This is a genomic window from Kribbella sp. NPDC002412 (assembly GCF_053592935.1).
Window position 1 is genome coordinate 1 of sequence record NZ_JBSFBL010000012.1, and the last position, 112,624, is coordinate 112,624.

A 112,624-nucleotide genomic window follows, 5' to 3' on the forward strand; every position below is an offset into this window, starting at 1 on the left:
CGAACTGGACCAGGAAGATCGCCAGCGGCCCGATCGTCGCCGGAAACGTGGCCATGAACGCGGCCGCCAGCAGGAACGAGCAGGCCCGGTCGCAGACGATGTCGAACACCGCGCCGGCCACGGACTCCTCGTTGCGGTAGCGCGCGACGGCGCCGTCGGCGATGTCGCCGACCCAGTAGGCGGCGTACCCGATCACCAGCCAGCTCAGCGCGCCGGTCCGGAACGCGATCGCGGCGATCACCATCGCGACGACGGTGCGGACCAGGGTGATGCGGTTCGGAACGCCCAGCAGCAACGCCGGCGCCGAAGGCCCGGCCGTCAGCACAGTCATCAGGCCGCCCTCAGATTCTCGGGATCGAGTGCGTCCCGGACTTGGTTGCGTAGCAGGTGGCCGGCCGCGACACCGCCAAGCAGGCCGATCAGCCAGCCGGTGATGGTCAGTCCTGCGGCGGTGAGCAACGCGCTGAGCTCGAACGGGCTGGTGAACCCGCCGACCAGCCGGCCCAGGCCGAGCAGCGTGCCCAGGAGCATGCCGCTCGCGAGCGCCGGTCCGGCAACCGCGGTCAGCTGCCTCCGGATCACTCGGCGAAGGAAGCGCGTGTCCACACCCAGTGCGGTGAGGCACGCGAGCTGGCGGCGCTGGTCCACCAGTTGGTCGGCCACACCGACGACCAGTGCGGCGATGCCGGTCAGCACGATCAGCAGTACGCCGACCGCACCGAGGACGTACCCGGTCACGTAGAAGCCAGTCCGCCCGACCGTCATCTCGCTGTCGATCAGTACGCCGATGGTGCCGTGGGCCAGCGTGCCGACCAGGAAGCCGCAGCAGGCGAGCACTGTCGCCATCCGGCTCGCGGACCGGGCGTCGGTGACCAGACGGACACCGGTCAGCAGGTTGGCCGGGTCGCCGGACCGCTGGAGCCGGCGGCCGATGGCCCGGATCCACAGTGGCGCCAGACTGAGGAAGAACAGCGCCAGCCCGACCACCAGCACGGTCGAGGCGACGTACCCCGCCCAGCGGACTGTGACCAGCCCGAGGACGATCATCACCGGTCCGGCGATGATCCCGGTGCGCACTTGCTCCGGTTGGTCGACGCTCGGCAGCAGCTGGTCGCGGTGCAGCAGGCTGCCGATCAGCGCGCCGGCCGCAGTCGTCATCACCACCACCGGAATCCACGCGAGCAGGTCCAGCAGCTCAGCACCCGGGAAGATCCGCGCCATCCGCGGCAGCGCACCCAGCAACAGGCTGAGCGCCAAGTACACCGGCCCCGCGAGCAGTCCGCCGGCCAACCCCGCCATGGCCGCGTCTGCCACGGACAGCTGACGCACCTGCTTCCGGGAGGCGCCCGCCAGTCGCAGCGCAGCGAGTCGCCGTTCGCGGGCCGCCGTACCGAGTCGCAAGGCCTGCACGGCCAGAGCGCCGGTGAGTACGGCGAGGATGACCAGGATCGCGATGAGTCCGGAGCGGAGTCCGCTCTCGGCGACGTAGTTGCTGTAGACGGTGTCCGGCAGCATGCCCTTGCCCAGCCGCACGATCCGCAGGGCGCCGAGCAGCAGCGCGCCACTGAGCCCCAGCGCTGCTGTAGCCAGCTGGATGCGGCTGCGGTCGGCGGGCGTGCGCGACCGAGCGAGCTGGACCAGTGTCTCGAGCGTCATCAGAGCGAGACCTCGTGCTGGATCACGCCGTCCCGCAGCCTGATCTCCCGGTCCGCCGAGGCCGCGATGAGGTTGTCGTGCGTCACCACCACCAGAGCGGCCCCGCGGTACCGCGACGCCCGCAGCAGCACCTCGAGCAGCTCCTGACCAGCCCGGCTGTCGAGGCTGCCGGTCGGCTCGTCGGCCAGTACGACGGACGGTCCGGTGACGAGAGCGCGGGCGACGGCCGCTCGTTGGGTCTGGCCGCCGGAGAGCTCAGCGGGCACCGCATCGGCCTCGTCGGCGATCCCCACCTGCTTGAGCCAGTCCAGCGCGGTCTCGTGGGCCTCCGCTCGCTCATGCCCGTCCAGCAGCAGCGGCAACGCGACGTTGTCGACCAGTGCGAGATCAGGCACGAGCTGCCCGAACTGCAGCACGACGCCGACCTTCGTACGACGAAGCCGGGCGCGCTCCTCCTCCGGCAGCTCAGCCAAGTCCTGCCCGGCCACCCGCACTGTGCCGGCATCCGGAGTGAGGATGCCGGCGGCGCAGTGCAGCAGTGTGGACTTGCCGCAGCCGCTGGCGCCGGTGATCGCGACCACCTCGCCGGGCTTGACCTGGAGCGTCACACCCCTGAGGGCCGGGTTGCGGCGGTACGAGTACTCGACGCCACTCAGCTCGAGTGCGCTCATGAACGCTGCTCCTTCTGCTCGGAGATGTGTTCCAGGGCGCTGTCCAGCCAGCGCAGATCGGCGTCGAGGTGGGCCACGATGTACTCGCGGACCAGCGGCGACGTCGGGTCGTCCTCGGCCGGGGTCTCCCGGAGCTCCCGGATCCGGCGCAGGTGGCTCGCGCGCTGCCGGGCCAGGAACGCGGCCGCGTCACCACCGGTCCGGATCGCCGCGACCAGCTTGCGCAGCACCTCGTCCGCGCTGCCCCAGGCGGGCGGCACCGGGTCGCTGAGCCACTCCGCGAGGTGATCCCGGCCCTTGGCGGTCAGCGCGTAGACCGTCCGGTCCGGACCGCCGCCGGACGTCTTGTCCACCACCTCGACGAGACCGTCCCGCTCCAGCCGCCCGAGCGTTGTGTAGACCTGCCCGAACGCCAGCGGGCGCCCGTCCGGGAACCAGGCGTCATGGCCCCGCTTCACGTCGTACCCATGGGCCGGGCCGCGTGACAGCAATCCCAGCACCAGCTCCGCAGTGGCCATGAGACGACTATACACCGCGTGTATGTACTGAGTGAATAGTCCGGAATTCCGGCCGATGCTGGGGAACTGGGGATCGGTCGGTAGGATTCAGGGCGTCACCCCGGAACGAGACCTGGAGTAAGTCAGTGGCTCGCGTTGTCGTCGACGTCATGCTCAAGCCCGAGATCCTCGACCCGCAGGGCAAGGCGGTGCACGGCGCGTTCGGCCGGCTCGGCTTCGACGGCGTGGCCGACGTCCGCCAGGGCAAGCGGTTCGAGATCACCCTGGACGGCGAGGCGACCGAGGAGCGGGTCGCCGAGATCCGCAAGGCCGCCGACACGCTGCTGGCCAACCCGGTGATCGAGGACTACACCCTGCACGTCGAGGTCGACGCCTGATGAAGATCGGGGTCGTCACCTTCCCGGGCTCGCTGGACGACGCCGACGCCCGGCGCGCGGCCGCGGTGGCCGGCGCCGAGCCGGTCGCGCTCTGGCACGCCGACGCCGACCTGCACGGGGTGGACGCGGTCGTCCTGCCGGGCGGGTTCTCGTACGGCGACTACCTCCGGGCCGGCGCCATCTCCCGGTTCGCCCCGGTGATGGAGACCATCGTCAAGAAGGCCGGCGAAGGCCTCCCGGTGCTCGGGATCTGCAACGGCTTCCAGGTGCTGTGCGAGTCGCACCTGCTGCCCGGCGCCCTGATCAAGAACCACCACCGCAAGTTCCTCTGCAAGGACCAGTCGCTGCGGATCGAGAACAACCGCACCGCGTGGACGTCGGACTACGACGCCAACCACGAGATCACCATCGTGCTCAAGAACCAGGACGGCTCGTTCGTCGCCGACGAGGCGACGCTGGACCGGCTGGAGGGCGAGGGCCGGGTCGTCGCCCGCTACCTGGGCGAGAACCCGAACGGCTCGTACCGCGACATCGCCGGGATCACCAACGAGCGCGGCAACGTGGTCGGCCTGATGCCGCACCCGGAGCACTGCGTCGAGACCCTGACCGGCCCGACCACCGACGGCCTGGGCTTCTTCACCTCGGTCCTGAAGGCCGTCGTCGCCAGCTGATGAGGTTGTTGCGGGCGGGGAGGTGGGCGCCCGGCCGGGCGCTACTCCGCGTCGCAGCGGTCGTCGCAGCGGCGACGGCCGCCACCGTCGGAGTCGTCGGAGCGACCGCGACACCGGCAGCGGCGAGCGCCGCGCCGACAGGTAGCCAGAGCCTGCTCGCGAAGGTGGTGGTGATCGGCGTTCCCGGTCTGAACTGGAACGACGTGAAGGCCTCGCCCGAGCTGACCGCGCTGGTGAACGAGTCGCACGTCGGCTCGATCACGGTGAAGACCGCCGGCCCGCACACCTGTCCGGTCGACGGCTGGCTGACGATCAGCGCCGGCACGCGTGCTTGGGGCAGTGTCGCCGACCAGCCGTGTGGCGACCTCCCTGCTGTCACCAACGGTCAGGTCGCGGGCTGGCAGACGTACGTCAACCGTCAGGCTGAGCACCACACCAGCGCACCCATCGGCCGCCTGGGTCAGACCGGCTACCCGATCTGCGGGTTCGGTCCGGGCGCTGCGGTCGCGCTGGCCCGCACCGACGGCTCGGTGACCAACTGGCAGCCCGAGTTCGATGCGGTCAGGCTGGCGAGCAACGAGTGCGGCGACGCCATCGTCGACGCCGGAGCCATGCCACCACGCGAAGGACGTGACGAGGCCCGCAAGAGGGTCGCCGAGCTGGTCGCGCAGGCGCGCGCCGCGGACGGCTGGGTCTTGCTGGTCGGGATCAGCCAGACGATGGCCAACGAGCACCAGGAGCCGCTCGTCGCCATGCAGCTGCCGCCGGACGACGGCCCGCGCTGGCTGACCAGCGACAGCACCCGCCGTCCCGGCTTGATCCAGCTGACCGACGTGACCGCGACCATCCTGAAGGAACGCGACGTCGCCGAGGTCGACCCGGCCGGGTCCGAGAAGGCCGGGCCGCTGGACGGCAACGAGATCCACTTCACCGGGGACCGGCACACCGATGCAGCTGCGGTGATCGACGAGCGGCTCGACACGAATCAGCGGTTCGAGCAGCCGCGGCCGATGCTCTTCGCGGTGTCCCTGACGATCCTGGGCGCGGAGCTGATCGCGCTGGCCTGGTTCGTGATCACGCGCAGCCCGCTGTCTCGCCGTACCTTCGTGTACACGTTGCTGACGCAGGGTGGGTTCTTCATCGCGGTCTTCCTGTCCACGGTGACGATGTGGTGGCGGTGGCCGGCTCCCGCGTTGTCCTTGTACTGCGTGGTGATCGGGATCAGCGCCTTGCTGGCCGCGGTGGCTCAGATCGCCTTCAAACGCTACGCATTCCTCGGGATCGCGGCGGCGGCGTACGGGATCTTGCTGGTGGACGGCGTACTCGGGACGCCGCTGCAGTTCGGCAGCATGTTCACCGACGGGCCGGTGATCGGCGGACGGTTCTACGGCTTCGGCAACTCCACCTTCGCCACGCTGGCGGTGGCTGCCCTGATCCTGGCGGGCTGGGCGGCGCAGAAGCTTCTCGACCAGAGCAGGAAGCAGGCTGCGCTCGCAGTGCTCGCCATCGGCGGCGCGGCCATCGTCGTGGACGGCCGACCGGGCTGGGGAACCGACTTCGGCGGCATCCTCGCGCTGACACCCGCCGTACTGCTCATGGCCTGGCTGACGTGGCGGGGGAGCATCTCCTGGCGCGCACTGCTCGGTGTCGGCGCGGCTGGTGTGCTGGCGGTGTCTGCGGTCGCGTTCCTCGACTATCTGCGGCCGGAGGACCAGCGGAGCCACTTCGGCACGTTTGTGGCCCGGCTGCTCGACGGCGACGTCAGCGACATCCTGATCCGCAAGCTGGACATGGCTGTGCAGTTCTTCGCCGGCCCGGCCGGTTGGGCGATGCTCGTCGGCGTGGTGCTGGCGATGCTGGCCACCGTGCTGCCGGACCGCGTGCCGTCGGAGCGGTACAGGACCTTCTACACGAGTCTGCCGATGATCCGGCCGACCCTGCTCGCGATGTCGACCTGCGGCCTGGTCGGCATGTTGCTGAACGACTCCGGCGTCGTACTCCCGGCAATCATGACCGGCTTCGCCCTTCCACTGCTGGTGGCCCACCTCGTGGCCGCCGAGCAGCCCGCTACCGTTTCACCTGAGTCCCACCTAGTGCAGGAGTCCTGAAGTGTCCACCGACACCGTTAGCAATGCCAGTAGCACCCCTGACGTCGAGCAGCCGTGGGCCGAGCTCGGCCTGAAGCCGGACGAGTACCAGCGGATCCGGGACATCCTGGACCGCCGCCCGACCAGCTGCGAGCTGGCGATGTACTCGGTGATGTGGAGCGAGCACTGCTCGTACAAGTCGTCCAAGGTGCACCTGCGCAAGTTCGGTGACATCCCGCAGGAGACGCCGGCCGGGAAGATGCTGGCCGGGATCGGCGAGAACGCCGGCGTGATCGACATCGGCGAGGGGTACGCGGTCACCTTCAAGGTGGAGTCGCACAACCACCCGTCGTACGTCGAGCCGTACCAGGGCGCGGCGACCGGGGTCGGCGGCATCGTCCGCGACATCCTGGCGATGGGCGCGCGCCCGGTCGCGGTGATGGACCCGTTGCGGTTCGGCCCGCTGGACGCGCCGGACACCAAGCGCGTGCTGCCCGGGATCGTGTCCGGGATCGGCGGCTACGGCAACAGCCTCGGCCTGCCCAACGTCGGCGGTGAGGTCGTCTTCGACTCGACGTACCTCGGCAACCCGCTGGTGAACGCGCTCTGCGTCGGCGTGATGCGGCACGAGGATCTGCACCTGGCGAACGCGACCGGCATCGGCAACCAGATCATCCTGTACGGCGCCAAGACCGGCGGCGACGGGATCGGCGGGGTCTCGGTGCTGGCGTCGGAGACCTTCGCCGAGGGCGGCCCGACCAAGCGGCCGGCGGTCCAGGTCGGCGACCCGTTCATGGAGAAGCTGCTGATCGAGTGCACGCTCGAGCTGTTCCAGGCGAACGTGGTCGAGGGCATCCAGGACCTCGGCGGCGCCGGCCTGTCCTGCGCCACCTCGGAGCTGGCCAGCGCGGGTGACGGCGGGATGTACGTGTCGCTCGACAAGGTGCCGCTGCGGGACGCCTCGCTCGCTCCGGAGGAGATCCTGATGAGCGAGTCCCAGGAGCGGATGATGGCGGTCGTCACGCCGGCCAACGTCGAGGCGTTCCTGAAGATCTGCGCGAAGTGGGACGTGCAGGCGGACGTGATCGGCGAGGTCACCGACACCGGCCGGCTGCAGATCGACTGGCACGGCGAGCGGGTGGTCGACGTGCCGCCGCGGACCGTCGCGCACGAGGGCCCGGTGTACGAGCGTCCCTACGCCCGGCCGGCGTGGCAGGACGAGCTGCAGGCCGACGGCGCGGAGAAGTTGCCGCGGGCAACCACGGGCGCCGAGCTGCGGGACACCCTGCTGAAGCTGGTCGCGTCGCCGAACCTGTGCGACAAGTCCTGGGTGACGGATCAGTACGACCGCTACGTGCTGGGCAACTCGGTGCTCGCGCAGCCCGAGGACAGCGGGATGATCCGGGTCGACGAGACCAGCGGCCTCGGGGTCGCGGTGTCGACGGACTGCAACGGCCGGTTCGCCAAGCTGGACCCGTACACCGGCGCCAAGCTGGCGCTGGCCGAGTCGTACCGGAACGTCGCGACCACGGGCGCCCGCCCGGCCGCGGTGACGGACTGCCTGAACTTCGGCTCGCCCGAGGACCCGGCGGTGATGTGGCAGTTCGCGGAGGCGATCCGCGGGCTGGTCGACGGGTGCATCGAGCTGGGCATCCCGGTCACCGGGGGCAACGTGTCGTTCTACAACCAGACCGGCGACACCCCGATCCTGCCGACGCCGGTGGTCGGCGTGCTGGGCGTGATCGACGACGTCACCCGCCGGACCCCGATCGGCTTCACCGCGGAGATGGAAGGCCACCAGCTCTACCTGCTCGGTGTGACCGACGAGGAGCTGTCCGGCTCGGAGTGGGCGCACGTGGTCCACGGTCACCTGGGTGGCCGCCCGCCGGCGGTCGACCTGGCCGCAGAGCAGCAGCTGGCCGACATCCTGATCAACGCGTCCCGCGACGGCCTGATCGACGCCGCGCACGACGTCAGCGACGGCGGTGTCGCGCAGACGCTGGTCGAGTCGGCGCTGCGAGGCGGAGTCGGCGCTCGCGTGTGGGCTCCGGACGGTCTCGACCCGTTCCTGTTCCTGTTCGCGGAGTCGGCCGGCCGTGCGGTGGTCGCCGTACCGCGCACCGAAGAGGTCCGGTTCACCGACATGTGTACGGCGCGGCGCTTCCCGCACGCCAAGATCGGTGTCATCACCGGGGATTCGCTGGACGTGCAAGACCAGTTCGAGGTGCCGTTGACCGAGCTGCGGACTGCCTGGACCGCAACCCTCCCGGCCGCGCTCAGCTGACCTTGGGCCTGCCGGTTCGTCTGGCACACTCGAAAGGGACGAGTGAGGTGAGGCGGATGGCGGACCGGCGGCCGGTCAAGCCGGGTGAGCTGATGGGGCTCGCGGCTGCGGCCGGGCAGGAAGCCCGGGTGGCGGCTGCGCGGCGCCGGATGGCCAACATCCGGCTGACCGAGGAGGAGCGCCGGATCTGCACCGACGAGCTGGCCGAGCAGTTCGCCGTCGGGCGGCTGGACGAGGACGAGTTGCACGCGCGGGTCGACCGGCTGAACGCTGCCGTCACGCACGCGGACCTGCAGCCGGTCTTCGTCGGGCTCCCGACACCGTCGCTCTACCAGCCTGGCCCGCGGCAGCCGAGTCAGTGGCGGTGGGCCGCGTTCGCCGGTGCGGTGTGGCTGGCCGCGCCGTTCTTCTTGACCGGGCTGGTGCTGCTGGTGTTCGGCCGGGAGGTCGCCGCGGCGATCTTCGGACTGCCGGCCCTGCTCTGGACGTTCGTGGTGTACCGCTGGGCCGCCGGCAAGAGCAAACGCTCCCGCCGGACCTGAGGCCGACGGGAGCGCTTCTCCTGCCTACTTCTCCGGCTTGGCATCGACGAACAGGACGACCTCGCCGGGGGCGTGCGACATGGCTCCGTGCACATACCAGTTGCCGGGCGCCGTGGTGTTGCTGTCGAGGTTCGGCGCCTTGCCGCTCAGGTAGGCGACCACCTTGACCCCGCGCGCCTCGATCTGCGGGAGGACCTGCGCGACGGTCTTGTTGTCGATCGCCAGGCCGGCCAGCATCTCGCCCTTGGCGGTGGCCGACGAGGACGTGTGCTGGTAGAGCTCTCCCGGCTTCGCGGCCCGGCCGAAGTCGATCACCGTCGTACCGTCGTAGTTCTTCGGCAGCTCGAGACCGGCCTGGCAGCCGGGGTCCGACGCGTTCAGCGTGCCCGGGCACTTCTCGCCCGGCTCCAGCCGGCGGAGCTGATCCATGTCGTGCTCGTTCCGGGCGCTGAAGCTGATGATGTCTCCGACGGACGGCGGGCTGACCGGGACCGCCCGCACGGTGATGTCCAGGCCCATCTTCTTGAACTCGGCGTTGTACCGCTTCGGGTCGGCGGTCGGGTCGACCACGCGGACGATCAGCTTGTCGCCCTGCTCGGTGAACGAGAGCGCCCGCGGCTGGTACTGGCCCGGCTGGTTCACCAGAGTGGCGGCGACCACGCCGGCGATCAGCAGGCTCGCCGCGGCGGCCAGCACCAGGCGCGGGCGGCGGGCCGGGCGGCGCCGGGGCTCGAGCCCGACGGCCGGAGCGTGCTCGCTGGTCACGTTCTCGGCCACCTGGTCCCAGGCCGCGTCGGTGACCCGGTCCTCGGTCCGGGCGGGGGCGAGGCCGCGGACGGCGGCGTCGATGTCATGCGTCTTCATGGGAGGCCTCTTCTCTGACAGCGACCAGGTTCCGGTTCGCGAGCGGGGCGGTGAGGAGCTTGGCGAACCGCTTCCGGGCGCGGTGCAGCCTGATCCGTACGGCGTTGTGCGAGATGTCGAGTACGGTCGCGATCTGGGCGGTGTCGAGCTCTTCCCAGGCGACCAGGGACAGCAGCTCCCGGTCCTGCTCCGGCAGCGCCCGGAACGCCCGGGCCGCCGGGGTGTCGTCGGGCAACGCAGTGTCCGTCGCGTCCAGTTCGACGAGCTCCTGGCGGAGCTTCGTGGCCAGTGCGTGCCGACGGCCCTCACCTCTGCGGTGGTTGGACAGCACTCGGCGCGCCACGCCGTACAGCCATGGTCTGGTCTGGCTGCCAGGTGGGACGTCGTCCAGCCGCCGCCAAGCCACCAAGAACGTGTCCGCGAGCAGGTCGGCGGCGTCGTGGCCGCTGTCTGTCCGGCGGCGCAGGTAGCCGAGCACGGCCTCCCGGTGCGCGCCGAACAGCTCTTCGAACTGCTCACGACGTCGGTCTGGTGGTGGGTCGTGCACGACTCCCTCACTCACCGGCCCCGGCCGGGCCTCGATCGGTGTCTGCGTCATACCCGGTACATGTCCGGCACCCGTACCGGTCATTTCACCCCACGCACGTTGCAGCTTCCGGCAGTTTTCCGTGTGGGTTGGATCTACTTGGCCTGGTCTTGGGCCTCCCGGGTGCGGCCAGGAGCCGTGAACTAGCCTGAGGCGCGTGGAGCCTGTACTGCGGCCGGCGGTGAAAGCGGACGGCCCGGCGATCGCGGAGTTGGCGCGGGCGTCGGTGCGGGAGCTGTTCCCGGCGTACTACGACGCCGCGCAGACTGCGAGCGCGGCCGAGCACATCACCACGCTGGACCAGGCGCTGATCGAGGACGGCACGTACTACGTGCACGAGGCCGGTGGCGAGGTGGTCTCCTGCGGTGGCTGGAGCCGCCGCAACAAGCTCTTCAACGCCAGTACGGCGGGAGCCGACGAGCGACTGCTGGACCCGGCGACCGAGCCGGCCCGGATCCGGGCGATGTTCGTGCGGAGCGACTGGACCCGGCGCGGACTCGGCCGAGCGATCCTCACCGCCTGCGCCGACGCCGCCAGGGCCGAGGGCTTCACCCGGCTCGCACTGATGGCGACACTGCCCGGTGTGCCGCTGTACCGGGCCTTCGGGTTCACCGAGGTCGAGACCGTCGAGCTGCCCATGCCGGACGGTGTGCTGCTCGGTGGTGTAGCTATGGAACGCCCTATCGATGAGGAGAAGGCTCTATGACCGCAGGCACCACTGTCGTCGCGCCGGACGGGACCGAGGTCGTCCTCGGCGAGATCGGGACCCGCGTGCTGCTGAAGAACTCACGCGTCCGTGTCTGGGAGGTCTCACTCGCGCCAGGTGAAGCCCAGGGCTGGCACCTGCACCACAACCCGTACGTCGTGCTCTGCCTGTCCACGTCCCCGTGCCACATGGACTGGCTCGACGGCAGCCCGGCGCGCCACCTCAACGAGACCGTCGGCGGCTCGGTCTACCGGCCGGTGTCGCCGGTGCACATGCTCACCAACGACGGTGAGTCGCTCTACCTGAACCGCCTGATCGAGGTGCTCGACCTGGGCGAGGAGGCGTCCGGCGACCCGTTCTTCGGCATCACCGGTGTGCCCGCGGACGCCGGGTTCGAGCAGGTCGGTGAGGTCCCGGCCAAGGTGGTCGTGGACGAGGACGACGTACGCGTCCAGCACGTCACGCCGGACGCGGGGGAGTCGTACACGTGGCACACCGGGGCGTACCCGGCGCTCGTGGTCGACCTGGACCTGGACAGCCCGGACGTCACCTACCTGGAGCCGGGGCAGAGCTACACGCTGCCTGCGAAGGCGACGCGGACGTCCGGCTTCAACCTGGTCGAGCTGCGCTACTACAGCAAGCCGCGCACCTGAGCGGCATCCCGCGCTCCGAGGATCTCCTCGGTCGGCAGCTGAGTCAGGTCTGTCTCGCGGAGGCGGGCCTTGACCAGCGGCACCTGCGGACCCACCGCGCTCAGCTCCTGCACGCCAAGAGCAGCCAGCAGTACGGCGGCCGCCGGGTCGCTGGCGAGGTCACCACAGACCGCGACCCGCACGCCGGAGTGCCGCACGACATGGTCGATCAGCTGCAGTACGGCCGGGTCCAGACCGTCAGCGAGTGGGGCGACGGCTGAGTTGGTGCGGTCGGCGGCGGTCGTGTACTGCGTGAGGTCGTTGGTGCCGATGCTCACGAAGTCGAGGCCTTTGGCAAGCGTCTCGATCCGGAGCGCGGCGGCCGGGACCTCGACCATGATGCCGACCTCGAGCCCGTCGGGACGTGGTCCGAGCTCGTCGAGCGCCCAGGCGACCTCGTCGGCCGTCGTCACCATCGGGAACATCACGTGCACCGGGGTCTCGGTTGCCACCTGGCGGATCGCCTCCAGCTGGTCGCGCAGCAGCTGCGGTCGCCTGCGGAAGACGCGGATGCCGCGTTCGCCCAGGAACGGGTTCGCCTCATGGTCCTGCGGCAGGAACGGCAACGGCTTGTCCCCGCCGACGTCCCAGGTGCGGATCGTGATCGGCTTGCCTTGCAGCGCAGCCGCGACCGCTCTGAATCGCTCCACCTGCTCGTCTACGGTCGGCGCCGTACGGCGGTCGCCGAACAGCACCTCGGTGCGCACCAGACCCGACCCGTCCGCACCGCGCGCGTCGACGGCGTCCTGCACGGAGCCGACGTTCACGAGTACGTCGACCGTCCGGCCGTCCACCGTGGTTGCGGGCTGATCGGCTTGTGCTGCGGCCTGGTCGCGCTCGGCCCGCCGCTCCGCGATCGTCGCCTGGACCGCCACCTCGTCCGGCGCGACCTGGAACGAGCCGTGCCGCGCGTCGAACGCCACGATCGCGCCCGCTTGGACGGCGACGTCGCCGATCCCGGTGATCAACGGAATCCCGCGCGACCGCGCCACGATCACGCCGTGCCCGGTCGTCCCGGCCGCGCGCACCGCAATCCCGGCGATCCGCTCGGCATCGACGGTCGCTGCTGTAGCGGCATCCAACTCAGGCACAACGAGGATCCCCTCCGCGGGCCCCTCCGCCACGTCACCGGTCAGCACGCGCAGGACACGATCCCGCACCGAGCGGACATCCTGCGCCCGCTCCCGCTGGTACGCGTCATCCAGCCCTTCAAAGGCCCTCGCCAACTTGTCGTACGTCTGCTTCCACGCGGCGGCCGCAGACTCGCCGGCGGAGATCGCGGCCCGAACGTCGTCGAGTGGCTTTCGATCCCGGACCATCGCCAACTGCGCGCCGAAGATGTCGCCGTGCGCTGCGCTGCTGTCCCGGAGCCGCTCGAGCTGACCACGAGCCGCATCCAAAGCTTCCTCAAGCCGACGCTGCTCGTCGCCGCCGGCCGTATAGCCGCTGAGATCAACCTCGGCGTCGACGACAACAGCCGGCCCGATCGCCACATCCAACCCAGTTCCGCTACCCAGTGGAGGAGTCTCGATCGGCGTGTCACCGAAGTTCTGCTCGGCCAGGTTGGCGATCGCGGCCAGCGCCTCGGTGGCTTGCGGGCCGGTGGCGCCCACCTGCAGGCGGTGGCCTTGTTGTGCGTTCAGGGTGGCGACCATGCTCAGGCTGCCTGCGTCGGCCGGGCCTCGGCCGGTGTCCAGGTCGGTGAGGATGACCCTCGCGTCGAAGGAGTTGACCAGTGCGACGAGTCGAGCGGCCGGACGTGCGTGTAGCCCGTGCTCGTTGCTCACCGCAACTTCAATGGTCTGCTCAGAGGAAGCCGGAGCCTCGGTCTGCACTGCACTCGAATCGCCCAGATGCTCTTGTTTCGCGAGCAGTCCGCGGTTCGCCTCGGCGACTACCGCGTCCAGCGAGGCGCCGGTCGAGGCGGTGACCACGGCGGCGACCAGCCCCTCGACCAACGGCGCGCTGGACAGCTGCACTCGCTCAGCAAGCGATGGATCCACGAACTCCAACGCCAGCTCAGCGCTCAGTACCGCGCTCCCCAGGTCGAGGAGCACGAGGACACCGTCCGGGCTGTCGGCTGCGGTGATCGCCTCGGAGACCGCCATCGCGTCGGTCCCGAAGGTCTTCTCGTCCAGCCCGGCCGCGACCGCGATCACCGGACGGTTGTCCTCGGCAACCATCTCGGCGGCCAGGCCGACCGCGGCGGTCGCCAGCGCGTGGCTGTGCGACACCACCACGATCCCGATCATGCGAGCGTGCGCGCGGCCGACTCCAGCAGCAGGGTGGTGCTCGTCGCGCCCGGATCCTGGTGACCGGCGCTGCGGTCGCCGAGGTAGCTCGCCCGGCCCTTCCGGGCGACCAGCGGCACCGTCGCGTCCCGGCCCTTGGCCGCCGCCTCCGCGGCCGCGTTCAGGGCGCCGGCGAGATCGGATCCGCTCGCGACGGCAGCGTCGTACGCGTCCAGTGCCGGCGCCCAGGCGTCGTACATGGTCTTGTCGCCGAGCTCGGCCTTGCCACGCGCGAGGATGCCGCCGACCCCGGCCTTGAACGCCTCGCCGATCGCCTCCGGGGTGATCGGCGAGACGCCGGCCAGCGCGGTCCCGAAGCGCAGGAAGAACGTGCCGTACAGCGGCCCGCTCGCCCCGCCGACCTTGCTGACCAGCGTCATCCCGGCCTTCTTCAGCAACTCGTCGGCCGACTCGAACGAGGACTCGTCCAGCAGCGCGACGACCGCCTGGAACCCACGGTCCATGTTGGCGCCGTGGTCGGCGTCCCCGATCGCCGAGTCGAGCTCGGTCAGGTACGCCGCGTTGTCGTGCAAGGTGCTCGCGGTGTCGCGCAGCCAGTTGACGAAGTTGTCGACTCCCATGCTCACGCGCCCCAGCGTAGGCCGGGGGTGTTCACCGGTGCGTCCCAGAGGCGTACCAGCTCGTCGTCCGCCTTGAGCAGGGTGACCGAGCAGCCGGCCATCTCCAGCGAGGTGATGTAGTTGCCGACCAGCGAGCGGGCGACGGTGATTCCGGCCCGGTCGAGCAGCTGGGCGACCTCGTTGTACATCAGGTACAGCTCGATCAACGGCGTGCCGCCCATGCCGTTCACGAACGCGATCACCGAGTCGCCCTGCTGGTAGGGCAGGTCGCCGACGATCGGGTCGACCAGCATCGCTGCGACGTCCCTGGCCGGTGCCAGCGGCAACCGTTGCCGGCCGGGCTCGCCGTGGATGCCGATGCCGACCTCCATCTCGTTCTCGGCCAGCTCGAAGGTCGGCTTGCCGGCCGCCGGCACGGTGCACGAGGTGAGCGCCATACCCATGCTGCGGCCGTTGTCGTTGACCTTCTTGGCCAGGTCGGCGACCTCCTGCAGCGGACGGCCTTCCTCGGCGGCGGCGCCGACGATCTTCTCCAGCAGCACCGTGACGCCGACCCCGCGGCGACCGGCGGTGTAGAGGCTGTCCTGGACGGCGACGTCGTCGTTCGTCACCACCGACAGCACCTCGGTGCCGGCGTCGGCCGCGGCGAGCTCGGCGGCCATCTCGAAGTTCATCACGTCGCCGGTGTAGTTCTTCACGATGTGCAGCACGCCGGCGCCGGCGTCGACCTCCTTGGTCGCCGCCATCATCTGGTCGGGAACCGGCGAGGTGAACACCTCGCCCGCGCACGCCGCGTCCAGCATCCCGAGGCCGACGAAGCCGCCGTGCATCGGCTCGTGCCCCGACCCGCCACCGGAGATCAGCCCCACCTTGCCGGGTCTCGGCGCGTCCTTGCGGTACACGATCCGGTTCTCGTGATCCACCCGCAGCCGGTCCGGATGCGCTGCCGCCATCCCCCGCAGCGCCTCACTCACAACATCACCAGGTTCGTTGATGAGCTTCTTCATGCCCACCATCTGAGCACACCACGCCCGCCCGCGGGAGGGTCCCGGCTCAGTCCTTCGGGCGCAGCAGCGGGCGGACGACCTCGCGGGCGTCGTGGATGCGGGACTTCACCGTGCCCAGCGGGGCGCCGACCTCGGCGGCGATCTCCTCGTAGGACAGCCCGTAGACGTCACGCAGCACCAGCGGGGTCACCATCTGCGGCCGGTCGCGCTCGAGCGTCTCCAGCGCCTCGAGCAGGTCCAGGCGGGTGCCGGCGATGACGCTGGTGGTCCGCGGGTCCGGCCGCTCCATCGTCTCCGGGTTGTGCGCCGCCTGCGCGCTGCGCTTCAGCTTCCGGTACGTCGAGCGCGCCGAGTTGGCCGCGACCGAGTGCACCCAGGTGGAGAAGCTGCTGCGGCCGGAGTACGTGTGGATCTTGGTGGCGATGTTCAGCAGCGCTTCCTGGGCCGCGTCCTCGGCGTCCGCGGAGTACGGCAGCACGCTGCGGCAGATCCGCAGGACGCGCGGGTGGACCAGCCGCAACAGGTCGTCCATCGCGTGCTTGTCCCCGGCCTTGGCACGCTCCGCCAGGGTTCCGAGGTCGTCGGTCGGGCCGCTGCTCTCGCTCATCTGCGCCTTTGCTCGTCAATCGTCCCCGGGCATGGGACTCCCAGTGATCCATAATGCCCTCTATGGGGGTCCCGAGCAGACTTGGTCGTTACGTCGTGCGACGACGCCTGGGCTCTGGTGGTTTCGCTACGGTATGGCTCGGTTACGACGAGCAACTGGACGCCGAGGTGGCGATCAAGGTTCTCGCGGACAACTGGGGGCACGACGACACGGTCCGCCGCCGGTTCCTCGAGGAGGGCCGGTTCCTGCGCCGGGTCGAGTCCGAGCACGTGGTCCAGGTGCACGACGTCGGCGAGCTCGAGGACGGCAGGCCGTTTCTGGTGCTCACGTACGCCGATCGCGGCACCCTGGCCGACCGGCTGAAGAAGGAACCCCTGCCGCTGCCCGAGGCCGTCGACGTCGTCGTCCAGGTCGGCCGCGGCCTGCAGGCCCTGCACCGGCGCGGTCTGCTGCACCGTGACGTGAAACCGGCGAACGTTCTGTTCCGCAGCACGGACGAGGGTGAACGCGCCGTGCTGTCGGACCTCGGCCTGGGCAAGTCGCTCGACGAGGTGTCGCGAATCACAATGCCCGGCGGCACTCCGTCGTACGTCGCCCCCGAGCAGGCGATGGGGGAGCGGCTGGACCAGCGCGCCGACCAGTACTCGCTCGGCGCGGTCGCGTACGCCGCTCTGACCGGGCGGTCACCGCATCAGGTCGACGGGCTGGGCGCGGCGTCCCGGGTCGAGGCGCCGCCGCCGCCGAGCACGCTGGGGTTCCTGCTGCCGGAGCAGGTCGACTTGGCCATCGTCCGCGCGCTCGAACCGGACCGGGAGAAGCGCTGGCCGGACGTCCAGTCCTTCACTCGGGAGCTGGTCGGCGCCCTGAACGAGACCACCCACGACTTCGTCCCGGCGAAGGTCGCGGGCCGGGAGACCGTCGCGGTCTCCATCTCCGACGACGGCGGCGAGGTCACGGCGCTCAGCGACGCCAACAAGCCGACGATCGTGAAGACGCCCGCGCCCTCCGAGACCGTCGCTGCGCCGACCGAGCCGCCCGCCGAGGCGCCGGCCGCCGCGGCAGGGCCTGGCGCCGAGCAGGTTGCCGAGCCTGGCGGGCCTGGCAGCGCGCCGGTGGGTGGACCTGTTGCTGGGCCGTCGAAGCGTCGCCGGGGTCGCTGGGTGGTGGCCGCCGTACTCGCGCTCATCGTGGGCGGGGGCGGTGGTTTCGTCGGCCAGCGGTACCTGGCGGAGCGGGAGATCATCACGGTCTCGCAGGGCGACTTCTCCGTGGACATCCCGCGGGGCTGGGCGAAGTCGGTCGCGCAGTCGGAGTGGCAGCCGCCGGGCAGCAGCGACCCCGCTCCGGCGATCCGGATCAGCCAGACCGCCGACTGGGCGGCGACCGGCACCCCGGGCATCTTCATCGGGGTGGCGAGCTCGAAGCTCGCCCTTCCGGACACGTCTCAGTTCGGTTGCAGTAACGACAACGACGTCGAGGGCGGGAGCGTGGACGGCCAGAAGGTCACCGCGCGCGTCTCAACCGACTGTGGCGATGCCGGTATGGTGCTCCTCCAGCGAGTCGTGGACCGGGGGGACGCGGGCTCGCTGCTCGTCCAGGTCATGGTCCCGGACGCTGACCGTCTGGTCCGCGCGACGGAGATGGCCGACTCGGTGACGTACTCCGGTTGAGGAAGTCTGCATGCCCTTTCCCAGCGAACGGCTCCGGCCGTCGCCTGCCTTCGTCCAGTCCACACGCCGCCGGTTCTACCGCCTGCGCTCAACCATCTTCCGCCTCATCTGGCCGGTGAACTGAGGCCTACCCCACGGTCAGCCAGGTGATCGCCAGCCCGGCGATCCACAAGGCGCTGCCGAGCCAGGCGCGGGTGTGGAGGCCGGTGACTGTTCCGGCCGGCCGGCCGAGCACTGCGCCGTACACAGCGATGCCGATGGCGAACGCGCAGTCGACCTCACGGACTCCGGCGGCGGGCCCTAGCTGGGCTTCTCTGAGTTGGAGCCCGACAGCGGGCTGTCTCGCCGTACGACGTTGGACGCAGCCTTGTCGAGCACGGCCATCAGCGCCTCCTTGTCCTGCGGGAGACCGGTGGAGCTCATCTCGACCGCACAGAGGCCGCTGTCGTCGGCGACCCAGCGGACGATCACGTAGCGGACGGTCGCCTTCGGAGCCAACGAAGCGGGTGGCACGTAGGTGTAGGAGAGCGTCGCGTACTTGCCCTCGGTCGTGCTGGAGACGATCTTCAGCATCTGGTCCGGGGGCAGCTTCCCGAGCTCGTCGATCCGCGCCTGCATCGAGGCGGCCGGCGGGCGCTGGATGGTGAAGCCCGACTCGATCCGGAGCCAGCGCTTGCCGGTCGGGTCGGTGAACCGCGCGGTCCGCGGCGGGTCGGGCTGGGTCATGCTCCAGTTGGACGGAACGCGGGCCGTGACTCTCGACTTGTAGACGTAGCTCACCTCGAACGTGCGGCTCTTGTAGCGCAGGTCCTCGGCCTCGAGCGCGGGCGAGTAGTCCGGCACGATCTTCCGCGGCTGCGCCGTCGGCGCCGGAGTCACCGACGGGCCCGGCGTCGACACGCGAGGGCTGCCCAGCGGAGCCGCCGCTCCGGTGGAGGCCGCAGCCGACCGCTCGACCGCGGTCAGCAGGCCGACCCCATACCCACCGGCGCCGCCGAGCGCGGTGATGACGACCAGTCCCGAACCCAGCAGAGCGCCTACAGTCCCCCGACGAGCCACGCCTGCCTCACCTCCCCACATTTCCCCTACTCCCCACAGACACCGTAGCCCGCGCCGGGGTTGCGGCAGCCGCGTAACAATTCCGTGAAACCACCCTTTCGGGCTCCGTCGAACAGTCCGCTCAGTTCGTCTCGCGCACTGTCCGGGTCGCCGCCAGCAGCACCTCGCCGAGGCCGTTCGCGTCCTGCGGGAGCCCGGTGATGCTCATCTCCACCGTGGTGAGGTCGTCGCCGGTCGCGACCCAGCGGACGATCACGTACCGGCGGGTCTCCTTCGGGATGAACGTGTAGATCAGCGTGGACACCGTCCGCGGCCGGCCGTCGTCGCCCTCGACCTGCTCGTCGGACTCGGTGAGGATGCGCAGGTCGTTCTCCGGCGCCTGGCTCTGCTTCAGAGCGACGACCAGCGCCGCGCGGGCATCCGCCGGCGTCTGCTTCGGCTCGACCGCCTCGACCCGGACACCGCGCTCGTTCAACCGGTCCAGGAACTTGACCTCCGCCGGAGCCTGCTTGTCCCGGGTCAGCCGCCAGTCGTCCGGTGTCTCGATCGAGACGCGCACCGACTGACCGTCCTCGCGGGTGACCGTGAAGCTGCGGGGCTTGTAGCTCAGCCCGGTCTCCAGCGCAGCCACATCGCTGGGCACGGGCGTCTTCACGGGCAAGGACGGCTCGGGCGGCGTCACCTCGCCGAGGGGGGCCGCTTGGCCGGTGGCGGTGGGGACGGGGACTTCGGTCCGGTCGCCGGTGAAGTAGCCGGCGGCCGCGCCGAGGAGCGTGATCAGCAGGATTCCGCTGACCAGAATCGGACGTTTCACCCGTGCACCGGTCCGGGCGTCAGGCGGCTCCGGCCGGTTCCGTCGTACGGCGTGACGGTGCGCAGCACGTCGTACGGCGTGCTGTCCGACGGAACGCGGGCGGGAACGGGCACGGCGACATCTTCTCAGGCGACCCGGGCAGCCAGCCAAACAGCCGCCGTCGACTGAATCCTTTCAACGAGGTCTTGACACCCCTCCGGGCCGTCCGTAGCGTCCCGCGTGAAGAAAGTAACACGACTTCGCGATTACTTCACATCACCAGGCGGTATTTCAGGGGCTCTCGCCCCGCGGCTCAGGAGGAACCCATGGCATTCGATCAGTCCGTCAGTCGGAGGCGGCTCCTGCAGCTGATGGGCGGCGCGGCCGCCGTCGGCACGCTCGCTGCCTGTGGCGGCGGGAACGGCGGCTCGTCGTCGTCCGGCGGCCAGCTGAAGGTGATCGGCGCCGGCAGCCAGGAGGCCGGTCTGCGCAAGGCACTGGACGACTACAAGAAGGCGCACTCCGACTTCGACTTCAACCTCTCGTTCTCACCCGCCGACCAGCTGCAGACCGCGCTCCGCGCCCAGCTCGCGGCCGGGAACGCGCCCGACCTGCACGCGGTCTACCCGGGCAACGGCAGCGCGATGTCGATGGTCCAGCTGAGCAAGGCGAACCTGCTCGCCGACCTCAGCGACCAGTCCTGGACGCAGAAGATCCCGACCGGCTTCAAGGGCGCGTTCCAGAACGACGGCAAGACGTTCATCTTCTCGCCCGGCACCAGCGTGCTCGGCGCGATCTACAACAAGAAGGCGTTCGCGACCGCCGGCGTCGAGCCGCCGAAGACCTGGTCGGAGCTGCTCGCGGTCTGCGACAAGCTGAAGAAGAAGGGCATCGTCCCGATCGCGCTCGGCGCCCAGACCCCGTGGGTGACCCAGCTGATCGACTACGCGCTGGTGCCCGGCACGGTCTACGCGAGGACGCCGGACTTCGACGACAAGATGACCGCCGGCCGCGCGTCGTTCGCCGACTCCGGCTGGGCCGACGCGATGGACAAGTACCTCGAGCTGCAGAAGAAGGGCTTCTTCAACGACAACCCGAACGGGACGACGTACGAGCAGGCCACCTCGATGGTCGGCACCGGCAAGGCCGCGATGGCCGTGCAGGTGTCCGCCGTACTGCAGGCCTTCCGCGAGGCCGCGCCGTCGCCGGACGACCTGGGCATGTTCCCGTTCCCGGCCACCGACGTCGAGGCGGACAACTGGATCCCCGGCGGGGTCGTGGTCGGCATCGCGATCAGCGCGAAGAGCAAGAAGGCCGACCAGGCGAAGAAGTTCATCGAGTACTGCGGCCAGCCGGACGTCGTGAACGCCTGGGCCGAGGCGGTCGCCTGCGTCCCGCTGTACTCCGACGGCGAGGCCAAGGTGGACCCGGTCCTGAAGCCGTTCCTGCCCTACCTGAAGGACAACAAGGCCGTCCCGTTCATGGACCAGCGCTGGCCGAACGCCGAGGTCCAGCCCACCCACTTCGCCGTCGTCCAGGAGCTCCTCGGCGGCAAGACCACGGTCGACGGCGCCCTGAAGAAGATGGACGAGGCCTACCGGAAGAGCGCATGACAGTTTCCTTGCAGGCGGTACGACGCGACGCCGTGAAGGCATCACGGCGTCGCGGCGGCGGGATCTCGCCGCCGTGGTTGTTCGCGGTGCCGGCGTTGCTGGTCTACGCGCTGGTGATGCTGTACCCGAGCATCGCCGGGGCGGGGTCGGCGTTCACGGACTGGTCCGGGGTGGGGGAGCAGCGGTCGTTCGTCGGGCTGGAGAACTTCAAACAGCTCGTGCACGACGACCAGGCGCTGGGCGCCTTACGCAACACGCTGCTGCTGACCGTCGCGATCGTCGTCGTGCAGAACGGGATCGGCCTGCTGCTCGCACTCGGCGTCCACACCGGGATCAAGAGCCGGATGGCGCTGCGGGTGATCTTCTTCGCGCCTGTCGTGGTCAGCCCGGTGATGGTGTCGTTCCTGTGGAAGTACGTCTACAACCCGGCGCCGGACGCGGGGCTGAACGCCGCGCTGAACGCGATCGGGCTCGGGGCGCTGCGCCAGGACTGGCTCGGTGATCCGTCGCTGGCGATCTGGTCGGTCGCGTTCACGGTGATCTGGCAGTGCGCCGGGTACTCGATGGTGATCTTCCTGGCCGGGCTGGAAGGCGTGCCGCAGGAGCTGCAGGAGTCCGCGATGGTGGACGGCGCCGGGCTGTTCGCTCGGTTCCGGCACATCACCTGGCCGCTGCTCGCACCGGCGACGACGATCAACGTGATGCTGTCGACGGTCGGCGGGCTGACGCTGTTCACCCAGATCATCGCGATGACGAACGGCGGTCCCGGCTACGCGACGGACACGCTGTCGACGGTGCTCTACAAGCAGGCGTTCGTGTTCGGGAAGTTCGGCTACAGCACCGCGGTCGCGCTGGTGCTGGCGATCTTCGTCGCGGCCGTCTCCTTCATCCAGCTCGGCTACCTGCGCTCGAGGGAGACGACGGCATGAGGACCGGCTACCGCCCGCGCACGCTGGTGCGTGAGCTCGTCATGATCGCGGTCGCGATCGCGTTCCTGTTCCCGGTCTACGCGCTGGTGACGCTGGCGTTCAAGGACCCGGAGCAGATCGCGAACGAACCGCTGTCGGTGCCCAACCCGCCGTCGGTCGGCAGCTTCAGCGAGGCGTGGCAGTCGGCCTCGCTCGGGTCCGCGTTGCTGAACAGCACGCTGATCACGGTGTCGAGCGTGGTCATCCTGATCGTGCTCGGGTCGCTGGCGGCGTACTTCCTGGCCCGGACGGCGTCCCGGCTGAGCTACAGCCTGTACATCCTGTTCCTGGTCGGCATCATCCTGCCGTTCCAGCTCGGGATGATCCCGCTGTACCAGCTGGTCAACGACCTGGGACTGCTCGGCACGTACCAGGGGATGATCCTGTTCTACACCGGCATCCAGCTGCCGTTCACGGTGTTCCTCTACACCGGGTTCATCCGGTCGCTGCCGGCCGACTACACCAACGCCGCGCTGATCGACGGCGCCTCGCACCTGCAGGCGTTCGGGTACGTGATCTTCCCGCTGTTGCGGCCGATCACCGGCACGGTGCTGATCCTCAACGCGGTGCACATCTGGAACGACTTCTTCACCCCGCTGCTGTACCTCGGCGGCTCCGGCCGGGAGACCGTCCCGGTCCGGGTGTTTGCCTTCGTCAACGAGTACACCTCCGACTACGGGCTCGTCGCCGCCGGCCTGGTGCTCGCCGCGCTGCCCATCCTGCTCGTCTTCCTGGTCCTCCAGCGGTACGTCATCCGCGGCTTCTCCAGCGGCCTGAAGGGATAACCGTGGCACTTCCCCCTCGCCTGGCGTCGGTCCTCGCCGATCCGCCCAGGTCCCACTCACCTGCGCCCATCTGGTGGTGGAGCGGCGAGCCGCTCGACCCGGCCCGGCTGCGCTGGCAGCTGGAGCGGTTCGTCGAAGGCGGGGTGTACCAGCTCGTCGTCCTGAACCTGGCGCCGGCCGGGTCGGACCACGGGTGCGACGCGGACGACCCGCCGTTCTTCTCGGAACGGTGGTGGTCGGTGTTCCTCGGGGTTTGTGACGATGCCGCGGAGCTGGGGGTGTCGCTGTGGTTCTACGACCAGCTCGGGTTCTCGGGTGCGGACATCCAGGCGCGATTGGTGGCTCGGCAGCCTGCGTACGCCGGCCGGCGGTTGCAGCGTTCGACGGTCAGCGGGACCGGCCGGCTCGACCTGCGGTGTCCGCCGGGTGGCCGGGTGATCTCGGCGTCGGTTTCGTCGGCTGTTGACGTGGTCGTCGATGGCGGCGGCGCCTCGTGTGAGGCGGATGTCGAGTCGGAGTTGTCGTTGTACTACGAGACGGACCACGGGTTCGACTACCTGAGTCCGTCGGCCTGTGCGGCGTTGCTCGACCAGGTGCACGGTGAGTTCGAGCGGCGGCTCGGGGATCGCCTCGGGAAGGTCGTGGTCGGGTCGTTCCAGGACGAGCTGCCATCGGTGCCGACCTGGTCCGCCGACTTCGCTGCGCGATTCGAAGCACGGTACGGGTACGACCTCCGGGACCGACTCGATGCGCTGTGGGACCTCGCCGTACCCGATGGGGCTCGGGTACGGCGGGACTACCACGCGCTCCGGGCTTCGCTGGCGGAGGAGGCATTCTTCAAGCCGTTGCACGAGTGGCACGAGAAGCACGGGCTGATCGTGGGCTGCGACCAGCAGGACCCGGCGCGGGCCGGGTTGCCGGTCGAAGGTGTCGAGCTGTACGCCGACTACGCGCGGACGCACCGGTGGTTCAGTGCACCGGGGTCCGACCATCACGGGGATGCGCGGATCCACTCGTCGTTGGCGCACCTGTACGAGCGGCCGAGGACTTGGATCGAGGCGTTCCACTCCACCGGGTGGGGTGGGACGTTGGAGGAGACGTTCGACTGGTTGCTGCCGTGGTTGCGGACCGGGGCGACGCTCTACAACCCGCATGCCGTCTACTACACGACCCGGGCCGGGTGGTGGGAGTGGGCGCCGCCATCGACCGACTGGCGGCAGCCGTACTGGCGCCATCACAAGGCGTTTGCGGATGCGATGACGCGGTTGTGCGCGGCGTTGTCGTTGGGGCGGCATGTTTGCGAGGTCGCCGTACTGTTCCCGAACGCGACGGCGCAGTCCGACTTGACGATGGACGGGCCCGGGCCGGATGCGTTGCGGGCTCAGGCGGTGTATCGGGAGTTGATCGGGGACGCGACGTGGTTCGCACCGGTGCTGGGTGTGCTGGACCAGGCTCGGATCGATGCGGACGTGATCGACGACGAGTCGCTGGCGGGGGCCGAGGTTGTCGGTGGGGCGCGGTTGACGGTTGCGTCCGAGTCGTACGCCACCGTCGTGTTGCCTGCGGCAACGGTGCTCGAGGATGCGGTCGCTGAGCGGTTGAACGAGTTCGTTGCCGCCGGTGGGTTGGTTGTTGCTGTTGGCGCCGTACCTGATGGGTTGTCCGGGGCTGTGGTGGTCGAGTCGGCGGCGGATGTTCCTGAGGTGCTGGCCCGGGTGCCGCGGCGGGTGGAGGCGGAGGTGCCGGTGCTGACCCGGGAGGTCGACGGGGCGCTGGTCGTGTTCGTCACGCCGACCGAGTGGAGTGCCACGGAGATCGACGGTCAACCCGTTGGGCGGGGGATCAGTCACGAGTGGGCTCGGGTCGGGTACTCCTTCGATCCGGCGCGGTACCGGGACGAGGTCCGGCTCCGAGTGCGCGACTTGCCGGGACCTCCGGTGCTTGTGTCGCCGTTCGACGGGTCGTCGAAACCCCTTGCCTACAAGCTGGATGAGAGTGGGATCGCCGAGGTCGCCGTGCCCTTCGCGGCTGGGCCTGCGGCCCTCGTGGTGTTTGCCGAAGGCAATGCGCCGGTTGACGACTTGCCGGCTTCCGGACCACAGCATGTGGAGACGTTGTCCGGTGACTGGGAGTCTGAGCTCGTTCCTACGCTCGACAACACCTGGGGTGACTTCGCTTGGCCGGCTTCGGCGCCTTCTGGTGATGTCGTGGTCGAGCGTTGGGCGCTCGAGCATCGGGTCGACGGCTCGGACGACTTGCAGCCGGCGCACGCCACCTTCGGGCCGCATGGGCTGATCGACGGTCAGCCGGTTGAGTATTCCGAGTCACGAGGCATTCGCAAGGACCATATCCACCACCACGCACTCGGCCCGAAGGGTCACGTCCCCGAAGACTTCCTGGACTTCGGGACTGTCGCTGCCGGCCGGACGGTGACGTTCACCGCGGCGTTCGACTTGGCTTCGGCCTTGGAGAGCACTGTGGTTGTCAGTGCGCCGGCGGCCAAGGAGTTGCTGATCGATGGCCGGCCGCTGCCGATCGTCGATGACGGTGGGTACGTCGGCTCGGTCCCAGTGACGCTCGACGCCGGCACGCATCAACTCGAACTGCGATTGACTCCCGACGAGGAGTTGCAGCTTCGGGCGAATGTGGCGTTCGTCCGGGACCTCGCGGCGTACCGCCGGCCTTCGTGGATCGCCGCGGCCTCTGCCGGGTCCGCGATCAGCTACAGCACGACCGTCGTACCGGGGGATTGCACTGAGCTCACGTTGACCGCGTGGGGCGCGGCGCGGGTGCTTGTCAACGACGTGGAGGTCGGCCGTCAGGGCGGCTTCATGCCGTACGAGCGCCCGACTCCCCGGGTACGCCGCTACGACGCCGCTCCCGCACTCCGGCCGGGCGTGGAGAACACCATCGTCGTCGAGGTCACCCGCCCAACCCCGATCCTGGTGGACGGCCTGGCAATCTCCGACCACGACTGGACCGCAACAGTCGACGGCACATCGGTCGACACCGTACGCCGCCGCCCCTGGCACCGCTCGCTCCCCGACCTCCACCTAACCCGCCGACCGCATCCGCTGCCGGGTGCCGCGTGGCTCGACGGCACGGCGACCGATGTGGTCGAGCCGATCACTTTCGCCGTACCTCGCCCGACGTCGGATCGGATCGAACACCTGCGCTTCGACCTCCCACCAGGCACCACCCGCCTGGAGGTCGACGTGGTCGGCGAAGCCGTCCTCTCGGTCGACGGTGTCCAACTCGCCACCGGGCCAAGCCCGTCCTCCGAACGTACCGGCCGCTCGCCATCCGGCACGCTGGTCGCCGACGTACCGTCCGGCGCTCGAACCGGTTGGCTCACCGTGATGACCACCCCCGGCCACGAATCCGGCGCCGCCCTAACCGGCCCGATCCGCGCCACCGTCGGCTCCGGCAGAATCCCCTTGGGTGACTGGCAATCCCACGGCCTCGCCGAGTACTCCGGCGGCGTCCGCTACACCCGGACGATCACCCTCCCCGACACCGCAACCCTCGATCTTGGTAGCGTCCGCGGCACCGCAGAAGTTCTCGTCGACGGCATCTCGATCGGCACCCGCTTCTGCTCGCCGTACACCTTCGACCTCACAAACGTGGCTCCCGGCAACCACACCCTCACCATCGAAGTCTTCAACACGGCAGCACCCCACCTGGACGCGATCAGCCCCACCCACTTCGTCTTCCCCAACCAAAACACCTCCGGCCTCCTCGGCCCCGTCACCCTCAGATGGTGAGGCTTCGGCGGGCCCGGATGAGCGCCCACGGGGCAAATAGTGGTGGGCTTCAGGGGTGGCGGGGTGGGATGGCTTGTTGTTCTTTGGTGAGGCGGGACAGCAGGGCGTCGGAGTACTGGTAGCCGTAGCGGGTGTTGCCCCATGAAGGGCCGTAGCGGTGTAGCCGTACTTTCCGCGTACTGCGCCCCGGTAGCCGCCGGAGTGGACGGGGAAGAACCCGCCGTGCTCCCGGATCGACGCGAAGCACTCGTCGATGAACAAACCCTCGACGTAGCTGTCCAGCCGAGTACCTCAGAGCCCGTTGACGGACCCCAGTTGTAACGTTCGGCTGGCCTGGCCGATAGCAGAGCGCGGCCATCTTTCCGCCGCTCCGACTTCTGGGGGGTTCCCTCTGCGCACGTTCCTGCGCTTCGCCGCGCCGATGGCGCTGTCGGCCGTCGTTCTGACCGCGGCTGTTCCGGCGACGGCGGTCACCGGCTTCTCCACCTCGACCCAGCAGGTGGAGTCGGTTCCATCGGTGCCGCTCGGGGTGCGGGTGAAGGGCACCTTCACCGGGATCGACCTCGCCTGGAACCTTCCCGCGGACGAAGGGACCACGGACGGGGTGACCGGCTTCGTCGTTCGCCGCACCGTGAACGGGACCGAGACCTCTTACACCGTGCCGCGCGCCGCGGGCACCACCTTCAACTGGCAGGACACCGAGCGGCTCCCCGGTGCGACGTACTCCGTCGCCGCGGTCAACGCCGATGGCGAGGGGCCGGCCAGCGTTCCCGGACCGGCCGACACGGTGCCGGGCGCCGCCGTCGTGGCGCAGACCGATGCCGTCACCGTCGCGCACACCGTGACGACCGACGGCGTCAGCCGCACGTTCCTCGGCCAGATCGCCGTCCAGGGAGCAACCCAGATCATTCCGCTCGCCACCTCGGGCCCGACCCAGGACGTCGACAAGGCGATCGCGGCGTCGGCCGACGGACGGCAGGTCGTCTTCTCGCAGGGGCAGACGAGCCTGTGGACGGTCTCGGCGGTCGTTCCGCACGCGCAGCCGGTGAGAATCCTGGCCGGGTCGAGCGGGATCACGGTGAAGTCGTGGTCACCGGACGGCACCCGGATCGCCTTCGAACGCGAGCAGAACGACACCTCCTGCGTCGAGGTCATCGGCGCGACCGGCGGCACACCGATCCGCGTCGGCTGCGGCCTGGCCGCGCCGTCCTGGCTGCCCGACAACCAGACGTTGGTCGTCAAGGAGCAGGCGCAGGGCAAACTGCAACGGATCCAGGCCAAACCGGGCGGCGCGGTACTGACCACGTACGCCGGCACCGAGCTGGCGCAGCACCCGGTCGCGTCACCGAACGGTCTGTGGATCGCCTACTTCAAGAACACCTCGGTGAACGTGATTCCGGTCGGTGGGGGCACGCCCGTCCCGAATTACCCGTTCGGCACGAGTGGGGAGTCGCTCAGATGGGCGAGCTCCAACCTCCTGCTCGCCACCCGCCGTACGGAGTCCGGAAGCACCCTCCAGCAGATCCCGGTCAACGACGGACGGCCGTACGTCAACGCGCAGCTCTTCGACCCGCCGGCCGGGGAACTGGTCGAGTCGGCCGTCTGGCAGGGCCCACGGATCACGATCAAGCCGACCACAGCTTTCGTCGGGCCGAACCTGACGATCCCCTTCGACACGACCGGGCTGGTCTCGCCCTACGTGAGTTGCGAGTTCGACGGGGTGAAGACGGAACCATGTCCGCCGTCGCCGTTCCAGAAGACAGGCGTCTCGCCCGGCCTGCACGTCCTGCGGGTCTGGGCCGTCGAGCCGGGCGGACGCGGCTCCACAGCCGTCCGCTGGCTCCAAGTCGACTCCGCGGCGCCGAGCGTCAAGATCACTGGACCGACGTTCGACGTGACGAAGGCCGCCACGGCCACCGTCACCTACGCCGGGGCCGACGACAACGGCATCGGTTCGTACGACGTTCGCTGGCGGATCGCATCCACCGCGGGCACTTTCGGCGCCTATGCGCCGGTCAAGTCCGGTACGACGGCCACCTCCGTCGCGATCGGTGTCGCGGCAGGCTACGAGTACTGCGTGTCGGTCCGGGCCCGCGACATCGCCGGCAACGTGTCCGGGTGGACAGCCGACAAGTGCTTCTCCCGGCCTTCGGACGACCGCCTGATGGGCGCCGCCAAGGGCTGGGTCCGGGCCACTCATCGCGCCTACTACTTGGGCACCGCGACCGTCACCACTGCGAAGGGCATCTCCGTCTCCCGCAGTGTGCAGGCGAAGCGGATGTTCCTGATCGCGACGAAGTGCGCGACCTGCGGCGGCCTGAACGTCTACTACAACGGCAAGTACGTGGGTGCTGTGAACCTGTACAAGGCGACGACCGAGTACCAGGCCGTTGTGCCGCTCCCCGTGCCGGCGACCTTCCTGACCGGTTCGGTACTCCTGACCACGAGGGTGGCGAGCAAGGTCTACCAGGTCGACGGACTCGCCGTCCGGCGTACCTGAGCTCGTCAGTAGACCTCGATGCGGTCCAGGCTGATGACTGTGCTGCTGGAGGCCGGGTTCTTGTCGCCGGTGACCCGGACGCGCACGGTGTGAGCGCCGGGTGCGAGCGTCGGGCTGACGTACATCAGCTGCTCGCCGACGCGGATCGAGCTGTAGTAGTCGATCCGCTGTTCCGGGCCGCCGTCGATGGAGATCGCGGCGATCCCGTTGCCCACGTCGGCGACGCTGAGCAGCGCGACCTTGGTGCCGTTGAAATGGATGGTCGCGGAGGCGTCCCGAACGCCGCTCCAGTGGTCGTTGCCCCAGAAGCACTGGTTCCCGCAGCCCGATCCCGAGCTCCAGTTGCCGCTGTACACGACCGTGCTGTCGGTGTCGTTGATCCAGTAGTTCGCCGAACCGGGATCACCGGACGGCAGGTTCTGCGTCGCGCCCGCGGCCAGCGGCCGGCCGAGGTTCGGGGTGCCGTCGGCGTTCCAGCTGATCTTCTGCGCCCGGCTGGTGCGGAAGGAGTACGTGTAGGTGCTGGTGTTCTTGCCGTGGTACGCGATCCAGTCCTCGGTCCCGTCCGGCGACTTGAAGAACGAGTGGTGACCCGGACCCCACACGCCGGTCGCGTCGTTGCGGGAGAAGATCGGGCCGGGGTGCTGCACCCAGTTCGCCGCGACCATCGGGTCGGCGCCGTTCGCGATGCTCTTCATCCACAGTTGGTAGTCCGGCTTCCCGGTGTCGCAGGACGAGTAGGTGAGGAACACGCGCCCGTTGCCGTAGATCGGTGTCGGTCCCTCGCGCACCTCGCTGCAGCCGCCGGCGGCGGGAATCGCGACCCGGCCGCCGGTCACCGTCCACGGGTTGCTCATCCGCGCGACGTAGAGCTGCGCCGGTCCGCCCTGACCACGGCCCGGCCCGGTCCAGACGAAGTACTGCTGCCCGTTCACCGTGATCGGCTCGCCGTCGATCGCGTACTCGCCGAAGTCCGCGATCTTCGCCTTGAAGTGGTACGGACCGAGCGGGTTGTCGCCCTCGGACTCGATCACGTACATCCGGTGGTTGGCGTCCACGCCGTCGGAGGCCGTGTAGTAGATGTACCAACGGCCGCCGACCTGCCGGAACGCCGGCGCCCACATCTGCGTGTTGCGGCTCGGGTCCGAGTCCCGCCAGACCACCTGCTCCGGCTGCACCAGCAGGGTCGCCAGGCTGGGCGACGACCAGATCCCGATCCGGTCGCCACGGGTGGTCGCGACGTAGTACCTGCCGTTGTGGAACATCAGCGACGGGTCGGCCGACGGGTTGACCGGGTTGCGGAAGGTCTGTGACTGCACAGCACTCTCCAATTGCCGCGCCGACGACGCCGGTACGGCGCCGGTCAGCAGCAGTACGACGGAAACAGCCAAGGCCACTGCGGGGCGGAAGAACGTCATGGCAGTACCTCTCGAGCCGGAGGGGCGGACCGGTCCCATCGTTTGTACTGCGTCTTTACCATCGTTGTAAACCCTTCACACGAGCATCGAAGGCCGGGAACCGCCGTACCCCGGCCGAGCCGCTGACACGCATCAGTGAGTCTCGAGTCGCCGCCTGAACTGCACGACCGGCATCATGGGGCGATGCTCGGGGAATCGGAGGGCACGAAAGGCGACGCCACGATCGAACAGATCGGCCGGCGCCGGACGTTCACCAGGACACTTCAACTCGCTGTCGTGCTCGCCGTGGTCCAGTGGCCGATGCGCGACGCGGTGCACGACGCGGCCGGCTCGGCGCTCGGCTGTGAGGTGCCCGGCCGGCTGTCGTTGCTGGTCGACGCGACGTTCATCATGGCCTACGTCTACGCGGCGTACCGGGCCTACAAGTACGTCAAGTTCCTGAGTCGCCAGTCCTGGAAGCAGATCGCGGCAGTCGGGTCGTGGATCGTCTTCGTCGCCGCGCTGCTGGACATCGTCGAGGACGTCCGGCTGTGGAACGAGCTCGGCACGTCGTGCGCCGATCTGTCGACCGGCTGGCTCACCTGGCTGATGCGCGGCACCGGACTCGTCGGCGCAGTCGTCCTCGCCGTCGCACTCTTCGCCACCAGCCGCTTCGGGCAACGCACGTTGTACGGCGTCCGCCTCGACCCGCCGGCGACGTTCAAACGGATCAGGGACGACGGCAAGGACGCCGGCCAGTTGGTGATCACCTGCTCCGGCGGCGGGATCCGGTCGGCGTCGTTCTGCCTCGGCGCCCTGCAACTCCTGCGGGAGAAGGGCTTGTACGACAAGGCGTCGAGTGTGATCGGCGTCAGTGGCGGCGGCTACATGGCCGCCGCGTTCCATATCCTCCGGCGGACCTGCGCCGACCCGTTCTCGCCCGGCTCGCCGGAGCTCGCGCGGTTGCGGCGGCAGACCCGGTACCTGTTGCAGGGCGGCCGGGCGATGTTCCGGGCCGCGTTGTCGGTGCTGTTCGGGCTGGTCGTCAACCTGCTGCTGATCGGGATCACGCTGCGCGCGATTGCCTGGGTGCTCGGCTGGTTCCTCGCCGACCAGCAGGTGGTCCTGCCGGGCGACGGCGGGATCGCGATCGACTGGCGGCCGAACGACTCCTGGTTCTTCCTCGGGCTGTCGCTGTTCCCGCTCGCGCTGAGCGCGGCGATGTTCGTGCTGGAGAAGGTGTGGGACCGCTGGGCCCGGATGCCCGATGTGGTCCGGATGATCCTGACGACGATCGGGAACGTCGCGCTCAAGTTCGGCGTACCCCTTGCCGTCCTGCTGCTCGGCGTGCCGGGCGGCCTTTACCTGCTGGCACAACTGCCGGGTGAATCCAGTCTCCCCTCGGCGTTGCTGGCGTTGGTCGACCCGGCGAAGCAGGGCATCGCGTCGTTCAGCGCGCTGGTCGTCGTCCTGATCGGGCTGGGCAAGGCGGTCTGGAACGGGCTCGCGGTCGAGGGCAAGGAGTCGGGCAGCATGCGGGCCCGGCTGCTCGCGTTCGCTCGGACCAAGCTCGCGCCGTGGGTGGCGAGCGCGATCATCGTGCTCGCGGCAGTGATCGTGCTGCTGCGCTGGACCGGTGGCTACGCGACCGAGCCCGGGTACCAGGAGAACTGGAACGTCGCGCTGATCCTGGCCGCGATCGCGGTCGCCATCAAGGTGCTCACCGACGCGAACCGGACGTCGCTGCACTCGTTCTACCGCGAGCGGTTGTCGCGCGCGTTCCTGGTCACGCGGAAGGACAACGGCGCGGCCGTCGCGCTCGACTACCACCTGCGGCTGCGGTACTCGGAGTGGGGGAAGCCGGTCGACGGCGGGCCGCAGCTGGTCATCGCCGGTGTCGCGAACGTGTCCGACGGCGACTTCGTGCCGATCCAGCGCGACTGCGTGCCGTTCGTCTTCGACGCCCAGCAGATCGGGATCATCGGCGACCGGTCGCTGCCCGACGGCGGCCGGCGGGCGACCGACGACTACGAGCGCGAGGCGGACGTGCTGAAGCGGGAGGTGACGGTGCCGGCCGCGATGGCGATCAGCGGCGCCGCGTTCAGCCCGCTCACCGGCCGCGTGAACGCGCGGACCAGGCCGGTCCGGCTGCTGCTCGCCGTACTGAACGCCCGGCTCGGGGTGTGGCTGCCGAACCCCTACTGGAACAACCGGCCCACGGCGGCGTTCCCGGAGGTCCGCGGAAACTTCGCGAAGGTACGGCGGTACGTCGGCAGCGTGATCGACAAGCCGGGTCCGTACCGGCTGCTGCTGGAGGGGATCGGGCAGCCGTCGATGTACGACCGGCGGATCTACGTGACCGACGGCGGTCACTACGACAACCTCGGCCTGGTCGAGGCACTCCGCCGCGAGCCGGCCCAGGTGATCGTGATCGACGCGTCGAACGACCCCGAGGACCGGTTCACCGCGCTGGCCGAGGCGATCGCGACCGCCCGGATGGACCACGGGATCCAGATCGACATCGACCCGTCGCCGATGATCCGCGGCAGCAAGCCGAGGGCCGATCGGCCGTGGGCGTACGGGATCGCGACGCACCCGCTGAAGGACGGCGAGGACAAGCCGTACAAGACCGAGATCTTCTTCGTGAAGGCGGTGCTGGCCGGCCACCTCGGCTGGGACATCGAGCAGTACGCCGCCGGGCACCCGGACTTCCCGCGCCGGACCACCGGCGACCAGTTCTACGACGAATGGGACTTCGAGGCCTACCGCTCCCTCGGCTACGCGCTGGCCGAGTCCCTCACCGAGCACCACCGCGTCCGCGCTCGCCTCGAGGACCTCCAGACCGAGAAGGTCTAGGCAACCAAGTACGCGGTCGACGGCAACGAACAGGCGTCGAATGCTGGTGCGGATGCACGTGCAGTCCGCCTGGTGAGCGGATGGTTGCCTACCTCCCGGCGCGGTGGTGTGATTGGTGGCCGTGTGCCGGAGAATCTTTACACAAAATTAGCCGTGACCTTTCCGGGCACCAGGTCGTTGATCTGTCAGATAGTTCACGACCTGCAGAGATTGCTGGGGCAGACTCGCTGGGGAATCTGGAAGGACCGCCCGTGCATCGATTCAATCCGCCGCCCGACTGGCCCGAGCCGCCGAGTGACACCTGGCGTCCGCCGCCAGGCTGGGAGCCGGACCCCGAGTGGCCGGACGCACCGGCGGGCTGGGGCTTCTGGGTCAACCGCAACGGCCGCCCGGCGAGTGGGCCGATCGGTGCGTACGGCGCACTCGACGCCGGCCGGGTCGAGTTCGCCGCCGTCGACCCCGCGCTGGTCCTGATGCACTCCTGACCAGCCGACACTCCGACCGTCCCGCCGGTACAGGCGCAGCCGGCCGGACCCGCCCGGCTCCCGCAAGCCTCACAGCTGCGGGAGCCGAGTCATGTCCGGGTTCGGACGCAGGCTGGCGTGTTCTTACCGTCTTCTGATGTTATGTTATCAGCGCAGATAACACTGGATCGGGAGGCGGCACGTGAGCTGGATCGGCGTTGACCTCGGCACGCAGAGTGTGCGCGCCGTCCGTGTCGATGCCGACGGTGCGGTCGCCGCCCGTGCCGCGCGACCGCTGGTCAGCCACCGGGACGGTCCACGCCACGAGCAGGACCCGCAGAGCTGGCTCGAAGCGGTCGACGCGGTCCTCGCCGAGGTCGCCGGCCCCGAGCTCCACGGCATCGCGATCTGCTCGACCTCCGGCACTTTCCTGCTCACCGACGACCAGGGTCGCCCGGTCACCCCGGCTTTGATGTACGACGACGCGCGTGCAGCCGACCTGCGTGACCGCATCGTGGATGCCGACCCGAATCGCTGGGCTACCTCGATGCAGCCGACCTGGGCGCTCCCGAAGCTCCTCTCGCTGCACCCGTCGGCGCAGCACCGGATCGTCCACAGCGCCGACTTCGTCGCCGCCCACCTCGTCGGCCACTCGGTCGCCACCGACACCAGTCACGCGCTCAAGACCGGTTACGACCTGGTTGCCGACTCCTGGCCACAGGCCGCCTTCGACAAGCTCGGCCTCCCGGCGAGCCTCTTCCCCGACGTCGTCCTTCCCGGCGCCGAGCTCGGCCGCACTCCGGCCGGCGTCCCCGTGTACGCCGGCATGACCGACGGCTGCGCCGCCCAGATCGCCGCCGGCGCCCTGAGCCCCGGCGCGTGGAACTCGGTCCTCGGCACGACGCTCGTCCTCAAAGGCGTGAGCAAGGATCTCCTCGACGACCCCACCGGCGCCGTCTACAGCCACCGGCACCCGGACGGCGGGTGGCTCCCCGGCGGGGCGTCCAGCACGGGGGCCGGCGTACTCACCGAGCTGCTTCCCACCGCGGACCTCGATGCTCTGGACCAGGCTGCCGGTCCGGTCGACGCCGTCATCTACCCGCTCACGAAGACCGGCGAACGATTCCCCTTCGTCGCTCCCCAGGCCGAGCGTTTCACCCTCGGCAACCCGACCGGTGACTTGGCGACGTACGTCGCGGTACTACAAGGTGTGGCCTTCATCGAGCGGCTCGCCTTCGAGCACGTGGTCGGCCTCGGCGCGGAGCCGCTCCGATCGGTGTCGCTGACCGGCGGCGCCGTACGCAGCGGGTACTGGAACCAGCTCCGCGCCGACGTCCTCGGCGTACCGGTCGAGCTCCCGGCTGCGCCGGATCCGGCGTACGGCATGGCCGTGCTCGCCGCGTCGTCCGGCGGCTCGCTCACCGAGACGGCGCGCCGGATGGTCAGGACCGAACGCATCCTCGAACCAGGACCACGACAACTCGAGGACCTGTACGGCGAGTTCGTCGCCGAGCTGGATCGACGGGGGTACCGCGGATGAGGACGACGATCGTCCTGGCCAGGCACGGCCGGACCGAGTGGCACCACGGCAACCGGTACACCGGGTCGACCGACCTCCCGATCGACGAGGTCGGCGTACGGCAGGCGCAGCAGCTCAAGGAGTGGGCGGTCGACTACGCGCCGGACGTGCTGTGGTGCTCGCCGATGCTGCGCGCCCGGCAGACGATCACGCCGACGGCCGAGGTGCTGAACCTCGAGCCGACCCTCGACGCGCGGCTGCGGGAGGTCGACTTCGGCTCGGCCGAGGGGAAGATGCTCGGCGAGCTGCCGCCGGCGGTGGCCAAGGCGTTCCAGCTCGACCCGGTCCGCGACCACTTCCCCGGCGGGGAGGACCCGGCCGCGGCGGCCGACCGGGTGCACGAGGTCTTCCACGAGATCGGGCGGCGGCACGAGGGCCAGAAGGTGCTCGTGGTCGCGCACAACACCCTGATCCGGCTGCTCACCTGCCGGGTGCTCGGACTGCGGCTGAACGACTACCGCAGACTGCTACCTGCGCTCGGTCCCGCGGCGTTGGTGCGTTTCCGGTGGCAGGACGGCACAGTGGGTCTCGAGGCGTACAACGTTCCCGCAGTACGAATGGAGACCCTGGCATGACATCCGACGTCGACGGTGACACCTCCGAGCTGAGTCGCCCCGCCCGCCGGCAGGCCGAGATCGCGGCCTACGTCGTCGAGCACGGCTCGGTCTCGGCCAACGACCTGGTCGAGGCGTTCGGGGTGAGCGTGATGACCGTGCACCGCGACCTGGACGAGCTCGAGCGCCAGGGCGTGGTGCGCAAGTACCGCGGCGGCGTCAGTGCGCAGCCGACCAGCGTGTTCGAGAGCAACGTCGCGTACCGGCTGAACACCGCGCAGACCGAGAAGACCGCGATCGCGCGGCACGCCCGCGCGATGATCGAGCCCGGGATGTCGGTGATGCTCGACGACTCGACCAGCGCGCTGGCCCTCGTCGACCTGTTCGAGGACATCACCCCGTTGACGGTGGCAACGAACTTCCTGCCCGCGATCACCAGGCTGACCGCACTGCGGGACATCACCCTGCTGGCGCTCGGCGGGATCTACTCCGCGACGCACGACTCGTTCGGCGGGATGCCGTGCGCGGAGGCGGTCGAGGCGCTGCACACCGACCTGCTGTTCTGCTCGGTCTCCGCGGTGTCGCCGACGCACGCCTTCCACCAGGAGGAGGAGATCGTCCTGGTGAAGCGCGCGATGCTGCGGTCCGCCAAGACCAAGGTGCTGCTGGTCGACCACGCGAAGCTCCAGCGCACCGCCCTGCACCGGCTCGCCCCACTCACCGACTTCGACGTGGTGATCGTGGACGAGAAGACCCCTCAAGACCTGATCCAACCGTTGCGCGACCACGGCGCCACCGTGGAGGTAGCCAAACTCTAGAAGGGGGAGCCTATGGACGTCGGGGTAGACGTCGGCACCACTGTCACCAAGGCCGTCGCGTTCGGCGACGACGGGCGGCCGGTGGCCGAGGCGTCCCGGCCGACCAGGCTGGTCCGGCCGGGGCTCGGGCGGTTCGAGCACGAGACCGCCGAGATCATTGCCTCGGTCAACGAGGTGGTCGGTGAGCTGGCCGGCACGGTGGGGACCCGGCCCGGCGTCCTGGCGATCACCGCCCAGGGGGACGGCCTCTGGCTGGTCGACTCCGACGGTACGGCGGCCCGCCCGGCGATCTCCTGGCTGGACGCGCGCAGCAGCGCGATCCTCGACCGCTGGACCGCCGACGGGGTCGCCGAGCGGGTCTTCCGCCGGTCCGGCAACCGGATGTTCCCGGGGGCCTCCGGTCCGCTGCTGGCCGCCGTACTCGCCGAAGAGCCCGAGGTGATCGCCCGCGCGGGGACTGCGGCGTACTGCAAGGACGTCGTGATGCAGCAGCTGACCGGCGTCCGCGCGACCGACGTGTCGGACGCGTCCGCGCCGTTCCTCGATCCGCGGACCAACGAGTACGACGACGAGGCGCTGAAGGCGACCGGTCTGTCCGAACTCCGGCACCTGCTGGCACCAGTGGAGCCCGCCGGCCCCGTCGGCGAGCTTCGCGACGACTCGACCGGGATGGCCCCCGGCACCAGGGTTTCCGCCGGACCGTACGACCTCCCAGCCGCGGCCGCCGGGACCGGCGTGCAGGAGCCCGGCGACGCCCTCCTGACCGTCGGTACGACGCTTGCCTGCCAAGTCGTGACGCGCGACCTGCCCGTGGACGGCGAGCCGGCCGGGTTGTTCCTCGGCACCTGGACACCAGGTGTCTGGCTGCGCGCGATGCCCGCGATGGTCGGAACGGCCGCGCTCGACCGGGTGCTGGCGCTCGTCGGCGTCGGGACCGACAAGTTGCCGGCGTTGCTCGCGCAGAGCCCGGTCGGCGCACAAGGCGTGACTGTCCTTCCCTATCTGTCCGAGGCCGGCGAGCGAGCGCCGTTCGTCGACACGCGCGCTCGCGGGACGATCGACGGAATCTCGCTGTCCACCACCACGGCCGACCTGGTCCGCGCGACCTGCGAGGGCATCGCATACGCCGCCCGCCACTGCCTGGACGCGGCCGGGTGGACCGGACGCGTCACCGTCTGCGGCGGCGGCGCCCGCAGCCGCGAGTGGACGCAGATCCTGGCGGATGTCCTGAACGCACCCCTGCACACCGCAGAGGCAGAACAGGTCGCCGCCCGCGGCGCCGTGATCTGTGCGCGGCGCGCGGCCGATCCGGACAGCGCCGGACCGGAGTGGATCGCCGAGACCCGCCAGGTCGACCCTGATCCCGCCCGCGCCGCCTTCTACGCCGAGGGCTACGCCCACTACCTGCGCCGCATCGAGTCGGCCCGCCCACGCTGGTCCGACCCCGCCCCAACGTTCACCACAGGAGTTCGATGAGAACCATCAAGGCATTGCTCGCCGGCGACCACTTCGTGCGCAACGAAATGCTCGCCAAGGCACTGTCCTCCCTCGACGACGTCGCCTTCGACTTCCGCGAGGTCACGTTGCCCTGGCCGCTGACGCCGTACGGGCGGGTGGCCGAAGTGGACGAGGCGAGTGACGCCGAGGACCAGTTGATCGCGGCGCTGTCCGGAGTCGAGGTCGCGGTCACCCAGATGGGGCCGTTCACCGAGCGGGTTCTCGAGGCCGCGACCGACCTCAAGTTCCTCGTGGTCTGCCGGGGCGGGCCGGTCAACGTGAACGTGCCGGCGGCAACCAAGCGCGGGATCGCCGTCGCCTCCACGCCCGGCCGCAACGCGGTCGCCGCCGCCGAGCATGCGGTCGCGTTGATGATGGGCGCCCTGCGCAACCTGCCCCGCCTGCAACGCACGCTGGAGCAGGGGGAGTGGCGCAGCGACCTCTACGCGTACGACGAGTGCGGCCTGGAGCTCGACGGGTCGACCGTCGGCTTGGTCGGGTACGGCGCGATCGGCCAGCGGGTCGCCCGGGTGATGCTCGCCTTCGACGCCCACGTCCTGGTCGCCGATCCCTTTGTCGACAAGGCTTCTGAGGGTGTCGAGCTGGTCGAGTTGGACGACCTGCTGCGCCGGTCGGACGTGGTCAGCCTGCACGCCCGGCTGACCGACCAGACCCGCGGCATGATCGGCGCCGACCAGATCGCGCTGATGCCGCGCGGCGCCGTACTGGTGAACACGGCTCGTGGTGGTTTGCTGGACTATGACGCGACGGTCGACGCGTTGGAGTCCGGTCAGCTGGGCGCGGCTGCGTTCGATGTCTTCCCGTCCGAACCGGTGCCGGCGGGCGCTCGGTTGCTGACGGCACCCAATGTGGTGATGACGCCGCACCTGGCCGGCGCGACCCGGCAGACCGCGCATCGCGCCGGCTCCCTGGCAGCGGAGGCTGTCGCCGCCTACCTGGCCGGGAAGGACCCAGTCGGGCTGGTCTCGGCGTAATCATGCAACTCTTCACCTCCAGCACCGGGACCGAGCTCCTGCTGCTCCTGGTCGCGTTCGTGCTGTCGATGATCATCGGCATCGAACGGCAACTGCAGCAGAAGAGCGCGGGGATGCGAACGCACACCCTGGTCGGCACCGGCGCCGCGCTGTTCACACTGGTGTCCGGGTTCGGCTTCAACGCCGTACTCGGCACCGACGTGAACCTCGACCCGTCCCGGATCGCGGCCCAGATCGTCTCCGGCGTCGGCTTCCTCGGCGCCGGCGTGATCTTCATGCGGCGAGACGTCGTCCGCGGCCTGACCACCGCGGCGACGATCTGGATGACGGCCGCGATCGGCATGGCCTGCGGCGCCGGCATGCCCTTGCTCGCCACTGCCGCGACGGTGCTGCACCTGGTTGCCGTCGGCCCCTTCGGCCGGCTGGCCCGGTTCCTGCCCTCGCCGGACCGGCGCCGGATCGTGACGGTGCGGTACGACGACGGTTCCGGCGTGCTGCGCTCGATCCTGTCGACCGCGACGGCGATGGGGTACGAGGCGTCGGTGCTCGGGACCGAGGTGCACCGCGACGGCGGCCGGCCGCAGGTCCGGGCGTCGATGCGGTTCCGCGGCCGGCCGCCGCTGCAGAACCTGGTGCTGGCTCTGGACGAGCTGGACGGTGTCACCGGCGTCCGGCTGCGCAACGACGATGACGACTGAAGTTGTCCGGATTGTTGTGAAGTGGGGGAGAAAATCACATACATTCTCTATACGTCACCATGAAACGGTGATAATTTCACGGCGTGCTTAACACTCCGCCCCACACCGAGCTTCGTGCGCTGGCCCTTCGGCTGGCGTTCGCGGCCGGTGCGGAGTTGGTGGCGCGGCAACCAGGTCTATCGATTGACGCGGCTGGTGTCGAGACCAAGACCTCGGCGAGTGATCCGGTCAGCGACGCGGACCGGGCCTCCGAGAAGCTGATCACCGACGGCCTGACCGCGGCGCGACCGGGTGACGGCCTGCTCGGTGAGGAAGGCGCCTCCCGCCCGTCGGCCACCGGCCTCACCTGGGTGATCGACCCGCTGGACGGAACGGTGAACTACCTCTACGGCAGGGTCGACTGGTGTGTCTCCATCGCGGTCGAGGACGAGGCCGGCGCACTGGTCGGCGTGGTCCACCAGCCGCGCACCGGGCTCACCTGGTCGGCTGCCCGCGGAGCCGGCGCCGTCCGCAACGATGTCAGCCTGGGCCCGCTGCGTGACGTCGCCCTCGAGGCCGCCTTGGTGAGCACGGGATTCTCGTACCTCCCCGAGATGCGCGCCGAGCAGGCCGACCACCTGCGCCGGCTGCTGCCCGCCGTACGGGATGTGCGTCGCGGCGGCTCGGCCGCCCTCGACCTCTGCTCGGTCGCGGACGGTACGGCGGACGCCTACTACGAACACATGATCCAGCCGTGGGACATCGCCGCCGGATCCCTGATCGCCCGTGAAGCAGGCGCTCAGGTCATCACCGGAACCGCCTTGCCCGACGGCGTCCTCGCGGCCGCGCCTCCCCTGGCGGCCGCTCTTGTCGAACTGCTCGCCCCACCTACCCCGAGGAGGTCGGTGTGACCGCACTGGACCTGCCGGTCCGGACCCATCCGGACGAACGCCGGCCGGCCACGGACAGCGGCAACCAGCAACGCCGCAGGCGGCGCCGCGAGTACGGGCTCTTCGCCCTGCTGGTGGCGCCCAACCTGCTGGTGATCGCGGTCTTCGCGTACTGGCCGATCGTCTACAACGCGTTCCTCAGCCTGACCGACTGGAACATGATCGCGGCCAGGCCGGCCTTCGTCGGGCTGGCGAACTACGGCCGGACGCTGACCGACCCGGCGTTCCACAAGACGCTGTGGATCACCGTGGTGTTCACCGGCCTGATCGTGGCCGGCAGCCTGGTCATCGGGCTGGCGCTGGCGTTCCTGTTCAACCTGCCGCTGAAGGGCCGCGGCGCGGTCCGGACGATCGCGTTCGCCCCGCACATCCTGTCGGGCGCGGCGGTCGCGACCATCTGGCTGTTCATCTTCGACCCCGGCTACGGCCTGCTGCGGGCGCTGATCGAGCCGTTCGGCGCCGAGCCGCCGGACTGGATGAACAACTCCGACTGGGCGCTGCCCGGCCTGGTGATCGTCTACCTGTGGAAGAACGTCGGCTTCGCCGCGCTGATCTACCTGGCCGGCCTGCAGGGACTGCCCAAGGAGCTCGACGAGGCGGCCGCGATCGACGGCGCCTCGACGTGGACCAGGTTCCGCGCGATCAAGCTGCCGTTGCTTGCCCCGATCACCTTCTTCCTGCTGATCACCACGGTGATCGGCACCTTCCAGGCGTTCGACGTGATCGCGGTGATGACCGGTGGTGGCCCTGGTGATGCCACCACCACGCTCAGCTGGTCGATCTACAACGAGGGCTTCCAGGCGTTCAACGCCGGCCGGGCGGCGACGCTTTCGATCATCATGTTCGTGATCCTGCTGCTGGTCACCACGGTGCAGGCCCGCGTGATGGAGAGGCGGGTGCACTACCGATGAAGGCTCGTGCGATCCAGTACGTCGTACTGGTCGGTGTGGCGGCCGTGTTCCTCGGACCGTTGTACTGGCTGCTGTCGACGGCGTTCAAGGTGCCGACGCAGATCTACCAGTGGCCGCCGGCCTGGTGGCCGGACCTGACCTGGGAGAACTTCAGCCTGGCCTGGAAGGCCGCGCCGTTCGACCGGTTCTTCCTGAACTCCACGATCATCACCGTGGCCGGGACCGTGCTGAAGGTGGCCAACGCCGTACTGACGGCGTACGCGTTCGCCTACCTGCGCTTCCCGTTCAAGAAGGTGCTGTTCTTCGCGGTGCTCGGCGCGATGATGGTGCCCGGTCACGTCACCCTGCTGCCGAACTACCTGACCGTGGCGACGCTGGGCTGGATCAACACCTACGCCGGCCTGATCATCCCCGGTATCGGCTCGGCGTTCGCGACCTTCCTGATGCGGCAGCACTTCCTGACGTTGCCGACCGAGGTGACCGACGCGGCCGCGGTCGACGGCGCCGGTCACCTGCGGACGCTGTGGCGGGTGGTGCTGCCGATGTCCCGGCCGATGCTGATCACGGTCGTGGTGATCACCGCGGTCGAGGAGTGGAACAACTTCGTCTGGCCGCTGATCGTGACCAACACCGCCTCGATGCGGACGCTGCCGGTCGGGCTGCTGATCCTCAAGGACGAGGAGGGCCTGGCGAACTGGGGAACCATCATGGCCGGCACGCTGCTCGTCCTCGCGCCGATGCTGCTGATCTTCCTGATCGCCCAGCGCTACATCGTCGGCGGTATCACCCAGGGAGCGCTGAAGGGATGAGCATGCTGAATCGCAGGGTGTTCCTGGGCCTGGCGGCCGGTGCCACGCTGGCCGGCTGCGGCTACCGCTCGGTCGACGCCGAGTACTCCCAGCCCGCAGGCGTGGTGCCGAAGCAGTACGCGAACCGCGTCCGGGTGGTGTTCTGGTCGCCGTACGGCGGCGTGAACGGCAAGGCGGTCGACAAGCTCGTTGCCAAGTTCAACGACTCCCAGCAGGACGTGTACGTCGAGGTGCAGTTCCAGGGCAGCTACGACGACGTGGCCCAGAAGGTCGCGGCCGCGCTGGTCGCCAAGCAGGCGCCGGATCTCGCCGTACTGTCCGACGTGACCTGGGAGCGGTTCTTCCTGAACGACGCGCTCGAACCGCTGAACGGCTACTTCACCGACGGCTTCGGCCCGGCGGTCTACCAGGAGAAGCTGTTCGGCGAGTACGTCGTGAAGGGGCAGAGCTGGTGCGTCCCGTTCGCCCGCAGCACGCCGATCCTCTACTACAACCGGGAGGCGTTCGCGAAGGCCGGGTTGCCGGACCGGGCGCCGCGGACTTGGAGCGAGCTGCGGTCATGGGGGCCGGAGTTCGCCAAGGTGCAGTCCGGCGGCCGGTCGCTGCGGACGATCGCGTTCGCGAAGATCGACGGCGACTGGCAGTTCCAGGGCAACGTGTGGCAGTTCGGCGGCGCGTACTCCAAGGGCCTCGACGTCACCATCGACCAGGACGGCGCGGTGGCGGCGGGCGAGTGGCAGCGCGAGATGGTGCACGACAAGGGGATGGCCTACATGGCCAGCAGTCCCAGCACCGACTTCGCCAACGGGCTGGTGGCCGTCATCCAGGAGTCGACCGGCGGCATGAAGACCATCACCGGCAAGGCCAAGTTCGACGTCGGCGCCGGGTTCATCCCGTCCGAGGTCGCCTCCGGCCTGGCCACCGGCGGTGGTGGGATCGGGATGCTGCGCAACATCTCCACCGAGCGCAAGACCGCGGCCGCCACGTTCCTGCAGTTCCTGGCCCAGCCGGAGAACTCGGCCTGGTGGACCAAGGAGACCGGCTACCTGCCGGTGGTGAACGCCGCCCGGGAGAACGCGGACCTGAAGAAGCTGATCGCCGAGCAGCCGAACTACGGAGTCGCGATCGAGCAGCTCAAGAACGCCCGGCAGCAGGACGCGATCCGGCTCTACGGCCGAAACGCGAACGTCGTCATCTACACCGGCCTGCAGCAGATCTACGCCGACAACGCCCAGCCGAAGCAGGTGTTCGCGTCCGTCGCCCGCCGGCTCGACGCGATCGGCGAGGAAGTCCGTCGACAGTACGAGGAGAAGGTTCTGTGATCATCACCGGCCACCGCGGTGCGCTCGGGACCGAACCGGAGAACACGCTGCGCTCGTTCCGCCGCGCCGTCGCCGACGGCTGCGACGAGATCGAGCTCGACCTCCGGGTCACCGCCGACGACGAGCTCGTCGTCCTGCACGACGCGACCGTCGACCGGACCACGTCCGGCTCGGGGGAGGTCGCGTCGCTGTCGTTCGACGAGCTCCGCTCGCTGGACGCCGGGCTCGGCGAGGTGGTCCCGACCTGGGCCGAGACGATCGCGGCGATCGACGTCCGGTTCCAGGCCGAGGTGAAGGCGGCCCGCGCCGTACCGCTGCTGGTCGAGTCCCTGCAGGCCGATCCGGCGCTGGCGGCGCGGACGATGGTGACGTCGTCACATGCCGACATCCTGCTCGCCGTCCGGCAGGCGATGCCGTCGGCGTCGACCGGGCTGATCTTCGGTCGTACGCCGGACGTCGCCGACGTGCTCGCGTTGACCCAGGCCGCTCAGGCGGGTACGGCGCTGTGCGGCATCGCCGGCCTGACCGCGGACGGTGTCGACAAACTCCACGCCGCCGGCCTCGACGTGACCGCCTGGCCCGTCCCCGACCCAGAGGTGTTGGAACGAGCCGTCGCACTCGGTGTCGACGGCATCACCACCGACAACCCGCATCTGTTGTAGGGGACCGCCAGGCCATCACAACTCCGCCCGCGGCACAGAGTCGCGCGGGCGCCCGGCCCCCACCGCCGATTGTGATGGTCTGCCGATCCGCCTCAACCGACGCCGGTGGTGCTGGTCACACGTTCCAACGTCTGAATATGTTCTTCCATGGAACATAAATGTGTGATTGCCTAGCGTCCATGGGAATCAGCATCGGTGTCGTCGGAGCGGGTCAGTTCGCTCCCTCCTTCCTGCGGTTGTGGTCCGCGCATCCTGACGTCTCGCAGGTCCGGTTGACGGACGTGCTGCCCGAGCGGGCAGCCGAGATGGCCGAGAAGCAGGGCATCACCGTCACCCACTCGTCGTTCGAGGAGATGCTGGCGTCCGACGTGGACGCGGTGGCGATCTTCACCCAGCGCTGGCTGCACGGTGAGATGGCGATCCGCGCGCTGGAGGCCGGCAAGCACGTGTACTCGACCGTCCCGATGGCGATCGAGGCGGACCAGATCGCCCGCATCATCGAGCTGGTCAAGGAGACCGGCCTGACCTACATGATGGGCGAGACCAGCTACTACTACCCGTCCTCGGTGTACTGCCGGCAGAAGCTGGCCGCGGGCGAGTTCGGCCGGGTGTTCTACTCCGAGGGCGACTACGTCCACGACATGGACCTCGGGTTCTACGCGGCGTACCAGTACAGCGGCGGCGACGACTGGAAGAAGACCGCGTCGTTCCCGCCCATGCTGTACCCGACCCACGCGGTCGGCAACGTGCTCTCGGTGACCGGCCAGCACGCCACCCACGTCTCCTGCATCGGCGTCCAGGACGACCGCGGCGACGGCGTCTTCGACAAGGACGTCAGCCAGTTCGACAACGACTTCAGCAACGCCACCGCGCTGTTCAAGCTGGCCGACGGCGGCGTCATGCGCACCAACGAGATGCGCCGCGTCGGCTACCCGTCGCACATCCGTGAGTCCCGGCTGCGCGTGTTCGGGACCGAGGGCAGCTTCGAGCAGTTGGCCACCACCACGGTCTGGCAGACCAAGGAAGGCGTGGAGGACATCAGCCCGCTGATGGAGACCAAGCCCAGCAGCTCCCTCGACGACGCCGACCTGGCCAACGTCGACCCGGCCCTGCGCGACGCGTTCCGCTCCGGCCTGTCCCCGGTCCACGACCGCAGCCGGCTGCCCGCCGAGTTCGACGGCCTCCACAACGGCCACGAAGGCTCCCACCACTTCCTCGCCGACGACTTCGTCCGCGCAGTCGCCGACAAGACCCTCCCACCCATCAACGCCTGGGTCGCCGCCCGCTACACCCTCCCCGGCATCTACGCCCACCAGTCCGCCCTCCAAGGCGGCGTACAACTAGAAATCCCCGACCACGGCGACGCCCCCGCCTGAGCAGCAGGAAGGCAGGCCGGTTGTCCGGTCGGCCTTCCTGTTTGTTGTGGGTCAGGCGGGGGCTAGTTCGCGGGCCTTCGCCTGGAGGCGGGCGATGCGGCGCTCCATCGGCGGGTGGGTGGAGAACAGGGCCGCGATGCCGTGGCCGCTGAGGGGGTTGGCGATCATCAGGTGGCTTTGCGTGGCTACGCCGGAGTCGGTCGGGAGTGGCATGGCCGTCGTACCGCGGCTGATCTTGGCGAGGGCGCTTGCGAGGGCGAGCGGGTCGCCGGACAGGTCGGCGCCGTCGTCGTCTGCGGCGTACTCACGGCGGCGGCTGACCGCCAGCTGGATCAGGCCGGCTGCGAACGGCGCGAGCAGCACGGTCAGCAGCGTGACCAGCGGGTTGGGGGCGTCCTCGTCGTCGGACGAGCCGAACGGGAGGAAGATCGCCAGGTTGGCGAGCGTCGTCACGATGCCGGCCAGCCCGGCCGCGATGCTCGAGGTCAGGATGTCGCGGTTGTAGACGTGCGCCAGCTCATGCCCGAGTACGGCGCGCAGCTCGCGGCGATCCAGGATGCGCAGGATGCCCTCCGTCACCGCGACCGCCGCGTGCTCCGGGTTCCGCCCGGTGGCGAACGCGTTCGGCTGGGCAACGGGGCTCACGTAGATCCGCGGCATCGGCTGACCCGCCCGCTGCGAGAGCTCGGCCACGACGGCGTACAGCTCGGGCGCCTGCTGCGGGCTGACCGGCCGGGCGGCCATCGAGCGCAGGGCGAGCTTGTCGGAGTTGAAGTACAGGTAGGCGTTCAGGCCCAGCGACAGTACGGCGGCGATCAGCACACCCGTCGTACCGGCGATGTAGCCGCCGACGACGATGATCAGGGCGGTCAGCAGGGCGAGTAGTGCGGCGGTCCTGAGCGCGTTACCCGCGCGTCGAAGACCGGTCATTCTTCATCACTCTCCATCGGAAAGGTCTTTGACTACAGGAACGTCGGCGGTCGAACCGGTATTCCCGGTGGCCTGGTGGGTTCGTACGATGCGGTATGGCTCTCGACCTGTTTGCGGAAATGTCCGTGTCGGACTACCCGGGCGTGCTGAAGTGGTACGAGCAGCTGCTCGGGGCACCGCCGGTGATGTACCCGAACGACATCGAGGCGGTGTTCGAGCTGGCCGAACACCAGTACCTCGTGGTGGAGCACCGCCCGGACCACGCGGGCCACGGGCAGGTGACGATCTTCGCCGAGGACTTCGACGAGCGCGTCACCGCGATCACCGGCCGGGGCGTCGAGCCGGCGCTCCGCGAGACCTACGACAACGGCGTCCGCAAATTCATCTACAAAGACCCCGACGGCAACGAAATAGGCTTCGGCGGCGCCCCCGCCGAGTAAGTCAGCCCGCGGCGGGTCCCGAACATTCACATCGTTGTGAGGGTTGGGTCGTACGCTCGAGGTCATGAGGATCGGGGAGCTTGCGGAGCGGACCGGGGCGTCGCGACGGTTGTTGCGGTACTACGAGGAGCAGCAGCTGATCGCGCCGAGCAGGGGGCCGAACGGCTACCGCGAGTACCAAGAGGCACACGTTGACATCGTGCTGCAGATCAAAGGCTTGCTCGACGCCGGTCTGCCGACCCGGATCATTCGGCAGTTGCTCCCGTGCCTCGATCAGCCGCAGAGCATCTACGTCCCTGAAGTGACACCCGAGATGATCGCCACGCTGCAACGGGAGCAGGCCCGGCTGACCGAGCGCATCGACTGTCTGGCCCGCAACAGAAAGGCGATCGCCGAGTACCTCGACAAGGTCATCAGGGTGAAGGCCGCGAACAAGAGGAACAAAGCCTCGGCGTGATTCGGCCGGCACCGGATCAATCGCAGCCGGATCCTCACGGCGCGAGTACGCCGAGGTGGCCGGCCGCCTCGATCACCTCGCCGAGCAACTCGAGCCACTCGTCCACGTCGGCAGCCTTCAGGCCCTCGTCGAGCCCGAGTCCCTGGTCGCCGGCCAGGTACACCTGGGTCGCACCACTCTCGCGGGCGGCCATCAGGTCCTCGGCGATCTGCTTGGGCGATCCGCCGAGGAAGGGCCGGCCGGTCCCGATCGGCTCACGGGTGATCGGGGTCGGCCAGGGCACCTGGTTGACCACCGTGAGGTCCCCGGGGTCGCGGCCGGCCTCCCGGGCGGCGGCATGGAACGCGGACACGACGCCGCGCAGTTCCTGCGCCGAGGAGGTGATCGGGATCAGGCCGTCCGCGATCCGGCCGGCGCCTGACGGCGTACGGCGAATTCGCGGCCAGCAGCACCGGAATGCAGGGCTGGACCGGCTTGGGGTTCACCTGCGACGGCGCGATCCGGTAGAACTCGCCTTCGTGCCGGACCGGGTCCGGGCCCCACGCGGTCCGCATCGCGGTGATGAATTCCTCCGTACGGGCGCCCTTGCGGCTGCTCGACACGTTCGCTGTCTCGAACTCGTGGCGCTGCCAGCCCTGTCCCAGACCGGCGATCACCCGACCGCCGCTGAGTCGGTCCAGCGTGGCGAAGCGGCGGGCAAGCATCACGGGCACGTGCAGGGGTGCCACCAGGATGGCGGTGCCCAGCTTGATCCGCTCGGTCACGGCGGCGATGTGGCTCAGCGTCTCCAGCGGCTCGTAGACCGAGCCGTAGAACTCCGGCAACATCGCGGGCTCACCCCCTGTCCACAGCACGACCTTGTCGAGCGGGCGGAGCAGGCGTTCGAACGTCCACAAGGCGGCGTAACCGAGCCGTTCGGCTTCCTTCGCGACCTTCACGATCGTCTCCGGTGAGGTCTCCGGCCCGGCGGTGGGCAGAGCAAGACCGAGTTCCATGGGTCCTCCAACATGCGTAATTCACAAGGGTTCTCAGATCGCAGCCCCCGGCAGGCCAGCGACTGCAAACGACATCAACCGGTGCACTCAATGGGCCGCCAGTCTCCTGAGACGGAGACGCGTTGCGATGAAGGGACACAGCCCCAGTGGGAGCCTGCTTGCTTCCGGGGCGTCAGCCAGCCGTGCCATTTGGTTCGCATGGCAGCAATCGTCGAACCATCACACGGAGGTGAAGGTCAGACTGAGTCGGTGTGAGGTCTTACAAACACGCGTGTCGCAGCCGCTGAGCGCGGCACGCGGAAGCGGTAGGACGATGCGGAAGTGGTGGCCACGCCCGATGGGAAAGCGGAGATCGGATCCTTTCGGAGCGCCCAACTGGGACAGTGCGACTTCGATGCAGGTGGAATCTGGTTGCCCGGGCAACGTGACCAGATCGCCAACCGCCAGCTACTCGACTGGGTGAACAGATCTCGCCGACGGAAACACGAGAACCGCACCCAAGCAGTTGAGGACAGCTAGCCTCGCGCGGCCGAGCGACGTCGGTTGTCGCTGGGCGCCAGGATCAGCAGCGCGGGCAGCACGCGGCGAACGCCGGTGCCGAGGCGCGCCGTGTCGCCTCCCCGCGCGCGGAACGAATACGCCGGCGGCATGCAACGCCTCTTCATAAGTGGATCCGCCAGCAGTTCGGGCGCGTTCCGGCCGCATTCACCGTGCCCCTTCAAACCAGGCTGGCGTGCGAGAGGAGCGGGCACTCGTCGACAGCAACCTGATGCACTGCCGCACCCGCCACCGATTCAATGTCTCCGCCTGCGCAGCTGTGCTCGCCTGGGCGAACGTGACGGTGTCTCGCATCGCAGAGCGCCGCGACCGAGCCATCTCTAACTAGCTGGAGCGCATGCGGCAGCGTCGCTACCTGTACTCTCGGCTGACCCAGGTGAGTACAAGGTCAGCAATCACCCACTCGACTACAAGGTCCGCCATCCACAGCTACTCGATGGACACCCGGCGCGCAGAGCTAGGGTCTGCGTACTCGATCAACGCTTCATAGCCTCAGAGCCGACATTGACGAGGACCCGCGTGACACGGCGCTCACGGATCCGTGGCTCAGCCCGGGCAGCTCTCCCGCCGCAGGCGACTGAACTGTGTGTCGGCAAAACTGGCTGCCAGCGCATAGGCGGACAGGCACATCTCGTACTGGGGCAGCGCGACACTCCATGGACAGGCGTCACCAGTTAGTGCTTCTAGCTAGTTACTGCGAAATCCGCATACTCGTACGATGTGTACCCACTTCCCGCTCCGCTCACCCTGATTTCGATGTACCCCAAGCCGATCGGAGGAACTGTGCACTTGATACTGAACGTGCCATTGCTGTCAGCCTGTGCGCGACCGAGGGGCTTCTCGTCGTAGGTGACGGAATTGTAAATGTATGCGCTGATGACAGCATACGGCTCGTAATCTTTCCCGCTGATAGTAAGCGTGCTGCCGACCGGGCCGTGGTCTGGACTCAGTCGAATGGACTCGTCGTTGTTTCGCCAAGCTTGAATTCCCAATATCAGTGCGAACGCAAGAGAACTGATCAATGATGTTATCGCGATGGCACGCACTGCTCGCCGAGTGCTCGCCTGCCGCTCACGAGCACTCTTGACCTCGACGTCGACATCGATCAGATCGGACGAGATAGAGTTGGTGGAAAGCTTCTTGTGTGGAATACCGTCGGTGAGCAATTGCGCCCGAATGCATTGCCCGCGTGATATGAGACCGGGGCCGATCCGAAGTACGGACTCTGTGCAATCACAAGGCGTCGGCGTCCCGCGCGCAGGGATGATCGCAATGTCCAATATCTTGAGAATCTTCGCTCCGACATCTAGTTTGATCGGCTCTGCATCTTGAAACTCAGCCTTCGATATATCATGTCGGCCCGAATTCGTCACTTCCACCGTGAGTGAATGTGGTTCAATAACCTCACGATCATCGACGTGAACGCTGACATCAGCGAGCGGAGACATCGTTGACAGCAATGGCACTGGCGGTTGTATAGCAAATGTCAGCTGACGCTTCTTGGGTAGCAGTTGCCGCCATGCATACCAGGCGCCCGCTGCGGCGACGAGCAATGCCAACACGGCAATCGCTAAGGTCGCCGCGTTGTACGCGCCGCCCTCGAATGCATTCCAAATACTCATCGCGCCAGTTTCCGCGCGATGCGGTCGCGCTCACGTGATTTCACGGCAACCCTACCTCCGGTGTCGCTGGGCTCATCGTGTACTCGGGACAGTCCGTTACATGAGCGGATCAGGTACACGGCGCAACAGATCGGGTGAAAGCGCTCTTCTCGGTCGGTTATCACAGATTTTCTCGCTCCCAAGTTGGACCAGAGCCGCGACGCGCGACTCGGCCTTGAGCCCTACTCCTGAGACGGCGCCCGCCGAGATAGAGGGCGTACGTCGGCGACCAGCACACGCTCCAGGAGCCATCTCGTGGAAGCTCTTGGCATCGCCGGGGTGACGGCCACGGTTATGAGCGGCTTGGCCTTTCTGTCCCCAATCTGCGCGGGCTGCATCGGAACGTGCCTGTACGCAGGCGGTTGGCCAAGCCGGAGAGCTCACCTGACAACACGGAACACCAGGCTGTGTCCGCCGGAGACGAACTCCGAGCCTGCGGTTCCGAAGTGGGCGACGCCGCCCGCGAGGTCCAGCCGCTTCCCTGCATCGCGCCGAGCCGCTAGATATCGCCAGATCTTGCAGTGATCGAACCTGGCGGCCAACGGATTAGAAGGTCGCCGGACCGCGTTGGCAGGCATCGAATCGAGCATCAGAGGCCGAAATCTCCTCGACTCCAACAACCTGCTAATCGACAATGCGTTCCACAAAGCCTGTGGGACGTTCAGAGGCGGAGGTAGTGCTCCGGAGGCCGTACAGCTGGATGCGCTTGTCCAAGCGGCGCAGGCCGGGTGCCAGAGGTCGAAGTGCCTGCGCGCATGCGTCGGCCGAACGGATGACAGCTGTCGGCCGGTTACCCGATGTCGAGGCTGACCCCTTTGAGTCACCCTCTCCTCAGCGACAGTCACGGGGGACTCACGGACCGGCGCAGGACTAACGGCGCTTGGGGGGAAGGGTCAACGTGGCACAAGCGTCGATTCAGGGTTCGAACGAGGGAGCCTTCCAGGTGTGGATCAACCAGATGCAGATGTCGTTCATAGTCACAGGCGCAATGGCTGCTGGGGCGGCCCTGACGCTTGGGGTACAGGCAGCGATACACCCTGAGGAGCCGACGCCGTTAGCGAACGCTGGGCTGCCTTCCCGCACACCGAGTGCTATTCCGCCGTCCGTGGATCCCACCTCTCAGGACGTGCCGCCGCCGACGACGACGGCCACCCCAACGTCGACTGCGGTGCCGTCGACGGGAATCACAGATCGGACGGTCACCCACGCACCCAGCAACACGGTGGCCGTCCGCGGCAAGGTTAGCGTCGTCTGGAGCCTCACGAAGATCCCCGGTCGGGTGTTCCCTGCCGACTGCAGGGATATTGGCGCGAGCTATCAGGTCAAGATCAGTGATGGCGCGGGGACTATCTTGGCTGTTGTTCCATTTACCAACGGAAGGGTCGCCAGCCGCAGGGTCGACCCGAAGTACGGTTTCCTGACGATGACATGCGGTTTCACCTACAGCTCGCACATCGACTCTCCGTCGGCTGTATTCACGGTCGAAGCCGGCAGCAAGTTGTCCGGGAGTTCGACGGAGCCAAGCGTCCGGACGATCACTCGTGGTGAACTGGGAAGTATCGCCAGCATGCTGCTGACTTTCCGAGCATGATTCGTTGCAGGATTGGCGCCAGCACCTGATGCAAACTCCATCGCCAGATCGGCTATCGAACGACACAAGTTCAGCCGTGTACTCGCGGCTCGGGACGTGCGGCTGTCACCGCTTCGTGCGTTCGACAACTGACCTGCGGTCAGAAGGCCGCCGTGCCGCGTTGACAGCAGATGCACTAGTCTCCGGAGCCGACCCGCGTCGAGTCAATCGACCTTACAACTCAGGTTCATGTTGGGGAGCGCCCACGGGACAGCTAGGTCGAAGTGCTTCCAGTGCCCTGAATGGACGGCGTGCCGGGTTCCGGCTCCCACTGGATCTTGGCGCGCCTCCGGTGCGTAAGTCCCTGACTGGAGCCTCGCGTGCTGTCGAGCCGTGGGGCGTCGGTTCTGGTGCGAGATGGTTGGGGTGCCTAGCATCGGGGCGTGGGGGATCCTGATGCGCTCGGTGCCGATGGTGCCGAGCGCGAACCTGATGGTGCGGACCTAGAGCGTTGGCGCGAGCGTCAGCGGGGGTTCGCCGATGTCTACGCGCGGGGACAGCTGGCACTTGCCGAGGGCAGCAGCCTCGAAGTCCGGCCGATCACACGGGACCTCGCGGAGCTGTTGTGGTCGTTCCATGACGACCGGCGGCTTTGGAAGCAGTTGCGAAAGCAGCAGATCGTCCTGGAAGACCTCGACGAGGCCAGACGAGTCCAGTTGCGGGCCGCCGCCGACATCGATTGGGCGCTGTTCCTCCGTGAAGCCGGGCATCGGACACCTCCGCCCGCCGAGTTGCTGGCCGACGAGTTCCGCCTTGATGTTCTCCGAGCCGTCGACAACGCCGGCACCTACACCCGTGACCTCCGAGCTCGGGTCGCCGACCTCGCGACCCGGCTGGATCGAGCCCTGGCGGATCAGCGCCCCGGCGCCGGCGCGAGGATCCTGTCGTACCTGCGGCTGAGTTTGCCCGTGGCAGGCCGGGCTGCCCTGGTGAATGGTGTCGCGGCTGCGGCGGGAGCCGGGGTGACATTGGCCGTGACGCCGCTGGTGGGGCCGTTTGCCGCCGTAGGTGGTGCGGTCGTTGGCGGTGCCACCAGGGCGGCGCTGGATCGTGCGCTCCCGAAGTGGGAGGCAGACGCCGACGGTTGGCGTTCCGGTAGCCCGACCAGTTCAGAGGTCATCAGGTCAGTCATCCAGCGACTGCAGCCGGAGGAGGCCGGCGCCCAGGCGGCGAATCTTCAAATGCTGGGCGCGATGTCCCGGCGATATCCGCCGGGAACCAGCATGCTGAGGGTTGCCGCCGAGGCTGGTGCCGAGGATCGCTTCAGGGCAGCACTCGACTGGATCGACCGCACCCTCGGCGCTGTCTTCGTCGCTTGGCAGCATGCCGCCGCTAGCGACACGTTCGCGGCACAACCGTCGTTCACCTGGCAGCTGGAACGTCTCGCCGATGCCCTGTCTCGGGCCCGCAGCGCGCTGGCGGACCTTGGCGTAGAAGGCTCGAGCCTCGAGGAACTGGCAGACCACCTACGCGAGCACATCCCCGCCGTCCTCAGCCACCTACCGCCAGGCCACGGAAGACAAGGCTGACCGCAAGCGGCAACCCGGCCTGGTCGTGTGCACGGTGAGGCTCCCGTCCCAGTGCGAGCGTGATGAACCGCCCGGCGGGCCTCAAGGAGGTGGGCATGGACGAGACGCTCAAAGCGCGGCGCGTGACCGCAGGTGGTCCAGGCGATCACGGTCCTGGGGTCGCGCCAGCCCGCAACAGCCGGCGGTAGCCGGCAGAAGGAGGTCCGGCGATAAGCCGGGGGTGGGAGGGAGGACGCGTGGGTTGGCCGCGGGAGCACGCGTGGGTGGTCCCTACGGTTCGTGGTCGGCGCGGTAGCGGAAGAGGTCGGGGAGGAAGTTTTCCAGGTTGCCGACTTCTTCTATGTGGTGGCGGATCCAGGCGGCCAGTTTGGCCGGGGGGAAGGCTCGGCTGTGGGCGATCCGGTTGAGGAACAGGCCGGCCAGGGGTGTGGTGTCGCCGATGGTGAGGCGGGTGACGTAGCGGGCGCCGCCGTTGTACGGGGTGAACTCGTTTTCCAGGCGGATGAGGCATGTCCCGAAGAGGCGTTTGGAGATGATGGCGGCCTGGGTGTCGATGGTTTCGACGGTGACCTGGATGTCGATCAGGTTGCTGACGTCGCGGCCCAGGGCTTCGGTGATGTGCAGGCTGGTGCCGGGCTGGACGACGGTGGTCGAGGCCTCGTAGGAGATGTGGTCGAGCGGGTGCCAGACCAGGTAGCGGGGCACGGTCTCGCCGGCGTACCGCATGGTGCCGGGGACGTGGCCGTACCACCACGCGAGCATCTCCGGGGTGACCTGGGACAGCGGGGAGTGGCGGATCGTGACGACGGTCCGGCCGTCGCCGGCGTTGGTCCAGACGGCCGCGGACCCGAGCGGGCGAAGCGGCCACAGGACGGGCCGCGGTTCAGGGAGCTGGGGTGCCGTCATTCCCTGCGCGTGCCCCAGCGGCGAACTCCGAAACAGCTCAGTCGTAGATTCGGCGGAGGCGGACCGACATCGAGTTGTCGATGTGCTGGTTCATGGCGGCTTCGGCGGCTTCTGGGTCGCCGGAGCTGATGGCGTCGACGAGGGTGCGGTGTTCGGTGAGGACCTCGGGGCCGATGTCGCGTTCGTAGTGCAGCCGGAAGATGTGCAGGTGGCAGTGGGTCCGCTCGAACGCGAGCCGAACCTGCTCGCTCCCGGACAGCGACGCGATCAGCGAGTGGAACCGGTTGTCGTGCGCGGTGAGTGACTTGTAGCCGGCGTAGTCCACCGACGTCGGCTCGACCGCGTTCGCGAGCTCGGCCTTCAGGCGGGCGCGGCCGTCGTCGTCGATCAGCTCGGCCGCCCGCCGGGCCGCCCACGGCTCGAGGAGCCGGCGGAAGCGGTACAGGTCGTCGAACTCCTCCAGTGACAGCAGTGGCGTCGCGCGGTACCCCTTCAGCGGCTCCTTGACTGCGAGCCCCTCCGACTCCAACCGGGCCAGCGCCTCCCGGACCGGGGTCGACGACACCTGGAACTCGCGGGCCAGCCCGTCGATCGAGATCCGGGCGCCGGGCCGGATGACGTGGTCCATCAGCATCGTCTTGATCGCCTCGTACACGTCGTCGGCGAGCATCTGCCGCCGCAGCAACCGCCGGTCCTGCGGCTCCACGATGTCCGTCATCGGCCCTCTCCGGATCCTGGTCGCGGTCTTGACCCAGCCGGTCGTCTTCGGCAGGGTTACGTCTGTAATCATGCATCATGCACGATTCGGGGTCACTGAGCCAGATCCACGAGAGGCGAGGCATGTTGAGGTTCGACGAGGTCGGCGTACTGCCCGAGCCCGAGGACAACGCGGCGATCTGTTCCCGCCGGCTGGACGCCGGTACGACGATCGACCTCGACGGCACGGTGATCACGCTGCCGCACACGATCCTCGAGGGGCACCGGTTCGTGGTCCGGCCGGTCCGCGCCGGCGAGGCGGTCACGTCCTGGAACACGCCGTTCGCCCGCGCCGCCCGGGACCTCGTGCCCGGTGACTACGTGTGTACGCCGACCAGCCTGGCGGCCGTCACCGCACGGGGAGTCGAAGGTCTCCCGACCGAGCCGTCGGCCACCAACGAGCCGCTCGACCCGTACCAGCTGGACGAGTCCGCGCTGAACTTCGGCGCCCAGGTGACGAGCGTCGAGCAGCCCGGGACGTTCCTCGGCTATCCGCGGGAGCAAGGGCCGGCCGGCACCCGCAACCACGTCGTGGTCATGGCGACCAGCTCCCGCAGCAGCGGGTTCGTCACCGAGCTGGCCCGGCGCTTCGACGGCGCGGCCGCCGGCGACGGCGTCGTACCGGTTGCGCACACCGAGGGCGGCGAGGACGAGGCGCCGAACAACCTGGACCTGCTGCTCCGGACGCTGGCCGGCTTCACGCTGAACCCGAACGTCGGCGCCGTCCTGATCGTCGACGCCGAGGACGACGTGGTGTCCGGCCAGGCGGTCCAGGACTACATGGCGGAACACGGCTACCCGTCGATCAAGGTCCCGCACGCGTTCTTCACCCGCCGCGCCGGCTTCGAGCACGACCTGACCACCGCCGGCGCGCTGATCGAGCCGTGGCTGCCGGTCGTCGACGCCCAGCCCCGGGTCGAGGTCCCGCTCGCCGATCTGAAGATCGCCCTGCAGTGCGGTGGGTCCGACGCGTTCTCCGGGATCTCGGCGAACCCGCTGGCCGGCCTGGTCGGCGCCGAGGTGATCAAGCACGGCGGCGCCGCCGTACTCGCGGAGACCGACGAGCTGATCGGTGCCGAGGGGTACGTGCTGAAGAACGTCCGCGACCTGGCCACCGCGAAGCGGTTCCTCGCCACCGTCCGGTCGTTCAAGGAGCGGGTCGGCTGGCACGGTCACACCGCCGAGGGCAACCCGTCCGGTGGCAACGTGTACCGCGGGCTCTACAACATCGTGCTCAAGTCGATCGGCGCCGCCCGGAAGCTGCCGCGCGAGGTCCGGCTCGACCACGTGATCGACTACGGCGAGCCGCTGCCGGGCAACGGCTACATCTTCATGGACAGCCCCGGCAACGACCTCGAGTCGGTGGCCGGCCAGATCGGCAGCGGCTGCAACCTGATCTTCTTCACCACCGGCAACGGCTCGATCACCAACTTCCCGTTCGTGCCCACCCTCAAGTTCGTCACGACGAGTGCCAGGTACGAGCGTCTGCAGGCCGAGATGGACGTGGACGCGGGCCGCTACCTCACCGGTACGCCGATGGCCGAGCTGACCGCGGACACCTTCGACCTCACCGTCCGGGTCGCGTCCGGTGAGCCGAGCGCTGGGGAGCGGGCCGGCCACAGTCAGGTGTCGATCTGGCGGAACTGGCGGCAGAAGGGACCGCGGGAGGGAATCTCGATCAGCACCGACGGCCGGATGAGCCGCAAGCTGACCGACCTCCCGGCCGAGGACCGCGACGCTCCGCTCGACGGCCTCCCGCTGACCGGGCTCGGCACGAACGCGCGGACCGCCGTCCGGCTGCTGCAGGTCGACGACCGCCTGGTGCCGGAGTCGGTCGGCCTGATCCTGCCGACCAGCCTGTGCTCCGGCCAGATCGCGCTGCGGCTCGCAGCCCAGGCGGAGCTGGAGAAGTGGGCCGGCGACGCGGTCACGCGGATGGTCGCGCTCCCGCACACCGAGGGTTGTGGCAGCAGCGGCGGCGCGTCCGAAGAGACGTTCGCGCGCACGATGCTCGGCTACCTGCTGCACCCGAACACCCGGATGGCGCTGCTGCTCGAGCACGGCTGCGAGAAGACGCACAACGACTACTTCCGCTCCCGGCTGGTCGAGGCCGGCGCGGACCCGGCTCGCTTCGGCTGGGCCAGCATCCAGGCCGACGGCGGTCTCGAGGCCGTCGGGACGAGGGTGCGCGACTGGTTCGGCAGCTTCGACCTCCCGGCGCCGGCCGAGTACGACGGGACGATCGGCGAGCTCACCATCGCGCTCGAAGCCCGCGGACCGCTGTCCGACGAGACGGCTGAAGCGCTGGCGCTGATCGGCCGCGAGATCGTGGGCTCCGGCGGTTCCGTCATACTCTCCTCGCGCGGTGCCCTGCTGGCCCACGACGTCTTCCGTACGGCGGCGTTCGGTTCGGCAGACCGGGTGGAGTCGACGATCGCGCACGGGCAGCGGTTCGCCGAACCGGGCTGGCACGTGATGCGGATGCCCGGCACCGACTGGATGGAGACCGCGACCGGGTTCGGCGCCGGCGGGGTCCAGCAGATCCTCGCGCACGTCGCCGGCGGCACCTTGTCCGCGCAGCGGTTCGTACCGGTGGTCGAGTTCAGCAACGACCCGGAGACGGTCGCGAAGTACGGCGACGACCTCGACGCCGTCGCCACCGGCGACGCCGCGGAGCAGGCCCGGACCGGGCTCGACACCATCGCGCTCGTCGCCGGCCGCCGGCTCGTTCCCAAAGCAGTTGCCTCTGGCAACGTCGGTTTCCAGATCACCCGTGGTTTGCTCGGCACTTCGATGTGAAAGGCCCACACATGCACTTGGTCCGTTACCAGTCCCCGGACGGCCGGCCCGTCGTCGGTGTGCGCACCGGCGACACCGTGGCTCCGCTGGAAGGCGTCAACAGCTTCGCGGAGCTGCTGCGGCTCCGGCTCGACGAGCTGCAGACCGCGGTCGCCAAGGTCGGCGCTGAGGTCCCGGCCGCCGGCCTGAAGTTCCTGCCACCGCTCGACGGTCGCGGCGAGGTCTGGTGCGCGGGTGTCACCTACGAGCGGTCCCGCGGCGCCCGGATGGAGGAGAGTGCCGAGCAGTCCGTGTACGACAAGGTCTACACCGCGGACCGGCCCGAGCTGTTCCAGAAGGCACCGGCCTGGCGGGTCGTGGTGGATGGTGAGCCGGTCGGTATCCGGTCCGACTCCGGTCACGACGTACCGGAGCCGGAGCTTGCCGTCGTCGCGAACAGCCACGGCGAGATCGTCGGCTTCACGGTCTGCAACGACATGAGCTCGCGCTCGATCGAGGGCGTGAACCCGCTCTACGTGCCGCAGGCCAAGCTGTTCGCCGGCGGCTGCGCGCTGGCCGCCGGGATCCGGCCCGCCTGGGAGGTGGCCGACCCGAAGAACCTGACCATCGACCTGGTCATCGAGCGGGCCGGCGACGAGGTGTTCGCGGGTACGACGTCCACCGCGCAGCTGGTCCGGGACCTGCAGGACCTGATCGACGTGCTGTTCCTGCCCAACGACTTCCCGGACGGCGTGATCCTCGCGACGGGGACCGGGATCGTGCCCGAGCTGGACTTCGCGCTCGCCGAGGGTGACGTGATCACGATCACCATCGCCGAGCTCGGAACGCTGACGAATACGGTGGCCGTAGGCCGGGAGCCGTTCGCGTTCCTGGCAACCGAGAACCTGGAGGAGAAGCGATGATTCCGGACACCACCCCCGCCGAGCTCGAGCAGGCCCTGGCCGACGCGGCCGCCGCCGCACCGGCGCTCGGCGCCTCGGAGCCTGCCGTCCGGGCCGGGTGGATCCGCGCGGTCGCGGACGCGCTGGACGCGGCCGCGGACGAGCTGGTGCCGATCGCGATGCGGGAGTCGTCGCTGCCCGAACCGCGGCTGCGCGGTGAGGTCGCGCGCAGCACCGGCCAGCTGCGGATGTTCGCGGACGTGCTCGAAGAGGGCTCGCTGCTGGAAGTGATCATCGACACCGCCGACCCGAACGCGAAGCCGGTCCCGCGGCCGGACCTGCGCCGGGTGCTCGTGCCGCTCGGACCGGTGCTGGTGTTCGCCGCCAGCAACTTCCCGTTCGCCTTCAGCGTCTGCGGGGGCGACACCGCCTCCGCGCTGGCAGCTGGGTGCCCGGTGATCGTCAAAGCACACCCCGGCCACCCGGACCTGTCGGCGAAGACCGCCGAGGTGATGATCGAGGCGCTGCGGGTCGCCGGTGCTCCGGCGGGCGCCTTCGGCCTGATCCAGGGCTTCGACGTCGGCGTCACCGCGCTGAAGGACCCGCGGATCACCGCGGCCGGGTTCACCGGTTCGGTCCCGGCCGGCAAGGCGCTGCACGAGATCGCGGTCACCCGGCCCGAGCCGATCCCGTTCTACGGCGAGCTCGGCAGCCTGAACCCGGTCTTCGTCACCCAGGCCGCGATCGATGCCCGCGGCAAGGACATCGCGACCGGCTACGTCGGCTCGTTCACGCTCGGCGTCGGCCAGTTCTGCACCAAGCCCGGCCTGCTCTTCCTGCCGTCCGGCCACGGCCTGCAGGACCAGCTGACCGAGGCGGCCGGCGGCGTGGCCGAGGCGCCGATGCTCAACGACCGGATCAAGGACGGCTTCGCGTCCGGCCTGGACCGGCTGCAGAAGGTGGAAGGTGTCCGGGTCTGGGCGTCCGGTGGCGCGACGCTGCTGCAGACCACGGTCGCCGAGCTGCTGGCCCGCCGCGACGAGATCCTCGAGGAGTGCTTCGGCCCGGTCTCGATCGTCGTCGAGTACGACGGCCTGGACGAGCTGAAGGCCGCGGTCGAGGCCTTCGAGGGCAACCTGACCGCGACGCTGCACGCCGAGTCGTCGGACACCGAGCTCGCCGGCGACCTGCTGCCGTTGCTGACGGCAAGGGCCGGGCGAGTGCTCTGGAACGGCTGGCCGACCGGCGTCGCGGTGTCCTGGGCGCAGCACCACGGCGGCCCGTTCCCGTCGACCGTCGGCTCGATCCACACCAGCGTCGGGGTGACCGCGGCCCGCCGGTTCCAGCGGCCGGTGGCCTACCAGGACGCGCCCGACGCGGTGCTGCCCGCCGTACTGAAGGACTCGAACCCGGCCGGGATCAGCCGCCGGGTGAACGGCACTGTGACAACAGGTGAGGTGTCTCGATGACCGATCTTCCCCCGACCAACGACCCCGGCGAGGGTCAGGTCCTGCCCGGTGAAGGGCATCCGGCCGAGACCGGGCGGCGCAGTTTCGACCACTGGTTCGGCGAGAAGGGCCGCAACGGCTTCATCCACCGGTCCTGGATGCGTTCGCAGGGCTTCTCCGAGGAGGCGTTCGACGGGCGCCCGGTGATCGGCATCTGCAACACCTGGTCCGAGCTCACCCCGTGCAACGCGCACCTCCGCCGGGTCGCCGACGCCGTCAAGCGCGGCGTCTGGCAGGCCGGCGGGTTCCCGCTCGAGTTCCCGGTGATGTCGCTCGGCGAGACCCTGCTCCGGCCGACCGCGATGCTGTTCCGCAACCTGCTCAGCATGGACGTCGAGGAGTCGCTGCGCGGCAACCCGCTCGACGGCGCGGTGCTGCTGACCGGCTGTGACAAGACCACGCCGGGCTCGATCATGGGCGCCGCCAGCGTCGACCTGCCGACCCTGGTGGTGACCGGCGGCCCGATGCTGAACGGCAAGTTCCGCGGCTGCGACATCGGCTCCGGGACGGCGGTCTGGCGGTTCACTCAGGACCTCAACGCCGGCCGGATGTCGGCCGACGACTTCGCCGCGGCCGAGGCCGGCCAGTCCCGCAGCAACGGCCACTGCATGACGATGGGCACGGCGTCCACCATGGCCTGTATGGCCGAGTCGCTCGGCCTGCAGCTGACCGGTGGCGCGGCCATTCCCGCGGTCGACTCCCGCCGCTACGTGATCGCCCAGAAGTCCGGTCAGCGGATCGTCGAGATGGTGAAGGAGGACCTCAAGCTCAGCGACATCCTGACCCGGGACGCGTTCGCGAACGCGGTCCGCGCCAACGCCGCGATCGGCGGCTCGACCAACTTCGTCATCCACCTGCTGGCGATCGCCGGGCGGGTCGGCGTCGACATCACGCTGGACGACATCGACGAGTGGGCCCGTGGGGTGCCGTGGCTGGTGGACCTGCAGCCGTCGGGCAAGTACCTGATGGAGGACTTCTACTACGCCGGCGGCCTGCCCGCGGTGCTGAAGGAGATCGAGCCGCTGCTCAAGACCGACGCGATCACCGTGACCGGCAAGTCCATCGGCGAGAACATCGCGAACGCCGAGCGGATCGAAGCCGTCATCCCGGGCGGTACGGCGAACCAGACCTACGCGGTGATCCGCCCGGTCGGCGACCCGCTCGGGTCCGGTGCGGGAACGGCCGTGCTGAAGGGCAACCTGGCCCCGGACGGCGCCGTGATCAAGCAGTCCGCGGCCTCCGAGCGGCTGTCGCAGCACCGCGGCAAGGCGCTGGTGTTCGCAAGCATCGAGGACTACGACAAGGCCGTCGACGACCCGGACCTGGACGTCGACGAGGACACCGTGCTGGTGCTCCAGAACGCGGGCCCGCGCGGCTACCCGGGCATGCCCGAGGTCGGCAACATGACGATCCCGCGCAAGCTGGCCGAGCAGGGCATCGACGACATGGTGCGGATCTCGGACGCGCGGATGAGCGGTACGGCGTACGGCACCGTCGTACTGCACGTCACGCCGGAAGCGGCCGTGGGTGGTCCGCTGGCGCTGGTGCGGACGGGTGACTGGATCGAGCTCGACGTACCGGCTCGGCGGCTGCACCTCGACGTACCGGACGAGGAGCTGGAGAAGCGGCGGGCCGACTGGCAGCCCCCGTCGCCGCCGTCGGACCGCGGGTGGGCGCGGCTGTACGTCGACCACGTCACCCAGGCGAACCAGGGCTGCGACCTCGACTTCCTGGTCGGCCGCACCGGCTCCTCCGTAGCGAGGCAGAGCCACTGATGTCTCCCTCACAACCGCCGAGCGAAGCGAGGCGTTCCTTGGGGGTCTTTGAGGCGATCCGGGGGCTGCGGCCGACCGGGGTGATCCCGCAGGTCACACCGATCCGGCGGCTGCTCCCGGACCTCCCCGCCTCGGCTGATCCGTACACCGACGCCTTCAACGCCTTGGAGCCGTTGCGCGCCCAGATCCTCCCGGGCGCGCGGATCGCGGTGACCGCCGGCAGCCGCGGGATCCACGACCTGGTACCGGTGGTGAAGGCGGCCGTCGCCTGGCTGTCGTCGGTCGGCGCCGAGCCCTTCGTCGTACCGGCGATGGGCTCGCACGGTGGTGCGACCGCTGCCGGTCAGCTGGAGATGCTGGCCGGGCTCGGGATCACCAAGGAGTCCGTCGGGTGCCCGGTCGAGGCCACCATGGAGACCGTCGTCGTCGGCACGCTGGCGGACGGTACGCCGGTGCACCACGACGCACTGGCGGCGAAGGCAGACGGCGTCCTGCTGGTGAACCGGATCAAGCCGCACACCGACTTCCGGGGCCCGATCGAGAGCGGGCTGGCCAAGATCCTGGCGATCGGCCTCGGCAACCACGCGGGCGCGGCGTCCCTGCACGCCGGCGGCATCCCCTCGCTGGGCGGCGCGATCGAGGCCGCGGCCCGGATCGTCATTGCCCAAGGCAAGATCCTGGGCGGTCTCGGCATCCTCGAGAACGCGCTGGAACGCACCGCCGCGGTGGAGTTCGTCGACGCCGACGGGATCGCCGGGCCGGCCGAGCACGCCCTGCTGCAAACGGCCGGCAGCCTGCTCGGGCGGCTGCCGTTCGACGAGCTCGACGTGCTGGTGGTGGACGAGCTCGGCAAGGACAAGTCCGGCGCCGGGATGGACACCAACGTGATCGGCCGGTGCTGGGTGCACGGGATCCCCGAGTTCGAGTCGCCGTCGATCGCGGCGATCACGGTGCACTCGCTGTCCGAGGCGTCGCACGGGAACGCGTCCGGCCTCGGCCTGGCCGATGTGATCCCGGCCCGGCTCCTGGAGCAGATCGACCTGCGGGTCAGCTACGTGAACGCGTTGACCTCCGGCGCCGGCGGAGCCCGCCGGTCCCGGCTGCCGATGGTGATGGAGGACGACGAGGCCGCTGTCCTGGCCGCAGTGACGATGTGCGGACGGCGCGACTGGTCCGAGCTCCGGCTGGCCCGGATCAAGGACACCCTTTCCCCGAACGAGTTGATGGTGACGCCGGCGCTGCTGACCGAGGCAGGTGACCGCTTCGACCTGGAGATCACCGGGACGGCCCGGGACCTGACGTCGGCCGGCCGGCTCGGACCCTGGAGTGACGCATGAACCTTCGCGACGCACACGCGCTACTGGCCGACCGCGGCTTCCGTCCGGGCGACACGTCGGCGGCGACGTTCCCGGACGGGTCGCCGTACAAGATCGAGATCCCTTCCTGTGAAGGGCCGCGGGTGATGGCGGCCGTCCTGGAGGAGTCCAAGACCCGCGGTGTGACGATCGACCGGGTCTCGCAGGGCAGCGGCGTGATGATGCTGACCGACGCCGAGATCGAGGAAATGCTCGCGCTCGGCGCGTCGGCCGGTGTCGAGGTCTGCCTGTTCCTCGGGCCGCGTGGCGCCTGGGACATCGGCGGCCAGGCCAAGGTGTCGGCCGCCGTCGGTGGTGTTGCCCGCGGCAACGAGATGGTCGCGGCGTCGCTGTGTGACGCGTTCCGGGCGGTCGAGCTCGGGGTGCGCAGCCTGCTGGTCGGTGACATCGGCGTGCTGGAGATCCTCGGTGAGCTGAAGGTCGACGGCTCGCTGCCGTCGGACCTGGTGCTGAAGACGTCGGTGCTGATGCCCTTGCCGAACGCGCCGACGGCCCGGCTGTACGAGCGTCTCGGCGCGACCAGCCTGAACGTGTCGACCGACCTGCCGGTGCCGGTGCTGGCCGAGATCCGTTCCGTGACGTCGGTCCCGATCGACATGTACATCGAGGTCCCCGACGACCAGGGCGGCCATGTGCGCTTCTACGACGTGCCGGAGATCGTCCGGGTCGCGGCGCCGGTGTACCTGAAGATGGGGCTGCGGAACGCGCCGAACATCTACCCCGTCGGCGCTCATCTGTCGGGAACCGCCGAGGCGCTCGGCCGCGAACGCGTCCGCCGGGCCGAGTTGATCCTGCGCCTGTTGGCCGAACAGGATGAGGGATGACCTCTTCCGATCCGCTCGTCGCCCGGCTGCGGTCGGTGCTGGGCGACAAGGGTGTGCTGGACGATCCCGACGTACTGGACGCTCATCGCAACGATCACGCGACCTTCTGCACGGCCGGCGTACCGCGGGTGCTGGTGCGGCCGTCGTCCACGGCCGAGGTGTCGGAGGTGCTGAAGGCCGCCGGTGAGTTCGGGGTGCCGGTGGTCACGCAGGGAGCGCGGACCGGGCTGTCCGGGGCGGCGAACGCGATCGACGGGTGCCTGCTGCTGTCGACCTCGCGCCTCAACCAGGTGCTCGAGGTCTCGGTGGAGGACCAGGTCGCCGTCGTCCAGCCCGGTGTGGTGAACGCAGAGTTGTCGCGGGCGGTCCTGGAGCAGGGCCTGTTCTACCCGCCGGATCCGTCGTCGTGGGAAATGTCCACGGTGGGTGGCAACATCGCCACCAACGCCGGTGGGTTGTGCTGTGTGAAGTACGGCGTGACGTCGGACTTCGTGCGTGGACTGGAGGTGGTGCTGGCGTCGGGCGAGGTCGTCCGCACCGGCCGCCGGTCGGCGAAGGGCGTCGCCGGGTACGACCTGACCCGGTTGATCGTGGGATCCGAGGGGACGCTCGGTGTCGTCACGGAGGCGACGCTGGCGCTGCGTCCTGCGCCCGAGGCCGCGTTGACCGCGGCGGCCACGTTCCTGTCCATCGAGGACGGGATCGCGGCCGCTGCCGCGGTGATGGCGTCCGGGCTGCGGCCGTCGCTGCTGGAGTTCCTGGACGGGCCGACGGCGCGGGCGATCCAGGACTACCGGGACATGGGGCTGCCGGCCGACGTCGGGTCGCTGCTGATCGCCCAGTCGGACCGCGGTCCGAGGGCGGCCGAGGACGTGGCGCGGATCGCCGCGATCTGTTCCGAGCATGGGGCGATCGAGGTCGCCGAGGCGTCCGACGCCGAGGAGTCCCGGATGCTGCTCGAGGCCCGGCGGCTGGTGAACCCGGCGCTGGAGCCGTTGGGTGTCACGTTGGTCGACGACGTCGCCGTACCGCGGTCGAAGCTGGTCGCGTTGCTGCGCGGGATCGCGGAGATCGGCACGAAGTACGACGTACTGATCTGTTGCCCGGGGCACGTGGGTGACGGCAACATGCACCCGACCGTGATCTTCGACCGCGACGACCCGGCCGCCGAGGCACGGGCCCTGGAGGCGTTCGGCGCGGTGATGGAGCTCGGGCTGGCGCTGGGCGGCACGATCACCGGCGAGCACGGCATCGGCACGTTGAAGACCCGTTGGCTCGAGCAGGAGCTCGGCCCGGCCGGCCTCGACCTGCAACGCCGGATCAAGCAGGCCTTCGACCCCGGCAACCTGCTCAACCCCGGAAAGGTCCTGGAACGCTTCTAGAGTCCCCCTGCCTGGAGTCGAACCAGGGACCCGGCCTTCGGAGAGCCAGGCGTGCATCCGTCACCAGAGGGTCTTCCGGGTACGCCGACGGCGTACCCGGCGGGTGCCTACTCGTCGACCGAGACGACGCGCATCCAGTCGGAACAGTCGGCTTCGCACCACACGTGATCGCCGCGGTGGGCGATCCGGTCGCGCTGGACGTGCCCGCAGGCGAGCCGCACCCGGCGCATCGCGTGACCCTGTTTGACCGGAGCACCGGTCCTACCACCCGGAACACGCTTCCTGAGGTCGGCCATGGCCGGTCCTCCTCTCTCGTCACACTGTTTGTTGCTGAAGGCATCTTTGCCTCGTGCAGGAGACAGGATTCGAACCTGCTCAGCCCAAGGGCAACGGGTTTACAGCCCGCCCCACCTCTCCCACGGTGGCGCTCCTACAGATACCGGCGAACGCGCTCGCGGTACGCCCGGTACTCGCCCCCGAACTTCGTGGCCAGCGCGCGTTCCTCACCGAGGACCTCCCGATGCATCGCCGCGCCGACGAGCGGCACGGTTGCCACCACCCACCCGGACCGGGTGATCAGGCCGATCCCCAACTGCAGCAGGATCCATCCGACATACATCGGGTTCCGGCTGACGGCGTACGGTCCGCCGGTGACAAGCGCTTCCGGCTTCGCCAGCTCGGTCGTTGCCGCCTGCACCGAGCTGGCGATCACCAGGCTGCCTGCGGCGAGCGCCGCCCATCCGGTACGGCGTTTCCGCAGCCGCCACGGCCGCACCTGCTCCAACGCGAACCCGACCGCGATTCCCGCCAGACTGGCCTCGGGAACCGGGATGTTGGTCAGCTTCGCGTCCGTGCGACCTCCTCGAGAAACGCCTCGGGCCACTCGATGTGCGGGACATGCCCGGCGTCGTCGATCACCCGCAACGGCCAGTTCAACCTTTGGGCCGCTTCGATCGCAAGGCTCAACGGCACGAACCGGTCCTTCGCACCCCACACCAGCGACGTCGGTACGGCGATCGGGTCGTGGACCTGCTTGGTGCACGTGCGGATCAGTTGCCGCATCGTCCGTTTGACGTGCGGCACGACGGCACGGCTCCGCGTATAGGTGGTGAACGCGTCCATCCAGTCCGGTGCGTCCCGCCGTACCCGATCGAGATCGGCGAACGCCCACCGCTCGAACCGGACCATGTTGTCCTCGGTCGGCCGCACCGCGAACCTGATCGCCGTCATCCGGAGCCCGATCGGCATCCGGTACCGGCCGACGCCGGGAGCCGCGTAGATCACCAGTTGGCGCAGCGACTCACCATGCTTTGCCGCGAAGCGGGCAGCCATCGTCCCGAGCAACGAGTGCGCGATCAGGACCGGAGGCTCGTCACAGGTCGCGCGCAGCAGCTCGATCAGCCAGCGATCGAAGGTCTCCGCGTCCAACCGATCAACCGGGTCGGACTCACCAAGCCCCGGTACGTCGGGGACGACGACCTGATGCTCTTCCGCAAGCCGAGCCAGCACCGGCGCCCAGTAGAGGCCACCGCACTCGATGCCCCCGTGCAGCAGCACCAGCGGTGGTCCGTCGCCGCCTTGGAGGACGACTGTGGACACGCCGCTGACGTCGATCCGCCGTTCGTCGACCGGCAGATCGCGCAGCAGTCGGGCGCGTTCTTGCATCACGTTCGTCAGGCTAGGTCCGGCCGCCGGCCGACCGCTTCCGAAGAACTACCCAACTCGCGGGCGCCGGCGACTGCGAACAACTGTGTAGGTACGCGGTGAGGGCGAGATTCGAACTCGCGGACCAGGCGAACCCGGCCGACGGTTTAGCAAACCGCTGCCCCTGCCTGCAGGCGGACCTCACCAGCAGGGTCCTGCCGTGTCCCCTGACCACGGCAGGACCACTGTCAGCCCTAAACTGTCAGCCCTTCACGCAGATGACCTGCTTGAGGTGGGCGACGACCTCGACCAGGTCGGACTGGGCCGCGATGACCGACTCGATGTCCTTGTACGCCGGCGGGATCTCGTCGATCACGCCGGCGTCCTTGCGGGACTCGACGCCTGTCGTCTGGGCGATCAGGTCGTCGACCGTGTACCGGCGCTTCGCCTCGTTGCGGCTCATCCGCCGGCCTGCCCCGTGCGAGGCCGAGTAGAACGACCGCTCCGAGCCGAGACCGCGAACGACGTACGACCCGGTGCCCATCGACCCCGGGATCAGCCCGAGGTCGCCGCGACCCGCCCGGATCGCGCCCTTGCGGGTGACCAGCAGGTCGAGCCCGTCGATGTGCTCCTCGGCCACGTAGTTGTGGTGGCACGAGATCGGCTGCTCGAACCGGACGTCGTACGGGAACGAGTCCCGCACCGCCTGCATCACCAGCGCCAGCATGACCGCGCGGTTCCGGGACGCGTACTCCTGCGCCCAGGTCAGGTCCCGGCGGTACGCGTCCATCTCCGGCGTGCCGGAGAGGAACACCGCCAGGTCACGGTCCGGCAGGTCCGCGTTGTGCGGCAGCGTGCGAGCGATCCGCATGTGCCGCTCGGCGAGCTCCTTGCCGATGTTCCGGCTGCCCGAGTGCAGCATCAGCCAGACCCGGTCCTCGTCGTCGAGGCAGACCTCGATGAAGTGGTTGCCGCCGCCCAGCGAACCCATCTGCTGGTGCGCCTTCTTCTCCCGGTCCTGCACCCCGTCGTGCAGGCTCGAGAACGAACCCCAGAACCGGTCCCAGCCACGGTCCAGCCCGAGCTTGCGCACACTCACCGGGTCCTCGTGCGCCCGGAACCCGACCGGTACGGCGGCCTCGATCCGGGACCGGATCGCGGACAGGTCGTCCGGAAGATCCGCGGCCGTCAGCGAGGTGAGCACGCCCTCCATCCCGCACCCGATGTCGACCCCGACCGCGGCCGGCGACACCGCCTGCTTCATCGCGATCACCGAACCGACCGTCGCACCCTTGCCGAGGTGCACGTCCGGCATCACCCGAACACCGTGCACCCACGGCAGCGCCGCAATGTTCCGCAACTGCTGCAGCGCCTGCGCCCCCACCTCGTGCTCCTGCGCCCACATGAGCGTGGAGCTCTTCGCCCCACTGAGCTCAACCGGAAACTCCACGTTCATCTCCCCACTCTCCTCGATCGTGTACATGCGGTGAGACTGGGATTCGAACCCAGACGTCCGTTGAAGGACCTGCCGTTTTCGAGACGGCTGCCGCTAGGCCTGACACTCGGCTTATCTCACCAGGTCACGTGCGCCGGGTGGCCGGCGTACAGCTGCCAGGGCAGGGCTCGAACCTGCGGGGCCTCGGGTCAGAACCGAGGGTGGGACGCCGTCGCCCACCTGGCATCGCGCTCCGGCGCGACACCGTGGTGGTGTCGCGTCAGAGCGCTATCTCCGCACGCGAGGGGATCCACGGCTGCCACAGCAGTGGCATACCGGCCTCCTCGGGCGTGCGTGAGCCCTTCTTCTCGTTGCAGGACGCGTGCGCGGCGACGGCGTTCAGCCACTCGCCACGTCCACCGCGTGACCGCGGCACCACGTGGTCCATCGTGGTCGCGCCGGGTTGACCGCAGTACGCACACGTGTACTTGTCACGCTTCAGCACGCCGGCCCGCGTGTACTGCAGGCGTCCGGCGGCGTACCGCCACTTGGTCACGACGTACCGCACCAGCCGCAGCACGCGGGGGAGCGGGAACGGTCCGATGCTGGCGCCGTCGTGCGCTTCCTCGACGACGGCGACCTCCCGGACGAGCATCCGGATGGCGTGCGGAATCGACACGACGTGCAGCTGCTCGTACGAGGCGTTGAGAACGATCACACCGCTCATGTGGTTCCTCCTCCCTTCCAGTGTGCCCGACAGCGCGCTGCCAGGTCGGCTGATCTCGGTGTGGTCGTGGTACGGCCCCGGGGATTCGAACCCCGAACCTCCTGGGTCTGAGCCAGGCGCCTCTACCAGTTGGGCGAGGGCCGCAGGTCTGTTGGTACGACGGCCCGCTTGGTCGGGCCGTGATCGTCGTACTGGGGTGTCCGGCGGGGCTCGAACCCGCTTCCCCCGGGGTCACGTCCCGGTGCATCGACCGCTTCTGCTTCGGACACAGCACGCCCGGCAGGACTCGAACCTGCACTCCCCGGCTTCGTAGGCCGGTGCTCTCTCCCGTTGAGCCACGGGCGTCCGGTGCCCTGCGCCGGATGTGGTGCGGATTTCCGGCGCAGGGCACGTTCGTGGCGCCCGCTCGGCCGGTAGCTGAGCATCCTGCGGGCGCCTGGTCCAGCTGGAGGGACTCGAACCCCCGTCGTCCTCATCCCAAATGAGGCGGCCTGGCCACTGGCCCACAGCTGGTGACGCCCCCGGGTCGCCCCGGGGACGGTGCCCGGGACGCGCCCGGGCGTCTTCCCCGGCGCACGGACGGCGCCGCAGGGAAGGTCCACCAGGCCTCGGCGGCCCGGCGGAAAATGCGATGAATGTCCAGTTGTCAATTGTTCGGGCCGGTATTCGTGAATACCGCGCAAAAGCATCGGTGGAAGGAGTCGAACCCTCGCAACACGGGTTTGGAATCCGGTCAGCAACCATTGCTCACCGACGAGGCAAAAGAAAAGAGCCGCCTGGTGCCGGACACCCGGCTCAGACGGCTCCTGGGAAGATCTCCCGCTGGAGATCACACAGGTGGGCCGCCCGCACGCGGGCTCAACTCGGCGTCAAGCTGGTGATAAAACACGGATCGGCTATCACGCGCCGGTCGCGGACACGCCGACAAGGCAATGGCTCCCCGCCACGCCCGCATCGCGTTCCACGTCCTGGTCACGGTGATCTCCTCGAAGTCTTGTCGTTCCTTGCGGGCATTAGTCTCACGCACACCCATCAAGGAAGTCAACGCATTTCCCATATCATTTGTTCCCACTGCAATTCCGCACCCCTCCGACGCCACCCCCGCCCCTCCGGTTCCTCCCCGCCTCCTCCCACTACACCCAGTCACCGGCCCACTACCCAGACCCCCCCACCCGCCCTCCTCCCGTATCCGATTCGGAATCTCCCCACCCTCCCGCTACACTCTTGCCTCGGCACCCGCCGCCTTAGCTCAGTCGGCAGAGCGTCTCACTCGTAATGAGAAGGTCGTCGGTTCGATTCCGACAGGCGGCTCCACACAGGAGCAGAGAGAAACCCAGGTCACGGGACACCTGACCTGGGGTTCTGTGTGTCCGGGGCACTCGCGTCGGGGGCTCAGCGGGCCGGTTTGCTAACGACTTTGCTAACAGGGCACCCCGGCGGCCTCCTCCGGGCCGTCTTCCTCGTCGGTCTATTCGTCCTCGCATCCAGGGTGTTAGCAGGCTCCGACTGGGCAGCCGCAGCGGCGAAGGATCCCGGCGACACCCGCCGCGTGGGTCCGCATGACGTGCGCATAGATCCGGAGCGTGATGGCCGGGTCGGAGTGCCCCAGCCGCTCGGCGACGACGTGAACCGGGACCCCCGCGATCAGCAGCAGTGTTGCGTGCACGTGGCGCAGGTCGTGCAACCGTGCGTGGGGGAGGGGAGTGGCCGGCCTTTTCGCTGAGTCCTCCGGGTCCGGGGTGTTGTAGGCGCGGATGACCTTGCCCATGAGCTGAGTCACCGTGTCGGGGTAAAGCGGCTCTCCCAGGCCCGTCGTGAACACGTAGCCGGAATCGGGCCAGGCGTCGCCCACCTTGGCTTGGTCCGCCATCTGGCGTCGCCGGTGCGCCTTGAGCTCCCGAACGGTGTCGGGGTCGATGCTCACGGTCCGCTCTCTGCCGCCCTTGGTGGTGCCCTCGACCCGCTGACCTTCCACCATGCCGACTGAACCGCGGATTCGGACCGCCGGCGCTTTCCAGTCGACGTCAGCCCAGCGCAAGTTCAGCAGCTCCCCGCGCCGAGCGCCTGTGTATGCCACCAGCCGATAGGACGCGTGAAGGCGATGGCTCGACATCTGGGCAAGGAAGTTGCGCAGTTCGTCAGCCGTCCATACCTCGACAGAGGCGGAGCGGTACGACGGATCGTTCAAAAGACTCGCATCAGAGATGGCAAGGTAGTCACCGAGCCCGAACACGGGCCCTGTCCATCCTGCGGGAGAACAGGGACGACGGGAAGCTGAACAAGGCGGCCACGCTCGCATCCTCCGCAGCGATGAATAGCAGGCGGGCTAGTGGGATCTGCTACCAACGTGGTGCGCGGTCAACTCCTCCACCAGCGCCAAATATGTTTATCGGTACGGTTGTCTCGTCAACAGTCGTCCAGGGATCGGCGCATACGATTCGATAGTCCATTTGCCGGTAGCGGCGGGTCCAGGTGGTGTAATCCTGATTCTCGTTGCGATCGCGCAGAGACGAATTCACCAAGACCCAGTCGAATGCCCTACCGATAGCGTCAGAGACTTGATGTGCGTCATCGGCAGCACTGAATGTAAAGCTGATTTGCCGTGGGCTCCGGATTTCGAGATGTAGGAGCAGTGACTCAACGAAGGTGTCTTTTACGTCGCGCCACAACGCTGGTACGTCTACAAATCTGGACCGCAGGAAGAAGTCCGCGTGCCAGAGATAGCCTTGTGCGCCGGCCAGATCTTCGACCTGACCTTTGTTCCACGGGCGCTTGCTCGTGCGCAGGTTCAGGTTGGTTTCGTAGTTGTCAAAGGCATGAACTAGGAGTCGTTGGGCGACCTCGTGTTCACCGTCGATCCAGCCGCGAGTGACGGGGTCGTTGTTCGTCTCGGAGTCAGGGACCCAACGTTCGTTGTAGCTCGCAAGAGCAATGAAGGCGCCGCGCTCCAGGTCTCGTAGAGTCTGTTCGAGGCGGTTTATGTCGTCGGAGTGTGGGCTGCGCATGTGCCCAATGCGGTGTCTAATTCGCTTGAGGTCTACCTGGCGTCCGTCCCATGACCCCTTCTCAAGGAGAGCGTATCCAAGTTGCGCCCAGTTGTTATCGACTATCTGGATTAGCTGACTATAGTCAAGGTAGGCGAGAGGGTTGTCGTTATCTGGGCCGGACATATGGGTATACGCGGCATCTTGGGCCAGCCGGCCATTCGCGGCCTTGACTTCATCGACCCAGCTTCGACCGTGAAGTGCTTTCAATTCAACGTAAACCAGAGTGCGCAGCCAGCGCTCAAGCTGCCACCAGCGGCCATACAACACCGCAGAACTACCCTGCATGTAATGCGGAATGATTGAGCGCAGCGCAGATTCCGTAGCTCCATCCATCCAAGGAGCCTCCGCAAAAGGGTCGAACTCCTCGGCATCTGATGCTGGATTCTGCTTTGACATTCCGCCTCCCTGAACTGCCGGTGCACCTCTGCGTGCACCGAGCAGCCTCTCGTACGAGGCCGGTCCGGCGCCAGCTCATATGACAGGCGAGCGTCTGGGGATCGAGCAAACGGCCGATTCGCACGCTGGGGTTTCAGTGCTCGGCTCTGTCGATGTCTGCCGGATTGACCTCTTAAGAATCAAGGCGCGCCGCAAGCGGCGCGCAGCGCGGCCCGGGCTTACGACCTGCGGCCGACGCCCTCCGCCGCGCACCACCAGCCCCCACCGACTTCTCAAGCGGCCAACCGTCACCAGCGGCGACCGGTTCCCAGAAGGCCGGCGGGTTGGCCTCGTCCCCTGGCCGCTCGATCGTACGGCCAGCACGACACGCATCAAGAGCGCCGACGGCGTCCCTTCGGGATCGGCATGCCGACTCTTGACATGCGCCGCGCTGGCCTGGGTTTGGCAGCTATCAGACCTCCGATGTGGTTAAGCGGCAAGTCGCGAGTGTTTGGTTTCTGTGTTCGTCGCGGGTTGGCGTGAGAGGCTTCCCGCTATGGACGCAGGCGCCTGGCGACAAACACTGCAGGCTGCTGACGACGGCCTGGAGCTGCAGCCTCCCGCCGATCCTGGCGAGATCGCGGCCGTCGAGCTTCGGCTCGGCATCCCGTTCCCAGCCGAGCTGCGCGGACTGTATGAGGCGACGGACGGCATCTTGGACAAGCCGGGCGAGTGGTTCGTGATGTGGCGGCTTGGAGACGTTGCGCGCTGGAATCTTGAAGCCTGGAACGGGTGGGAGTCCGAGGCTCGGCGGAGGCTGCTTGGCTTCGGCGACGACGGCACCGGAGATCCCTTCTGTGTCGCACTAGACGGGGAAACCACCGTGTGCACTTGGTCGCCTATCGAGCAGGAAGCGCGACCACTCGCACCGAACCTTCGTGAGTTCTGGTTGGGATGGTTATCCGGGCAGATCAAGACCTGACGTGTCTGGCTGTCTCGGTCCGCGTGATCAGATTCCGAGATCGGGCTGTGGCGCGGCGAAGGCTTTGTGGGGTTGGTAATGCTGGCCGGTTTGGAGGCAGTAGTAGAGCTGTCCGAGCATCCGGTTGAACAGGTGGCGTAGTGCGGCTGGGTGTCGGTCGCCGTGGTCTCGGCGGTGTCGGTAGTGACGGTTGGCGTGTTCGTCGTGGGCGAGAGCGGCGAAGGCCCAGGCCCAGCCGGCCGCGGCCAGGCGGTCGTTCTTCACGCGGCGGTGGGTGATGGAGATGGAACGGCCGGAGGCGCGGGTGATCGGGGCCGACCCGGCATAGGCCTTGACCGCTCGGGCGTCTGTGAAGCGGGTCCGGTCGTCGCCGAGCTCGGCCAGGATCCGGGCTCCGGTGTTGTCGGCCAGGCCGGGGAAGCTGGTAATGATGGCGTGGTCGGGATGCTGTTGGAACGCCTCGGCGACGGCCTGCCCGAGTTCGTCGACGTTGCGGCACTCGATATCGAGGGTCGCGAGCAGGGCGAGCGCCTGGCGCCCAATGGCTTGCTCGACCAGTTCAGCCTGACGCAGCTGTGGCTCGCGGAGCTCGGCGTGTAGCTGTGCCGCGGTCGTGTCGATGCGGCGTTGACGCCCGGCGCGGCGCAGCGCGGCGGCGATCCGCGCTTTGGACAGATTGGCCGCCGCGGCCGGTGTTGGTGCGAGTGCCAGCATCGCGCGGGCGTCGGCCGTGGCCAGGTTGCTCGCGTTCTTGCCGGCGAAGGTCTCGAGGAAGGCTGGGTAGTACTCGCGCAGCAGCGAGCGCAGCTCGTTAGAAGCCCTGGTGCGGCGCCAGGTGGCGTCTTGGTGTGCGCGGACCAGTACCGCGATGGCTTGGGCCAGGTGGGTGTCGGCCGGCAGTTTGCGGTGAGCATGCAGGTCGGTGCGCAGGATGTTGGCCAGTGTCATCGCGTCGGCGTGATCGGACTTGCCCCGGCTGACCGTGTGTCGCTCGCGGTAGCGCGCCACGGCCATCGGGTGATCGCGTAGACCGGACGCCCGGTGGCCCGCAGGGCCGCGACCAGCAGACCGCGAGGGTCTCGATCGCCACCGGGACCATGTCCTCGGCAGAGTCGCCGGCCTCGGCCAGCATCGCTGTGAGTTCGGCGAACCCGGCCACCGTCTCGTTGATGCGTTTCTTCGCGATCAGCTGACCAAGATCGTCGATGAGCGCGATGTCGTGACGGCCTTCGGCCCAGTCGATCCCGCAGAACACCTTCACCTGTCTGCACCTCCTCCTAGCCGGTGTCCGGTCCGGTTCGTGGACCCTTGGTGAGAACGCGCGGCGCCCTAATGACGAGGCTCTGCGGTCTTGCCTCCGATAAGCCGTTCGCGATCCCAGCAACCCGTACGGCCCCGGTCTGCGGATCAGAGCTCGAAGGCTCCCGGTGAACGAGGTATCGACCGTGCGGGCGGGCTCGAACCACGACCAACACTCCTCGGCCAGCAGCCGGCCAACTAGGCCGACGCGCCGAGCCAGGTCAGCAGTGCGAACAGGTCCGGGGCGTCAGTCGCGTCGGCCTGATAGGAGGCCTGACCGGGCCAAGGGACGGGAAGACGTCAACAGCCACCCGGGACCTGTTACCCACTCATTAGGGGCACGGGGCAGGTGTGGGCTACGGAGGCAAGGTACGTAACGGATCGTCCTCGGTCTGCGATCTAGCGAGCAAGGGGATAGGCGGAAACATGAGTTGGACGATTGCAGTGTGCGCGCTTGCCTTCACCATCGGATCGTTCTGGTGGATGAACGCTCGACGAGGGAGATTGCGGACGTCGAACCGCACTCGATTGCCTACGTCGTTAACGGAAGCGAGTTCCTGTTGGTGCGGCTGCCACTACCGTTCCACAATGCCGGGGCGAAGCCCATCATCGTGCAGAACCTTCGGTTGAGGTTTCCAAACGAGGCAGGAGCAATCAACGGCTTGCCATGGCGAGTCACTCGCAGGCAACTCCGCCCGGAGGGGGACGACTACGAGGACCTTCCTGCAGTCTTCTCAGTCGCCGGCCGAACAGTCGTGCAGAAGTACATCGAATTCGGCGGTCCCTTTCCCGGGCTTGCGTTGGAGCCGCGCGAGTATTTTGTGAGGGTGGAAGCGAAACTCGCACACAAGAAGGACTGGGTCTCAGTGGCGGCCTTCCCGCTCAGAGCGCAGAACATTACGAGCGGCACGACCTACATTGCACACAGCAATGACTCGGGCTACCTGTCGGCTAACGACCTTGCCAACGCGAAGGCCGCGGGGCTCGCCTTGCTCGAACAACTGAGAGCTGCCAGCCCTCGCAGTGGTTAGTCGCGTAGGAACGTGATGAGAGCTTGGAACATCAGCGTGATCGCCTTCGGAAGGCCGGCAACTCCGATCACGTCGGTACAGGCGACTGCCCGATCGCTGAGTGGAACGCCAGATCCAACGATGTCCGTCCATCTCGCTGACAGCATGCAGATGAAGATCATCAGGAAGATGAGTGCCTCGACCTGGTACCTAGTCAGTCCGAGCGGTTGGACCGCGTGTACGCGCGGCTGGTCAGGTGCCAGAGGAGAGCTCTCCGACTGCTGTGCTACCCGAGCTGACAACGTCAGCAGGGCTTGAGACATCGAATCGGCCAGCGACTTGATGTCGAAGTCGAGCTTCGGGAGTGAGGCGGCGAGTAGTTCGAGGTTGGGCAGGATGTCGTCCAGGTCGAGCTTCGGGAGCGAGGCGGCGAGCAGGTCGAGGGCGGGCAGCGCGGGTTGGAAGTCGAGCTTGGCCAGCGGTGGCTCGAAGGCGAGGTTGGGCAGGATGTCGTCCAGGTCGAGCTTCGGGAGCGAGGCGGCCAGCAGCTTGAGCGCAGGCACAGTGGCTCGAAGTCGAACTTGGGCAGCAGGTCCCACTTCGGCAGCAGCACATCGAGCAGCGACGAGCGACCGGGTGACTGACGGGAACCCTGCATGATGCGAACCTCGGATCTGATCGACTACAGTCGATTCTCCCAGAGCGGGCTGGCAATTTCCGCTCGATCAGACGGATTCACCTTCCCCTTACATGGCTAGCGCTCCTGTCTGCTAACAGTTCTGCTAACAAGCGGCTGGATGGGGGTGGACGTTCGTGAACCACGGGCAGCCTTGTCCGGTTTGGAATCGGGCCTGGAGGTACGTCTGTAGATGCCTGTCGCGGCACTCGTAATGAGAAGGTCGTCGGTTCGATTCCGACAGGCGGCTCCACCAAACCCCCAGGTCAGAGACCACTTCCCTCGCCTGGGGTTTCCTCGTTCCTGGTGGCGTGGCACGAAGGTGCCCGCCATGTGCGGCATGGTTCAGAGTGAGAGCCAGCTCCTTCTCTGCACTAAGGCTGATGGCCCACCGAGGTAGTGTCATGCCAGTTCAGCGGGCCTTGGCATGTCGCAGGGGGATACGCTGCCCGCGGTGCCGCGAAGCGCGTGACCGGAGGAGTCGATGCTGGGATGACGGCAGGGCGACCGATGCCCACACAGGACGACGTGCTCGGGTACTTCAACACGCTGTCTAACTGGGGACGGTGGGGCGACGACGACCAGCTCGGCACTCTGAACCACATCACCGACGACGTCCGGCTGGCGGCGGCGCGGGCCGTGCGCCACGGCAGGAGCGTGTCGTGCGCGTGGGAGGTCGCCGTACCGGAAGAAATGGAGCGGTCGACGACGTCGTGCCCGTGTGCCGCTGACATGCCGGGTGCCGAGAACATGCCGGCGCTGTTCCACAACGACCGGCGCTGGGGCTTTTCGAACGAGCGGCTCGGCATCTTCTTCCACGGCAACACGATCACCCACGTCGACTCGCCGTGCCACCTCTTCTGGGACGGCAAGATGTACAACGGGCGGTCGCACTCGTTGGTCGACGCCGAAACGGGATCGGCGTGGGCCGCCGTCACGGCGGCGGCGAACGGGATCATCACGCGTGGTGTCCTGCTGGATATCGCGAGAGTCCGCGATGTGCCGTGGTTGGAGCCGGGTGAGGGTGTGTTTCCCGAGGATCTCGAGGATGCCGAGCGTCGCCAGGGTGTGCGGGTGCGACCCGGCGACGCGGTACTCCTGCGGACCGGGTACGGCCGCGTTCGGCACGAGGCCGGTGCGGCCGGCGGTTTCACGCAGGCCGGCTGGCACGCGTCCTGCCTGCCGTGGCTGCATGAGCGGGAGGTCGCGCTGATCGGCGCTGACACCCCCCAGGACGTTCAGCCGTCGGGGTACGAAGACGTGTTGATGCCGGTTCACGCCGTGAGCCTCGTCGCGATGGGGCTATGGCTGCTCGACAACTGCGACCTGGAGGCGTGCGCGACGACAGCTGCCGAGCTCGGCCAGTGGGATTTCCACCTCGCAGTCGCGCCGGTCCGCTTCGCCGGTACGTCCGGCAGCCCGGTCAACCCGATCGCCACATTCTGACCGCGGGACTCGCGCCCGACGGTGTCGGCACCCGGCGACCGCCTACCTTCGCATGTAGCCGGGCCTCGTCCCACAGGCTGCGGTAGGCGACCGACGCCGGGGAGGTGCAGGCCCAGGCCACCACCGGCGCGGCGTACGCCCGTCTGCTCGACGACCGAGGCCATCGGGATCGCGGTGCCCGCGACGTCTTGGTGTTCCATCGGGAGTTGCTTGGACAGGTCGCGGTGCAGCCGGGACGGCGGTCGACCATGGACAGGAACGCGAGCAGGTCTGGCGCGGGCCTTGGCCTCGGCGACGAACGACCGCAGCTGGTCGAGCGTGCGTACCGCTGTCAGCAGCAGCGGGACTGTGGGTTGTGCTCGTTGTGGTCGGCCCGGTGACGCTCGAACTCCCGACGAGACATGGGTACGACGCCCTCGCGCCGGCACCGGTCGGCGTACTCGTGCCATTTCGCCTCGCCGGTCGCCTCGCGGAGGTACCAGAGGATCCCGCGACCCGCCCGGATGACAGCGGACCTCATCGCTGGTCTCCCGCCCGGGTGAGCTCCTCGTTCCGACGCACGGCCTCCTTCTCCTCCTTGGTCGCGAAGAAGGAGGAGGGCGCGACGAGGCGCGACGGCTGGTGCGGCACCTCGGTCGTCGGCAGTCCGCCCGCCCTCACGGCCTTGAACCAGATGACGAACGCATTGACGACGACGACCACCACCAGCAGCGCGAAGATCAACTGCAGCACGCCGTTGACAGTGGAGTTGGTGACGATCTGTTGCATCTGGTCCATGTCCTTCGCAGGCGCGCGAATCGCGCCGTTGTCGATGGAGTCCTGGTACACCGAGCGCTGCTTGAAGTACCCGATGCTCGGGTTGTCGGAGAAGACCTTCTGCCAGCTCGCGGTCAGGGTGACGATCAGGTCCCAGGCGAGACCTATCCCCGGAACCCAGGCCCATTTCACCTTGCCGTGCTTGATCAGCAGCGTCACGCAGAGTGTGAGGGCGATGGCGGCGAGCAGCTGGTTGGAGATTCCGAACAACGGGAACAGCTGGTTGATGCCGCCGAGGGGGTCGGTGACACCGACGTACAGCATGTAGCCCCACAGCGCGACGACGATCGCACTGGCGGACCAGGAGGCCGGCTTCCAGGAAATGTCGTCGTACTTCCGCCACAGGTTCCCGATCGTGTCCTGCAGCATGAACCGGCCTACGCGGGTCCCGGCGTCGACGGCGGTGAGGATGAAGAGCGCCTCGAACATGATCGCGAAGTGGTACCAGAACGCGGCAAGCCCGCCACCGAACGCCTCGGTGAAGATCAGTGAGATGCCGAACGCCAGGGTCGGTGCACCGCCGGTGCGCGAGATCAGCGACTGCTCCTCGATCGACTGCGCCGCGTTGGTGAGATCGGCGGGGCTGATCGTGAAGCCCAGTGAGCGCACGAACTCCGCCGCCGCCTCGGGAGTTCCGCCGGTGGCACCGGCAGGGCTGTTGATGGCGAAGTACAGTCCCTGGTCGATCACCGACGCCGCGATCAGGGCGCTGATCGCGACGAACGACTCCATCAGCATGCTGCCGTAACCGATCATGCGGACGTGGCTTTCCTTGGCGATCATCTTCGGAGTCGTGCCGGAGGCGATCAGCGAGTGGAACCCGGACAGGGCGCCACAGGCGATCGTGATGAACACGAACGGGAACAGCTTGCCGGCGAACACGGGACCGGTGCCTTCGCGCCCGAACTCGGTGACTGCCTCGTTCTCGAGCAGCGGGTTGGCCAGGACCAGGCCGACCGCGAGCAGCACGATCACGCCGATCTTCATGAACGTGGACAGGTAGTCACGCGGGGTGAGCAGCATCCAGACGGGGAGGATCGAGGCGAAGAAGCCGTACAGGACCAGGCAGAGCGTCAGCGTCTCCTTGGAGAGCGTCAATGAGCTCGCGAGCCCCCACTCATCGACGAACCCACCGCCGATGATCGCGAGGAGCAACAGCGCGACCCCGATCGCCGTGACCTCCATGACTCGGCCCGGCCGGATGTAGCGAAGGTAGAAGCCCATGAACAGGGCGATCGGGATGGTGAGCGCGATCGAGAAGACGCCCCACGGCGACTCCGCCAGCGCGTTGACAACCACGAGCGCCAGCACCGCCAGAATGATGATCATGATCGCGAACACCGCGATGAGGGCCGCGGTGCCGCCCACGACGCCGATCTCCTCGCGCACCATCTGGCCCAGGCTCTTGCCGTCGCGGCGCATGGAGAAGAACATCACCATCAGGTCCTGGACGGCGCCGGCCAGGATCACCCCGACGATGATCCAGGCCGTGCCGGGGAGGTAGCCCATCTGCGCGGCGAGCACCGGCCCGACGAGCGGACCGGCTCCGGCGATCGCGGCGAAGTGGTGACCGAACAGCACGCGCCGGTCCGTGACGTCGAAGTCCACTCCGTTCTCGAGCCGCTCGGCCGGTGTCGCCCTGGTGTCGTCGACCCGGAGCACTCGGTACGCGATGAAGCGGGCGTAGAACCGGTAGGCGATGAAGTACGACGCCAGCGCCGCGAACAGGATCCACAGCGCAGAGATCTGCTCGCCGCGGACCAGCGCCAGTACCGCCCAGCAGACGGCGCCGACCACCGCTATCGCACCCCAGATCAGCAGCGACCTCAGCGACATCCGCTGAGCTCCGCCGGTCGGCCCGTGACGTTCTTCGGTGTTGGTAGACATGGATACTCCTCGTCGAACGCGCTTCGCGTCGGCCGAAAAGGGGCCCGGACTGCTGTACTTACCAATCTGACACGGAACTTCCGCGTCCAACAGGCTTGGGATCTGGCATCCTCAAGTCGGGTGCGCCGAGGGTGTCGGTGTACGCCGTCTGCAGTTCGACCTACGGCGGCGTCATCCCACCAGCTGATCGTGTCGAACAGATTGGACCGGTTGCCGATCAGGTCGATCGGCCACGGCAGCGTGATCAGCAGATCCGCTTGCCCGGTAACCTTCCGTGCAGGCGGGCTTCATCCGCCCGTACGCGGGGTCCACGGCGGCCGCCGGACATACAGCCCGCCATGCAGGGCCTCCCATCGGTCTCGGCGCCCCAGATGTGACGGTTGCTTTGGGCATCGTTCATCTCGGCCAGGTAGACACAGGTCCGCAGTCGATCCAGCGTCTTGCACGTTGCTGCCAGCGCGGCCACACCCCGACGCGTCAGTCGTCGTGCGGTTCGTGGTGCGAAATGACGGATAGCACCGGGGTCCGGTCAGAGGCCGCCTACCGAGGGCTGCGGAGGCCGGCAATGGTTCAACGAAGTTGCAGACAACGGGTTTGAACGATAGAAACATCCCCTGACTCGCCGGTGTCGCTCGGGGTGCGCCGGATCCGCCTGATCGTGGAAGCACCTTGGGGGTTCTGTTGTCTTTCCGTCCTGCTCAGTTGCTGCGTCTGGGCCTTCCGGCGGCGATGGTCGCGGCGACCTTGGTTGCGGTGACCGGTTCGTCCGGTACCGCCGAGGTGTCGTCCGAGCCGCGCCCGTTCAAGGCGAATTTCCGGTCCGAACGAGGGTCGGCGAAACCCGCGTACGACGCGAAGTCCGTGATCGTTCAGTTCAAGTCGAAGGCGACCACGTCGGCCCGCAAGTCGGCGCTCGCCAAGGTCAACGCCACGCCGAAGACGTCGGTCACCGACGACGTCGTCACCGTGACCGGTGACGTGCCGGCGCCCGAGTTGCTGAAGAAGGTCAAGGCTGATCCGGCCGTCGCGCAGGCCTCGCTCAACTACATCCGACGGAGGTCTGCCACGCCGAGCGACTTGTTCTACACCAATTACCAGAAGTATCTGCCGACCGTTCGGGTCAACCAGGCCTGGGACTTGAGCAAGTCGGCCGGCACGCAGACTGTCGCCGTACTGGACACCGGTGTCGACGCCGGTCACCCGGATCTGGCCGGCCACCTGCTGCCCGGCTACAACACGTTCAACACCGCGCTGGCCCCGAACGACGGGGACGGCCACGGTACGGCGGTCACCGGAATCATCGCGGCCGGCACCGGCAACTCGATCGGTATCGCCGGCGTGGCCTGGAACGCCAAGGTCCGGCCGGTGAAGGTGCTCGACGACAACGGCGAGGGCAGCGACGCCAACGTCATCAACGGCATCAACTGGGCGGTCAAGAACGGCGTCCGGGTGATCAACATGTCGCTCGGCGGCGGAGGTGACAACCCGATCCTGCACCAGGTGATCCAGAACGCCGTCGCCAAGGGTGTGGTCCTGGTCGCCGCGGCCGGGAACACCGGTTCGCCGGACCCGAACTACCCGGCGGCGTACCCGGAGGTGCTCTCGGTCGGTGCCACGAACCCGGCCGGCGCGCTGACCAGTTTCAGCAGCTGGGGTGACTCGGTCGACATCGCCGCCCCGGGCTTCGGCATCACCAGCACGGCGCCGCGGGCGCAGACTCCGTTGGGCTCCGAGCCGTACTACATGGGCCTGGCGGGTACGTCGTTCTCGTCGCCGATCGTGGCGGGCGTCGTGGCACTGGTCCGCAACAAGTGGCCGACGTTCACACCGGCCCAGGTGATGGCCCGGTTGAAGGCGACTGCCCGCGACGCAGGCCCGCGCGGCATCGACCCGTACTACGGCGCGGGCATCCTGGACGCATACCAGGCCCTCGGCGGCAAGTGGACGACGGACTTCCCGGTCAACCCGGCAGACGGCAACGACCAGCCCGCCAGGGCTACCGGTATCCCCGCGGTACCCGCGCAGGTCTCCGGCACAGTCGGTGTGGAGGGCGACGTCGACTGGTATGTGGTCAATGCATCGTCGTCGGGCGTCATCTCGGTCAGGCTGAGCGGGCCGGTGTACGACGACTGCGCCTTCTCGTCGAACTTCGCGCCGAGCCTCGACGTGTACGACCGCAATCTGCGGCCGCTGGCGCATCACGTGTGGCACTACCCGACGATGCCGATCGATCCGCTCACTGGTTGTCCACAGCCGGTGGGGCTGACCGTGGCGTGGAACGTCGATGCGCTGACCGCCGGCACACTCATTGCCGTGCGCAACGACAACGGATCCCGGGACACCCGTGGATACACATTGAGCGTTGACAATGCGGGTCTCAAGGATCCGCGTACCGGCACGGCGTACCCAGTCATGGATGTCCAGCCGGCCGATCTGTCGTTGAACGCGGCAGTGAGTGTCAAGCCAACGGTGACGTTTGCTCGTCCGGTCGTCGCCGACAGCGTCAACTCGGCAACAGTCCGGCTGCTCAACGGTCGGACCGGTGCGGCGGTCGGTGCGACCGTCGCCTACGACGCGACAACCATGCAGGCCGTCATCAGTCCGACCCACCCACCGTCCCCCGCGGACCCGGACACCCCCGCGACGCTGCTCGACAACACGCCGTACCGGATTCAGGTCACTGGCGTGCAGGAGGCTGACGGTACGCCGCTTGCGCCGTTCACCAGCACCTTCCGCACGGCAGACACCACGCCGCCGCAGGTGGCGCCGTTCGACGCGACTGGCGCCTACCTGGCCGCGAACCTGTCGTGGACGATTCATCCCACCACCGACCTGGACCAGGTCATCGTGCGGCGGAACGCCGGCAGCACCGTTCCGACGCCGACCACCGGCACGCTCGTCTATGCGGGCACCGGGACCGCCGTGAAAGACACCGGTCTCGCGCAGGGCGTCACCTATACGTACGCCGTCTGGGCCCGGGACCGTACTGGGCACTACAGCGCGCCGAACGTCAAGCGGCTGGTGGGGATGAAGTCGGGGATCAGCGCGACCTCGACGCTGGTCAACTACGGCGGGACAGTCACGCTGCGCGGGAGCCTGTTGCGCATCGACAACAAGGCGTACTACGGACTCCCGCTCAACGTCTATGTACGCCCGAAGAACTCGTCGAGGTTCACTCTGCTGGCGTCGCCGAAGACGACCGTCACCGGCACCGTTGCGGTGACGACGAAGCCAGTCGTGTCGTCGGTGTACATGATGACGTTTCCAGGGAACGACGAGATGATGGGGACGCGGACGGCGGACATCACGGTGAACGTCGCGCCGACGATCTCGGCGACGCTGTCTCCTACGGCGATCCGGCTGGGGCAGGTGGCCGCGCTCAGCGGGTACGTCGCTCCCGCACACGCGGGGCAGACTGTCTATCTGCAACAGTACGGCAGCAAGGTGTGGAGGTCGATCGCGTCGGTGAAGCTGAGTGCGTCCGGCAAGTACGCCTTCGGGATCAAACCGGCGGTCCGCGGCCAGATCGCATACCGGGTCTGGTTCCCTGGGGATCCCGACCACGCGCAGGCCTTCACCGCGAACAAGATCCTCACCATCAGCTGATCGCAGCCCAACAGCACGCCCCGGCCGCCAACGCCCGGGGCGTGCTGTCGTTTCAAGATGAGCCGCGTGTCCTGCATCGATCGATCCCGCTTCTGCGCTGGGGCCGCACGCGATCGATGCTGCTGCGGCTCAGTTGTCTCGTTCGGCTGGCCTCTCGGCGGATTCGCCAAGGTTCCAGGTTAGAGGCCAGAGGAGGCGTCGTTCCTCCTCGCAATGAGAAGGTCGTCGGTTCGAAACCGACACATGTGGTCGACCCACGCGTCCGCTCCGCGCGCGCTTCTCCGCGGAGGAGAGCCGGCCACCACGACACGAGAATCGGGAGCGCCAGAGGCGTCCCGACTGGATCGGCAGCCTACTCGCGCCCCGCGCTGCGCCGGCCTGGGTTCGGCAGCCGTCCGGGGACGGGCAAGTCAGGTGGCTTCCCCCTCACCGATACGGTGCGTAGTTCACTCGCCGGCCGAGGCGCATCCAGCCCGGGATTGGCAAGCATCCCACCGGAGCCCGTGCCCCGATCTCGACCTTCCTGGTTCCGTCAGACAGAGTCACCTCGACACGTGACCGCGCCGGGCCGAACACCTCGCTCACGCGACCAGCGATCACGGACCGCACGAGGTCGATCAGGAGTAGCGCGGCATCCTCGTCGCGGCCGAGTTCCCACCGACCACCCTGATGGCCGGCCTCGACCTGAAGCGCGTCGCCAGGCGATCCATCGCCCGCGAGGTAGAAGTCCGTCCATGAGACGGCCAGTGCGCGTTCTCGCCTCGGTAGGAGGTCGACGGCGCGCCGGCCATCGCGATCCTCGACCGCGATCGAGGCAGCGTCGCCAAGCTCGCTCCTGAGGTCGTCAAGGAACGATCCGAGACGCGTGGAGATTGGGTCCGGTGCGTGAGACCTGCCCGCCGTCATTGCCACATCATGCCGGTGGCGGTCACGCAGGGGGTGTTGCCGGCATGAGCGTCAGGTGCCGAGGCGCAATCCGGCCGGATGGTTCGACCGACAGGCAAATCCGCCGAACTTAGGCCAAGACGCGTACGAGTTGGGGTTTCGCATGCCGAGGGTTGTGGGTCTGCCCCATGCGTCCGTGTGCGCCCCGGTGCGTCTAGCGCTGGCCGGTCCAAACCGGCGTGGCCACGTGCTGGAGCACAGCGGTGTTGGGGATCAGAGGTTTTGTAGGTGGTGGGTTTCGTTTAGGGAGATGAGTTGGTGGCTGTGGTGGGTTTTGTTGCGGTGGAGGGTGGTGATGCTGCCGGGGGTCAGGGGGAAGAAGGCTCGGTCTGTGGAGGGTATGGGGATGCCTAGCCAGGCGGCGATCAGGTAGCTCGAGGCGGAGCCGTGGGAGACGATGATCTGGGTTGGGACTGGGCGGCGGAGGATGTCGGCCAGGGCTGGGTAGAGGCGTTCGGCTAGGGCTTGGCGGGTTTCCGCGCCGGCTGGGCCGTCGTGGTGGGTTAGGCGGTCGCCGTACTCGGGGAGGGGGATGCGGTGCTCGGCTAGCCAGGATTGGGGGCGGCCGTCGGCTTCGCCGTTGGAGCGTTCGCGGAGGCGTGCGTCAGTGTGGATCTCGACGGAGAAGCTTCGGGCGATGTGCTCTGCCGTTTGGGTGGTTCGACGTAGGTCGGAGGAGTAGATCTCGACGGGCTGGGGGCCGATTTTGCTTGCCAGGGCGTCGGCGATGCGTTCGGCCTGGAGGTGGCCGCGGGCTGTCAGTTCTGAGTCGTGCCAGCCTCCGACGACGTTGTCGACGTGATGCTGCGCCTCAGGATGCGTGACGAGGTAGATGTGTCTCACGCCAAGCGTCGGGGGGACGGGATCCCACTCGATGTAGTCGGGGTCGGGGTCGACGGTGAAGCGGGTTGCGTTGATGGTGGTCGCGCCGTTGAGCCACGCCTTGGCGATTCGGTGGCCGCCGTCCATCAGGCGTCCGTCCGCGGACAGGATCACCGGGTAGCGGAGATCGGCCTTCTGGATCCGGTCGGCGTGTACGGCGACCATCCGGCAGGTGACCGGGTCCCCGCCGAACCAGCAGTTCTCGTCGAACTCCCGGATGCTGTCGATCGGCACGGACTCGACCGGAAGACCCTCCGCCAACTTCCACAGCCGTTCGGTCAAGAAGAAGGCCCGCCCACCGGGCACGGGGCGTGAATGTCGTTCAGGCATCGCACCATCATCCCCTGCGCTCGCCTACCACCGTCCTCGTCGCCGTACTCCTCTACCGTCTCGTGCGGCACCCACCGGCACCGCGGCTCTGGACGAGGCAGCGTGCGATCGCCACGGCATACCCATCGGCGTTGTCAGCCTGGTGACGACCGGATGCATGGCGTAGACGGTCCGCATGACCCAAGCCAAACACCCGAGGCGCTCGCGATCGCTCAACAACCCGAGCACTGACGTCCTGGCCGGGGCGTCAGTTGCCTTGGGCGGGTATGACGTCGGCGAGGATGCTGAGTGTGGTGTCGATCCGGGCGGCGAGGACTGGGTCGAGCTCCCCGCGGATGCGGATGTTCACGACGGCGGCGCCGTGGTCTTCGGCGAGGAAGGCCGTGAGGGGTGGCGAGCCGATGATCGGGTAGTCGTACCACCGCTCGGGCTGAACGTCGCCATCCGTGTCCGGCAAGGCAGTCTCGATGGCCAGCCAGTCGGAGTCTTCGAACGTGTACCCGACCCACACCGACACCCACTCCAGGGCTCGTCGGGCGTTGACGGACCAGACCCATCCGGCGACTTCCTCCACGGCCATGATTGCCAGTATCGCCGAGGCTGTGGAGAAGCACCCGAGAATTCCGGAAGGGGAGTGTCCGGAATGGGGGTTAGCGTGCTGGTATGGCTGAGATTCCTTGGGAGCCTCCGGTGGCGGGGTCGGAGGTCGCGCATCTGGTGGGGGCGTTGGAGAGGTTGCGTACGACGTTTCGGTGGAAGGCCGATGGGTTGGACGCGGCGGGGTTGAACATGCGGATCGGGAAGTCGTCGTTGACGATCGGGGGGCTGTTGAAGCACCTGGCGGCCAACGAGGACTACCTGTTCACCGTGAAGTTTCGGGGTGAGCCGATGGGGGAGCCGTGGGCGAGCAACGGGTGGCGGGACGACAACGACTGGGAGTTGACGTCCGCGGTCGATGACAAGCCCGAGGAGCTGTACGCGCTATGGGATGGTGCGGTCCAGCGCTCCCGGGCGTGCCTGGCTGCGGCGATCGCCGACGGCGGTCTCGACCAGCCGGCGCACATCACCTGGCCGGACGGCCGGCGCGCCAGCCTCCGTCGCCTCGTCTGCGACCTCATCGAGGAGTACGGGCGCCACACCGGCCACGCCGACCTTCTCCGCGAAGCCGTGGACGGCCGAGTAGGTGAGGACCCACCCGCCGACTGGCGCCCAGTCGGCGCCCGGAGCTAAAGCGCGTACGCCGACCACCAGCTATCGCCGGAACTACTTGACGCGCTGGAGCGTGCCGTCGGGGGAGACTGCGACCGTCGTGCGGACCTTGTCGACAACGAGATTGATCAGGGTGCGGTCGCCGGACTGGGTGGTGGTGTAGGTGACCTGGGCGTTGGTGCGGACCGGGACGATGACCGAGAGGATCGTCGCCGAGCGGCCGGAGCGGGTGAACTTGACGACGGGGGCCGGCTTGCGGGTGTCGATGGTTTGGTAGTGCCAGCCCTGGATCGGGTCGGTGGCTCCGTTGGCGACCTTGATCGGGGTCGTCTCCTGCTGGAACGGGACCTGCAGCAGCACCGTCTTCACCTTGTCGCCGGTCCGAGTGGCCACAGCCGACCCATTGCCGAAGACCTGAACCTTCTGGTCCGACGGCAGGTGCCACAACGTCTCGTACTGCTCGTCCGTCGCCGACGTGCCCCGGTCCAGCACGACCATCAGGTCCGGGTCCTTCAGCACCAGCACCCCGCGGGTCCGGTCGATCCCGGGGCCGAGCGCGTCCTTGAGCTCGTAGAACTCCGAGGTCGCTCCGACCGACGACCGCGTCAACCGGGTCACCGGGTGGGAAGTTGCCGTCGACAACACCGTCATCTGGTTGTGCGAGAACTGGCTCTTCGCCCAGCTCCGCCAGTCGTCCCACTTGTACCCGGAGTGCCCGCCGTCGATCAGGATGTCGCGGCCGTGCGAGGTGTAGGTGACCGACGTGTGGTCCTCGTGCCCGTGCAACTTCCGCGACGGACCGAACCGGATGCTGTACGTCGACTCCTGTGTGAACGGCCTCGTCTCGCCCCAGCCGGTCCGGCCGAAGATGTACCCGGCGTCGAAGATCCCGACCCGCTGCGTCGGTCGGATCCCCTGCTTGCCGAGCGTTCCGGCGTACTCGAGCACCGTGCCGGGGACCGGTGACGTGCGGACCACCTCGGAGTCGCCGATCTGGTGCAGGTTGCCGAGCGAGTTCGTGGCGAGCGCGAGCCACTTGGCGAGCTCACGCCGGCGCGCCTTGATCGTCGTACCCGGGTCGACGCCGCACTTCTGCAGGACGTCGATCGCCCGGCCCCAGAGCGAGTAGTTGAACTGCGCGTACGCCGTCGACTGCTCGTTGGTCGACCCCTGCGTGTCGATCGAGGTCTTGATCGCGCTGGTCAGCCGGTCGGCCGCGATCTTCTTGAGGTCGGGCCGGTTCAGCGTGCAGCCGATGCCGAACAGCGCGAGGCTCTCGTCAGTGCCGTGGTTCCAGTCGCCGCTGTAGTTCTTCTGCAGGAACCACGCGTGCTCCTGCAGGGCCTTGTCGAGCCAGGCGTACGACAGCGGCAGCTTCGCCACCTTGAGCCCGGTCAACGTTGCCTGGCGCAAGCAGATCAGCACGTTCGTGCGGTGCATGGTCGACTCGTAGGCGCCGATGTTCGGCTTCCACGAGTACGGGTTGTCCTTCACCCAGTCGCGGACGATCGTGCTCACCCGGGCGAGCGCCTGCTTGTCGCCCTTGCCGCCGGCGGCGATTCCCTGGCCGAGCCAGCGCAGCGAGTGGAACCACATGTACCAGCTCGGGTTCTGGTACGGGTTCAGGCTCCAGTCGATGTCGCCCTTGCCGTTGCCGACCTTGTACGGCGCCGACGTGCCCCAGGCGAACGTGTCGTTGTAGAGGGCGGTGAGCGGGTTCCCGCGGTCGATGCCGGAGTACGCCGGGCACGTGTACACGTTCCGCCTCGCCTGCTGCGTGACGGTCGGCGTCGGCGGTTCCGGAGTGCGGGCAACCGTCGGATCCGGTGCAGCCTCGGGGGTCGAGCCACCCCAGGGAATCACCAGCAACGTCACCACGACGACCGCGCTCAGCAGCAGGGCGAGGCTGAGCCGTAGGGTCGTGCCGGCCTTGCGGTGTCGGTGCGCGGGCATGGTTGATTCCTCACTGCAGCCCCCAGGGCCTGCCTATGTTCTGGCCTAGACCTGAATTTGGGCCGGAGGTGTCCCAGGAGCAGGTCAAGTGGTTGTCGTCGCGATGCCCGAGCCGGCGGTGGCTCCGGGCCAGGGTCTTGCTCTACAGACGTTGCGGGACCGCCGTTAAGTTGCGTCCGGCACCGAAATCGGCGCCGCGGCCCAGCCGTCGCACGGCTGTCACTCCAGCTTCATGGTCGCTGTCATCGGTTCCCCCCGACTCGAAGTGAATCCCTCTGTCTGCTTTGATGTCCGGACACACCCTAAAAGTTGTCCGGACCCCCTACTCCGGTTCCCGAGTTGCCCTTGCGGGCAAGCTCAGTGGTCCAGAATCGCCTGCAGAATCAGGGCGTTCCGCGCGTTCTGACCGTCCGGCACCGTCGTGTGACGCCCGTCGCGCAGGTCCGTTCGCAGCCGGTCCGGACGGGCAGCCAGGTACTCGGCCCAATGCACGATGCGCAGGTTCGAGTGCCGTACGGCGGCCTGCTCCAGCTGCCGATCGATCCACTCACTGTTCCGCTGGTCCGCGACCTGGATCGCCGGCGGCTTGTCCGTCCGCCGTACCTGCACGTTGACCCAGTACACCGTCCGCGACGGCCCTGCGATCTGCAGCGCGCGATCGACCTGCGCGGCAAAGGCCGGCGGATCGAAGATGTCGTTCGACCCGACCGCCATCACGATCCGATGCGGAAGCCCGAACTGCTGCTTCCAGATCGCGAGCGCGTCGACCGCCGCCGACGCCGGCTCACCGGACCAGCTGTGCTCCGCGAACGTCGTATCGGCCCGTTGCGCAAGCAGGCGCCCGAGCGCACCCCCGTCCTGTACGGCGATGCTGTCGCCGAACAGGACCACCCCGTCCGTCGCGACCACCTGCCGGATCTGCGCGGCACTCGAGATCACCTTCGCGTGCGCCTGCCACGGACCGAGCGTGCCCGATCCATAACGGCCCGTGCTTGTCGCCGGTACGGCGCTCTTCGCGTGAGCGGTCGGCGCCTCAAGGTGGATGAAGGTGAGCAAGGCGGCGACCAGCACCGCGGTGAGGACCGCGGAGGTCGCGGTGCGCGCAGCGATTCGAGGCACACCCTGATAACGCGGGAGGCGGCGCGGAGGTTGCCATCGTCACTGGGTCCCTGCGAGGGCGTCGACGATCAGTTCATTGCGCGCCTGCTGACCGAACTGCGAGGTGTGGACGCCGTCCCGCAGATACTTCGCCGCGCCACCCGGTTGCGCCGCGAGGAACTCGCTCCATCGCACGATCCGCAGGTTCGGGTGACGTACGGCGGCCTGCTCCAACTGCTGGTTGACCCACGCACTGTTGGCCAGGTCGGCCGACCGGACCGCGGCGGGCTCACGGACCCGGCTGACGTGCGCGTTCACCCAGTACACGGTCCGTGAAGGACCGGCGATGTGCATCGCCCGCTCCACCTGCTCGGCGAACGCGGGCGGGTCGAAGATGTCGTTCGACCCCACCGCCATCACGATCCGGCTCGGCAGGCCGAACCGCCGTTCCCAGTCCGCCAGCGCGTCGACGGCGGCCGCGGCCGGCTGCCCCGACCAGTCGTGGACGGCGATGGCGTCACCGGTCCGGTTCGCCAGCGACTTCTCCAGGGCCGGCCCGTCCTGTACGGCGATGCTGTCGCCGAACATGAACACCCCGTTGAACATCAGCGTGTCCCGGATCTCGTCGTCGGACGAGATGTGGTTGACCAGGTCCTGCCACGGGCCCAGCCGGCCGGAGCCGAACGGCCCCCGATCCACCGATCGCGCCCCGGTCCCGGGGGCGCTGCTGACCGGCACCGTCGCGCTCGGCCGGGTGGGCTCGAGAAGCACCAGCACACCACCCACCAACGTCAGCACGACCATCGTCACCGTCATGGCAACCAATGGACCCCCGACGTGCTCGCGGAAGCTGCTGCGCCGATGCCTCAACGGCCCCACACCCCCAGAATCTCGCCCTACCCCTCTACTTGTCCCGACGCGGTGAACGGTTCCATCGGTTGCATCTCAGGCAATCCGGACCAGTGAGCCCCCGGCGGTGATCCCGATCGATGTCCGGACGCCGGCCACGTTCAGGTCGACGACGTACGTCGTACCGGACCAGCGGGCGCGGTACGTCACCGACCCCGTCGCCCGGACCGGCGCGATGAACGACAGGATCGACGCCGACGTCCCGGCCCGCGCGAACATCAGCGTGGGCGCCGACCGCCGGATGGTGATCTTCGGGTAGTGCCAGCCCTGGATCGGGTTGGTCTGCGCCTGCTTGAGCAGGATCGCGCCGCGCGGCAACGCCTGCCGGTAGGGCACCTGGAACAGGATCGTCCGGGTGTCGTCGCCGGCCCGCGCCGCGAGTGCCGTGGTCCGCGAGTACACGGTCGCCCTCTGATCCGACGGCAGATGCCACAAGGTCTGGAACTGCTGCGCGGTCGTGGACGACGCGCGGTCGAGCGTGACGACCAGGTCGGGACTCCGGACCACGAGTACGGCGCGAACGCGGCTGATCCCGGTCCCGGGCACGTCGGAGAACTCGTAGAAGTCCGAGGTCGACTTGAGCGCGTACCGTGTCAGCTTGGTGGCGGGCAGTCGATCAGCCGCCCGCGGCGTCGTCATCGAGCTGTGCGCGAACGGGCTCTTCGCCCACGTCCGCCAGACGTCGTTCTGGTAACCGGCATGGCCGCCGTCGATCACGATGTCGCGGCCGCGAGCGGCGTACGTCATCGACATGTGGTCGCTGTGCCCGTGCAGCTTGCGCGATGGTCCGTACCTGATGCTGTACGTCGCTTGGGCCGCAAACGTCGTCCGCGTTCCCCAGCCGGAGCGGCCGAAGACGTAGCCGGCGGAGTACAGGCCGACGCGTTGGGCCGGTGCGGTCCCGGTCGCGCCGAGGCTTCCGGCGTACTCGAGTGGTGTGCCGGCGACGGGCGCCGTACGCACGACCTCGGAGTCGCCGATCTGGTGGAGATTGCCCATGGAGTTGGTGGCCAGGGCGAGCCAGCGCGCCATCAGGGCCCGTCGCGCGGTGATCGTCGTACCGGGGTCGGCGCCGCAGGCTTGCATGACGGTGACTGCTCGGCCCCAGAGGGCGTAGTTGAACTGCGCGTACGCCGTCGACTGCTCGTTGGTCGAGCCTTGGGAGTCGATCGCGGTCGTGATGCCGGCCGCGAGGCGTTGCTGGGCGAGCGTCTTGTAGTCGGAGCGGTTGAGTGTGCAGCCGACGCCGAACAGGGCGATGCTCTCGTCGGTGCCGTGGTTCCAGGCGCCGCTCCAGTAGTTGATCAGGAACCGCGCGTGGTTGATCAACGCGGTGTTCAGCCACAGGTAGCGCGGCGGAAGCGTGGTGACCTTGAGCCCGGACAGCACGGCCTGCCGGGTGCAGATGATCACGTTGGTGCGGTGCATCGTCGACTCCCAGGCGCCGACGTTCGCCTTCCAGGAGTACGGGTTGTCGAGCACCCAGTCGCTGACGATCGTGGTGACGTGCGCGATCGCGTTCGCGTCACCCTTGCCGGCCGCGATGATGCCCTGCCCCAGCCAGCGCAGCGAGTGGAACCACATGTACCAGCTGGGATTGCCGTACGGGTTGAGCTTCCAGTTGATGTTGCCGCTGCCGTTCCCGACCCTGACGGCCTTGAACCCGCCCCAGGCGTAGTAGTCGTTCATCACGTACGACAACGGCGTCGCGTCGTCGACGGTGCTGAACCCCGGGCACGTGTACGTCCCGGCCGCCGCGGCCTCCGCCATCAGCTCCGCCTGGCTCTTGGTCCTGACATCCGCCGCCGGGGTCTCGGTCGCCGGCACCACATTAGTTGCCCCTGGCAAAAACTGCGCCCCCTCCGGCTCCGGCAGATCCTCCGCGATCGCGATCCCCGGACTCTCCGCAGACGGCCCCGCCGTCGCCACCCCGCCGTTCCCGCCGGCGACCCCCGCCACCAGCAGCCCAGCCACCAAGACCCACCTGACCATGTCCTTCCCCCCACCACTAACCCGCAGCCCCCCAGCCGGCGGTGGAAACCCCTACACCCCGCAAGATGCCGAACAGCCCGAGGAAGTTGCGGAAACTTGCCCCCGGCCCCCACTCAATTCACACCGTGCTCACCAGGTGGCTCTCGGTATCCGTTGAGTGGGGTGTCCGGCGTGGTTCCAGGCGACGGCGATCGACGAGGGCTGACGGGGCGGCTCAGGTGGGGACTTTGCGGACGTAGGTTTGGGTGGGGGTGACGGGGCGGCCGGTGGCGTCCTTGACCTCGAGTTTGCGGAGGGGTTTGCCGTTCTTCGCGTCGAGGAGGACCGAGTGGGCCTCGGTGTCCTCGAAGAGGTGGTCCTCGCCCCACTGGCGCAGGCTGACCAGGATGACGAAGAGGTCCCGGCCCTTCTCGGTCAGCGCGTACTCGTGGTACGCCGTCCCGTCGGCGGCTGGGACCACCTCGAGGATGCCGTGGGCGACGAGCTCCCGCAGCCGCGACGACAGGATGTTCTTCGCCAGGCCGAGGTTGCGCTGGAACTCGCCGAACCGGCTGATGCCGTCGAACGCGTCCCGAACGATCAGCAGTGACCAGCGGTCCCCGATCACGTCGACGGCCCGCGCGACCGGGCACTCCGCGTCCTCGTGCGTGACCCGCTGCGGCATCCGTGTCCCCTTCGAGTGCTGCGGCCGTCCGCCGCAGATTTCCGTCGCCAAGTGGTTGCAAGTATAAACCGGATCCCCTACGCTCCCGGTCAAGTTGGTTTCAACTTGAAACCAGATTTCGACGAAGGAGGCCACGTCATGACCACACAGGCGCGGGAGAGTGCGGATCCGAGGGTGAGCCCGGTGCGGGTCGCCGTCGTGCAGTTCGAGCCGCGGGTCGGGGTCGAGAACCTCAAGGCGAACGCGCTGGCGGTGGAGCAGCGGCTGACCGCGGCGGCCGACGCCGGCGCCGGCCTGATCGTGCTGCCCGAGCTCGCCACCACCGGCTACGTCTTCGAGAGCCGGGAGGAGGCCTTCGCGCACGCCGAAGCGGTTCCGGACGGACCGACCGTCGAGTCGTTCGCCCGGATCGCCGCCGCGCGGAACGTGTACATCGTCGGCTGCCTGCCGGAGCGATCAGGGATGAAGCTGTACGACACCGCCGTACTGGTCGGCCCGGAGGGCTACATCGGCCGGTACCGCAAGACGCACCTGTGGAACACCGAGAAGCTCTGGTTCACCCCCGGCGACGAGGGGTTCTCGGTGTTCGACACCAAGATCGGCCGGATCGGGCTGCTGGTCTGCTGGGACATCTGGTTCCCCGAGACGGCGCGGATCGTGGCGCAGATGGGCGCGGACATCATCTGCGTGCCCACCGGCTGGGTCTGGACACCACCACCGCTGTACGACGCGAGCGGTGTGTGCATGGCGGCGTACCTGACCATCACGGCGGCCCACGCCAACAATGTCTTCATCGCCACCGCGGACCGGACCGGCCAGGAGCGGGGCGCGGGCTTCATGGGCAACTCGCTGATCGCCGGGACGAACGGCTGGCCGATCGACCGGATCGCGGGCCCGGACGAGGACACCGTCATCTACGCCGACATCGATCTGACCGCCGCGCGCACGGCCCCGATCTGGAACCAGCTCAACGACCTGCACCGGGACCGTCGTACCGACCTGTACGACCAGATGCTCGGTTACCGCGACCGCGCCCCGCTGCCGAGGTGACGTGATGACGACAGTCCGCAGTACGGCGGGAGTCGCCGGCCCGCGGAGAATCGCCGCCTGGTGTGCTGGGCTGGCCGGCGTCTCCCTCCTGGTCCTCGCCGGCTGGACGTTCACGCGCGTCGACGGGATCTGGCAGCCGTGGAACGGTGACTACACCGACCTGGGGCGGCTCGTCTCCTGGCTGACCGGATCCATCAGCGAGCCGCAGTTCTACGCGGTGGCTCCGGCTGGGGCGTTGCTGCTAGCCGGCGGCCTCGCCGGTCATGTCGCCCACCGGAGATCCTGGCGATGGCAGGGGTTCGTCCAGGCCTGTGGCACGGGACTGTGGCCGTGGGCCGCCGGGAGTGGGCTGGTCAGCCTGCTCCTCGGCAACCTCGCCTGGGGCTGGACGCTGGAGCCTGGCAGTTGGCAGCCGTTGTTCGTGCCGCTGGTGTCCGTCGCGCCGGCGATCGTGGTCCTCTTCGGACCTGGGTGGAGAGTCGGCCTGACGGCCGCCGTACTGGGCGCGTTGCTCACGCCGCCGATCGCGATCCTGGCCGTCGAATACGTCTGCGTCCCGCTGGCCTTTCCGCCGGTTGTCGGTGCCACCGCAGGCATGGCGGCCGGTGCCGTCGTGGCGTTCTGGCTCTGTGGCCGGCTGAGGTGGATGCCGGCCCCGGGCGCTTGGCGAACGCAGGCCGAGGACGAGCCCCGCCGTGGACCTGTCCTGCTGTGGTTGCCACGCCGTGCGCTGGCCGACTTCTCCGAGGCGCAGTTCTTCGGCAACGAGTGGGCGAGCGCGGCGCTGATCGCCGGCGCCGTCGTGACGCACCTGGTCGCTCCATCCAGCACCGCCTACGGATCGGGCCTGTTCCTCGCGGTGCTCGCTGGCCAGGCTCTGACCGCTGTCGTCGGTGTGGCCGTCTGGCGCAAACGCTGGCAGGCGCATGGCTTCTACCCGACGTTCGTGCCGGTCGTCTCCGTCGCGCCGGCAGTCGTGCTGGCCTTCGGCGGAACCCTTCAGTCGGTCGTGGTCGGCGCGCTGGCCGGAGCGCTGATCGCCCCGCCGGTGGCCGCAGCGATCGGGGCTCGGATGCCGGTGGGCTTCCATCCCTTCATCGGCAACGTGGTCTCGATGAGCGTGTGTACGGCGCTGATCGTGCCTGTGCTCGGTCTCGCCCCCGGATTCGCCTCATGAACCTCGCAGAGCTCGCGCGAGCGATCCGGGAGACCTCCGCCCGCGAGGTCACCGAGAAGACGTTGCGCCACATCCACGAGCTGAACCCCACCCTGAACGCCTTCGCTCTCGTGGATGACGAAGGAGCCCGCGCCGCGGCCGAGGCGGCCGACAAACAACGGGCCGAAGGCATCGATCTCGGTCCGCTGCACGGCGTGCCCGTGGCAGTGAAGGACCTCGTCGACATGGCCGGTCTGCCCACCAGTTGTGGATCGGCCACGTCCTTCGGGTCCACTCCGGTGGAGGACGCCGAGGTGGTACGGCGGTTGCGCGCCGCCGGAGCGGTGATCGTCGGGAAGACGACGCTGCACGAGTTCGCGTACGGCGCCACCGGTGACCGCTCCGTCCACGGCGCTTCCCGCAACCCGGTCGACCCCAGCCGGATGTCCGGCGGCAGCAGCGGCGGCAGCGCGGTCGCGGTGGCGGCCGGGATGGTGCCGCTCGCGCTGGGCACCGACACCGCCGGCTCGATCCGGGTGCCCGCCGCGCTCTGTGGTGTCGTCGGCTTCAAACCGGCGTACGACGCCATCTCGAGCGCCGGCGTGTATCCGCTGGCTCCGAGCTTGGACCACGTCGGTCTGTTCGCGACCACCGCCGAGGACGCCCTGACCGGTTACCAAGCCCTTAGCGACCGGTCGGTGACGCCTTGGTCGAGCCGTTTCACGGTCGGATGGATTCGTCCGCACTCGATCGCCAGGACTGATCCAAGGATCGAGGAGCTGACCCGGCAACTCGTCCACCGGACCGGCGCCGACGTCGGCCTCGTCCGTGGATTCCCCCAGTGGGAACGACCGGAGACGCTGTTCGAGATCTTCTCCACCCTGCAAGGCAAGGAGGCGTTCCGCGTGCACGAGCACCATCTCGCCGCGGACCGCCGGCTGATCGACCCCGAGGTCCTGGCCCGGCTCGACGTGGGCCGCGAGATCCCCGCGGAGCGCTACGCCAAGGCCGACGCCGCTCGCCAGGAGTTCCGGACCATGGTCGACGAGCTGCTGTCGGCGTACGACGTAGTCGCCTTGCCGACGGTGCCGGTCGTGGCGCCACGGGTGGGCGAGCGCAGCGTCTCGGTTTCCGGCGCGGACCTCGAGGTGCGCTCGGCACTGCTGTCCCTGACGAGCCCGTGGAACCTGACGGGTTCGCCGGCGATCAGCGTTCCCGCGGGACGGCTGGACGGGCTGCCGGTCGCCGTACAACTCATCACTGCGCCGGGCGACGAAGGACTGCTCTTCGCCGCGGCCCGGACGCTCGAGACCGCCCTGGCCGCGTAGCCGGGGCGAAGGAGGGACTGTCATGCCATCGATTCAGGTCGACCTGCCGGTGACTGCCGGCGAGGTCACCAAGCGAGCGTTCGCGGAACGCCTCGGCCACATCTACGGGGAGATCATGCAGGTCGGCAGGGATCTGCTCACGGTCTCCGTCCACGACCTCGGCAGCGGCGGGGTGTGGCGCTGTCACGAGTCCGGTCCGCCGACGCCGTCGGCGCTGATCATGTGCGACATCCGGAAGGGCCGTCCCGCGGAGACCAGGGCGCGGCTGGCGCAGGCGCTGATCGACGCCTGCGCGCAGACCTTCGAGCTCGACGCCTTGTGGGTGAAGGTCGAGTTCACCCAGCACGACGGAGCCGACATGTACCACCCGCACCTGGGTGGCTTCAACACGGACTGGGACGGCGACGAGCGACCACGGGCCGGTCTCGATAATGGGAGCCATGCCGCAGACCACCGTTGAGTACGCGGAGTCCGGGACGACGATCTGAAGACCCGGCTGGGGAGCTGGCTCTCGAAATCCTGTGCGACCACGTCAAGGCGCCGGCCGACCTGAACATTCAGGTCACTGTGGAGATCCGCGACCTCGCCGACTACCACAAACGCGCGCTGCCGTCCTGAGGACGCGTCAGGCCGAGCGCTCGGCTTCGCTGCGTTCGATGCAGAACTCGTTGTGTTCGGGATCGTGCATGGTGACCCAGCCGGGGCCTTCGGGGGTGCGGTGGTCTTCGTGGATGGTGGCGCCGAGGCCGACGAGGCGGTCGACCTCCTCGTCGCGGGTCCGCTGGTCGGGAACCCAGTCGAGGTGGACGCGGTTCTTGACCGACTTGGACTCGGGGACGGCGATGAACAGCAAGCCGGGGACGGGAGCCGGCGCGACCACCAGCACCTCCTCGTCACCGGGAACGTCGCCGTCCGCGATCGGCCAGCCGGTGGCGTTGCTCCAGAACCGCGCGAGCTCGTACGGGTTGCCGGCGTCGATCGTGATGTGTCGGGGGATCATGCCGAGACCCTAGCCGCGCCGCCGGGCAGTCGGCCGCTGTTTTTCCGGCGGCTGCTGCAATTGTCGGTGGGCGGGTCTACTGTGCGAGCCAGACAGTGTTTCGATCGAGGGGGAAGGTGAGCCTGATGGCGTCTCGGCTCAATCCGTACATTCAGTTCGACGGCACCGCGCGGGAGGCGATGGAGTTCTACCAAAGCGTTTTCGGTGGGGACCTGGCGACGAACACGTTCGCCGAGTTCGGCGCCAGCAGCGGCCCGGACGACGAGAACAAGCTGATGCACGCCCAGCTGGAAACCCCGAGCGGGTTCACGCTGATGGCCTCGGACACGCCGCAGGGCATGTCGTACAACCCGGGCGAGAACATCTCGGTCAGCCTGAGTGGTGACGACGAGGAGCTGCGCGGGTACTACGAGAAGCTGTCCGAAGGCGGCAAGGTGGTCATGCCGCTGGAGAAGCAGATGTGGGGCGACGAGTTCGGCCAGGTCGTCGACAAGTTCGGGATCAACTGGATGGTCAACATCGGCCAGAGCTGACCGGCTTCGGACGCCGTACCCGCGGAATTTATTGGGTACGGCGTCCCGCCGGTCGAGGTCTACCGTGAACAGCATGGGACTCAACGACGTGCTGTACGACCCGATCCGGCACAACAACTGGGCGACGAAGAGCCTGATCAAGTTCGGCCGGGACCAGAAGCTCACCGCCGAACAGCTGGAGGTCACCGGCGTCGGCACGTACGGCGGGATCCTCGCCACCCTCGACCACATCGTCCGGTGCGACGGCGGCTACCTGCGCCGGCTCGCGGACAGCGCGCTCGACTACGTGGACGGCGAGCCGGCCACCGACTTCGACACCCTGGAACGCTGGAACGACGAGGCCGGCGCGCTCTGGGAGGAGCTGCTCACCAAGCCGATCGACGTCGAACGCGTGATCGTCGTCGACAACAACACCCGCGCCACCCGGGCCGGGATCTTCATCGCGCAGGCGATCAACCACGCCAACCACCACCGCGAGCAGGTGTGCGCGATCCTCACCGGCCTCGGCATCCAGCCCCCGGACATCCAGGCCTGGGAGTACGCCTGGACCCACAACCGGATCTGGGACCTGCCCGGCTAGTCCCGCTTCAGCAGCGGCGCCGACTCGGGGACCGGCGTGACGGGGACGCCGTACGTGACCCAGTTCAGGATGTTCTCCACGACCAGGTTGCCCATCGCGTTGCGGGTGGGGACGGTGGCCGACCCGACGTGCGGCAGGAGTACGGCGTTGGGCAGGTCGAGCAGACCGGGGTGAACGATCGGTTCGGCCTCGAAGACGTCGAGCCCGGCACTGAGGATCGTGCCGTCGCGCAGCGCGTCGACCAGGGCCGACTCGTCGACGACGGTGCCGCGGGCCACGTTGATCAGGATGCCGTCCGGGCCGAGCGCCTCGAGGACCTCGGCGTCGACCAGGTGGCGGGTGTCGTCACCGCCGGGGATGACGATCATCAGGATGTCGACGTCGCGAGCCATCTCGACCAGCGACGGGTAGTAGCGGTAGCCGACGTCCTTGCGGCGCCGGTTGTGGTAGGCCACGGAGACTCCGAACGGCTCGACCCGGTCCGCGATCGCCTGCCCGATCCGGCCGAGGCCGAGGATGCCCATCCGGCGACCGTGCAAGGTTGCCCGGGTCAACGGGTACGGCCCGCTCTGCCACTTGCCGTCGCGCAGGTACCGCTCTGCCTGCGGGAGTTCGCGGACTGTCATCAGCAGCAACCCGAGAGCGGTGTCCGCGACCTCGTCGTCCAGGACGCCGGGCGTGTTCGTCACCACGACCCCACGCTCGGCCGCGGCGGTCGCGTCGATCTGGTCGTACCCGACCCCGAAGCTCGCCACGATCCGCACCGCCGGCAGCCGGTCCAGGAACGCGCCGTCGATCCGCGTGCCGCCGGTCGCGACGGCCACGATCTCGTCCCGGCGCTCCGCGAGCACGGCGTCCGGGTCCGCCTCCTCCCAGAGCCGGATCAGCTCGACCTTCCCGTCCAGCCCCGCCGCGACAACCGGGTTCATCGCCCCCGGCATCAACACCACTGGCAGCCCCACAGCTCCTCCTAGCCAAGCGCCGAACGTCATCCTGCCTTCCCGCCCAACCCTATTTCCTGCCGAATCAGATCTGAGTAGCGGACATGATCTGTCCGCTACTCGGCGGATCCTGGAGACATGACCGAGAACAGCAGCAGCACCGCTACCTTCCACGCGTACTTCGGCTACCGCGACGCGGTCGGCGCCCTGCGCTGGCTGGAGAAGGCGTTCGGGTTCGAGACCACGATGGAGGTGCCGGACGACAAGGGCGGCATCATGCACGCCGAGATGCGGTACGGCGGGGTCTCCTTCACCCTGTTCACCGACGAGGAAGGCTACGACAAGCCGGTGCGCAAGGGCGAGACCGTGGGCCACGGCAGCTACGTCGCCTTCGACAGCAAGGCCGAGGTCGACACCATCCACGCCACCGCGGTCGCGGCCGGCGCCGAGTCGGTCTGGGAGCCCGCCGACACCGCGTGGGGCAACTACCGCTGCCGCGTCGCCGACCCCGAGGGCTACGAGTGGACCTTCGGCACGCACCGCCCCGGACTGCCCGCGTCCTGGTAGTACTGTGCGCCGGTGGACCCCCGGCTGATCGTCATCAGAGGCAACTCCGGCTCCGGCAAGAGCTCGATCGTCGAGGCCGTCCGGGCGGCGTACGGGCGCGGCATCGCCTGGATCGAGCAGGACTACGTCCGCCGGATCATCTTCAAGGAACTGGACCAGCCCGACGGCGCCAACATCCAGCTGATCCGGCAGATCGCGAACCACGCCCTCGACCGCGGCTACCACGCCGTGGTCGAGGGCATCATGCCGAAGGTCCGGTACGGCGAGATGCTCAGGCAACTGCGGGACGACCACGCCGGGCCGTCGTACTTCTACTACCTGGACATCCCGTTCGAGGAGACGGTCCGGCGGCACGCGACCCGGCCGAAGGCGGGTGAGTTCACCGGCGCGGACATGGCCGAGTGGTACCAGCCGCGGGACCTGCTCGGCGAGCCGCGCGAGACGGTCATCGACCAGACGAGCTCGCTGGAGACGACCGTCAAGCGCATCCTCACCGAGACCGGGCTGATGGGGATCGCCAGGCCATCACAATCGAGGCTGCCGCGACTGGATGAGCGGGAGCCCACCGAAGGTGCGTGATTGTGATGGCCTGGCGGTTCGCAACTACCCCTGCGACCAGCCGCCCAGCTCCAGGTCGGCGATCACGACGGGCTGGCCTGAGGCCAGCGACTGGTTCGCGGCGATGCCGACCGCGACCGCGCGGACGCCGTCGTGGACGTCGGCGGCGCGGGCGAGCGGGTCGTTGCCGGGACCCTTGAACAGGTCGGCGTAGATCAGCCGGTCGCCGCCGCCGTGGCCGCCGACCCCGCGCGGGATCTCGACCTCGACCGCCGGCGCCCAGTGCTTCTGCAGCACCAGCCGCTCGCCGTCGGACCGCACGTCACCGGCGACGACCCGCTCGGACGGGTAGCTCGGGTCGATCTGGTCGTCCACCACGGCAGCGCGCTCGACCACCTCGAGCTCGGCGCGCCCCTCGGTGCCGTTGACGCAGACCCGGTACCCCTCCCACGGCGAGTGCGCGTTGAGCGAGTAGCTCAGGCGGGCGCCGTTCGCGTACTCGGCGATCACCGCCATGTTGTCCTCGATGGTGATGCCCGGACCGAACACGTCCTGGTCGCGGATGTACCCGTCGTACTGCTCGCTCTCCAGGTACAGCTGCCGGTTGGTCTCGTCGTTGCGCAGGTCGAGCAGCCACGGGTCGTCGGCCGAGCCGTCGACCGTGCCGCGCTCCGGTCGTTGCCCAAGGCCACGAGCTGCCGCGTTGTCCGCGCCGTAGAAGAACAGGCCGCCGGAGGCGAAGACCCGGGTCGGGGTCGAGGCGATCCACCAGTTCACCAGGTCGAAGTGGTGGGACGCCTTGTGCACCAGCAGGCCGCCGGAGAACCGCTTCTCGCGGTGCCAGCGGCGGAAGTAGTCCGCGCCGTGCCGGGTGTCGAGCACCCACTGGAACTCGACGCTGGTGACCGTGCCGATCTCGCCGTCCATGATCAGCTGCCGCAGCGCGCTGTTCCGCGGCGAGTACCGGTAGTTGAACGTGACGACGACCGACTTGCCGGACTCGTTCATCGCGTCGACGATCTGCCGGGTGCCGTCGGCGTCGATGGTCAGCGGCTTCTCCACGATCACGTCCGCGCCGGCCCGCAGGATCCGGGACACGACGTTCGCGTGCGTGTAGTCGGGGCTCGTCACGACCACCCGGTCGACGGACTGCTCCTTGATCATCCGCTCCAGGTCGTCGGCGCCGTACTGCGGCAACTCCGGCCCGCCGAGCTCCTTCACCCACCGGTCGTGCACCGCGAGCCGGCCCGGGTTCGGGTCGAGCAACGCGACCAGCACGGCCTCGTCGGGGTGGTCCTGGACGATCGCGCGGACGTACGCCCGCGCTCGCGAACCGGTTCCTGCCACTGCATAACGTCGAGGCACGACGAACCCTTTCTACTCGTGTAGAACCAGCACGCTAGCAACCGCTTTCCGGAGCGGTCAAGGCCGTACTATCGGCACATGCCCAAGGCCACCCCAGTCACCCGCAACGACGTGGCGGAGTACGCCGGGGTCAGCACCGCGGTCGTCAGCTACGTGGTGAACGAGGGCCCGCGACCGGTTGCGCCGGAGACCCGGGAGCGCGTCCTGGAGGCGATCCGAGTCCTCGGTTACCGGCCGAACGCGACCGCCCGAGCGCTCCGGATGGGCACGACGCGGACCCTCGGCCTGATCACCCCGGACGGTGGCAACCCGCTGTTCGCCGAGCTCGCGAAGGCGATCGACAAGGAGGCCTCGGCCCGCGGGTACGTCGTTCTGCAGACCAGCGCCGACGGTGACCCGGCGACCGAGCAGGCAAAGCTCGCGGAGCTACTGGTACGGCGGGTCAGCGGCCTGCTCCTGGTCGCGCCGACCGAGGACCCGGACCTGGACGGTGTCGACGTGCCGGTGGTCGCGATCAACCGCGTCCTCCCGCACGCGTCGTCGGTCCGGCCGCAGTACCGCGAGGGCGCGCGGCGCGGCGTCGATCACCTGATCGAGCATGGTCATCGCACGATCGGGCTCGTGATCGGCGGCCGTCGTCGTCCGGAGCGTGAGCTCGGGTGGCGGGACGCGCTTTCGCAGGCAGGGCTGGAGGAGGGGCCGATCGCTCGGGCCGCCTTCAGCCGGAGCGGTGGGTACGCGGCGGGTCGTGAGTTGCTGGCGGCAACGAATCGGCCGACGGCGATCTTCGCCAGCTCGGACCTGCAGGCGATCGGGGTGCTGCGGGCGATTCACGAGGCGGGGTTGAGGGTTCCCGAGGACGTCGCGGTGGTCGGGTTCGACGGCACTGCCGAGACGGAGTACAGCTGGCCGCCGCTGACCGTCGTACGGCAGCCGCTCGAGCTGATGGCACGCGACGCCGTCGGCCGGCTGGTCGACGGGCAGAACGCCGTCGAGGAAGTCACGTATCCGGCCGAGCTGATCCTCCGGAAGTCCTGCGGCTGTCCTTAGATCGTGCCGACGTCCTCGAAGATCAGGGCGGTGCGGGTGGCGAGCACTTCGGGGATGGCCTGGAGCTTCTCCAGCACGACTCGGCGGAGGTGCTCGTTGTCGGCGGCGCGGACCAGCAGGATCGCGTCGAAGTCGCCGCCGACCAGCGCCATGTGCTTGACCTCGGGGATCGCCTGCAGCTGTTCGCGCAGCGTCCGCCAGGAGCTCTGCCGGAGACTGAGCGTGACGTACGCCGATGTCGCGAGGCCGAGCTTCAACGGGTCGACGGTGGCGGTGAACCCGGTGATCACGCCGGTCGTGGTGAGCCGCTCGACCCGGGCGTAGGCGTTCGCGCGGGAGATGTGCACCCGGTCGGCGAGCGCCCGGATCGAGAGCCGTCCGTCCCGCCCGAGCGCCTCGACGATCTGCCGGTCGATCTCGTCGAGTGCCGGGGCGACGACCATCTGTCCAGGCGCCGGTGGGCTGATCATCACGTCATCGGACATTCTGCTCCTCAGGCTGCGGTGGTCCGGGCCAGGCGTCTCGTGATTTTTCCAGGTCTGGATCAGATTGACCAGAAGTACGACGATGAGGCCACCGTCCGTCTCCTGCGTTGGAGGGTCCATGACCACCGTCGAGGAGCGTTTGCTCCCCTCCGCGGAACCTGTCCGGTTGATCGACCAGGACGGGGTCTCGCACGACCACCCGTCGTACCGGCTGCCCTCCAAGGACGCGCTGGTCGACGGCTACGTTCAGTTGATCAAGGGGCGCCGGATCAACGACCAGGCCAGCGCGCTGGTCCGGCAGGGCCGGCTTGCCGTCTACCCGTCGTCGCACGGTCAGGAGGCCTGCCAGGTCGCGGCCACGATGGTGCTGCGCGAGGGGGACTGGCTGTTCCCGACGTACCGCGACACGGTGTCGATCGTCAGCCGGGGCGTCGACCCGATCGAGACGCTCACTCTGCTCCGCGGCGACTGGCACTCGGGCTACGACCCGTACGCCCGGCACGTCGCGCCGCAGGCGACGCCGCTGGCGACCCAGCTCACGCACGCAGTCGGTGTCGCGCACGCAGCCCGGCTCAAGGGTGATGACACCGTGGTGATGGCCCTCTGCGGTGACGGTGCGAGCAGTGAGGGCGACTTCCACGAGGCGCTGAACTTCGCCGCCGTCTTCCACACGCCGGTCGTCTTCTTCATCCAGAACAACGAGTACGCGATCTCCGTCCCGCTCGCCCGGCAGACCGTCGCGCCGTCGCTGGCGCACAAGGGCATCGGGTACGGCGTCCCCGGAGAGCGGGCCGACGGCAACGATCTGGCCGGGCTGCTCGCCGTACTCGGACAGGCTGTGGACAGGGCTCGCGCGGGTGAAGGCCCGCAGCTCGTCGAGGCGCACACGTACCGGGTACAAGCGCACACCAACGCGGACGACGCCACTCGTTACCGGCAGGACGACGAGGTCACGCCATGGCTGGAGCGTGATCCGATCAAGCGGCTCGAGGCATATCTGTCTCAGGAGGGCTTGCTGGACGACGACGTACGGCGGCGTGCCGAGTCCGTCGCGGACGAGGTCGCGACCCAGTTGCGTGACGGTCTGATGCCGGAGCCCGAGGTGGACCCGGCGGACCTGTTCGCGCACCTCTACACGACGCAGACCTCGCAGCTGCGGGAACAGGCTGCGTTCCTCCGTGACGAGCTGGCGCGAGAGGAGGCCTGAGCGATGACGCACGTGAAGATCACGATGGCGCAGGCGCTGAACCAGGCGCTGCGGGACGCGATGAAGGCCGACGACACCGTGCTGATGTTCGGTGAGGACGTCGGCGCGCTGGGTGGCGTGTTCCGGATCACCGACGGGCTGACCGCGGAGTTCGGCGAGGACCGGTGCTTCGACACCCCGCTGGCCGAGTCCGGGATCGTCGGGATGGCGGTCGGGCTGGCGATGAACGGGATGCGGCCGGTGGTCGAGATGCAGTTCGACGCGTTCGGGTACCCGGCGTTCGAGCAGATCGTCTCGCACGTCGCCAAGATGCGGAACCGGACCCGCGGCCGGGTCACGCTGCCGATGGTGATCCGGATGCCGTACGCCGGCGGGATCGGCGGGGTCGAGCACCACTGCGACTCGTCCGAGAGCTACTACGCGCACACGCCGGGGCTGACCGTGGTCGCGCCGGCGACGGTCGCGGACGCGTACACCTTGTTGCGGAGGGCAATCGAGTTCCCGGACCCGGTGGTGTTCATGGAGCCGAAGAAGCTCTACTGGGCCAAGGAGGAGGTCGACCTCACCGAGGACCAGCCGGGGATCGGGACGGCCGTCGTACGGCGGGAGGGCGCGGACGCGACGTTGATCGCTTACGGGCCGACGGTGCCGGTCGCTCTCGAGGCGGCGCAGGTGGCGGCGGCCGAGGGACGGCAGTTGACGGTGGTGGATCTGCGGTCGATCGTGCCGTTCGACGACGAGACGGTTGCCGCGGCGGTACGTCGTACCGGCAGGGCCGTCGTGGTCGCCGAGGCGAGTGGGTTTGCGAGTGTGTCGTCGGAGATCGTTGCCCGGATCACCGAACAGTGCTTCCACTCGCTGGCCGCGCCGATCCGGCGGGTGACGGGTTTCGACATCCCGTACCCGCCACCGAAGCTGGAGAAGTACCAGCTGCCCGGCGTGGACCGGATCCTGGACGCCGTCGACGACCTGCAGTGGGAGGACTCGTGAACACCTTCCTCCTCCCCGACCTCGGCGAAGGCCTCACCGAGGCCGAACTCGTCCGCTGGCTGGTCAAGGTCGGCGACATCATCACCGTCGACACCCCCATCGCGGAGGTCGAAACCGCCAAGTCGGTCGTCGAGCTCCCCTCGCCGTACGCCGGCACCGTAGAAGAACTGCACGGTGAGCCCGGCACCGTGATCCCAGTAGGCAAACCCCTCATCACCATCACGCCGGTGGACACCCGCGAGAAGAATCCCGCCCCGGAACCGGCAGGCGAGACCTACCGCCAGGAAGAACGAGCCGGCTCCGGCAACGTCCTCATCGGCTACGGCACCGGCAACACCCCCGGCCCAGGCCGACGCCGCCGCCCCCGCACCCCCGCGCAGAGCACGGGCGGGGATTCGGGTGGAAGCACGGAAGCGCACAGCGCTGTGCCGAGCAGCGGCGCGCAAGGTGCGAGCACTGGTACCCCGGCGCGCGGTGGCGGGGACGAGCGGCGGGTGCCTTTGGTTGTTTCGCCGTTGGTGCGGCGGTTGGCTCGGGATGCTGGGGTGGATTTGAAGAGGGTGGTGGGGTCGGGGGACGGTGGGCTGATTGTTCGGCGGGATGTGGAGGCGGCTATTGCGCGGCGGTTCGACGCGCAGGTGGCGCCGGCTGGGCCGGACTCGCGGACGGGGCTCGCGGAGCTGCGGCGGGAGCCGATGAGTGGGTTCCGGAAGGCTGTGGCGGCAACCCTCAGCCGGAGCCGGGCGGAGATTCCGGAGGCGACCACCTGGGTGGACGTGGATGCGACCGCGCTGGTGGAGCTGCGGGAGTCGTTGCGGTCGGCAAAGGACTCGGGACCGGGGCTGCTGGCGTTGATGGCGCGGTTCGTGGTGGCCGGGTTGCAGAAGTACCCGGAGCTCAACGGCTTCGTCGACACCGAGCGCGAGGAGCTCGTCCAGTACGACGGGATCAACCTCGGCCTGGCCGCGCAGACCGACCGCGGTCTCCTCGTACCCGCCGTCCAGAACGCGCACCGGCTGACCGCCCGCGCGCTCGACACCGAGATCAGGCGGCTGACCGAGACCGCCCGGGCCGGCCGGCTGACGCCGTACGAGCTGTCCTGCGGGACGTTCACCCTGAACAACTACGGCAGCTTCGGCGTGGACGGCAGCGCGGCGATCATCAACCACCCGCAGGTCGCGATCCTCGGCGTCGGCCGGATCATCGACCGCCCGTGGGTGGTGAACGGCGAGCTCGCGATCCGCAAGCTCACCCAGCTGTCGCTCGTCTTCGACCATCGTGTCTGCGACGGCGGCACCGCGGCCGCCTTCCTCCGCTTCGTCGCCGACGCCTTCGAGAACCCGGCGTCGGTCTTCGCGGACCTGTAGACGAGCAGACCGCTAGGACAGCTGCCGCGGCCGCAACCCGACCAGGACCGCCCGGAGCCCGCTGGTGAAGCGGGCCTCCGGGCCGGCCAGGTTCTCCCGGCTCAGGTACGCCGCCAGACTCGCCGCACCCACCCCGAGCTGCTCACCCGCGGCCGACGCCCACTCCCGCTCGCTCAGCCCGCTTCGCCGTACCGTCGCCGTCCACGCGGCATCGGTCACGGCCGCACCGATCAGATAGTGAAAGACCGCCGAGACCGCCGCGTCCAGGTGCACACCTCGGAAGCCGGCTGAGCTCAGCACGTTCAAGATCCGCTCGGCCAGCAGCTGATAGTTCGGGCCGAGACCGGCGTGCGACGCCAGCAACTGCGTCGCCCACGGATGAGCCCACAAGGCTTCGTACGCCGCCGTCGCGAGAGCGGTCACCTGGTCGCGCCAGTCACCGTGCTCCGCAGGCACCAACGCCTCCGCCAGCACCTCGTCGACGGCGAGCTCGAGCAGGTCGTTCTTGTTCGCGATCCGCCAGTACAGCGCCGACGTCGCGGCGGTGCCGAGCTCGGCCGCCATCCGCCGCATCGAGAACGCCTCCAGCCCGTCCCGGTCCAGCACCTTGACCGCCGTACGCACGATTTCGTCGCGGCTCAACGGCGCCCGCGTCGCCTCCGGATCGGCCCGCAACCACACCGATCCGAGCACCGTCTTCCGGTCCGCTTCGCGCGCCATCCGGCAGAGCATAGCGAATACAGCGTTTTACGAACTAAAACACTGTATTAGTGGCAAAAGGCAACTACTCAGGGCAACCATTGGAAACGGTTCGGTTGCGGTTGGTAGGACGTACGGCGCGTCGGGCTCTGATTACTTGCGCGTCACGTCGCTGTGCCCCCAGAATGCCGAAGGCCGAGGTTCCCGCGGGGTGGGCCGGAGTACGCGAAACGCGTGCCTGGTCTGGGGAATCGGCGCACCGGTTCCTGCCGGTGTCGACGGATGGGCAAGAACCGCCTGGTCCGGCTGGGGGAAGCCTCAGGGGCCACCCGACGACCGTGCCGGTCGGACGACCGGCCACAGACATGGGGAAGATTGTGAACGAAACATCGGTGGACGCACAGGGGCGCTCGAAGCGGTCCCGCGCGGTCGCGCTGCTCAGCAGTGCCGGCGCGCTGGCGCTCGTCCTCGGCGGCGTCACGCTCGCGATGGCTCCGTCCGCCTCGGCGAGCGGTGAGATCATCGACGGCAACCCGAACTGCGAGAACGTCATCCCGGGCTCGACGGAGATCAAGTTCGACCCGCCGAACCCGGGCTCGGACACCGAGGACGGCGTGACGGTCACCTGGTCCAAGACCACGCTGGCGGGGGACGACCCCGACCACCCCGGTGACCAGACCGGCGGCGAGCAGGTCAGCTTCACCGCCAGTGGCGGCGTCGTGCTGGGCGTGCTGATGAAGGGTGGCCCGGCGGCCAACTTCTACAACTACCAGCCGGCCGGAACGACCGCGGGCTCCGGGCTGCACACCCCGGTGAACGCGAACAACGGGAAGTACTACGGCATCAGCCACGTGACCTTCTGCGTCAAGCAGGTCACCACCACGCCGACGCCGACGCCGACCCCGACCGAGACCCCGACTCAGACGCCGACCGAGACCCCGTCGGAGACGCCGAGCGAGACGCCTTCCGAGACCCCGAGCGAGACGCCTTCCGAGACGCCGAGCGAGACCCCCTCGGAGACGCCGAGCGAGACTCCTTCGGAGACGCCGAGCGAGACGCCTTCGGAGACGCCGAGCGAGACCCCCTCGGAGACCCCCAGCGAGTCGCCGAGTGAGTCCCCGAGCGAGTCGCCGAGCGACTCCCCGTCGGCCTCGCCGTCGGAGAGCTCGAGCACGCCGACGGTTGCGATCCCGACCGAGGTCGACGCTGGTCAGTCCGGCGGGATGAAGAACATGTCCGCGCTCGCCAGCAGCCAGAGCGCCTGGGGCATCGCCCTGCTGATGCTCGGTGGTGTGCTCGTGTTCGCCGGCGTCATGAAGTCCCGGCAGACGCGCGGTCAGCACGCTGCCTGAGATGTCCGCGAAGCGTCGCCGCCCGGGCCGCGCTCGTTCGTCGTGGTGGACGATCGGGGCCCTGGCGGCAGGCGCGGCACTTCTCGCCACCGGCGGTTACATCCAGCTGAAGAGTGACGGGGACCGGCCGCAGACCGCGGCCGGTTCGCCGTCTCCGACGTCAACGGTCGCGGGTACGACGTCCGTCGTACCGCCGGCGCCGTCATCGACTCGGCCGTCGTCGCCCGGGCAGTCGTCGAAAGCCGGGCCGAGCAAGACACCGCCGCCGCCGGAGACCAGGAGCACGACGCCGGCCCGGCCGGGCAACCCGATCCGGGTGTCGGTGCCGAGCCTGGGGATCTCCGCGCGGGTGCTCAGCATCCGCGCCCGCGGCGGCACCCTCATCCCGCCGGCCAACCCGCTCCTCGTCGGCTGGTGGTCCGACGGCGCCGCGCCCGGCGCGGCCACGGGGTCGGCCATCATCACCGGGCACACCGTCCACGACGGTGGCGGCGCGTTCGACGACCTCGACGAGCTCACCGCCGGGGATGCGGTCGCGGTGACCACCGGCCGCGGCACGCTCAACTACGTGGTCTCGTCGGTCACGACGTACCGGAAGAAGGCGCTGGCCAAGCAGGCGGCGCAGCTCTTCAGCCAGAGCGTCCCGGGCCGTCTCGTCCTGGTGACCTGCGAGGACTGGGACGGTACGGCGTACCTCAGCAACGCCGTCGTCGTCGCCGTACCGAAGAAGTAGCAAGTGGCCGGGCCAGGTGGACCCTCGTTTCAGACGGTGGTCAGGACGGGCTGGTCGACGGCAGGGGTACGGCGGCGGCGGTCCAGCAGCCCGGAGAGTAGCGCGACGGCCAGGCCGGAGGCAGCGAGTGCGGCGCCGACCCAGTTGGGCGCGGTGTACCCGAGG

101 protein-coding genes, 9 tRNA genes and 1 pseudogene (1 of these 111 cut by a window edge) are annotated in these 112,624 nt (G+C 68.6%); 59 read left to right on the plus strand and 52 right to left on the minus strand.

From position 1 onward, the window contains the following. The 4 genes from ACWCOV_RS12200 to ACWCOV_RS12215 form a co-directional block, all read right to left on the minus strand. A partial coding sequence (locus ACWCOV_RS12200; RefSeq protein ID WP_449829304.1) for a CDP-alcohol phosphatidyltransferase family protein occupies window positions 1-331 on the minus strand: 331 nt, incomplete at its 3' end. Next, window positions 331-1,656, minus strand: a complete 1,326-nt coding sequence (locus tag ACWCOV_RS12205; RefSeq protein WP_449829305.1) for a hypothetical protein — start codon at window positions 1,654-1,656, stop codon at window positions 331-333. The genes ACWCOV_RS12200 and ACWCOV_RS12205, both read right to left, overlap by 1 nt. Further along, window positions 1,656-2,327, minus strand: a complete 672-nt coding sequence (locus ACWCOV_RS12210; RefSeq protein ID WP_449829306.1) for an ABC transporter ATP-binding protein — start codon at window positions 2,325-2,327, stop codon at window positions 1,656-1,658. The genes ACWCOV_RS12205 and ACWCOV_RS12210 overlap by 1 nt, the downstream gene beginning before the upstream one ends. Continuing rightward, complete coding sequence (locus tag ACWCOV_RS12215) at window positions 2,324-2,845, minus strand: helix-turn-helix transcriptional regulator (protein ID WP_449829307.1); 522 nt, start codon at window positions 2,843-2,845, stop codon at window positions 2,324-2,326. The genes ACWCOV_RS12210 and ACWCOV_RS12215 overlap by 4 nt, the downstream gene beginning before the upstream one ends. A gap of 125 nt (window positions 2,846-2,970) precedes the next feature. Here ACWCOV_RS12215 and purS point away from each other — a divergent pair, with 125 nt between their 5' ends. The 5 genes from purS to ACWCOV_RS12240 are packed head-to-tail and all read left to right on the plus strand — an operon-like array spanning window position 2,971 to window position 8,806. Further along, window positions 2,971-3,222 (plus strand): phosphoribosylformylglycinamidine synthase subunit PurS, encoded by a 252-nt coding sequence (gene purS / locus ACWCOV_RS12220; protein ID WP_360514988.1) that lies wholly within the window; start codon window positions 2,971-2,973, stop codon window positions 3,220-3,222. After that, entirely contained in the window at window positions 3,222-3,893 is a 672-nt protein-coding gene (gene purQ, locus ACWCOV_RS12225; RefSeq protein WP_449829308.1) for a phosphoribosylformylglycinamidine synthase subunit PurQ, read from the plus strand. Before purS ends, purQ begins: the two co-directional genes overlap by 1 nt. Further along, entirely contained in the window at window positions 3,893-6,001 is a 2,109-nt protein-coding gene (locus ACWCOV_RS12230) for a hypothetical protein (protein WP_449829309.1), read from the plus strand. Before purQ ends, ACWCOV_RS12230 begins: the two co-directional genes overlap by 1 nt. Before the next feature lies 1 nt (window position 6,002). Further along, window positions 6,003-8,264, plus strand: a complete 2,262-nt coding sequence (gene purL / locus ACWCOV_RS12235) for a phosphoribosylformylglycinamidine synthase subunit PurL (protein WP_449829310.1) — start codon at window positions 6,003-6,005, stop codon at window positions 8,262-8,264. Window positions 8,265-8,320: 56 nt separating this feature from the next. Beyond that, window positions 8,321-8,806, plus strand: coding sequence for a DUF1707 SHOCT-like domain-containing protein (locus ACWCOV_RS12240; protein ID WP_449829311.1), 486 nt, complete (start codon window positions 8,321-8,323; stop codon window positions 8,804-8,806). Between the two features lie 24 nt (window positions 8,807-8,830). On the opposite strand, the gene ACWCOV_RS12245 is transcribed toward ACWCOV_RS12240, so the two are convergent. Together ACWCOV_RS12245 and ACWCOV_RS12250 are read right to left on the minus strand one after the other, a co-directional pair. Continuing rightward, window positions 8,831-9,670 carry a hypothetical protein gene (locus tag ACWCOV_RS12245; RefSeq protein WP_449829312.1) on the minus strand — a complete coding sequence of 280 codons (840 nt, stop codon included), beginning with the start codon at window positions 9,668-9,670 and terminating at the stop codon, window positions 8,831-8,833. Then, complete coding sequence (locus ACWCOV_RS12250) at window positions 9,657-10,268, minus strand: RNA polymerase sigma factor (protein ID WP_449829313.1); 612 nt, start codon at window positions 10,266-10,268, stop codon at window positions 9,657-9,659. The genes ACWCOV_RS12245 and ACWCOV_RS12250 overlap by 14 nt, the downstream gene beginning before the upstream one ends. Window positions 10,269-10,413: 145 nt before the next feature. On the opposite strand from ACWCOV_RS12250, the gene ACWCOV_RS12255 reads away from it, so the two are divergent. Both ACWCOV_RS12255 and ACWCOV_RS12260 read left to right on the plus strand, forming a co-directional pair. Then, a complete protein-coding gene (locus tag ACWCOV_RS12255; protein ID WP_449829314.1) occupies window positions 10,414-10,962 on the plus strand; it encodes a GNAT family N-acetyltransferase in 549 nt (182 codons plus the stop codon). After that, on the plus strand, window positions 10,959-11,615 hold the full coding sequence (locus ACWCOV_RS12260; RefSeq protein WP_449829315.1) for a hypothetical protein: 657 nt from the start codon (window positions 10,959-10,961) through the stop codon (window positions 11,613-11,615). Before ACWCOV_RS12255 ends, ACWCOV_RS12260 begins: the two co-directional genes overlap by 4 nt. On the opposite strand, the gene ptsP is transcribed toward ACWCOV_RS12260, so the two are convergent. From ptsP to ACWCOV_RS12280, 4 genes are read right to left on the minus strand one after another with little or no spacing between them, the layout of a single operon-like run. Further along, the gene (gene ptsP, locus ACWCOV_RS12265) at window positions 11,594-13,906 is read right to left on the minus strand and encodes a phosphoenolpyruvate--protein phosphotransferase (RefSeq protein WP_449829316.1); all 2,313 of its coding nucleotides are present in this window, start codon (window positions 13,904-13,906) and stop codon (window positions 11,594-11,596) included. The genes ACWCOV_RS12260 and ptsP overlap by 22 nt on opposite strands. Beyond that, a complete protein-coding gene (gene dhaL / locus ACWCOV_RS12270; RefSeq protein ID WP_449829440.1) occupies window positions 13,903-14,526 on the minus strand; it encodes a dihydroxyacetone kinase subunit DhaL in 624 nt (207 codons plus the stop codon). The genes ptsP and dhaL overlap by 4 nt, the downstream gene beginning before the upstream one ends. A gap of 2 nt (window positions 14,527-14,528) precedes the next feature. Then, a complete protein-coding gene (gene dhaK, locus ACWCOV_RS12275; RefSeq protein WP_449829317.1) occupies window positions 14,529-15,533 on the minus strand; it encodes a dihydroxyacetone kinase subunit DhaK in 1,005 nt (334 codons plus the stop codon). 46 nt (window positions 15,534-15,579) lie between these two features. Continuing rightward, the gene (locus tag ACWCOV_RS12280; RefSeq protein WP_449829318.1) at window positions 15,580-16,140 is read right to left on the minus strand and encodes an RNA polymerase sigma factor; all 561 of its coding nucleotides are present in this window, start codon (window positions 16,138-16,140) and stop codon (window positions 15,580-15,582) included. Between the two features lie 95 nt (window positions 16,141-16,235). Here ACWCOV_RS12280 and ACWCOV_RS12285 point away from each other — a divergent pair, with 95 nt between their 5' ends. Then, window positions 16,236-17,810: a serine/threonine-protein kinase gene (locus tag ACWCOV_RS12285; protein WP_449829319.1), complete on the plus strand. Its 1,575-nt coding sequence runs from the start codon at window positions 16,236-16,238 to the stop codon at window positions 17,808-17,810. Between the two features lie 300 nt (window positions 17,811-18,110). On the opposite strand, the gene ACWCOV_RS12290 is transcribed toward ACWCOV_RS12285, so the two are convergent. Continuing rightward, the gene (locus ACWCOV_RS12290) at window positions 18,111-18,869 is read right to left on the minus strand and encodes a hypothetical protein (protein ID WP_449829320.1); all 759 of its coding nucleotides are present in this window, start codon (window positions 18,867-18,869) and stop codon (window positions 18,111-18,113) included. Between the two features lie 121 nt (window positions 18,870-18,990). Beyond that, window positions 18,991-19,683 (minus strand): hypothetical protein, encoded by a 693-nt coding sequence (locus ACWCOV_RS12295; protein WP_449829321.1) that lies wholly within the window; start codon window positions 19,681-19,683, stop codon window positions 18,991-18,993. A gap of 305 nt (window positions 19,684-19,988) precedes the next feature. Here ACWCOV_RS12295 and ACWCOV_RS12300 point away from each other — a divergent pair, with 305 nt between their 5' ends. The 5 genes from ACWCOV_RS12300 (at window position 19,989) to ACWCOV_RS12320 (ending at window position 29,292) form a co-directional block, all read left to right on the plus strand. Next, window positions 19,989-21,275, plus strand: a complete 1,287-nt coding sequence (locus ACWCOV_RS12300; RefSeq protein ID WP_449829322.1) for an ABC transporter substrate-binding protein — start codon at window positions 19,989-19,991, stop codon at window positions 21,273-21,275. Next, the gene (locus ACWCOV_RS12305; protein ID WP_449829323.1) at window positions 21,272-22,204 is read left to right on the plus strand and encodes a carbohydrate ABC transporter permease; all 933 of its coding nucleotides are present in this window, start codon (window positions 21,272-21,274) and stop codon (window positions 22,202-22,204) included. Before ACWCOV_RS12300 ends, ACWCOV_RS12305 begins: the two co-directional genes overlap by 4 nt. Then, window positions 22,201-23,028, plus strand: a complete 828-nt coding sequence (locus ACWCOV_RS12310; protein WP_449829324.1) for a carbohydrate ABC transporter permease — start codon at window positions 22,201-22,203, stop codon at window positions 23,026-23,028. The genes ACWCOV_RS12305 and ACWCOV_RS12310 overlap by 4 nt, the downstream gene beginning before the upstream one ends. Before the next feature lie 2 nt (window positions 23,029-23,030). Then, window positions 23,031-26,792, plus strand: coding sequence for a hypothetical protein (locus ACWCOV_RS12315; RefSeq protein ID WP_449829325.1), 3,762 nt, complete (start codon window positions 23,031-23,033; stop codon window positions 26,790-26,792). Between the two features lie 421 nt (window positions 26,793-27,213). Beyond that, entirely contained in the window at window positions 27,214-29,292 is a 2,079-nt protein-coding gene (locus tag ACWCOV_RS12320) for a hypothetical protein (protein ID WP_449829326.1), read from the plus strand. A 5-nt stretch (window positions 29,293-29,297) separates the two neighbouring features. Here ACWCOV_RS12320 and ACWCOV_RS12325 read toward each other — a convergent pair whose 3' ends face one another. After that, window positions 29,298-30,710 carry a family 43 glycosylhydrolase gene (locus ACWCOV_RS12325; protein WP_449829327.1) on the minus strand — a complete coding sequence of 471 codons (1,413 nt, stop codon included), beginning with the start codon at window positions 30,708-30,710 and terminating at the stop codon, window positions 29,298-29,300. Between the two features lie 183 nt (window positions 30,711-30,893). On the opposite strand from ACWCOV_RS12325, the gene ACWCOV_RS12330 reads away from it, so the two are divergent. The 14 genes from ACWCOV_RS12330 (at window position 30,894) to ACWCOV_RS12395 (ending at window position 46,159) form a co-directional block, all read left to right on the plus strand. Next, entirely contained in the window at window positions 30,894-33,545 is a 2,652-nt protein-coding gene (locus tag ACWCOV_RS12330; protein WP_449829328.1) for a hypothetical protein, read from the plus strand. A gap of 251 nt (window positions 33,546-33,796) precedes the next feature. Continuing rightward, window positions 33,797-34,030 (plus strand): hypothetical protein, encoded by a 234-nt coding sequence (locus ACWCOV_RS12335; RefSeq protein ID WP_449829329.1) that lies wholly within the window; start codon window positions 33,797-33,799, stop codon window positions 34,028-34,030. Window positions 34,031-34,211: 181 nt separating this feature from the next. After that, the gene (locus ACWCOV_RS12340; protein ID WP_449829330.1) at window positions 34,212-35,549 is read left to right on the plus strand and encodes an FGGY-family carbohydrate kinase; all 1,338 of its coding nucleotides are present in this window, start codon (window positions 34,212-34,214) and stop codon (window positions 35,547-35,549) included. Further along, window positions 35,546-36,163 carry a histidine phosphatase family protein gene (locus ACWCOV_RS12345; protein ID WP_449829331.1) on the plus strand — a complete coding sequence of 206 codons (618 nt, stop codon included), beginning with the start codon at window positions 35,546-35,548 and terminating at the stop codon, window positions 36,161-36,163. The genes ACWCOV_RS12340 and ACWCOV_RS12345 overlap by 4 nt, the downstream gene beginning before the upstream one ends. Further along, window positions 36,160-36,960 carry a DeoR/GlpR family DNA-binding transcription regulator gene (locus ACWCOV_RS12350; protein ID WP_449829332.1) on the plus strand — a complete coding sequence of 267 codons (801 nt, stop codon included), beginning with the start codon at window positions 36,160-36,162 and terminating at the stop codon, window positions 36,958-36,960. The genes ACWCOV_RS12345 and ACWCOV_RS12350 overlap by 4 nt, the downstream gene beginning before the upstream one ends. A 12-nt stretch (window positions 36,961-36,972) precedes the next feature. Then, window positions 36,973-38,436 carry an FGGY family carbohydrate kinase gene (locus ACWCOV_RS12355; protein ID WP_449829333.1) on the plus strand — a complete coding sequence of 488 codons (1,464 nt, stop codon included), beginning with the start codon at window positions 36,973-36,975 and terminating at the stop codon, window positions 38,434-38,436. Next, window positions 38,433-39,452, plus strand: coding sequence for a 2-hydroxyacid dehydrogenase (locus ACWCOV_RS12360; protein ID WP_449829334.1), 1,020 nt, complete (start codon window positions 38,433-38,435; stop codon window positions 39,450-39,452). Before ACWCOV_RS12355 ends, ACWCOV_RS12360 begins: the two co-directional genes overlap by 4 nt. 2 nt (window positions 39,453-39,454) lie before the next feature. After that, window positions 39,455-40,150: an MgtC/SapB family protein gene (locus ACWCOV_RS12365; RefSeq protein ID WP_449829335.1), complete on the plus strand. Its 696-nt coding sequence runs from the start codon at window positions 39,455-39,457 to the stop codon at window positions 40,148-40,150. Between the two features lie 83 nt (window positions 40,151-40,233). Then, window positions 40,234-41,040, plus strand: a complete 807-nt coding sequence (locus ACWCOV_RS12370; protein ID WP_449829336.1) for an inositol monophosphatase family protein — start codon at window positions 40,234-40,236, stop codon at window positions 41,038-41,040. Beyond that, window positions 41,037-41,990 carry a carbohydrate ABC transporter permease gene (locus tag ACWCOV_RS12375; RefSeq protein WP_449829337.1) on the plus strand — a complete coding sequence of 318 codons (954 nt, stop codon included), beginning with the start codon at window positions 41,037-41,039 and terminating at the stop codon, window positions 41,988-41,990. The genes ACWCOV_RS12370 and ACWCOV_RS12375 overlap by 4 nt, the downstream gene beginning before the upstream one ends. Further along, window positions 41,987-42,799, plus strand: coding sequence for a carbohydrate ABC transporter permease (locus ACWCOV_RS12380; protein ID WP_360515084.1), 813 nt, complete (start codon window positions 41,987-41,989; stop codon window positions 42,797-42,799). The genes ACWCOV_RS12375 and ACWCOV_RS12380 overlap by 4 nt, the downstream gene beginning before the upstream one ends. Next, window positions 42,796-44,121: an ABC transporter substrate-binding protein gene (locus tag ACWCOV_RS12385; RefSeq protein ID WP_449829338.1), complete on the plus strand. Its 1,326-nt coding sequence runs from the start codon at window positions 42,796-42,798 to the stop codon at window positions 44,119-44,121. Before ACWCOV_RS12380 ends, ACWCOV_RS12385 begins: the two co-directional genes overlap by 4 nt. Further along, window positions 44,118-44,783: a glycerophosphodiester phosphodiesterase gene (locus ACWCOV_RS12390; protein ID WP_449829339.1), complete on the plus strand. Its 666-nt coding sequence runs from the start codon at window positions 44,118-44,120 to the stop codon at window positions 44,781-44,783. The genes ACWCOV_RS12385 and ACWCOV_RS12390 overlap by 4 nt, the downstream gene beginning before the upstream one ends. A 179-nt stretch (window positions 44,784-44,962) precedes the next feature. Beyond that, window positions 44,963-46,159 (plus strand): Gfo/Idh/MocA family protein, encoded by a 1,197-nt coding sequence (locus ACWCOV_RS12395; protein ID WP_449829340.1) that lies wholly within the window; start codon window positions 44,963-44,965, stop codon window positions 46,157-46,159. Between the two features lie 51 nt (window positions 46,160-46,210). On the opposite strand, the gene htpX is transcribed toward ACWCOV_RS12395, so the two are convergent. After that, a complete protein-coding gene (htpX, locus tag ACWCOV_RS12400) occupies window positions 46,211-47,089 on the minus strand; it encodes a zinc metalloprotease HtpX (protein WP_449829341.1) in 879 nt (292 codons plus the stop codon). A 95-nt stretch (window positions 47,090-47,184) separates the two neighbouring features. Here htpX and ACWCOV_RS12405 point away from each other — a divergent pair, with 95 nt between their 5' ends. Both ACWCOV_RS12405 and ACWCOV_RS12410 read left to right on the plus strand, forming a co-directional pair. Further along, complete coding sequence (locus ACWCOV_RS12405; RefSeq protein ID WP_449829342.1) at window positions 47,185-47,529, plus strand: VOC family protein; 345 nt, start codon at window positions 47,185-47,187, stop codon at window positions 47,527-47,529. A 64-nt stretch (window positions 47,530-47,593) separates the two neighbouring features. Beyond that, window positions 47,594-47,986 carry a MerR family transcriptional regulator gene (locus ACWCOV_RS12410; RefSeq protein ID WP_449829343.1) on the plus strand — a complete coding sequence of 131 codons (393 nt, stop codon included), beginning with the start codon at window positions 47,594-47,596 and terminating at the stop codon, window positions 47,984-47,986. Window positions 47,987-48,020: 34 nt separating this feature from the next. On the opposite strand, the gene ACWCOV_RS12415 is transcribed toward ACWCOV_RS12410, so the two are convergent. The 3 genes from ACWCOV_RS12415 to ACWCOV_RS12425 form a co-directional block, all read right to left on the minus strand. Next, window positions 48,021-48,269 carry a hypothetical protein gene (locus ACWCOV_RS12415; RefSeq protein ID WP_449829344.1) on the minus strand — a complete coding sequence of 83 codons (249 nt, stop codon included), beginning with the start codon at window positions 48,267-48,269 and terminating at the stop codon, window positions 48,021-48,023. Beyond that, a complete protein-coding gene (locus ACWCOV_RS12420) occupies window positions 48,241-48,981 on the minus strand; it encodes a TIGR03619 family F420-dependent LLM class oxidoreductase (protein ID WP_449829345.1) in 741 nt (246 codons plus the stop codon). Before ACWCOV_RS12420 ends, ACWCOV_RS12415 begins: the two co-directional genes overlap by 29 nt. 1,241 nt (window positions 48,982-50,222) lie before the next feature. Next, entirely contained in the window at window positions 50,223-51,161 is a 939-nt protein-coding gene (locus ACWCOV_RS12425) for a hypothetical protein (protein WP_449829346.1), read from the minus strand. A gap of 982 nt (window positions 51,162-52,143) precedes the next feature. Here ACWCOV_RS12425 and ACWCOV_RS12430 point away from each other — a divergent pair. Together ACWCOV_RS12430 and ACWCOV_RS12435 are read left to right on the plus strand one after the other, a co-directional pair. Then, entirely contained in the window at window positions 52,144-52,791 is a 648-nt protein-coding gene (locus tag ACWCOV_RS12430; protein WP_449829347.1) for a hypothetical protein, read from the plus strand. Between the two features lie 422 nt (window positions 52,792-53,213). Continuing rightward, window positions 53,214-54,359 carry a hypothetical protein gene (locus ACWCOV_RS12435; protein WP_449829348.1) on the plus strand — a complete coding sequence of 382 codons (1,146 nt, stop codon included), beginning with the start codon at window positions 53,214-53,216 and terminating at the stop codon, window positions 54,357-54,359. Window positions 54,360-54,629: 270 nt separating this feature from the next. On the opposite strand, the gene ACWCOV_RS12440 is transcribed toward ACWCOV_RS12435, so the two are convergent. After that, complete coding sequence (locus ACWCOV_RS12440) at window positions 54,630-55,265, minus strand: DAPG hydrolase family protein (protein WP_449829349.1); 636 nt, start codon at window positions 55,263-55,265, stop codon at window positions 54,630-54,632. Between the two features lie 37 nt (window positions 55,266-55,302). After that, window positions 55,303-56,055: a GntR family transcriptional regulator gene (locus ACWCOV_RS12445; RefSeq protein WP_449829350.1), complete on the minus strand. Its 753-nt coding sequence runs from the start codon at window positions 56,053-56,055 to the stop codon at window positions 55,303-55,305. 50 nt (window positions 56,056-56,105) lie between these two features. On the opposite strand from ACWCOV_RS12445, the gene ACWCOV_RS12450 reads away from it, so the two are divergent. Genes ACWCOV_RS12450 through ACWCOV_RS12480 form a run of 7 tightly spaced genes read left to right on the plus strand, consistent with a single transcriptional unit; the run spans window position 56,106 to window position 66,566 of the window. Further along, a complete protein-coding gene (locus ACWCOV_RS12450) occupies window positions 56,106-58,820 on the plus strand; it encodes a UxaA family hydrolase (RefSeq protein WP_449829351.1) in 2,715 nt (904 codons plus the stop codon). An 11-nt stretch (window positions 58,821-58,831) separates the two neighbouring features. After that, window positions 58,832-59,722, plus strand: coding sequence for a fumarylacetoacetate hydrolase family protein (locus ACWCOV_RS12455; protein ID WP_449829352.1), 891 nt, complete (start codon window positions 58,832-58,834; stop codon window positions 59,720-59,722). Next, entirely contained in the window at window positions 59,719-61,170 is a 1,452-nt protein-coding gene (locus tag ACWCOV_RS12460) for an aldehyde dehydrogenase (NADP(+)) (protein ID WP_449829353.1), read from the plus strand. The genes ACWCOV_RS12455 and ACWCOV_RS12460 overlap by 4 nt, the downstream gene beginning before the upstream one ends. Continuing rightward, window positions 61,167-62,984, plus strand: a complete 1,818-nt coding sequence (locus tag ACWCOV_RS12465) for an IlvD/Edd family dehydratase (RefSeq protein WP_449829354.1) — start codon at window positions 61,167-61,169, stop codon at window positions 62,982-62,984. The genes ACWCOV_RS12460 and ACWCOV_RS12465 overlap by 4 nt, the downstream gene beginning before the upstream one ends. A gap of 38 nt (window positions 62,985-63,022) precedes the next feature. Continuing rightward, a complete protein-coding gene (locus ACWCOV_RS12470; protein WP_449829355.1) occupies window positions 63,023-64,321 on the plus strand; it encodes a DUF2088 domain-containing protein in 1,299 nt (432 codons plus the stop codon). Then, a complete protein-coding gene (locus ACWCOV_RS12475) occupies window positions 64,318-65,184 on the plus strand; it encodes a U32 family peptidase (RefSeq protein WP_449829356.1) in 867 nt (288 codons plus the stop codon). The genes ACWCOV_RS12470 and ACWCOV_RS12475 overlap by 4 nt, the downstream gene beginning before the upstream one ends. Further along, window positions 65,181-66,566: an FAD-binding oxidoreductase gene (locus ACWCOV_RS12480; protein ID WP_449829357.1), complete on the plus strand. Its 1,386-nt coding sequence runs from the start codon at window positions 65,181-65,183 to the stop codon at window positions 66,564-66,566. Before ACWCOV_RS12475 ends, ACWCOV_RS12480 begins: the two co-directional genes overlap by 4 nt. Window positions 66,567-66,673: 107 nt before the next feature. Here ACWCOV_RS12480 and ACWCOV_RS12485 read toward each other — a convergent pair whose 3' ends face one another. The 13 genes from ACWCOV_RS12485 to ACWCOV_RS12545 all read right to left on the minus strand — a co-directional run bounded on the left by ACWCOV_RS12485 (window position 66,674) and on the right by ACWCOV_RS12545 (window position 71,127). Beyond that, the gene (locus ACWCOV_RS12485) at window positions 66,674-66,862 is read right to left on the minus strand and encodes a hypothetical protein (protein WP_360518161.1); all 189 of its coding nucleotides are present in this window, start codon (window positions 66,860-66,862) and stop codon (window positions 66,674-66,676) included. A gap of 54 nt (window positions 66,863-66,916) precedes the next feature. After that, window positions 66,917-67,000, minus strand: a tRNA-Tyr gene (locus ACWCOV_RS12490). Further along, window positions 66,997-67,449 carry a methyltransferase family protein gene (locus ACWCOV_RS12495; RefSeq protein WP_449829358.1) on the minus strand — a complete coding sequence of 151 codons (453 nt, stop codon included), beginning with the start codon at window positions 67,447-67,449 and terminating at the stop codon, window positions 66,997-66,999. The genes ACWCOV_RS12490 and ACWCOV_RS12495 overlap by 4 nt, the downstream gene beginning before the upstream one ends. Beyond that, window positions 67,404-68,231 (minus strand): alpha/beta fold hydrolase, encoded by an 828-nt coding sequence (locus ACWCOV_RS12500; protein WP_449829441.1) that lies wholly within the window; start codon window positions 68,229-68,231, stop codon window positions 67,404-67,406. Before ACWCOV_RS12500 ends, ACWCOV_RS12495 begins: the two co-directional genes overlap by 46 nt. A 96-nt stretch (window positions 68,232-68,327) precedes the next feature. Further along, window positions 68,328-68,416 (minus strand) — tRNA-Ser (locus ACWCOV_RS12505). Between the two features lie 56 nt (window positions 68,417-68,472). Continuing rightward, on the minus strand, window positions 68,473-69,693 hold the full coding sequence (locus ACWCOV_RS12510; protein ID WP_449829359.1) for an RtcB family protein: 1,221 nt from the start codon (window positions 69,691-69,693) through the stop codon (window positions 68,473-68,475). Window position 69,694: 1 nt separating this feature from the next. After that, a tRNA-Ser gene (locus ACWCOV_RS12515) sits at window positions 69,695-69,787 on the minus strand. A gap of 138 nt (window positions 69,788-69,925) precedes the next feature. Further along, window positions 69,926-70,372, minus strand: a complete 447-nt coding sequence (locus tag ACWCOV_RS12520) for an HNH endonuclease (RefSeq protein ID WP_449829360.1) — start codon at window positions 70,370-70,372, stop codon at window positions 69,926-69,928. Window positions 70,373-70,439: 67 nt separating this feature from the next. Then, window positions 70,440-70,516, minus strand: a tRNA-Leu gene (locus ACWCOV_RS12525). Window positions 70,517-70,564: 48 nt separating this feature from the next. Then, window positions 70,565-70,641, minus strand: a tRNA-His gene (locus ACWCOV_RS12530). Between the two features lie 2 nt (window positions 70,642-70,643). Then, window positions 70,644-70,717: transfer RNA gene (locus tag ACWCOV_RS12535), tRNA-Arg, on the minus strand. Window positions 70,718-70,809: 92 nt separating this feature from the next. After that, a tRNA-Pro gene (locus ACWCOV_RS12540) sits at window positions 70,810-70,885 on the minus strand. 173 nt (window positions 70,886-71,058) lie between these two features. After that, window positions 71,059-71,127, minus strand: a tRNA-Trp gene (locus ACWCOV_RS12545). Between the two features lie 483 nt (window positions 71,128-71,610). On the opposite strand from ACWCOV_RS12545, the gene ACWCOV_RS12550 reads away from it, so the two are divergent. Continuing rightward, window positions 71,611-71,686, plus strand: a tRNA-Thr gene (locus ACWCOV_RS12550). A gap of 178 nt (window positions 71,687-71,864) precedes the next feature. Here ACWCOV_RS12550 and ACWCOV_RS12555 read toward each other — a convergent pair. Next, entirely contained in the window at window positions 71,865-72,605 is a 741-nt protein-coding gene (locus tag ACWCOV_RS12555) for a tyrosine-type recombinase/integrase (RefSeq protein WP_449829361.1), read from the minus strand. Between the two features lie 106 nt (window positions 72,606-72,711). Further along, the gene (locus tag ACWCOV_RS12560) at window positions 72,712-73,815 is read right to left on the minus strand and encodes a Swt1 family HEPN domain-containing protein (protein ID WP_449829362.1); all 1,104 of its coding nucleotides are present in this window, start codon (window positions 73,813-73,815) and stop codon (window positions 72,712-72,714) included. A 535-nt stretch (window positions 73,816-74,350) separates the two neighbouring features. Here ACWCOV_RS12560 and ACWCOV_RS12565 point away from each other — a divergent pair. Then, window positions 74,351-74,776: an SMI1/KNR4 family protein gene (locus tag ACWCOV_RS12565; RefSeq protein ID WP_449829363.1), complete on the plus strand. Its 426-nt coding sequence runs from the start codon at window positions 74,351-74,353 to the stop codon at window positions 74,774-74,776. 27 nt (window positions 74,777-74,803) lie between these two features. On the opposite strand, the pseudogene ACWCOV_RS12570 reads toward ACWCOV_RS12565, so the two are convergent. Continuing rightward, window positions 74,804-76,037, minus strand: a pseudogene (locus tag ACWCOV_RS12570) (IS110 family transposase). A 517-nt stretch (window positions 76,038-76,554) separates the two neighbouring features. Here ACWCOV_RS12570 and ACWCOV_RS12575 point away from each other — a divergent pair. Further along, entirely contained in the window at window positions 76,555-77,106 is a 552-nt protein-coding gene (locus ACWCOV_RS12575) for a hypothetical protein (protein ID WP_449829364.1), read from the plus strand. Here ACWCOV_RS12575 and ACWCOV_RS12580 read toward each other — a convergent pair. Further along, on the minus strand, window positions 77,103-77,648 hold the full coding sequence (locus ACWCOV_RS12580; RefSeq protein WP_449829365.1) for a hypothetical protein: 546 nt from the start codon (window positions 77,646-77,648) through the stop codon (window positions 77,103-77,105). The genes ACWCOV_RS12575 and ACWCOV_RS12580 overlap by 4 nt on opposite strands. A gap of 605 nt (window positions 77,649-78,253) precedes the next feature. Here ACWCOV_RS12580 and ACWCOV_RS12585 point away from each other — a divergent pair. Next, on the plus strand, window positions 78,254-79,207 hold the full coding sequence (locus ACWCOV_RS12585) for a cyclase family protein (protein ID WP_449829366.1): 954 nt from the start codon (window positions 78,254-78,256) through the stop codon (window positions 79,205-79,207). Between the two features lie 331 nt (window positions 79,208-79,538). Here the strand turns inward: ACWCOV_RS12585 and ACWCOV_RS12590 are convergent, their stop codons facing one another. Together ACWCOV_RS12590 and ACWCOV_RS12595 are read right to left on the minus strand one after the other, a co-directional pair. Continuing rightward, the gene (locus ACWCOV_RS12590) at window positions 79,539-79,727 is read right to left on the minus strand and encodes a YbdD/YjiX family protein (protein ID WP_449829367.1); all 189 of its coding nucleotides are present in this window, start codon (window positions 79,725-79,727) and stop codon (window positions 79,539-79,541) included. Beyond that, window positions 79,724-81,859 carry a carbon starvation CstA family protein gene (locus ACWCOV_RS12595; protein WP_449829442.1) on the minus strand — a complete coding sequence of 712 codons (2,136 nt, stop codon included), beginning with the start codon at window positions 81,857-81,859 and terminating at the stop codon, window positions 79,724-79,726. Before ACWCOV_RS12595 ends, ACWCOV_RS12590 begins: the two co-directional genes overlap by 4 nt. Before the next feature lie 753 nt (window positions 81,860-82,612). On the opposite strand from ACWCOV_RS12595, the gene ACWCOV_RS12600 reads away from it, so the two are divergent. Beyond that, complete coding sequence (locus ACWCOV_RS12600) at window positions 82,613-85,516, plus strand: S8 family serine peptidase (protein WP_449829368.1); 2,904 nt, start codon at window positions 82,613-82,615, stop codon at window positions 85,514-85,516. A 426-nt stretch (window positions 85,517-85,942) separates the two neighbouring features. Here ACWCOV_RS12600 and ACWCOV_RS12605 read toward each other — a convergent pair whose 3' ends face one another. From ACWCOV_RS12605 to ACWCOV_RS12615, 3 genes are all read right to left on the minus strand, one after another. Next, a complete protein-coding gene (locus tag ACWCOV_RS12605; protein WP_449829369.1) occupies window positions 85,943-86,422 on the minus strand; it encodes a hypothetical protein in 480 nt (159 codons plus the stop codon). A gap of 252 nt (window positions 86,423-86,674) precedes the next feature. Beyond that, window positions 86,675-87,673: a histidine phosphatase family protein gene (locus ACWCOV_RS12610; RefSeq protein ID WP_449829370.1), complete on the minus strand. Its 999-nt coding sequence runs from the start codon at window positions 87,671-87,673 to the stop codon at window positions 86,675-86,677. Between the two features lie 247 nt (window positions 87,674-87,920). After that, window positions 87,921-88,253, minus strand: coding sequence for a hypothetical protein (locus tag ACWCOV_RS12615; protein WP_449829371.1), 333 nt, complete (start codon window positions 88,251-88,253; stop codon window positions 87,921-87,923). A gap of 83 nt (window positions 88,254-88,336) precedes the next feature. Between ACWCOV_RS12615 and ACWCOV_RS12620 the strand changes: the two genes are divergently transcribed. Continuing rightward, complete coding sequence (locus tag ACWCOV_RS12620; RefSeq protein ID WP_449829372.1) at window positions 88,337-88,903, plus strand: mycothiol transferase; 567 nt, start codon at window positions 88,337-88,339, stop codon at window positions 88,901-88,903. A 33-nt stretch (window positions 88,904-88,936) separates the two neighbouring features. Here the strand turns inward: ACWCOV_RS12620 and ACWCOV_RS12625 are convergent, their stop codons facing one another. The 5 genes from ACWCOV_RS12625 to ACWCOV_RS12645 form a co-directional block, all read right to left on the minus strand. Beyond that, window positions 88,937-90,835 carry a heparinase II/III domain-containing protein gene (locus ACWCOV_RS12625; RefSeq protein ID WP_449829373.1) on the minus strand — a complete coding sequence of 633 codons (1,899 nt, stop codon included), beginning with the start codon at window positions 90,833-90,835 and terminating at the stop codon, window positions 88,937-88,939. Window positions 90,836-91,192: 357 nt separating this feature from the next. After that, window positions 91,193-91,954, minus strand: a complete 762-nt coding sequence (locus tag ACWCOV_RS12630) for a hypothetical protein (RefSeq protein WP_449829374.1) — start codon at window positions 91,952-91,954, stop codon at window positions 91,193-91,195. Between the two features lie 39 nt (window positions 91,955-91,993). Beyond that, the gene (locus ACWCOV_RS12635; protein ID WP_449829375.1) at window positions 91,994-92,749 is read right to left on the minus strand and encodes a hypothetical protein; all 756 of its coding nucleotides are present in this window, start codon (window positions 92,747-92,749) and stop codon (window positions 91,994-91,996) included. Between the two features lie 129 nt (window positions 92,750-92,878). Beyond that, window positions 92,879-94,816: a heparinase II/III domain-containing protein gene (locus tag ACWCOV_RS12640; protein WP_449829376.1), complete on the minus strand. Its 1,938-nt coding sequence runs from the start codon at window positions 94,814-94,816 to the stop codon at window positions 92,879-92,881. A gap of 232 nt (window positions 94,817-95,048) precedes the next feature. After that, window positions 95,049-95,498 carry a winged helix-turn-helix transcriptional regulator gene (locus ACWCOV_RS12645; RefSeq protein ID WP_449829377.1) on the minus strand — a complete coding sequence of 150 codons (450 nt, stop codon included), beginning with the start codon at window positions 95,496-95,498 and terminating at the stop codon, window positions 95,049-95,051. A gap of 138 nt (window positions 95,499-95,636) precedes the next feature. Here ACWCOV_RS12645 and ACWCOV_RS12650 point away from each other — a divergent pair, with 138 nt between their 5' ends. The 5 genes from ACWCOV_RS12650 to ACWCOV_RS12670 are packed head-to-tail and all read left to right on the plus strand — an operon-like array spanning window position 95,637 to window position 99,650. Further along, window positions 95,637-96,548: a nitrilase family protein gene (locus ACWCOV_RS12650; RefSeq protein WP_449829378.1), complete on the plus strand. Its 912-nt coding sequence runs from the start codon at window positions 95,637-95,639 to the stop codon at window positions 96,546-96,548. 4 nt (window positions 96,549-96,552) lie between these two features. Further along, window positions 96,553-97,725 (plus strand): hypothetical protein, encoded by a 1,173-nt coding sequence (locus tag ACWCOV_RS12655; protein WP_449829379.1) that lies wholly within the window; start codon window positions 96,553-96,555, stop codon window positions 97,723-97,725. Beyond that, window positions 97,722-99,032, plus strand: a complete 1,311-nt coding sequence (locus ACWCOV_RS12660) for an amidase (protein ID WP_449829380.1) — start codon at window positions 97,722-97,724, stop codon at window positions 99,030-99,032. Before ACWCOV_RS12655 ends, ACWCOV_RS12660 begins: the two co-directional genes overlap by 4 nt. Before the next feature lie 22 nt (window positions 99,033-99,054). Beyond that, the gene (locus ACWCOV_RS12665) at window positions 99,055-99,492 is read left to right on the plus strand and encodes a hypothetical protein (protein WP_449829381.1); all 438 of its coding nucleotides are present in this window, start codon (window positions 99,055-99,057) and stop codon (window positions 99,490-99,492) included. Then, complete coding sequence (locus tag ACWCOV_RS12670) at window positions 99,489-99,650, plus strand: hypothetical protein (RefSeq protein WP_449829382.1); 162 nt, start codon at window positions 99,489-99,491, stop codon at window positions 99,648-99,650. Before ACWCOV_RS12665 ends, ACWCOV_RS12670 begins: the two co-directional genes overlap by 4 nt. A gap of 7 nt (window positions 99,651-99,657) precedes the next feature. Here ACWCOV_RS12670 and ACWCOV_RS12675 read toward each other — a convergent pair whose 3' ends face one another. After that, window positions 99,658-100,032 (minus strand): VOC family protein, encoded by a 375-nt coding sequence (locus ACWCOV_RS12675; RefSeq protein WP_449829383.1) that lies wholly within the window; start codon window positions 100,030-100,032, stop codon window positions 99,658-99,660. Window positions 100,033-100,157: 125 nt separating this feature from the next. On the opposite strand from ACWCOV_RS12675, the gene ACWCOV_RS12680 reads away from it, so the two are divergent. Together ACWCOV_RS12680 and ACWCOV_RS12685 are read left to right on the plus strand one after the other, a co-directional pair. Then, window positions 100,158-100,565, plus strand: coding sequence for a VOC family protein (locus tag ACWCOV_RS12680; protein WP_449829384.1), 408 nt, complete (start codon window positions 100,158-100,160; stop codon window positions 100,563-100,565). A 73-nt stretch (window positions 100,566-100,638) separates the two neighbouring features. Next, window positions 100,639-101,145, plus strand: coding sequence for a DinB family protein (locus ACWCOV_RS12685; protein ID WP_449829385.1), 507 nt, complete (start codon window positions 100,639-100,641; stop codon window positions 101,143-101,145). Here ACWCOV_RS12685 and ACWCOV_RS12690 read toward each other — a convergent pair. Beyond that, window positions 101,142-102,107, minus strand: coding sequence for a 2-hydroxyacid dehydrogenase (locus tag ACWCOV_RS12690; RefSeq protein WP_449829386.1), 966 nt, complete (start codon window positions 102,105-102,107; stop codon window positions 101,142-101,144). The two genes, ACWCOV_RS12685 and ACWCOV_RS12690, sit on opposite strands and share 4 nt — an antisense overlap. Window positions 102,108-102,224: 117 nt before the next feature. Here ACWCOV_RS12690 and ACWCOV_RS12695 point away from each other — a divergent pair, with 117 nt between their 5' ends. Together ACWCOV_RS12695 and ACWCOV_RS12700 are read left to right on the plus strand one after the other, a co-directional pair. Beyond that, a complete protein-coding gene (locus ACWCOV_RS12695) occupies window positions 102,225-102,653 on the plus strand; it encodes a VOC family protein (protein ID WP_449829387.1) in 429 nt (142 codons plus the stop codon). 12 nt (window positions 102,654-102,665) lie between these two features. Next, window positions 102,666-103,232 (plus strand): kinase, encoded by a 567-nt coding sequence (locus ACWCOV_RS12700; RefSeq protein ID WP_449829388.1) that lies wholly within the window; start codon window positions 102,666-102,668, stop codon window positions 103,230-103,232. Between the two features lie 24 nt (window positions 103,233-103,256). Here ACWCOV_RS12700 and ACWCOV_RS12705 read toward each other — a convergent pair whose 3' ends face one another. Next, window positions 103,257-104,558, minus strand: a complete 1,302-nt coding sequence (locus ACWCOV_RS12705; RefSeq protein ID WP_449829389.1) for a Gfo/Idh/MocA family protein — start codon at window positions 104,556-104,558, stop codon at window positions 103,257-103,259. A 96-nt stretch (window positions 104,559-104,654) separates the two neighbouring features. Here ACWCOV_RS12705 and ACWCOV_RS12710 point away from each other — a divergent pair, with 96 nt between their 5' ends. Beyond that, complete coding sequence (locus ACWCOV_RS12710; protein ID WP_449829390.1) at window positions 104,655-105,626, plus strand: LacI family DNA-binding transcriptional regulator; 972 nt, start codon at window positions 104,655-104,657, stop codon at window positions 105,624-105,626. On the opposite strand, the gene ACWCOV_RS12715 is transcribed toward ACWCOV_RS12710, so the two are convergent. Then, entirely contained in the window at window positions 105,623-106,111 is a 489-nt protein-coding gene (locus ACWCOV_RS12715) for an Lrp/AsnC family transcriptional regulator (RefSeq protein ID WP_449829391.1), read from the minus strand. The two genes, ACWCOV_RS12710 and ACWCOV_RS12715, sit on opposite strands and share 4 nt — an antisense overlap. 118 nt (window positions 106,112-106,229) lie before the next feature. On the opposite strand from ACWCOV_RS12715, the gene ACWCOV_RS12720 reads away from it, so the two are divergent. The 3 genes from ACWCOV_RS12720 to ACWCOV_RS12730 are packed head-to-tail and all read left to right on the plus strand — an operon-like array spanning window position 106,230 to window position 109,675. After that, window positions 106,230-107,318, plus strand: a complete 1,089-nt coding sequence (locus ACWCOV_RS12720) for a thiamine pyrophosphate-dependent enzyme (protein ID WP_449829392.1) — start codon at window positions 106,230-106,232, stop codon at window positions 107,316-107,318. A 3-nt stretch (window positions 107,319-107,321) separates the two neighbouring features. Then, window positions 107,322-108,308: an alpha-ketoacid dehydrogenase subunit beta gene (locus tag ACWCOV_RS12725; RefSeq protein WP_449829393.1), complete on the plus strand. Its 987-nt coding sequence runs from the start codon at window positions 107,322-107,324 to the stop codon at window positions 108,306-108,308. After that, a complete protein-coding gene (locus ACWCOV_RS12730; protein ID WP_449829394.1) occupies window positions 108,305-109,675 on the plus strand; it encodes a dihydrolipoamide acetyltransferase family protein in 1,371 nt (456 codons plus the stop codon). Before ACWCOV_RS12725 ends, ACWCOV_RS12730 begins: the two co-directional genes overlap by 4 nt. A gap of 12 nt (window positions 109,676-109,687) precedes the next feature. Here ACWCOV_RS12730 and ACWCOV_RS12735 read toward each other — a convergent pair whose 3' ends face one another. After that, window positions 109,688-110,395: a TetR/AcrR family transcriptional regulator gene (locus ACWCOV_RS12735; protein WP_449829395.1), complete on the minus strand. Its 708-nt coding sequence runs from the start codon at window positions 110,393-110,395 to the stop codon at window positions 109,688-109,690. Between the two features lie 356 nt (window positions 110,396-110,751). On the opposite strand from ACWCOV_RS12735, the gene ACWCOV_RS12740 reads away from it, so the two are divergent. Then, the gene (locus tag ACWCOV_RS12740; RefSeq protein ID WP_449829396.1) at window positions 110,752-111,726 is read left to right on the plus strand and encodes a hypothetical protein; all 975 of its coding nucleotides are present in this window, start codon (window positions 110,752-110,754) and stop codon (window positions 111,724-111,726) included. Window position 111,727: 1 nt separating this feature from the next. Then, window positions 111,728-112,459 (plus strand): sortase domain-containing protein, encoded by a 732-nt coding sequence (locus ACWCOV_RS12745; RefSeq protein ID WP_449829397.1) that lies wholly within the window; start codon window positions 111,728-111,730, stop codon window positions 112,457-112,459. A 29-nt stretch (window positions 112,460-112,488) separates the two neighbouring features. On the opposite strand, the gene ACWCOV_RS12750 is transcribed toward ACWCOV_RS12745, so the two are convergent. After that, window positions 112,489-112,624: the 3' portion of an MFS transporter gene (locus ACWCOV_RS12750; protein WP_449829398.1), read on the minus strand. It continues 1,091 nt past the right edge of the window; the window shows 136 of its 1,227 coding nt (coding positions 1,092-1,227); its start codon lies off the right edge, out of view — the gene reads right to left on this strand; it ends in the stop codon at window positions 112,489-112,491.

Excerpts from the sequence above, each read along its gene's own strand:
- ACWCOV_RS12205 (WP_449829305.1), bottom strand. The coding sequence starts at position 1,656 with ATGACGCTCGAGACACTGGTCCAGCTCGCTCGGTCGCGCACGCCCGCC.
- ACWCOV_RS12210 (WP_449829306.1), bottom strand. The coding sequence starts at position 2,327 with ATGAGCGCACTCGAGCTGAGTGGCGTCGAGTACTCGTACCGCCGCAAC.
- ACWCOV_RS12215 (WP_449829307.1), bottom strand. The coding sequence starts at position 2,845 with ATGGCCACTGCGGAGCTGGTGCTGGGATTGCTGTCACGCGGCCCGGCC.
- purQ (WP_449829308.1), top strand. The coding sequence starts at position 3,222 with ATGAAGATCGGGGTCGTCACCTTCCCGGGCTCGCTGGACGACGCCGAC.
- ACWCOV_RS12230 (WP_449829309.1), top strand. The coding sequence starts at position 3,893 with ATGAGGTTGTTGCGGGCGGGGAGGTGGGCGCCCGGCCGGGCGCTACTC.
- ACWCOV_RS12240 (WP_449829311.1), top strand. The coding sequence starts at position 8,321 with ATGGCGGACCGGCGGCCGGTCAAGCCGGGTGAGCTGATGGGGCTCGCG.
- ACWCOV_RS12245 (WP_449829312.1), bottom strand. The coding sequence starts at position 9,670 with ATGAAGACGCATGACATCGACGCCGCCGTCCGCGGCCTCGCCCCCGCC.
- ACWCOV_RS12250 (WP_449829313.1), bottom strand. The coding sequence starts at position 10,268 with ATGACGCAGACACCGATCGAGGCCCGGCCGGGGCCGGTGAGTGAGGGA.
- ACWCOV_RS12260 (WP_449829315.1), top strand. The coding sequence starts at position 10,959 with ATGACCGCAGGCACCACTGTCGTCGCGCCGGACGGGACCGAGGTCGTC.
- ptsP (WP_449829316.1), bottom strand. The coding sequence starts at position 13,906 with ATGATCGGGATCGTGGTGGTGTCGCACAGCCACGCGCTGGCGACCGCC.
- dhaL (WP_449829440.1), bottom strand. The coding sequence starts at position 14,526 with ATGGGAGTCGACAACTTCGTCAACTGGCTGCGCGACACCGCGAGCACC.
- dhaK (WP_449829317.1), bottom strand. The coding sequence starts at position 15,533 with ATGAAGAAGCTCATCAACGAACCTGGTGATGTTGTGAGTGAGGCGCTG.
- ACWCOV_RS12280 (WP_449829318.1), bottom strand. The coding sequence starts at position 16,140 with ATGAGCGAGAGCAGCGGCCCGACCGACGACCTCGGAACCCTGGCGGAG.
- ACWCOV_RS12300 (WP_449829322.1), top strand. The coding sequence starts at position 19,989 with ATGGCATTCGATCAGTCCGTCAGTCGGAGGCGGCTCCTGCAGCTGATG.
- ACWCOV_RS12305 (WP_449829323.1), top strand. The coding sequence starts at position 21,272 with ATGACAGTTTCCTTGCAGGCGGTACGACGCGACGCCGTGAAGGCATCA.
- ACWCOV_RS12310 (WP_449829324.1), top strand. The coding sequence starts at position 22,201 with ATGAGGACCGGCTACCGCCCGCGCACGCTGGTGCGTGAGCTCGTCATG.
- ACWCOV_RS12320 (WP_449829326.1), top strand. The coding sequence starts at position 27,214 with ATGGCGCTGTCGGCCGTCGTTCTGACCGCGGCTGTTCCGGCGACGGCG.
- ACWCOV_RS12325 (WP_449829327.1), bottom strand. The coding sequence starts at position 30,710 with ATGACGTTCTTCCGCCCCGCAGTGGCCTTGGCTGTTTCCGTCGTACTG.
- ACWCOV_RS12330 (WP_449829328.1), top strand. The coding sequence starts at position 30,894 with ATGCTCGGGGAATCGGAGGGCACGAAAGGCGACGCCACGATCGAACAG.
- ACWCOV_RS12345 (WP_449829331.1), top strand. The coding sequence starts at position 35,546 with ATGAGGACGACGATCGTCCTGGCCAGGCACGGCCGGACCGAGTGGCAC.
- ACWCOV_RS12350 (WP_449829332.1), top strand. The coding sequence starts at position 36,160 with ATGACATCCGACGTCGACGGTGACACCTCCGAGCTGAGTCGCCCCGCC.
- ACWCOV_RS12355 (WP_449829333.1), top strand. The coding sequence starts at position 36,973 with ATGGACGTCGGGGTAGACGTCGGCACCACTGTCACCAAGGCCGTCGCG.
- ACWCOV_RS12360 (WP_449829334.1), top strand. The coding sequence starts at position 38,433 with ATGAGAACCATCAAGGCATTGCTCGCCGGCGACCACTTCGTGCGCAAC.
- ACWCOV_RS12365 (WP_449829335.1), top strand. The coding sequence starts at position 39,455 with ATGCAACTCTTCACCTCCAGCACCGGGACCGAGCTCCTGCTGCTCCTG.
- ACWCOV_RS12380 (WP_360515084.1), top strand. The coding sequence starts at position 41,987 with ATGAAGGCTCGTGCGATCCAGTACGTCGTACTGGTCGGTGTGGCGGCC.
- ACWCOV_RS12385 (WP_449829338.1), top strand. The coding sequence starts at position 42,796 with ATGAGCATGCTGAATCGCAGGGTGTTCCTGGGCCTGGCGGCCGGTGCC.
- ACWCOV_RS12395 (WP_449829340.1), top strand. The coding sequence starts at position 44,963 with ATGGGAATCAGCATCGGTGTCGTCGGAGCGGGTCAGTTCGCTCCCTCC.
- htpX (WP_449829341.1), bottom strand. The coding sequence starts at position 47,089 with ATGACCGGTCTTCGACGCGCGGGTAACGCGCTCAGGACCGCCGCACTA.
- ACWCOV_RS12405 (WP_449829342.1), top strand. The coding sequence starts at position 47,185 with ATGGCTCTCGACCTGTTTGCGGAAATGTCCGTGTCGGACTACCCGGGC.
- ACWCOV_RS12410 (WP_449829343.1), top strand. The coding sequence starts at position 47,594 with ATGAGGATCGGGGAGCTTGCGGAGCGGACCGGGGCGTCGCGACGGTTG.
- ACWCOV_RS12420 (WP_449829345.1), bottom strand. The coding sequence starts at position 48,981 with ATGGAACTCGGTCTTGCTCTGCCCACCGCCGGGCCGGAGACCTCACCG.
- ACWCOV_RS12425 (WP_449829346.1), bottom strand. The coding sequence starts at position 51,161 with ATGAGTATTTGGAATGCATTCGAGGGCGGCGCGTACAACGCGGCGACC.
- ACWCOV_RS12440 (WP_449829349.1), bottom strand. The coding sequence starts at position 55,265 with ATGACGGCACCCCAGCTCCCTGAACCGCGGCCCGTCCTGTGGCCGCTT.
- ACWCOV_RS12445 (WP_449829350.1), bottom strand. The coding sequence starts at position 56,055 with ATGATTACAGACGTAACCCTGCCGAAGACGACCGGCTGGGTCAAGACC.
- ACWCOV_RS12450 (WP_449829351.1), top strand. The coding sequence starts at position 56,106 with ATGTTGAGGTTCGACGAGGTCGGCGTACTGCCCGAGCCCGAGGACAAC.
- ACWCOV_RS12455 (WP_449829352.1), top strand. The coding sequence starts at position 58,832 with ATGCACTTGGTCCGTTACCAGTCCCCGGACGGCCGGCCCGTCGTCGGT.
- ACWCOV_RS12460 (WP_449829353.1), top strand. The coding sequence starts at position 59,719 with ATGATTCCGGACACCACCCCCGCCGAGCTCGAGCAGGCCCTGGCCGAC.
- ACWCOV_RS12465 (WP_449829354.1), top strand. The coding sequence starts at position 61,167 with ATGACCGATCTTCCCCCGACCAACGACCCCGGCGAGGGTCAGGTCCTG.
- ACWCOV_RS12475 (WP_449829356.1), top strand. The coding sequence starts at position 64,318 with ATGAACCTTCGCGACGCACACGCGCTACTGGCCGACCGCGGCTTCCGT.
- ACWCOV_RS12480 (WP_449829357.1), top strand. The coding sequence starts at position 65,181 with ATGACCTCTTCCGATCCGCTCGTCGCCCGGCTGCGGTCGGTGCTGGGC.
- ACWCOV_RS12485 (WP_360518161.1), bottom strand. The coding sequence starts at position 66,862 with ATGGCCGACCTCAGGAAGCGTGTTCCGGGTGGTAGGACCGGTGCTCCG.
- ACWCOV_RS12500 (WP_449829441.1), bottom strand. The coding sequence starts at position 68,231 with ATGCAAGAACGCGCCCGACTGCTGCGCGATCTGCCGGTCGACGAACGG.
- ACWCOV_RS12510 (WP_449829359.1), bottom strand. The coding sequence starts at position 69,693 with ATGTACACGATCGAGGAGAGTGGGGAGATGAACGTGGAGTTTCCGGTT.
- ACWCOV_RS12520 (WP_449829360.1), bottom strand. The coding sequence starts at position 70,372 with ATGAGCGGTGTGATCGTTCTCAACGCCTCGTACGAGCAGCTGCACGTC.
- ACWCOV_RS12560 (WP_449829362.1), bottom strand. The coding sequence starts at position 73,815 with ATGTCAAAGCAGAATCCAGCATCAGATGCCGAGGAGTTCGACCCTTTT.
- ACWCOV_RS12565 (WP_449829363.1), top strand. The coding sequence starts at position 74,351 with ATGGACGCAGGCGCCTGGCGACAAACACTGCAGGCTGCTGACGACGGC.
- ACWCOV_RS12585 (WP_449829366.1), top strand. The coding sequence starts at position 78,254 with ATGACGGCAGGGCGACCGATGCCCACACAGGACGACGTGCTCGGGTAC.
- ACWCOV_RS12590 (WP_449829367.1), bottom strand. The coding sequence starts at position 79,727 with ATGAGGTCCGCTGTCATCCGGGCGGGTCGCGGGATCCTCTGGTACCTC.
- ACWCOV_RS12595 (WP_449829442.1), bottom strand. The coding sequence starts at position 81,859 with ATGTCGCTGAGGTCGCTGCTGATCTGGGGTGCGATAGCGGTGGTCGGC.
- ACWCOV_RS12605 (WP_449829369.1), bottom strand. The coding sequence starts at position 86,422 with ATGACGGCGGGCAGGTCTCACGCACCGGACCCAATCTCCACGCGTCTC.
- ACWCOV_RS12610 (WP_449829370.1), bottom strand. The coding sequence starts at position 87,673 with ATGCCTGAACGACATTCACGCCCCGTGCCCGGTGGGCGGGCCTTCTTC.
- ACWCOV_RS12615 (WP_449829371.1), bottom strand. The coding sequence starts at position 88,253 with ATGGCCGTGGAGGAAGTCGCCGGATGGGTCTGGTCCGTCAACGCCCGA.
- ACWCOV_RS12620 (WP_449829372.1), top strand. The coding sequence starts at position 88,337 with ATGGCTGAGATTCCTTGGGAGCCTCCGGTGGCGGGGTCGGAGGTCGCG.
- ACWCOV_RS12625 (WP_449829373.1), bottom strand. The coding sequence starts at position 90,835 with ATGCCCGCGCACCGACACCGCAAGGCCGGCACGACCCTACGGCTCAGC.
- ACWCOV_RS12635 (WP_449829375.1), bottom strand. The coding sequence starts at position 92,749 with ATGACGGTGACGATGGTCGTGCTGACGTTGGTGGGTGGTGTGCTGGTG.
- ACWCOV_RS12645 (WP_449829377.1), bottom strand. The coding sequence starts at position 95,498 with ATGCCGCAGCGGGTCACGCACGAGGACGCGGAGTGCCCGGTCGCGCGG.
- ACWCOV_RS12650 (WP_449829378.1), top strand. The coding sequence starts at position 95,637 with ATGACCACACAGGCGCGGGAGAGTGCGGATCCGAGGGTGAGCCCGGTG.
- ACWCOV_RS12655 (WP_449829379.1), top strand. The coding sequence starts at position 96,553 with ATGACGACAGTCCGCAGTACGGCGGGAGTCGCCGGCCCGCGGAGAATC.
- ACWCOV_RS12660 (WP_449829380.1), top strand. The coding sequence starts at position 97,722 with ATGAACCTCGCAGAGCTCGCGCGAGCGATCCGGGAGACCTCCGCCCGC.
- ACWCOV_RS12665 (WP_449829381.1), top strand. The coding sequence starts at position 99,055 with ATGCCATCGATTCAGGTCGACCTGCCGGTGACTGCCGGCGAGGTCACC.
- ACWCOV_RS12675 (WP_449829383.1), bottom strand. The coding sequence starts at position 100,032 with ATGATCCCCCGACACATCACGATCGACGCCGGCAACCCGTACGAGCTC.
- ACWCOV_RS12680 (WP_449829384.1), top strand. The coding sequence starts at position 100,158 with ATGGCGTCTCGGCTCAATCCGTACATTCAGTTCGACGGCACCGCGCGG.
- ACWCOV_RS12685 (WP_449829385.1), top strand. The coding sequence starts at position 100,639 with ATGGGACTCAACGACGTGCTGTACGACCCGATCCGGCACAACAACTGG.
- ACWCOV_RS12695 (WP_449829387.1), top strand. The coding sequence starts at position 102,225 with ATGACCGAGAACAGCAGCAGCACCGCTACCTTCCACGCGTACTTCGGC.
- ACWCOV_RS12710 (WP_449829390.1), top strand. The coding sequence starts at position 104,655 with ATGCCCAAGGCCACCCCAGTCACCCGCAACGACGTGGCGGAGTACGCC.
- ACWCOV_RS12715 (WP_449829391.1), bottom strand. The coding sequence starts at position 106,111 with ATGTCCGATGACGTGATGATCAGCCCACCGGCGCCTGGACAGATGGTC.
- ACWCOV_RS12720 (WP_449829392.1), top strand. The coding sequence starts at position 106,230 with ATGACCACCGTCGAGGAGCGTTTGCTCCCCTCCGCGGAACCTGTCCGG.
- ACWCOV_RS12725 (WP_449829393.1), top strand. The coding sequence starts at position 107,322 with ATGACGCACGTGAAGATCACGATGGCGCAGGCGCTGAACCAGGCGCTG.
- ACWCOV_RS12735 (WP_449829395.1), bottom strand. The coding sequence starts at position 110,395 with ATGGCGCGCGAAGCGGACCGGAAGACGGTGCTCGGATCGGTGTGGTTG.
- ACWCOV_RS12745 (WP_449829397.1), top strand. The coding sequence starts at position 111,728 with ATGTCCGCGAAGCGTCGCCGCCCGGGCCGCGCTCGTTCGTCGTGGTGG.